The organism is Sphingorhabdus sp. EL138 (assembly GCF_945882965.1).
Classification (GTDB): domain Bacteria; phylum Pseudomonadota; class Alphaproteobacteria; order Sphingomonadales; family Sphingomonadaceae; genus Sphingorhabdus_B.
The window spans coordinates 1-111253 of record NZ_CAMCWY010000005.1; the positions used below are offsets into that span (position 1 = coordinate 1).

Here is a 111253-nt window from a genome sequence, read left to right on the forward strand (position 1 = left end):
GGACGGATAGTCCGCCAACAGATTTTCAGCCTGCTGAACCAGTTCATCGAAGAACCCCTCATCGTAGGCCGTGACCAAAAGGTCGAGCTTATCTTTAGGTGGCACTTTAAGCGCCTCTCTGACGGAAGTTTGTGAAGCGATTTTGGCCATGCGCTTTATCGCCTGTGATCGCGGAGGCAGATGTGCGTTATAATCCTCGCATTATCATACTGCATCAAGCGCAGCCACGCCTAGGAACGGACAGTCCGCTTTGTCTGTAAAGCATGTAGGACTGGCCAGCCTGCCAACGCCAATTTGGCACCCCAATGATGGACCAGTGCTAGATCTTCTTCGCTCGCTGCCTGCGGGGGGGCATAACTCAGCATGCCGATTGGGTTTGTCGTGGTTCGCCTTTTGGTGTTGAAGTGGTACCGTTCTCGACACTGTCAAACCAACGATCACTAAAAATAGTGGGGCAGAAAATTGTTTTTTGAATCACCGCACGGTGCGCGCGACTGGCATCAAACCTTGCGCCAGTGCAGCGAGAGCCAAAGCAATCACCACATGATAGGCATGCCAAGCCACGGACTCATCGAGCCACGCCGCACGCCGGATGAATAGCGTATTTGCAAGCATCACGGCGCAGGCAACGGGCACAAGCCAACAAGACCGCGCTGGGATAGGTCGCGCGATGGAAACAACGAATGCAATCGCGAGGGCCAATATGAAAAAAGGGCCAATAAGTGGTCGCGCGAACAACAGAGTCGTTGTGGCAACACACAATATTACTGCGATTGTCCATATCCTGTGCCTATCGTTGGGACGGAACAGATAGGTGCAAAATATTGCCAAGGCGCCGGCAAGGCCTAGGCCTTGAGAAGCGCCCGCATGCAGCGCCGCAAGTTCGACCTGCAAACCACCCCCAAAACGCACCACGCCGATAAAGGCCGCCACCCCGAAGCACGCCATGGCAAAGGCCGGTAATATCCGGTCGTTTCGCCAAAGCATGTTTCCAGCAAAGATCGTGACGAGTACAATGGCCGCATCGGATAGCGCGTAATGGGCAGGCATCACGCTCTCGGCAATGGCGCTGCTACATTATCATTGGGCAGCAAACCGGCCTCGCGTTTGATGTCTGCGGATGTCAAACGCGACCCATCATGGCTCCAGCCGGGCGGGGCAAAAATATAACATAATCTCTGCCATATACTCAGTCCGCGCTGCGTCGCATCTTGCGCTATGCCGACATATTCATGCGTTAAGATGGTGAACGGATTAAATGTCTCTAGGTTTTTGACCAGACCATAATCAACGGGCACGGCGCGGTCCTCCTCGACAAAGGTGCCAAACATGCGATCCCAGATGATCAGCGTGCCAGCAAAGTTCGCATCCAGATATTCTGGATTTCGACCATGGTGCACGCGGTGATGGCTTGGCGTGTTGAAAATATACTCAAACCACCGTGGCAAACGGTCGATCGTCTCGGTGTGGAGAAAGAATTGGAAAGTTGCATTAAGGACCCCACAAAAAACAACCAATACAGGATCAAAGCCGATTAAAATGAGTGGAACTTTAAGCATCATTGTGCCCGTAAAGTGTTTCATCCAACTTTGGCGGAGCGCAATGGGCATATTAAAATTGGTGGAAGAATGATGGACCACATGCATGGCCCAACCCCAACGGACGCGGTGGCATATGCGGTGGTGCAAGTAGAACCGCAAATCGTCGAGAACAAAGCACAACAGGAACGATCCCCAAGTGATTGGGATTTCGCCAATAGCAAAGGGTACCGCCGCAAATAAAGCGGCGGTGGTGATAAAGGCAAATATTGCATTTACAGGATCACTTGCGAGCCCAAGAAAAATCGAGAGCAGCGAGTCTTTCAACGGCACATCACCCTTGCGCTTGAGAAAGCGAATAGCACCCAGTTCAAGCAGTATGCCCAGTGCAAAAGCAGTAAGCGCTATGACGAACCAATTTTGGTTGATGAACTGCCCTATGGTCACACATTTCTCTCCCACGATTGAGGATGAAAATAGACGGGCTAAAAATTTAAAAAATTGAATAATAAATGCATATTATGTAATTATTGGAACATGAATATAAATCTGAAAAGACTATCTCGGTTCGTCGCCGTGTATCGCAACAAAAGTTTCAGCCGAGCCGCCAATGATCTTGGCATGACGCATTCCGCACTGACCAAATCGTTGCAACTGCTTGAACAAGAACTGGGCACAGAATTGTTTAACAGGACCACACGCAGTGTCGTCCCGACCGATGCCGGCAACCGCCTTGCGCATCGGGCTGAGGAGCTGTTGGCATTAGCAGACCAAATCGGCGATGAGGTGTTATCCGGCACACGACATTTGCGGCTCATTGCAGGACCAGCAGTGATGGAAGCATCCTTAGCGCCAGCCCTCACGTCATTTTACAAGGCATATCCCGACATTCGCGTGACGGCAGAAACCCTTCCCCTGGATATCGCAGCAGGCCGGTTGCGCCAACGGGAAGCGGACATGTTGCTTTTTCATTCCACGAGCGTGAGCGCTATTCCCGAACAGCGGCTGTTTCACATCAATAAGATAATCGACGAAGCCTATGTTGCCGTGATGCGCAAAGACCATCCGGTATTGCAACGCGCCTTTGGTTCGGATGAGATGCTACAGTATAAATGGGCCATTCCCGGCTATGATCGAAACTACCGCTCGGCCATTCCGTCCGACATAGAAGAAAAATATCGCCGCTCCGGCTTCCCGCATTACCGGGTTCTCAGTCTCGTGTCCTGCCTTGCTCTGGTGGCGGAAAGCGACATGATTACCTTATTGCCTGCCTCCTTCGCAAACAGGGAAGCACGTGCGCTCGACCTGACGGTCATGCCCATGCCCTTAAGCGATGGTGCACGGTATGACGTCAGCGCAATCACACTCAAAAATGATAATCCTGACCCTATGTTGCATGCGTTGAAAAACGCCTTTGCGATACAAAAGGATGCTAGCTAGATTTCCGCCTTCATCAGCTGACCATGGCCCAGCCCGATGCGCAAATGCCGGCAAACACCGCGCCTTATCAAATACAGAAGGTCGTCCCTAGAAGCCGTCTTTAAAACACGGCTTCCCGCTAACTTGGCACGCCGTTTACGACCGATGCATCTACACCCAAGTCGCGGGCGATCTCGCGGGCGGTCATCTTTGCCGACATCATCACCGACGGGGTACCACCACCCGGTTGCGTGCCTTGGCCGACCAGATAGAGATTATGCACATCTTCCGACTTATTATGCGGGCGGAAAAAGGCTGTCTGGGTCAGGACAGGTTCCACGCCAAACCCATTGCCCAGATAGGAACCCAAAGTTTCGGAAAAATAATCCGGCGTGATGAAACTCATATGTTTCAACCGCGCCGCAAGATCGGGAATATAGCCGCGCTCTTCCAAGAAGGTCAGCACCCGCGCGCTCAGCTTTGGCCCTTCGACGTCCCAATCGATGCCGCTGGCATTATTGGGCACGGGGATCAGCGTATATGCCGCATGATGACCCGCAGGCGCCATGGCCGGATCGGTCAGCGTCGGAATATGCAGATATTGCGAGAAGTCGGGGCTCATCACCTTCTGCTCGAAAATCTCATCGAGCAATGCTTCGTACCGTGGGCCCAATATGATGTTATGATGGCGCAAATCTGGGTCATTGTCGCGGCATTCATAGCCGAAATAAATTACCATCAACGACATGGATTGCTTGCGGAATTTTACCAAGGCATCGCGGTTGATGCGCCGATGCGCCTTGTCGACCAGCTTGAGATAAGTCGTTGCGTAATCGGCGTTCGACACCACAACATCGGCAAATATCGTCTCACCGCTTGCAAGCTCGACGCCCTTGGCAACGCCGTCTTCCACCAATATGCGCTGCACCGGTGCATTGACCCGCAACTGGCCGCCCATGTCTTCAAATTTTTTGACTAAAGCTGCCACCAGTGCGCCCGTCCCGCCCTTGGCATAATGAATGCCCCAGGTTTTTTCGACAAAATGGATCATCGCATAAATCGCTGGCACCTTCATCGGGTTGCCGCCGACCAGCAAGGGTTCAAAGCTGAACACCTGACGCATTTTGTCCGACTTGAAATATTTGCTGACCATGCCGAACAGCGAGCGCACCGCGCCAAGCTTCAGCAAATCGGGCAGCACGCGCAGCATCGACCCAAGGCTGCCGAAATAGGTATAGCCGAGCGTCAAAAATCCGCGTTGGAATATCGCGCGGGCTTGTTCGTGAAAGGCCTCATATCCGGCAAGATCCTCGGGCGCCAAGCGCTGTATCTGTGCGCGCGTGCTGATGGGATCACCATCATAATCGAAAAATGTGCCGTCATCGAAATAGATACGGTAAAAGGGGAGTATCGGAATAATTTCGACATATTTGCTGGTATTCGGACCGCCCGATATGCCTTCGCGGACGCGGACATTTTCGTCCAGAACATGGGCTGGAAAGTCCGGCTCGCTTAGCATGGCATGGTCTTGCTGCAGGCTAAACAATTCCTCAATGAAATGTGGGACGGTGAGGACCGTCGGCCCCATGTCAAAGACAAAGCCATCCACCTTGCGGACATAAGCACGGCCACCTGGGGCATCCAATGCCTCAACGATTTCGGTATCAAAGCCAAGGCTTTGTAACCGCATGGCGCATGCTATGCCGCCAATACCTGCACCAATGACAACTGCTTTACGTCGCAACATTTTGTGGAACACCCCTTATGGCAACGCTGCTACTGCCTAAAGCGCCGCGCAACAACCTAGATGTTATCCTAGGTTATGTTGGAGGCTATTGTCAGCGGCATCAGCAAAAAACCCCGTCGCACCAGCGGAGGCTGGTGCCTATGTCGTGTGTCTAGGGAGATCGACAGGCGCGATAGACCCCAGCCTGCGCTGGGGCGACGGACGATGGGTTGATTGAATATACAGCCCCCGCCCCTTAACCCTTGACGCCGCCATCGGTTTCCCGTCATGCGGACGCTAATGCGTTTCTTTTCTGACAATGCCGCCCCGGTGCATCCTGCTGTCATGCAAGACATGGCCGATGCGAACCATATCGACACCGCTTATGACGGTGACCAATATAGCGCGCGGTTGGATGCGGCGTTTTCTGAACTCTTTGGCCGCGATGCCGCGGTTCTGTGGGTGGCAACTGGCACTAGTGCGAACTGCCTTGCGCTGGCCTCACTCGTGCAGCCGCATCAGGGCGTCATTTGCCATAAAGAGGCACATATTGAGGTTGATGAATGCGGCGCACCGGGTTTCTACACCGCTGGCGCGAAGTTGATGTTGGTCGATGGCGACGGAGCCAAGATAACGCCCGCGACCGTCACCTCTACGCTCGACGCCATTCGCAAGGATGTGCATCAGGTGCAGGCCGCCGCTGTGTCGATTACCAACGCCACCGAATATGGCATGGTCTACACCCCAGCCGAGGTCGCGGCGCTGGGGGCCCTGTGCCGCGAACGCGGGCTTGGCCTGCATATGGACGGCGCGCGCTTTGCCAATGCGGTGGCGCATGTGGGATGCGCGCCAGCCGATATCACGGTCAATGCAGGCGTCGGTGTCTTAAGCTTCGGCTTTGTCAAAAATGGCGGCATGGGGGCCGAGGCCTTGGTCTATTTTGATCCTGCATTTGCCGATGCCGCGCGCTATCGCCGCAAACGCGCGGGGCATTTGCAATCAAAGGGCCGGTTCTTGGCGGTGCAATTGCTGGCCATGCTGAAGGATGATCTATGGCTGCACAATGCGCGGTCCGCCAATACAGCGGCGATGGTCATTGCGCAGGCCGCGGGTGAACGCTTGTTATACCCTGTGCAAGCCAATGAAGTGTTCCTGCGGCTCACGCCCGCCGAAGCGGCGGCGTTACGGGCGCAGGGCTTTGACTTTTATGACTGGGGCGTGGTGGACGATCATTGGGGCGCGGCGCGTTTGGTAACCAGTTGGCAGCATAAAGAAACCGACGTCGCCCCTCTGGCAAAGGCAATATCAGCCCTATGAGCATGGCAAAAACTGAACCCGCCGAAGAGCTCAGCTTTCTGGAGCCACGGGTGTGGATACCCTTCATGGTGACGTCGTTGATCTGGGGGTCGACCTGGCTGGTGATCCGCGATCAATTGGGCACGGTGCCGACGACATGGTCAGTGACCTATCGTTTCATCGTCGCTGCGATCGGCATGTTCATCCTCGCCCTTGTGATGCGGCAATCGCTAAAAATTGACCGGTCAATGCTTGGTTGGACGATGCTGCTTGGCCTGTTGCAATTCGGGCTGAACTTTAACTTTGTTTATACCGCCGAACATTATGTGACATCGGGCCTTGTCGCGGTGGTGTTCGCCTTGTTGATTGTACCCAACGCCGTGTTGGCCAAATATTGGTTGGGACGCCCCATCAGCGGGGCGTTCAAATGGGGCTCCGCAATTGCCAGCGTCGGGGTCGGGTTGTTGATGTTGCAGGAATATCGCGCTGCGCCAATGGGCGGGGCGGACGTACTGCTTGGGCTATTTCTTGTATTATGTGCGGTGGCGACGGCGTCTGTGTCTAACGTGCTGCAGGTCACGCCAAAGATTGCGCGTTTTCCAACGATCACGATATTGGCATGGTCGATGTTGTGGGGCAGCATTGGCAATAGCATATATGCGCTTATCACGGCGGGTCCGCCTGTGATCGACATGCGTCCCAGCTATGTTGGCGGCGTCCTATATCTCAGCATCATTGGCACGGTCGTCACCTTCCCGATGTATTTCCGCCTGATCCGCGACATTGGGCCCGGCAAGGCGGCCTATACGGGTGTCGTCATTCCCGTGGTCGCAATGATCCTGTCGACAATATTCGAAGGCTATGTCTGGTCCACGTTGGCGCTGGCGGGCGGCGCGTTGGCGATGCTTGGCTTGGTCGTCGCGATGCAGACGCCTAAGCCCAGCCGGTAATCGGCATATCGCGGTAACCAGTTTAGTAGGCGCTTCGCCTTTATATTCGCTACGCGGCGGTTTTCGGCATAAAATCCGCGCGCCATAGGTGACAGTCCAGCCGCCTCGAGTGACAATAAAGGCGGCCAATCGCGATGCAGCAGGTCGCAGGCATATTCGATCACGTCATTTTGCGGCGCGGGCATGTCATCGGCGATATTGTAAACACCCGCGGGGCCATTGAAGGCGGCCATGACCGCATCGACAATGTCGTCCACATGCACACGGCTAAAAATCTGATCGGGCATATCGATGCGATGTGCCTTACCTTCTGCCACCCGCTCCAGCGCCGATCTGCCGGGGCCGTAAATACCGGGCAAGCGGAAGACATGGACATCTTGGCGCAAGGCCTGCCACGCAAGGTCGGCTTCGGCCCGCGCGGTCCGGCGTCCCTCACCCACCGCGGCGCTTTCGTCGACCCACGCGCCGCCCGTATCGCCATAGACCCCGGTGGAGGACAGATAGCCAATCCATAAATCTGCGCGCGCCGCAATGGCCGCACCATATTTTAAAAGCACCGGATCGCCGCCCTCGCTCATGGGCGGGACGCTCGACAAAATATGCGTCGCGGTCTCCATCGCGGTCAGCACCGCCATTTCATCGTCAAAGGCAATGGCATCGCCGCCGCTCATCCGCTTTGTGCCCGTGACCAACCAGCCATCAGCGCGCAAGGTGTCGGCAAGGCGAGTGGCGGTGTAGCCCATTCCAAATATCAGCATGTGTCTCTGCATATATTCTGGTTCGCAATCTAATGGCTTGCCGTCAAGCGCCGCAGTTGCGAATAGAGGCGGCGGGAGGAGGCGCAAGGCATGGCAGTTGAGGTCATCCAATCAGGCGTGCTGCGCACAGTCGCCCATGGCTTTTTGGGACGAAAGGGCGGGATTTCGACGGGAATCTATGCCGGACTAAACGTCGGGCTGGGTTCTGAAGATACGCGGGAATCCGTCATTGAAAATCGCTTACTGGGCGTGCAGTCGGTCCTGCCTGGCGCTATGCTTGCGCGCGTCCATCAGTTTCATTCTGCCGATGTTGTGCAGGTCGACAATGCTATTTCGCAAGATGATCCGCCGTGCGGTGACGCTATGGTGACGGATCAACCCAATGTGCTTTTGGGCATAGTAACCGCCGATTGTGTCCCCGTATTATTTGCAGACACCGAGGCCGGAGTCATCGGCGCGGCGCATGCAGGCTGGAAAGGCGCGATAAATGGCGTGCTGGAAAACACCATAGCTGCGATGGAGAAACTTGGCGCTCAGGCAAATCGCATAAGCTGCGCCATTGGCCCCTGCATTGCGCAAAAAAGCTATGAAGTGGATGAAGGATTTTTCCGTAACTTCGTCGCGCAGGCCGCGCAAAATGAACGATACTTTGCAGATGGTAAAGCAGGCCATTATCAATTTGATATTGAAGGCTATGTGGCGGCGCGATTGGCGGCGGCGGGTATCCGGACGGTCGCATGTCTAGGTGAAGACACCTATAGTCAGCCCGACCGCTTTTTCAGTTACCGGCGCAGCTACCATTTAGGTGAGCCCGGATATGGCCGCCAACTTTCCCTGATTGGACTGCACCCATGAAGGTGGAAAGGATTGGTTTTTGGGGCGGTCTTATGGTCTTTGCCGTCATGCTGTTTTTGCCTGCGCCAACAGGTATGGAACCATCTGCATGGCACGTTGCCGCGCTCACTATCTTGATGGCGACATATTGGATGACGCAAGCCTTGCCGTTAACGGTGACGGCATTGCTGCCGTTTCTGGCGCTACCGCTGATGAATATTATGACCGCGCAGGATGTCGCGAAGGAATATTATTCACCTATCCTGTTTCTCATTCTTGGTGGCGCATTTCTGGCGCTAACCATTGAACGTACGGGCATGCACCGCCGCGTCGCACTCGCCATATTGGGAAAATCAGGACATAGTGTCACGGGCCTGATGATCGCGTTCATGGGTTCAACCGCATTGCTCAGCATGATGATGTCTAACACGTCCATCGCGCTCATCATGGTGCCGATCGCAGTCGCAGTGCTTGCCGCAGGCGGAACCAAGCCCGGAGAAACAGACGGCCTTGCAGGCGCGTTGATCATGGGCGTGGCCTTTGCCGCGTCGATTGGTGGACTTGGGACGCTTGTTGGTTCGCCGACCAACGCGATTGCAGCCGCGCTTGTGGAAAAGCAATTGGGCATCGAGATCAACTTTCTGACATGGATGCTCTACGGCCTGCCCGTGGTGATTATCGGTGTGCCGTTATGCGCGATTATCCTTATGCGGGTTCAGAACGTAACCGCTGGCAGTTTTGACGTCGATGCCGCGCGCGCGGCCATTGGCAAGGCGCGGCCTATGTCCGTTGCGGAAAAACGGCTCGTTCCAATATTTCTTTTGGTCATCTTTATGTGGATTGGCCAACCTTTGTTGGAACCGCTTTTGCCCAAGGGCGGGATTACCGACGGCAGCATTGCGATTGCAGGTTCACTGTTATTGTTCCTGATACCCGATGGCACAGGTCGTCCGTTGCTGACCTGGCAGGAGGCGGACAGAGCGCCTTGGGGTGTCATCATGATGTTTGGTGGTGGCTTGGCGCTCGCTGCCGGCATCACGCAGTCAGGGCTGGCAGCGTGGCTTGGTGAGGCATTAGAGCCTTTGTCAGTCGTACATCCCATCATCATCGCATTGGCGCTGACTGCTTTAGTCATATTAATCACTGAGTTTGCGAGCAACGTCGCAACCGCCAGCGGTGTGCTGCCCGTGGTGGCTGGCCTCGTGTCAGCAACGGGCGCGGATCCATGGTTGATGGCGATGGCTGCCTCCATGGCGGCAAGCTGGGGCTTTATGATGCCGTCAGGCACGGGGCCAAATGCCATTGCATGGGCCAGCGGGCATATTGCCTTGCCCAAAATGGTGAAGGCCGGATTTTTTCTTGACCTTGCGGGAATTCCCCTGCTTGTCGGGGCGGTCTGGCTGGCTGGTGCGCTGCGGGCGCTATAAGTTTAGGATTAGGGTCAGGACCCTAGGTTTCCGCCACGCGCCAATCGAGAATACGCCAGCCCTTCTTCTCAGCCAATCGCGCCAGCGGACCATGCGGGTTTGTGGCGAAGGGTTCGTCGGCATAATTAAGCAATGGCGCGTCGGAGACATGGTCGGAATACGCGCGGATATGACAAGTGCCGCGCTCAAGGCCGTGTCGTTCCATCCACCGCTTCACCAGTTCCAGCTTTGCCGCGTCGTAGCAATTATGCCCGTCAATCCGCGCCAGCACATGGCCGCTGCTGTCGGTCGATAGGTCTGTCGCAATGACATCATCAAAGCCAAGCCGCTTGGCAATCGCCTCCACATATAAACGGTACGAAGCCGTTGCCATAACATGACGATAGCCAGCCGCTTTCTCCTGCGCCACGCGCGCCAGCAATTGCGGATAGACGTTTTTGCCAACGACCATATCCGCATGGCTTTCCAGATATTTGGCAAACTGCGCCTTTGGCACGCGTCTGCCGATCAGCAAAATTTGTGAAAACTGCTTAAGCTGCGCGCGGTCCCAAATCTTCAACGCATATAGCGCCAAACCAACCGGCAAAAACGGCGCCAGCAACAATCTCCACGGTGACTTATGCAACGCCATATGCAGGAGGAACCCATTATAGGTGGCACGCCGCGTGACGGTCTTGTCCATATCATATATGGCTAGCAGGGTCGTTTGGGGCTTATTCATGATGACCTTAAAGGCATAACTTTACCTAAGAAGTCTACAGACTTGTTATAGTTCCCAGAATAGGCCAGTGATAGGGTCATGGCCAACTCTGCCGAATTCACTGTTGAAGATCTGCCAAGCGGGCAAATTCTCCGGCTGTCCGGTACCTTCGTCATTGCATCAATTGGTGATGTAGACCGCGGTTTGCGGGACATTAGCGGCCCCGTTTGTGAAATCGACATTTCGGGTGTCACCCATATGGACACCGTCGGCGCTTGGCTGGTCCATCGGACCGCTAAGGAACATGATGCGCAGATTACCGGCGGGCCACATGACGCGGGCCGCTTGATTGATGCTGTTCGCGGCGTCGATCAAGTCGAAGTCGCCGCCAAACCGCCTATTTCGTCTCTGTATCGCTTTTTGGCCGAAGTTGGCGGCGGTGTTGTCGTCGGCATAACGACTCTTTTGCAATTCCTTGGCTTTGTCGGGCAAGTGGTCAAAGCGTTCTTCGCTTTGCTGATAAGCCCGTACCGCTTTCGCTGGCACGCGGTGGTTCAGCATTTCGACATGGTCGGCGTGCGGGCGCTTGGCATTGTCGGCCTGATGAGCTTCCTCATCGGCATTGTGATTGCACAACAAGGCGCGGTGCAGCTTCGCCAATTTGGTGCAGAAGTGCTTACCATCAACCTGATCGGGCGGCTTACGCTGCGTGAACTTGGCATATTAATGACCGCGATCATGGTCGCGGGCCGGTCCGGATCTGCCTTTGCCGCACAGATCGGGACGATGAAGATTACCGAAGAAATTGACGCCATGCGCACGATCGGCGTTGTCCCCGCAGAAGCATTGGTCGTGCCGCGCGTGATCGCCGCAGTGATCATGATGCCATTATTGGGTATTTTCGCCTCGTTAATGTCCATCATCGGCGGCGGGCTATTGTGCTGGATTGTCCTCGACATCCCGCCTGCAACCTTTGTTCAGCGCCTGCGCGAGGTAACGCCGATGACCGATTTCTGGATTGGCATGATCAAGGCCCCGGTCTTCGGCGCAATCATAGCAATGGCGGGTTGTTTTCAAGGGATGCAGGTCCAAGGAAATGCCGAGCAAGTAGGGCTAAGAACAACTGCTGCCGTCGTGCAGGCCATTTTCCTTGTTATCGTCCTCGACGCATTTTTTGCAGTGTTCTTTAGCGAAATTGGTTGGGATTAAGCGATGAACCCACCCAACATCATTTCGGTAACTGGCCTGTGCAACAGTTTTGGCGACCAAGTCGTACATCAGGATCTCGACATCGAAGTCCGCCGTGGCGAGATACTGGGCGTCGTTGGCGGTTCGGGAACGGGCAAATCGGTGCTCATGCGCTCGATCGTCGGTTTGCAAAAACCAGATTCAGGGGAAATCCGCGTCTTTGGCGAAGGCATGATTGGCAAGGAAGAAGACGAGGTAACCGACGTCCGTCGTCGCTGGGGCGTCTTGTTTCAGGGCGGCGCATTATTTTCGACCTTAACTGTCGCGGAAAATGTGCAGGTGCCCTTGCGCGAGTTTTACCCGGATTTTAGCACAGAATTGCTCGATGAAATCGCGCGCTACAAAATCTTTTTAAGCGGCCTTCCACCAGAAGCTGCGTATAAATATCCATCCGAGCTTTCGGGCGGTATGCGCAAGCGTGCCGGTGTGGCGCGGGCATTGGCGATGGATCCCGAATTGTTGTTTCTGGATGAACCGACCGCTGGACTTGACCCCATCGGCGCTGCCAAATTCGACAGTTTAACCCGCGATCTGAAAGAGACGCTTGGACTAACCGTCTTTTTGATTACGCATGATCTCGATACGCTATATTCTATTTGTGACCGAGTGGCCGTTTTGGCCGATCAGAAAGTTATAGCCATAGGTGCGATTGAAGAATTACTGGCCATCGATCACCCGTGGATCAACGAATATTTCAGCGGTCCACGCGGTCGCGCGGCGCGGCGCGGTCATAACGACCAAAGCGAAACCGCACGTGCAAAGACGCAGCAGCTAGGAAGGTGATAGGGCAGTACGATGGAAACCAAATCCAACTATGTGATGGTGGGCGCTATCACGCTTTTACTTCTGGCGCTGCTGGCGGCCTTCACCGTTTGGCTTTCGCGGACAAGTGACGGAGACAAGAAAGAATATGACATATTCTTTCAACAATCGGTCAATGGCTTGGCAAAGGGCTCGGGCGTGTCCTTTTCTGGCGTTCCAGTGGGCCAAATTGAAAGCATCGAATTATGGGAGCCCGATCCGGAATTCGTTCGGGTGCGCATCAGTATCAAGGATACGGTGCCCATATTTTTGGGTACGACTGCGACAATCAATGGTGTTGGTTTCACCGGTGTCTCGGAGATTCAGCTGGATGGTGCGGTTAAAGACGCACCTGCATTGGATTGCCCTAAAGTGAATCCGCAGACCGCATGCCCGACAGGCGTGCCTGTCATTCCGACAAAGCCTGGCGCTTTGGGTGAGCTGCTCAATAACGCGCCTTTGCTTTTGGAACGGCTGTCGACTTTGACTGAACGGCTCACCAGCATATTGTCCGACAAGAATCAACAGTCCGTTGAACAGATTTTGGACAATGTGGAGAGCATTTCAGGAACATTAGCAGCGCACGGACCAGACCTGGGTGCAGCCATTCAGGAATCGCGCATTGCATTGCAAAAGGCAGGTTTTGCTGCGGATGAGATCACCAAAATGGCAGGCGCGACCAATAAGCTGCTCGACAGCGAAGGTCGCCCGATGCTGGATGAATTGCGCAAGACACTGCGGTCTGCAAATGGCAGTCTGGCTGCGTTGGAAACGACCTTGAACAACGCGAGCCCAGCGATTGAAACTTTGAATACCCAGACTTTGCCCGAAGTGACCCAACTGGCGCGCGACTTGAGAGACTTGTCGGGTTCGTTAAAATCCGTGACCGAGAAAGTGGACCAAGGCGGCATAAGCAGCGTCGTCGGCGCGCCCGCCTTACCCGATTATAAACCCGGCAGCAGGAACCCAAAATGATGTTCAGCAAAATCTCCGGCCCACGCTTATCTGCGTTACCTCTCATCATGGCGCTTGGCGCGTGCGTAAGCTTCGGCGGCAAGGCACCCGTCTCGATGCTGGTCCTGACGGCCGACAATGTCGTGGCTGCCGGTGCTGCGCGTACAGCGACTGTTGCCGAAGCTCTGGTTATCCAGGTCCCGCAAGTCCCGCGCAAGCTGGATAATAATCGCGTGCCGGTCCAAATTGATGGCAGCAGCATTGCCTATCTCAAAGACGCGATTTGGGCCGATAAACCCGCCCGTTTGATGCAGATGTTACTCGCAGAAACCGTGTCGGCGAAGAGCGGCAATCTTGTGCTCAATGAAGTCGACGCAGGCGGCAAGGCAGTCCGGATTTTATCGGGAAGCCTGTTGGAATTTGGCATTGATGCCGAAACTAATGAAGCCGTTATTGTCTATGACGTGGTCAAAATCACACGCGGAGGTGCAACCGAAAAGCGCCGGTTTGAAGCGCGGCGGCCCGTTACAGCCATTGCACCTGCGCCGGCAGGCGCGGCTTTAAATGCCGCCGCGAACGATGTTGCGGGTCAGATAGCAGACTGGGCGGGCTAAAGACCGAACCCCTCCGGCTGCGGCCAACCTTGGGCATAAACTGCCAATATCTTGAATAATGCGCCCATGGCGTCAGGCTCCACCAACCGGTTATGTGCGGCGGTGATATCCGCGGCCCTGTCGGGATTGGACGCAGCCAAATGCTGCGCGCGCTGGTCAATTCCAAGACCCGAAAGCCACGCGCCTTGGTCGCTGGGTCCGGCCAACATAAGACCACAATTTTTCGCGCAGTTGGACAATTCAGAAAAGTCGACATGCGCCGTCAAATCAACTTGGCCCGGATTGCGGAAGGGGTCAGCATATTTGTGGCTTTGGACGGCTTGTAAAGTGCGGCCCAACGCGGGCTGGGTATAGCCATAATCGATGATCAACATCACCCCGCCTTGCTTTGCCAGCCGGTCCGAAAGCTGATCCATCATCGAAGATGCATCAGGACAGATTTCGTAAATACTGCCCACCGCAGCAGCACAAAATTGTTCGGGCACGAGGTCATCAGTCACGCAAGCGCCGGGCGTTGCGGCAAAGCCCGAGCCACCATCCTGCACAACGACCAGCTCGCGCCAGCCAACTTTCGTTGAAACCATCTGCCGGACCGGCAAAGCGTCAAAAAACTCGTTTGCCACAACGCACAAAGGCGCATCGGTCGGGAGGCTTTCCAGATTGTCGTGGAACGTGGCGTCCGGCACTGCCTGCAACTGCTTGGCGCGCATGGCCGGACTGTTTTCTACAAAATGGACCGATGGTTCCCACCCAAAACGCTTCATTGTTCTCAGCGCGTCTGCAGCCAAAGTCCCACGGCCCGGGCCAAGCTCTACATAATGGCAGGTAGCCGGACGCTGGCGTAACCACATGTCGCTCAGCCAAATGCCCACCATCTCGCCAAACATCTGGCTGATTTCGGGTGCGGTGATGAAATCGCCTTCTGCGCCCAGCGGGTCAGTGCGACCATAATATGCGGTGTTGGCGACCCGCATATATTCGGCAACGCTGATGGGTCCTGATGCCGCTATCTGTTGCGTAAGGCAGACTGCAACTTGTTGTGTGTCAGACGGCACTGTTACTGTCGGCCATGGCCTGGGCGCGCTGCTTGCGCGCACCTGCTGTGAACAACAGGAACAGGCCCAATAATATCATCGGAATAGTTAGCCACTGCCCCATGCTCAGGCCGCTTGTTTCCACCAACCACTGAAGCTGCTGGTCCGGCTCCCTAACAAACTCGATAGAAAACCGGGCTGTGCCGTAAATGATTGCGGCCATACCCGTCAGGAAACCGGGCCTATACCGCGCATTGGTTTTCCAGAATAATGGCCACAAAATTGCGGCCATCAACAGCCCTTCAAGCACAGCTTCGTAAAGCTGGCTCGGGTGCCGGGGCAAATCGCCGCCATTGGGAAAGACGACGGCCCATGGCACATCCGTGACGCGGCCCCAAAGCTCATCATTCACAAAGTTCGCCAAGCGTACGAGGAATATCCCAAAGGGTACGACGCAGGCGACATAATCACAGACACGCAAGAAGGAGAGCTTATGCTTGCGCGCCAAAAGCCAAATCGAAAATATGATGCCAATCGCGCCGCCATGAAACGACATTCCGCCTTCCCAAAGTTTAAGGACATCCATAGGATTCTGTAAAATGGACGGTTGGTAGAATAAGATATAGCCAATCCGCCCACCCAAAATAATGCCCAAGGTGGTGTACAGGATTATGTCATCGGCTTGCGCACGTGACATTGGCGCACCGGGACGGGCGAGCATCGTCAGCAGCAACCGATAGCCAAGAAATATGCCAACCAGATAGCCGAGTGAATACCAACGGATTTGGAAGAAGCCCAAATCGAGCGCAACGGGACTTAAGCCAAGATCTGTAAACTGGATATAACCAGCGGCGGTTGTAATAATCTCGAATGACACAATATTTCCTCAGGATGCTTTGACATTCCTATAGAGCCAAATAGAAGACGCACAAAGAGTTTAGGAGAGAATCACATGCCGTCGCAGTTGGACCTTGCAATCGACGCCACCATTAACCGGCTCATGGCCGATGATGGCCCCTTGGCCGTTACCTATGCCGAGAAAAACGGCGTCCAAATGCCCGTTTTCGCCAAAGCGCCAGGTAACATGGCCGACTATTTTGCATTTTTCTGCGCAACCCACGCCGACAAGGAATTTTTGGTTGATGGGGATATCCGTTTAAGTTTCGCCGAAACTTATGGAGCGGCCCGCGCCTTGGCAGGTGGTCTTGTCGAAGGCCACAGACTGCAAAAGGGTGAGCGCGTTGGCATTGCCGCGCGCAATTCAGCCAATTGGATTATTGCCTATATGGCGATTGTGATGGCGGGTGGCGTTGCCACTTTGCTCAATGGCTGGTGGCAAGGCGGGGAGCTGGCCGACGGCATTCGCATGGTCGGCTGCCGCTTTGTTCTCGCCGATGAACAGCGTGCTGCGCGGATGGCCGGTCAGGATATTGGCAGTTGCGAAATCCTCATCATCAACCATGATTCCCTGCCCTTGGATGGTTTATCGGTTTTGACCGCACAGGGTGGCGGCGCGGCAACAGCGCTGCCAACGCTGGATCCGCTGGATAACGCGACGATATTATACACTTCCGGCTCAACCGGACAGTCAAAGGGTGCGGTGTCAGACCACCGCGCTGTTGTCCAAGGCGCAATGAGCTATGTGGGTCAAACGCTTGTTTTCTTTGAACTTATGTCCGCCAGCGGCCAATCAATGCCAGCGCAGCCCTCGGCGCTCGTCAATGTGCCCTTGTTCCACGTCACCGCGTCGATACCTTTGGTGCTGCAAAGCTTCGCCATTGGCCGCAAGCTTGTGTTGATGCCCAAATGGGACGCCGAAGAGGCGATGCGGATTATTGAAAAAGAACGCATCACCTATTTCGTGGGCGTTCCGTTGATGAGCATTGAGCTTGCAACGCATCCTGCCCGGCACAAATATGATTTAACAAGCTGCACCGCATTTGCCGCCGGCGGCGCGCCGCGCCCTGTCGAGCATGTCAAGAAAATCCGCAAGGAAATGAGCTGGGGTTATCCATTATTGGGCTATGGCCTCACGGAAACCAATGGCGTTGGCTGCGGCAACTTCACGGACAATTATCTGGAAAAGCCAACCAGCACTGGTCCTGCGACCAAGCCACTGGTCGAGGTCCAAATGCTGGACGATGAAGGCAATGTCTTGCCGCAGGGTGAACGCGGTGAAGTCGGCATTCGAACGATTGCCAATTTCAACGGCTATTGGAATAACGAAGATGCCACGCACGACGCCTTCACCGCCGATGGATTTTTCCGGACCGGCGACATCGGTTATCTCGACGAAGACAACTATTTATTCATCGTCGACCGCAAGAAAGATATTATCATCCGAGGCGGCGAGAATATCAGTTGCCCTGAGGTTGAAGCGGCGGCTTATGAGCATGACTCGATTGTCGAATTGTCGGTATTTGGTATCGCTGATGACAAATATGGTGAGGTTCCTGGCATCGTCTATCATACAAAGGACGGCGTCACGCTGACCGAGGATGAGTTGAAAGCGTTTTTGGCGCCTCGTCTTGCACCCTTCAAGATCCCTGCGCATTATTGGCAAGTTGCCGAACCCCTCCCCCGTCTCGGGACGCAGAAAATCGACCGGGTGACGCTGCGACGTGAGTATAATGCCAAAATATCTGCTTGATGCTGACACGATGCTTGATCGCGACTAAGGTTGCCTGATGGCATCAGCAGCAGAACGGATATTCAAGCAGCGCGACATTATCGACCGGAACGCGCTTGCCGAACAAATTGAAGGCATCGTGCGCGAATGCGGCGCGCAGGAGCGCCGTCCACGCGTCGTTGAGATATTGCAATCGGCTTTGGCCAGCGGTCGGGCCGAGATTCAGCAACGCCTAAATGCGGTGCCGTCTCAAGGCTATCGCGCGTCGGCGGAGCAAGCATTTCTTGTCGATCAAATCGTGCGGCTCATCTACGACTATGTCACTGTGCATGCATATCCCGCTGCGAACCGCTCCTCATCCGAAAGGATCGCGGTTTTGGCGGTCGGTGGATATGGCCGCGGTGAAATGGCCCCGCACAGCGACCTAGATATTGGCTTCGTAACGCCCTTCAAGCGCAGTTCGTGGACCGAGCAGGTCGTAGAAGCGATCCTCTATTTGCTCTGGGACCTTGGGTTGAAGGTTGGCCAATCGAGCAGGTCCCTCGATGAAACCGTAAAGATGGCGCAAGAGGATCTGACCATTCGCACCGCTTTGCTTGAAAGCAGGTTTGTTTGGGGCGACCGCGGTGTTTACGAAGAGGCTTCGCTGCGTTTCTGGAACGAAGTCGTTGCCAATACAGCATCTGACTTTGTGCGCCTAAAAATGGTTGAACGCGATGACCGGCATCGGCGCATGGGTGACAGCCGATATGTGGTCGAACCGAATATCAAGGATGGCAAAGGCGGGCTGCGCGACCTCCATACCCTCTACTGGATTGGAAAATATATACATAAAGTGTCAGCCGCGTCCGAACTTGTCGACGTTGGTCTGCTGACAATTGATGAATATAATCGGTTTAGAAAAGCCGAGAATTTCTTGTGGGCGGTGCGCTGCCATATGCACAATATCACCGGACGCGCAGAAGAGCGTCTGACATTTGATCTACAACGCGACGTTGCGGAGCTTATGCAATTTGCCGATCGCCCCGGACGCTCGGCGGTTGAACGGTTCATGCATTTTTATTTTTTGAACGCAAAAACGGTTGGCGACGTGACGGGGCTTTTCCTTGCGCATTTGGATGAAGCTATGGCCAAAAAAGGCCGTCGGTTCTTGCCCAGTTTTATCCGGAAACCCCGAAAGCTAAACGGCTTTCAACTGGACCGCGGTCGCTTGGCACTCCCCGATGACGGGTTTTTTGCGCAAGACCCAGTGCGCTTGCTCGAAATATTTCATTTGGCAGATGTGCATGAATTGGAAATCCACCCGCTGGCCATGCGCGCCGCCCAAAGGGATGCCCGGCTGATCGACAAAGTATTGCGACGAGACCCCAGAGCCAACGCGCTTTTCCTCGAAATTCTGACGTCTCCGCGCGACCCGGAAACGGTATTGCGTTGGATGAATGAATCTACCGTCTTTGGCAGGTTTATTCCTGATTTCCGCCGTGTCGTCGCGCAAATGCAGTTCGACATGTACCACCATTACACAGTCGATGAACATTCGATCCGCGCCATCGGTTTGCTGGCCGATATCAACAGGGGCAAGTTAAAACAGGATCACCCGCTGTCTACAGCGATGATGCAACAGCTCGGAAGCAAGCGGGTATTGTTTGTTGCAACATTGCTCCACGACATTGCGAAGGGGCGTGGCGGTGACCATAGTGTGTTAGGCGCCGAGATTGCAGAAACCTTATGCCCACGGCTTGGTCTTTCACCAGCCGAGACGGAAACCGTTGCTTGGCTCGTTCGTTATCATCTATTGATGTCGGCCACTGCTTTCAAACGGGACTTGGCGGATTTCAAGACCATCCTGGATTTTGCCCAAGCCGTCCAGTCACCTGAGCGGTTGAAGCTGTTATTGGTCTTGACCGTTGTTGACATCCGCGCGGTTGGACCGGGCGTTTGGAATAGTTGGAAACGACAGCTTTTATCGGACCTGTTTGAAGCCACTGAAGAAGTGCTGCGTTTGGGTCACAAGCAACGCGGCCGGGACGAACGGATTACCTCGAAAAAAGCAAGGCTGGAATCCGCGTTGCGACTACCCGCCGATACATTCGCGGCTTTTGCCAAAACGCTTCCTGACGCCTATTGGATCGCGGAACCAGATGACATCATTGAGCGCAACGCCCGGCATCTTCTTTCCAACGCAGGCACTGAACTTGCCATTGATGCGTGTTTCTATCCCGATCGTGGCGCGACGCTCGTGACGGTTTTTGCCGCCGACCATCCAGGGTTATTTTACCGTATAGCGGGCGCCATTCATCTGGCGGGCGGTAACATTATCGATGCGCGAATTCACACCAGCAGTGACGGCATGGCAGTTGACAATTTCCTGATCCAAGACCCGCTTGGTCGTCCTTTTCAGGAGCAAAGCCAGTTAAACCGACTCACGCGCAATATTGAAGATGCGCTTACCAACCGCGCGCGCTTGATGACTCAACTAGATGCGAAACCAAACGCGCTCCGCCGGGCCGACGCCTTTAAAATCGCGCCATCGGTGTTGATAGATAATCAAGCTTCCAACCGGTTTACAGTGATCGAAGTGAACGCGCTGGATCGGCCTGCCTTGCTCAACAATTTAGCGCTGGCGCTGTTTGAATCCAAAGTGACATTGCACAGTGCGCATATCGCAACGTACGGAGAACGCGCCGTCGACACATTTTATGTGACGGATTTGTTCGGCGGCAAAGCCGAAAACAAAAATAAGTTAAAAGCACTTGAAACCCGGCTATTGGAAGCCGCGACAGTGAAGGCGCGCGTGAAGGCACAGGCTGCGGCCTAGAATCTGCACCCAATTATATGATCCGGCGCATGCCGACCGCACAAAAAAAAGGCCGGTCTTTCGACCAGCCTTTCTTTTAACCTGAAATCAGATTGGGAATTACATTCCCGAACCTGGACCGTAGGACACTTCCACGCGACGGTTTTGCGGTTCACGCTCACCATCTGCAGTTTGTACCAATGGTGCGGTTTCACCGAATGCTTCAGTGGCGATTGCGCCAGCTGTTACGCCCTTGGTCTCAAGATACGCACGAACGGTGTCGTTACGACGCTCTGAGAGGCCAACGTTATACTTTGCAGTACCCGACTTATCGGCGTGGCCTGCAAGCATAACCTTCGCACTGCCACAGTTCGAATATTGCGCAGCCGCATTATCGAGAACCGAAGCTGCGTCTGGACGCAGGTTCGATTTATCCCAATCGAAGAATACGATGTAAGGACCTGTGTTGCATACCGGCGCAGGTGGCGGCGGTGGTGGCGGTGGTGGCGGTGGTGCCACATAAGGTGGCGGTGGTGGCGGTGGTGCCACTTCGACAGGCGCAGGTGCACCGCCGAAGTTATAAATCAGGCTGGCCATCAAGCTGTGCGAACGGAAACGTGTGTCCACTGCACGGCCGAGACGGTCAACAAGACCGACATTGTCCGCGTTGAAGAAACGATACTTCAGTCCCACATCCCAGCTATTGCTCAAAGGCGCGCGAACGCCAGCGAGTGCCTGCCACGCAAAACCTGTATCGGAATCGTCAAGGAGGGGAGGCAATGCATAAACGGTCTGCACGTCTACACGTGCAACACCAACGCCGCCGCCGATAAAGCCCTGAATGCCGTCATCGTCACCGAAATCGAACAATCCGTTGACCATGAAGCTCAGCGCAGTTGTATTACCACCCACTTTGTATGAGCCACCCGGGGCCAAGGTCGAGCCCGAACCGCTAGGAATTTGTGGTGTTTGGCTATTGAAGCCAGACACATCGGCATTGCGATAGGAGACTTCTGATTCAAGACGGAAACCGCCAAAATCATAACCAACAACACCGCCAATATCAAAGGCCTTTTTTGTATCCAACGAAGCAGCGTCTTCTTGCACCGCAATATCCAAAGCAATGTCTTCTACTATCATGGCACCGCCATCAACTCCGACATACCACTGGTTGTCGCGGGCCAAAGCCGGCGACGCCAGAGCAGTGGAAGCGAGCGCCAAACTTATGGCTAACTTACGCATCAACTTTTCCCTTATTTATCTTAGGAACGGAAATTCGAGAACGCAGATCTACCCATTCTGTTCCATTGATGCAAGTCGCTATGTATCTATACTGTTGCCAAAATGTCGCCATTTTTGACAATTGGTCATAATATATGCAGCGTTTTCCGGCGTGCTCGGCTCATGTTGCTAATATGCCTATCAACCTGAAATAATGTAAAATCGCCGCAAGTGCTGCGCGCGCTTCGCTGTCGACGAAAGCGCCACCGGTTGGATTAGGCACCAAAGGCGCGATCGTCCATTGGCCCGATATGTATAGGCTGTGGTAATGTGTAAATTTGTTCCAAACCCCCATTCCTTCATGAGGAACGACAAAGCGCCAACTGCCGCTAATCCAATAGGCGATCTGATCGGCTTTGTTCGCCCATGCACCAGTTGGCACCCCACTTATCAGCCAACATTTCCCAATATCATCATCGGTTGTAAGGTTGACGTAAACCAACCTTTTATGGTTACGATATCAATATTTTTTAGCCTATTTGGTTATTATAAAAAAACTCCCATGACCAACTATCCCCCCACACACACAACATCATTTCGCATCTCCCCCGCTTTCGCTACAGCACCTCCATGTCCCGCATCATTCTGTTCAACAAACCTTATGGCGTCTTGCCGCAATTTACGGACAAGGGGACGGAGGGCTCGCCGCGGCCGACCTTGTCGCAATTTGTCGATGTGCCCGGTGTCTATCCGGCTGGGCGGTTGGATATGGACAGTGAGGGGTTGATGCTGCTGACCGATGATGGCCGGTTGCAGGCGCAGATATCGGACCCGAAGTATAAAATGGCCAAAAGCTATCTGGTGCAGGTGGAGGGCGAGGTGTCCGACGATGCGCTGGTGCAGTTGCGGCGCGGCGTATCGTTGAAGGATGGCTTGACCCTGCCCTGCGAGGCCGAACGGATTGCCGATCCCATGCTGTGGCCGCGCGATCCGCCGATCCGCGTGCGGCTGTCGGTACCCGATAGCTGGATCATACTGACCATCCGTGAAGGCCGCAACCGTCAGGTCCGGCGCATGACGGCTGCGGTCGGGCATCCGACATTGCGGCTGGTCCGCCGCGCGATTGGCGAATGGAAGCTTGATGGCCTTGCGCCGGGCACTTGGCGCGAAGTCGAAGGCTAAGCCGCCGCCCTCAATCCGTTACTGGCCGCGCGATGCGCTTGCCTTTGGTCCGGCTGGTCAGATGAAATTGCCCACAACGGTCGCAGGCATAATGCCGCAGCGTGATTGTCGCCTTTGCCGCCGCCGATAGCGCTTCCGCCTCCGACACATACCGCGCTTTCTTTGCGCAGATGCTTAGCCGCGTGCGCAGATCAATCCTCGCTGTCGAACGCGATGCAGCCCTGATTACACAGCTGCGTGAGGAGATCGATGGCCGCTGGCTTTGCCGCCAATGCGACGTCGAGAACCACGCTGTCGTGCGCGCACAAATCTCTCGCCAACGCCGCCGTCTCGCCACCACAGTCGAAACAGACACCATCGGCAAACAGCATCAATGCGTCTGTGTCCGTGGCGCTGGCGATAAACGCCAATCGGCTCGCCGGATTACGCGACAGCGGCACTTGCGCGGTGATGGCCTCGCGCACTTCCTCCGGCGCAACCGGCACTTCGGGCCGCCAGTCCATATCGGGATATTTGGTCGTGCTGTTAAAGGTGCCGAACCAGCGGGCGAAATGGGCGGGGTCGGACAGCGATTCAAGCATCATCTGCTGCAAGCGCTCCAGCGCCTCAGGCAAAATCTCGCCTGCATTGGCTTGGGCCTTCAAATCCGGGTCGCGGTAGAGTTCGTCATCGGGAATGCCATCCAGAACATCATCGACATAATGCCCCAAAAGGTCAGCGCGGGATGGTGCGCGAAACCCGACCGAGTAAGTCATGCAATCGGACCCAACCGCAACGCCATTATGCGCGATGCCGGGGGGGACATAGAGGATATCGCCGGGCTCCAACACCCATTCCTCCGTCGCCGCAAATGCGCTGAGCAATTTCAAATCATCATGCGGCAGCAACAAAGTATCGGCGTCGCAGTGCGCCCCGATCTGCCAACGGCGGCGGCCAAGCCCTTGGATTAGGAAAACATCATATTGGTCGAAATGCGGTCCAACGCCGCCTTGGTCAGCAGCGAGGCTGACCATCACATCGTCAATGCGCCAATTGGGGATGAAACGGAACGGCGCGATCAGGTCGGCAACGGCGGGCACATGATGGTCGACCGCTTGCACCAACAACGTCCAATGGCTTTCACCAAGGCCAGCCAGCCGTTCTTCGGCCAGCGGGCCTTGCTCCATCTCCCAACCAGATTCGGTCTGACAAATCAGCCGCGATTCCATTTCCTCTTCACACGCCAGCCCCGCCAGCTCATTGGGCTCAAGCGGGTTTTGCCAGTCGCGAAACGCATTGCGGATCAGCAGCGGTTTTTTCTGCCAATGTTCGCGCAAGAATTGGTCGATGTCGAAATTTTGAAAATCCATGACTTTGCGCTGTGGCCTAAAGCGGCAAAATGCAAGCGTCAGCGCGCAAACAAATTCGCGTCATCGGCAAAGGCCTTGAACTCCAACGCATTGCCGCTTGGGTCGGTGAAGAACATGGTGGCTTGCTCACCCACTTGCCCCTTGAACCGGACATGCGGTTCGATGCCGAACTGGATGCCAGCCGCCTGCACGCGTTTGGCCAATGCCTCCCATTGGTCCATGTCCAAGACAACGCCGAAATGGGGGACGGGCACGTCATGGCCATCCACCGGATTATGTGTCGATATGCTGCGCGCCGACGGGTCCAAATGCGCGACCAGCTGATGCCCGAAAAAGTTGAAATCGATACATTGGTCGGATGACCGCCCTTCCGCACAGCCCATGATGACGCCGAAAAAATGGCGCGCTTCGGCAAGGTCGTGGACGGGAAAAGCGAGATGGAAGGGACGTAAGCTCATTTTGATGTCACCGGTCTGGGTAAAGCTGTGTCGATGCTGTCGGCACGCGCAAGCTCCGCCGTCATTTGCACGGCGCAAGCGTTGGTCCGCGCAAGATCGCTTGGCCGCTGAAACTCGGCTTTGGCGGCTTCGGCCATGGCGACCGCGATCAATTCGCGCGGTTGCCCACTTTGCGTGGTGACGCGATTGCCGACAATGCCCGCCCATCTCTTGCCCGATTGGCGCACGTCGGGTGCTTCGGCTGGCGCGATGCCTGTCCGCTGTTTTTCCGCCAAGGTCGCCAGCACGGCCACACAGGCGATATCGCCTTGATGGACATCGGTGAGCGCAGAAAGGGTAAAGGCGGCAAGCGCGATTGCGAAAAACATCATACCGATGAATTAGCAGGCCAGTTGTGAAGCGCAAGCAACGACGATGTTTGCGCGATTGCATTTGTCACATATGAACGGCAAAGGCGCAAGCGTGCAGAAAATCTCCGCCCTGCTTCACCGTTTTCCGCGCTGGGCCGCTATTGGCGCTGGTGCCTTGTCGGCATACGGTTTTGCTCCATGGAGCGTTTGGCCGCTCACGCTTGTTTGTTTTGCATTGCTTATCCACCTGATCGCGCATGCCCAAAATACAAAGTGGGCATTCATTCTTGGTTGGCTGTTTGGGGTCGGGCATTTCACCTTTGGCAATCAATGGATTGCGGTCGCCTTCACCTTTCAGGCGGCGATGCCGATCTGGCTTGGCTATATCGCGGTGGTCGTGCTGGCGCTGTATTTGGCGGTTTACCCTGCCTTGGCGGCGGCGGGGGCTTGGCTACTTTCAAATCCTCCCCGTTTACGGGGAGGTGGCGCGCGCGTAGCGCGTGACGGAGGGGGCCAAGCAGCAGACGCAGCGCCCGACTCCACGCCCCCTCCACCACCTTCGGCGGTCCCGCTGTTGCTCCGCAACGCCTACGGCTCCCCCGTGCCGGGGAGGAATACCCTCCCCCTCATCCTCGCTTTTGCTGGCCTGTGGATCATCACCGAATGGCTGCGGAGTTGGGTATTCACAGGCTATGCTTGGAACCCGTTGAGCGTGATCACTTTATACATGCCTTATGTGGCACAACCCGCTAGCGCCATTGGTACATATGGCATGTCTGGCGTCATCATTTTGGCTGTCGGCGGCGTCTACAGTTTCGTATCGTTGTGGAACCGCGCATCCAGTGACGCACGCAGTAGCGGCGGATGGACAGTCTATTTCGTCGGTGGATTGTTGCTCTTTGTGTTGGCGACGATGGGAATTATCGCGCGTGTTTCCCTGTGGGGAGGATTTTTCAGCAGCGGTGCTGTTGCCCAAACACAACCCATTGCCGTCACTGTGGTGCAACCTAATATCTCCCAAGCCGACAAAAATGCGCCTGGCTATGACGTACTGAGCTTTGCCAAGCTGGCGATGAACAGCCGCCCTTTGCCGGGTCAAGCGCCGCGCCTGATCCTTTGGCCAGAGGCGGCGATTCCGGAGTATCTAGAGGACGGATATCCCTACCCCTATTATCAGGGGCAGGCTGGCGAAAGCGCCGCCGGTGCACGCGCGCGGCTAACCACGTTGATGGCCGATAATGATGTGCTGTTGACGGGTGTAAACCGGCTTATATTCGAAAAACGTCAGTTGGTCGCCGCGCGCAACAGCGTGTCGGCCATGGACGCCTATGGCCGTGTCCTTGGCCATTATGACAAGGCTCATCTGGTACCTTATGGTGAATATCTGCCCTTACCGTGGTTGCTAAAGCCGCTTGGGCTATCGCGATTGGTGCCGGGCAGCCTCGATTTCTGGCCCGGGCCCGGCGCGCAAACCATGCCAGTGACTGTCAACGGCAAGCCCATCAAAATCGGCATGCAGGTCTGTTATGAGATTATTTTTTCCGGCCAGACAGTTGATCGCAAGAACCGTCCGGATTTCATCTTCAACCCATCGAACGACGCTTGGTTCGGCAATATTGGCCCGCCGCAGCATTTGGCGCAGGCCCGGCTGCGCGCGATTGAAGAAGGCCTGCCCGTCATCCGTTCCACGCCTTCGGGGATCAGCGCGATCATCGACGCCAATGGCCAGATCGTGCAAAGCCTGCCCTTGGGCACCGATGGCCGCATCGATGCCGTGATACCCCGCGCCAAAGCGCCTACGCTGTTCGCGCGATTTGGCAACGCCATTCCGCTGGCTCTGGCTGGCCTGCTGATCCTGTTGGCGTTGTTACCGCTTGCCCGCCGTCGCGGTTGAGGCTAAAGGCGCATCACGATATAAAGAATTCTTTATACGCAGACACAGTAATAGACTGGAAAAACCATGCGCTCAAATTACCTTTTTACTTCCGAATCCGTGTCCGAAGGACATCCGGACAAGGTTGCCGACCAGATTTCCGACGCCATTGTCGATCTGCTTTTATCCAAAGACCGCGAAGCGCGCATCGCATGCGAAACATTGACCACGACGCAGTTGGTTGTGCTTGCGGGCGAAATTCGCTGCAAGGGCGTGTTTGAGAACGACGCGTGGGTGCCCGGTGCCAAGGAAGAAATCGAAGCCACCGTCCGCCGTACAGTCAAGGAAATCGGCTACGAACAGGCGGGCTTCCATTGGGAAACCTTCCGCTTCGAAAACAACCTCCACGGCCAGTCGGCGGAAATCGCGCAAGGGGTGGACGCGGGCGACAACAAGGATGAAGGCGCTGGCGACCAAGGCATCATGTTCGGCTATGCCACTGACGAAACCCCCGACCTGATGCCCGCGACGCTGTATTACAGCCACAAGATACTTGAGCGGATGGCGGCTGATCGCCATTCCGGCGCTGCCCCATTCCTTGAACCCGATGCCAAGAGTCAGGTGACGCTGCGCTACGAAGAATCGCTCCCGGTCGCCGCGACCGCGGTGGTGGTCTCGACCCAGCATAAGCAAGGCTATTGCCTCACCGGTGATAATGCCGATCCGGCCAAATATGCCGAGCTTGAAGCTTATGTGAAGCGTGTCGTTTCCGAAGTGATCCCGCCAGTGCTGCTGCGCGATACGGTTTATTACATCAACCCCACCGGCGCGTTCGAAATCGGCGGGCCAGATGGCGATGCAGGGGTCACGGGCCGCAAGATTATCGTCGATACATATGGCGGCGCGGCCCCGCATGGCGGCGGCGCGTTTAGCGGCAAGGACCCGACCAAGGTTGACCGCTCGGCTGCCTACATCACCCGCTACCTCGCCAAGAATGTGGTGGCCGCTGGCCTTGCCACGCGCTGCACCATCCAGATCGCTTATGCCATCGGCGTGTCCGAGCCGCTGTCGCTCTATGTCGACACGCATGAAACTGGCACGATCGGCGACGACGTGATCGAGAAGGCGATCCTGGCGATCCCGCGTCTGGGAGGCCTGACGCCGCGCGCTATTCGCACGCATCTTGGCCTGAACAAGCCGATTTACCGCAAGACCGCCGCTTATGGCCATTTCGGCCGCAAGCCCGATGGCGACTTCTTCCCATGGGAACGCATGGACTTGGTCGCAGATTTGAAAGCCGCTTTGGCGTGATTAGGCTTGCAGGGTGGCGGCCGAAAGTTTAGCCGCCACCCGCATGACTGCGAACAAGATCGGTGACCCAACGACGCTGAACCGCCTATATGGCCGTTCAAAGGGCAAGAAGCTGCATTCGGTGCAGGTTGACTTAGTCGACAATCTGCTGCTGCAAATTGCGGTGCCGGACGAAGGCCCGCTTAGCAGCACGCAATTGTTCGGCGACGACCGCGCGATGCATTTCGAAATCGGCTTTGGCGGCGGGGAGCATTTGGCGTTTCGCGCCGACCTGCTGCCCGATCATGGCTTTATCGGTTGCGAGCCGTTTTTGAACGGCGTTGCGCAAGCTTTGTCACATATAAAAGAAGGCGGCTTGCACAATGTGCGCCTCCATATGGGCGATGCACTCGAAATATTGCGCCGTGTTCCCGACGGGTCATTGTCCTTCGTCTATCTGTTGCATCCCGACCCTTGGCCAAAGGCGCGGCATATAAAGCGCCGGATGATGAATGACGGGCCAGTCGATTTGATTGCGGCAAAACTAAAACCCGGCGGCGAATTCCGCTTTGGCACGGACCATCCTGTCTATGTCCGCCACGCGCTGATGATCATGCAGCGGCATCGGCCACAATTTGATTGGTTGTGCAACACCGCGTCCGATTTTCAGAATCGCCCCGGTGGATGGCCAGAAACCCGCTATGCGGCAAAGGCGCGCCGCCTTGGGCATGAAGTATGGTATTTCCGCTATCGGCGCAAAGAGGCCTAAGCCGAAGATAAACATTCGACGAAATTGGCGAAGCTTTCGACGAGGGACGACGCACGTGGTGCAGGCTTCGAAAAATGCGGTATGACAGGATATGGAGAGAGCTTCGTCCCCGCATCCGCTCATTGGCCACCAGATGGCATTGCTAACCATCATTGGCTTTTGGGCTTTTTATGCGCTGATCTTGTCGCTGCGCGCCGCATTGCTGGACTTTCCTGCGCAAGCTGTCTTGTTCGAACGGCGCTTGATAGTGGCTTTGGTCGGCGTGCTTGTGACCTGGATACTCTATGTCGGTTTGCGCATGGCCGACCGCCGCTCGCTTGGCTTTCGGATCAGTCTGGCCTTCATTGGGGCCATTCCGTGCGCCGTGCTTCTGGCATCCGCCAATTTCTATATCTTTAACCTTTATGACCCCGTCAGCCTGTTTAAAGACCCAAGCATTGGCCGCAGTGTTGAAGATTTGAAAGAACAGCTCGGCCTGTCATCTTGGCAGGAAATTGCCGACATTTCGGTTACGCATTATTTTTTCCTGATCGCATGGGGCTCGCTCTACGTCGCCATTGGCTACGCCCGTGAAGTGCGCGAAGCCGAGCGCAAAACGTCCCGCTTTGCCCAAGCGGCCCAAGATGCCGAGCTGCGTTCCTTGCGCTATCAGGTCAATCCACATTTCCTGTTCAATACGCTGAATTCGCTCTCCAGCCTTGTCCTGAACGGAAAGCCAAAAGAGGCCGAAGCGATGATCCAGAATCTGTCCAATTTTTACCGGACAAGCCTGTCATCCGACCCGCTGGAGGATGTGACGCTTGCAGAGGAGGTCGAGCTGCAACGGCTATATCTCGAAATTGAAAGCGTGCGGTATCCCAAAAGGCTGCGCGTCAAAATCGACATTCCCGATGCATTGATGGGGCAGCATGTCCCGGCATTGATCCTGCAACCTTTGGTCGAAAACGCGATTAAATACGGTGTGTCGCGCACCACCCGTCCTGTAGAACTCACTATCAGCGCCAAAATTGAGGGCGATGTCCTTATCCTCAGCGTCTTGGATGATGGCGAAGCCGTCGATCCAGACCATGTTGGCGGAAACGGCATTGGCTTGGCCAACGTCCGCGACCGATTGGAGGCACGTTATAAGTCTGCCGCGCGCCTCGATACGCACGCGATACCTGGCGGGGGTTTTGTCGCCAATCTGACATTGCCGCTAAGCCGAAGGATAGCGGCATGAAGCGGCTGCGGACGTTGATTGTCGATGATGAGCCGCTGGCCATTGAGCGCCTGCAAATATTGAGCGCGGATCATCCCATTATCGAAATCGTGGGCACGGCAAATGATGGTGTGGAGGCGCTGCGCATTGCCCAGGCATTGACGCCTGACCTGATTTTTCTCGATAACGGCATGCCCAAAATGGACGGCATCAACGCCGCCCGCGCCTTGGGACTGATGCCGAAAAAACCCGCGATCATCCTGATCACCGCTTATGATAATTTCGCGGTTGAGGCGTTTGACCTCGACGTGGTGGACTATGTGCTGAAACCTGTGTCGAGCGAACGTCTTGGCCGCGCGATCACGCGCGCAATTGGCGCACCAGAGGCCGAGATGCATGTGCCAGAACTTTCGGCAAAAACGAACTGTCGATACGCGCATGAATTTTGGGTGTCCCACCGCGCAGAGCTTATTCGTATCGCCGCTGTGGATATTGAACGGATTGAGGCCGAGCGGGATTATATGCGGCTATATACCAATGGCCGGAGCTATTTGCTGCACCAGACGATTTCTGCGCTGGAACAAAGGTTGGACCCCGAACGATTTCAGCGCATTCACCGCAGCCATATTGTGCGCCGCGATCTCATCACCGGACTGCGGCATGAAGGTGGCGGGGTCTGGCATGCCCTGCTGGGCGAGGATCACGCCATGCGCATAGGACGAAAATATCTCGCCGATGTCAAACGGCTTGCCGGAAAATAAAAACTCGGTTTTAAATCAGGCCAGCCAGCGGGCTGGATGGATCGGCATACATACGCCGCCCCATTCTACCCGCCAGATAGGCCATGCGGCCCGACTCGACCGCCAATTTCATCGCGGTTGCCATCGCGATAGGATTCTTGGCCTCGGCAATCGCGGTGTTCATCAACACGCCGTCGCAGCCCAGCTCCATCGCCACGGCGGCATCCGACGCGGTTCCGACACCCGCATCGACCAGAACCGGAACCTTAGCGCCTTCGACAATCAAGCGGATGGTCACGCGGTTTTGAATACCAAGCCCCGAACCAATGGGCGCGCCAAGCGGCATCACCGCCACTGCGCCTGCGTCTTCCAATTGTTTGGCCGCGATGGGATCATCGACGCAATAGACCATCGGCAAGAAACCTTCCTTGGCCAAAACCTCGGTCGCCTTTAGCGTTTCGCGCATATCGGGATACAATGTCTTGGCCTCACCCAGCACCTCAAGCTTCACCAAATCCCAGCCGCCCGCCTCGCGCGCCAGCCGCAAGGTGCGTATCGCGTCATCGGCGGTGAAGCACCCGGCGGTGTTGGGCAAATAGGTGTATTTTTTGGGGTCGATATAATCGGTCAACATCGGTGCCTTGGGGTCCGACACATTCACGCGGCGCACGGCCACGGTGATAATCTCCGCACCCGACGCCACAAGCGCGGCGGCGTTTTGTTCAAAATCCTTATATTTGCCGGTCCCGACAATCAGCCGCGAATGAAAATTGCGCCCCGCCACTGTCCAGCTATCGTTCGGGGCGCTGTCCTGCCCGCCGCCGACAAAATGGACGATCTCCAACCTATCACCATCGGCCAGCACAACATCTTCCAACGTGGATCGGGCAACGATCTCCAGATTACGTTCCACCGCGACCTTGGCCGGATCAAGGCCGATGTCGCGGACCAGATCGGCGACTGTAGCATGGATGCGAAAACGGCGCAGTTCGCCATTGAGCGTCAGGGCAATGGAATCGGAGGACAGATTAGAGGTCATTTCATCTCGCAATTTTTAATCACCAGCATATAGTGACGGGCGGACAGTGAGCGCAACCGCTGCTTTGATATTATCTGGGGAATATACTTTGGCTGACCAGCCGATAATCTTTGTTCTAAACGGACCAAATCTCAATTTGCTTGGCACAAGAGAGCCCGAAATTTACGGCACAGATACGCTGGATGATATCGCCGGCCATTTGGACGACCGTGCGCGCGCCGCAGGGGCAGTCATTGATTTTCGGCAGTCCAACCATGAAGGCCATTTGATTGATTGGCTGCATGAAGCGCAAGCCGTCGGTGCAAAGGCGGTGTTGCTCAACGCTGCCGGTTTTACCCACACGTCCATCGCGATCTTGGACGCGATCAAGGCGATCACCGTCCCTGTGTTTGAAGTGCATCTATCCGACCCGCATAAAAGGGAAGCTTTCCGACATTTGAGCTATGTTGGCATGGCTGCAAAAGCAGTATTTGCCGGACATGGCGCAAAGTCGTACGAACTGGCGCTGGACGTAGCGTTACAACTTTGACATTAGGCGCGCCAAAGCACATTCAGGGGCGCAAGGAGTTTTACATGGCGGCAAAGACAGGAACCACTGGCAGCATGCAAGTCGACACGGACCTTGTCCGCGAACTGGCGGCGATGCTCAACGACACGGGACTGAGTGAAATTGAGGTTGAGGACAGCGAACGCAAAATTCGCGTATCGCGCATGATGACCGCCGTTTCAGCGCCGATGATGGCCGCACCCGCCGCCGCGCCCGCCAATGCGCCAGACGCAGCCGCGCCAAGCGCAATTGCCATATCCGCCAACGCCATGAAATCCCCTATGGTCGGCACGGCCTATCTGTCCCCTGAACCCGATGCGGCACCCTTTGTCAGCGTGGGTCAGCAAGTGAAGGCAGGCGATACCGTTTTGATCATCGAAGCGATGAAGGTCATGAACCCGATTGTCGCCGCCACGTCTGGCACCGTCACCCAAATCTTGGTCGAAAGCGGCCAGCCGGTTGAATTTGACCAGCCCCTGTTGGTGATTGCGTAAACATGACGATTGAGAAAATCCTTATCGCCAACCGTGGCGAAATTGCGCTGCGCATTCACCGTGCGGCGCATGAAATGGGGATCAAGACGGTTGCCGTCCATTCAACCGCTGATGCCGACGCCATGCATGTGCGGCTGGCGGATGAGGCCATTTGCATCGGACCGCCCTCTGCGACTGACAGCTATCTGAACATTCCGGCGATTATTTCCGCCGCAGAAATCAGCCATGCCGATGCGATCCATCCCGGCTATGGCTTTTTGTCGGAAAACGCACAATTTGCCGAAATCGTCGAAAGCCATAATATCACGTGGATTGGCCCCAAGCCCGAACATATCCGCACGATGGGCGACAAGGTGGAGGCGAAGCGGACCGCAGGCGCATTGGGCTTGCCGCTTGTTCCCGGCTCCGATGGCGCGATTGAGGATGTCAATGAAGCCAAAGCGATAGCGCGCGAGATCGGCTATCCGGTCATCATCAAGGCGGCGTCTGGCGGCGGCGGACGCGGCATGAAGGTCGTGAATAGCGAAGAAGAGCTGGAGACCCAGATTCAGCAAGCAGGGTCCGAAGCCAAAGCGGCCTTTGGCGATGCGACGGTCTATCTTGAAAAATATCTGGGTAACCCGCGCCATATCGAATTTCAGATCTTCGGCGATGGCAATGGCCATGCCGTCCATTTGGGGGAGCGCGATTGTTCCTTGCAGCGGCGTCACCAGAAGGTTTTGGAAGAAGCGCCCTCGCCCTTGCTTGCAACGGCGGAGCGTGATCGGATGGGCAATATCTGCGCGAAGGCGATGGCCGATATGGGCTATCGCGGGGCGGGCACCATCGAATTTTTGTGGGAAAATGGTGAATTCTATTTCATCGAAATGAACACGCGGTTGCAGGTCGAACATCCTGTCACCGAAATGATCACTGGCATTGATCTGGTGCGCGAACAAATCCGCGTGGCGGAGGGCAAGCCGCTGTCGTTTCGCCAAGAGGATGTTACTTTCACGGGCCATGCGGTTGAATGCCGGATCAACGCCGAGGACCCGCGCACGTTCATGCCGTCACCTGGCACCGTGACCTGGTACCACCCGCCCGGCGGCCTGTATGTCCGCGTCGATAGCGGACTATATCATGGTTATAAGGTCCCGCCTTATTATGACAGCATGATTGCCAAGCTTATTGTCTATGGTCAGACGCGTGAAGGTTGCCTGATGCGCTTGCGCCGTGCGTTGGGCGAATTTGTGATTGAGGGTATGAAGACCACTATCCCGTTGCATCAACGCTTGTTGGAAGAACCGGATTTTCAGAACGGCAATTACACCATCAAATGGCTTGAAGAATGGCTGGCGAAGGACGCGGAATAAGTCTTTCGCGCCGTGCGGTCGCGCGTGGGTTGGCGGCCTGTTCAGCAAAGCCCCTCCTTTCATGAACATGAATATATAGTTCAGCTTCGCTTCAGCAGAATCGGTGCAGACAGGTCTTCACGCAGACGCATTGTGCCTCTGCCATGAGGACCTACCATGAAAAATTATATTCTGATGACTTTGGTGACCGCGACGGCGCTTTCGCCAGTTGCGGCTTATGCTGCCCCGGTCGCACCGGTTCGCGCCGACGTCATGGTCGAAGACTTTACTGATTTTCAGCGTGAAGAGAGACGTGCCAATCGGCAACAGGCCCGTCCCAACCCTAATCCGGAACAACGCGCAGAGCGCCAGCAAAACCGGCCGGAACCCGCACGAGCGGTTGAAGTTGCGGCCCCACAACAGCAAGTAAATCGTGCCGAGCGCCAACGCGATAATGTCCGCGTTGAACGCCAACGTGATACCGTCCGCACCGAACGCCGCGCGGCTAGCCAAGACGGCCGATATTATGATCGCAACCGCGATGGTGACCTCGACCGCCGCTGGGACCGCAATCGCGATGGCAATCTGGACCGGAATTGGGATCGTAACCGCGATGGCCGTTTGGACCTCCGTTTCGACCGCAATGATGATGAACGCCTTGACCGTCGCTATGACCAAAACCGCGACGGCAAATTGGACCGGACACAGTTTGGCCGTTGGACCAACAACTGGCGCAATGACAACCGCTATAACTGGCGCCGCTATCGCGAGCGGAACGGCAATTATTTCCGCCTTGGCCGTTATAATGCCCCGTACCGTGGCCGCAATTACAGCCGCATATCCAAAGGCTTCTCCTTGGGCTCGGGCTATTACGGGTCGCGCTACTGGATCAACGACCCGTGGCAATACCGCCTGCCCGCCGCTTATGGCAGCTACCGCTGGGTGCGTTATTATGACGATGTCCTTTTGGTAGACCTGCGCAACGGCCGTGTCGTCGACGTCATTCGCGCCTTCTTTTGGTAGTATTCTAAATAATTAAGCCTGGACTTCACCGTCCGGGCTTTTTTGCTTGTAACCTTGACCCAAGCTGACCAATCTCCCGCAGATACATCGGAGAGTTTTTGATGGTACGTTATCTGTTACTTGCGAGCGCCGCTTTATCGTTGGCAACGCCCGCATCCGCTGCGACTCAAGCCATTATCGTTGGTAACCTCATCCCCGATGCCGCGACCGGCCCCACTGGGCCAGCCATTATCTTGGTCGAAGACGGGCGGATTAAAGACATCGCCAAGGGCATAGATAATCCGTTTCAGGCGGACAGCGTCGTTGACCTGTCGACCAAGACCTTGCTCCCCGGCCTCATTGACCTGCATGTACATTTAACCGGCGACCCCGGCGATGATTTTCGCGACGAGGCGGTGAACCCCGATGAATGGGGTGTGGTCATGGGTGTCAAGAACGCGGCGTTGACGGTCAAGGCTGGCTTTACCACCGTGCGTGAGGCTGGCTCTGCACAAAATACCGCTTTTGTCCTGCGGCGCGGCACGGCGGAAGGCCGCATCATTGGCCCGCGCATTATCGCCGCTGGACCAGCTTTGTCGATTGTCGGCGGGCATGGCGATGTTTCCGGGTTCCGCAACGACGTCATCGCGACATTGGAATCAGGCTACACCTGCACAGGCCCAATTGAATGTGCGGAAAAAGTGCGCAAATCGTCGCGCGCTGGCGCGGACGTTATCAAGATTACTGCGACGGGCGGCGTCTTGTCGCAACAGGGCCGGGGACTGGAGGCGCATTTCACCAGTGAAGAAATGCTTGCCATCACCAACACCGCCCATTCACTTGGGCTAAAGGTCATGGCGCATGCCCATGGTGCGCGCGGTATCGAAGCTGCATCAGCCGCGGGAATTGACTCCATCGAACATGGCACATTTGCCGATGAGGCAGCGTTGAAGGTCATGAAGGCAAAGGGCACGGCCTTAGTGCCGACATTAATGGCGCTGGAGGGCGTGCGCGCGCGTCTGGGCAAGGGCATTTACACCCCAACGGTTGAAGTGAAGGCAAAGCAAGCGGTAGAGGCCGCTGGCCGTCAGGTCCGGCGCGCAAAGGCCATGGGCGTTACGATTGCCTTTGGCACGGATGCGGGCGTATTTGAACATGGCAGCAATGGCGGCGAATTGGCCTTATTGGTGAACGCAGGCATGACCCCTGCCGAAGCCCTTGCCAGCGCAACCAATGTTGCCGCCAAAACGCTTGGGCTTGAAAATGAAATCGGCCGTATTGCGGTTGGCTATTCCGCTGATCTGGTTGCGGTGAATGAAAATCCACTCAATAACATCCGCACGCTCGAAAAGGCCGAATGGGTCATGGTAAGAGGACGCATCGTTCCGTGATTCGGTGGACTTATGCAAACAGATACGCAAGCCAAAGAGTTCGACCCCAATAATGATCCCGCCAAGCTGGCGCGGATTGGGGCGCATGTCACCAAAAGGTTGAATGCCAATCCGCTTGTCCAGCAAGTCGAACATGAAGACGCGCAATTATATGTCTATCAAGGGTTTTTGAGCGCTAAAGACTGTAAGACATTGATTGCAAAAATTGATGCCGATGCCGTGCCCTCCACCTTATATGCAGGCACAGAGCAAGAGGGCTTTCGCACCAGTTACAGTTGCCATCTCAACCGTTGGGATGCGTTCATTGCCAAAGTCGAGGCGCGGATGAGCGACGTTTTGGGCATCGACAATGATTATGCCGAAACCATGCAGGGGCAGCGGTACCATGTCGGCCAAGAATTCAAGGCGCATCACGACTTTTTCCACCCAAGCCAAAGCTATTGGGCGCAGGAAGGCCCGGGCGGCGGGCAGCGCAGTTGGACCGCAATGATCTTCTTGAACGAACCCAAAGAGGGCGGCGCGACGGAATTTCCGCATCTTGGCCTTGGCGTGCGTCCGCAGGCCGGAATGATGCTGATATGGAATAATATAAAGCCGGACGGGACGCTCAACTATAAAACATTGCATAGCGGTACGCCTGTTATTCGGGGCGTGAAGCATATCATCACCAAATGGTACCGGCAAAATGACTGGCTGGAGATTACGACTGCAAAGACGTCTTAAACGGCATCGCAGTTCGCTGGCGGCGCAATCACTGTCGTCTGTCGAAACCCTATTGCGCTTGGCCGATAGGACGCCGACAGCAAGCGCCAAAGCCCCATCATACCCTTTTGATAGATTTGAAATAATGTCGGAGAACATCGCATGAAAATGAAGCGCCATATCTTATTGCTTAGCTGCGCTGCGTTACTGTCACCTGTTGCCGCGCAGGCCCAAACCACTGCGACAGAAACCGCCGCGACCGAAAGCCAGCGGCTGACGGCGTTGTTCGCCGCCGATGATGCGGCAAGCCTTGAGCGTAACCCATTAAACGCCATGTTCCGTGGCGACGTGCGCTATGCCGACCGTTTTGGCGATTTCATCAGCGATGCGTATTTCGCCAATGAACGCAAAGCTGCCGAGGCCAATGTGGAGGCCCTGAAAAGCATTGACCGTGACCAGCTGAACGCGACCGACAAGATCGCCTATGACGTGTTCAAGCAAAACCAGACCGATGCGCTCAAAGGCTTGTCCAAAGAGATTATGGACCTGACCGTTGTCCGTCCGCTTAATCACTTTTTTGGCTTTCACACATTCTACCCGACCTTTGCCAGCGGACAGGGTGCGGCGCCGTTCAAGACAGTGCTGGATTATGACAACAACCTGAAACGGCATAAGGAGTTTATCGTGCTTATGGATCGGTCGATTGACCGTTTCCGTCAGGGCATGGCCACCGGCGTGTTCGAAACGCAGATGACGATCACCAACGTCGTCGATCAATTGAATACGCAGCTTGCGCAAAAGACCGAAGAATCGCCCTATTATGGTCCGATCCTGAAATTCCCGGAAGGTTTTAGCGATGCCGACAAGGCGCGGCTCACTGCCGAATATCGCGACATCATCGAAACCGGCCTTTACCCCGCCAATGCCCGCCTGCGCGATTTTCTGCGGGACAGCTATTTGCCCTTGGCGCGCGAACAGGTCGGCCTATCGGCGATGAAGGGCGGCGAAGCTTTGTATCAATATTTGATCGAGCAAACGACGACTTTGCCATTGAAGGCCGACGACATCCACAATCTTGGATTGTCCGAAGTCGCGCGAATCACATCGGGCATGGAGGCGATCCGCCAGGAAGTCGGCTTCAAAGGCACTTTGCCCGAATTTTTTGACCATTTGCGCTCGGATCCAAAGTTCAAACTCGCCAGCCGTGACGCCTTAACTCAAGGCTATTATGACATCGGCAAGATTGTTGATGCAAAGATTTCGACGCAGTTCAAATATCTTCCCAAGGCACCGCTAGAGATCAAGCCCTATGAAGAATTCCGCGAGAAATATGAAGCTGGCGGTAGCTATCAGTCCGGCACGCCAGACGGTTCGCGCGCCGGTATATTTTATTTCAACGCTTATGACCTGCCAAGCCGCACGACCCCTGGCATGACCACGCTCTATCTTCATGAAGGTGCGCCGGGGCACCATTTCCAGATCAGCATCGCGCAGGAAAATGAAAAACTGCCTGCCTTCATGCGCTTTGGCGGCAACACCGCTTATGTCGAGGGCTGGGCGCTATATTCGGAAACCTTGGGCTATGACATGGGCCTGTTCAGCGACCCGTATCAGCGCTTCGGCACATTGTCGGACGAAATGCTTCGCGCCATGCGCCTTGTGGTTGACACTGGCCTGCACAGCAAGGGTTGGACGCGCGAACAGGCTATCGACTATATGCTCGCCAACAGCGACATGGGCAAAACCGATGCAACCGCTGAGGTGGAACGCTATATCGCCATTCCAACACAGGCCTTGGCCTATAAAATCGGTACGCTCACAATTCTGCGCCTAAAGGACAAGGCCAAAACGCAATTGGGCAAAAAATTCGACGTGCGCGAATTCCATAATCAGGTTCTGAACACCGGCGCCTTGCCGCTGACTGTCCTTGAAAAGAAAATTGACGATTGGATTGCAGCGTCGAAATAAGCGAAGCGCTTGATTGGTTTGGCATGTTGATATAGCTCGCTTGGCAGGGGGGAGTTATTTATGCCAAGTTTTGCCGCCAGCCTTGCTGGTTTTGTCCTGCGCAGCACAGGCTATTATCGCCGGATGTTTTCGGGCGGGCCGCAATTTGAAAAGAATATTGCAAAGGTCCGTTCCGGGCACTTGCCATCGCCCAAAGCGCATGTTGACGTCGATATTCGGCAAAGCGAATTTCAGGGCCGTCCTGTTTGGCACCTTGCGCCCAAGGGCCGAGCGCCGTCGGCGCATGTCCTGTTCTGGCATGGCGGCGGCTATGTCTATCCGGCAACCGACATCCATTGGAAATTTCTATCCCGCATGGCGTCGCAGCATGGCTGGTCCGTCACCGCGCCGCTTTATCCGCTCGCGCCGGAACATACGGCGGGACAAGTTACCGCTTGGGCGATGGACTATTATGCAAGCTATCAGGCGGAGATGGGCGAAAAAGCGTTTGTCATGGGCGGCGACTCTGCAGGTGGCGGCCTGACCGCTGCGTTGGCGCACACGGCGCGCGATACAGGCCAAGCTTTACCTGCCAGCCTGTTGCTCATTTGCCCATGGTTGAACCTTGACCCCGCGCATCCCGACCAGTTGAAAACGGAACCACGCGACGGAATCCTGACCATCAGCGGTATTTCCGCAGGCGGCACGCTCTATGCGGGCGACTTGCCGCGCAATGACCCAAGATGCAGCCCTATCTTCGGCGATTGGGAGGGGTTGCCGCCGATTCTGGCCTTTGCTGGCGGCGACGACATATTGGTAACGGACTCGCGGGCCTTAAAGGCCAAGCTGCCATCGGTGGAGCTCATTGAGCTTGCGGGCATGCTGCATGATTGGCCGATCTTCAGTTTCAGTGAATCGCGCAAGGCGCAAGCAAAAATGGCCACCTTTGTCGCACCGGCGGTGAAGTAACGCATTTGCGCGCGGGCCAATGGAACGCTATGTTTTGTGCAATGAATAGGGACGCAGCATGCCAGCGGTAAAGGCCGCCAACCCGCGTGCGGTTTTTGCCGCTAATGATTGGCGCGCAATCACCACATTGTCGCGTTGGCGCGGTATCTGGCTTGTGCTGCATGGTTGGATGGTTGTCGCGCTGGCGGCCTTTGGCGGCGCTGCGGCATGGGACTATCATTGGTTGGTCGGGCTGTTGGTGACGCCTTTCGTGCTTGCGATACTAAGCGGGCGGCAATTGGGGCTTTCGATCCTGATGCATGATGGCGCGCATGGTTTGCTGCACCCCAACCGCAAGACCAACAATTGGCTTGGGCAATGGCCGACGGGCGCGGCGACGGGCAGCGATTTGTTCGCCTATCGCGCCTATCATTTGACGCACCACAAATTCACGCAGCAGCCCGAAGACCCCGACCTTTCTTTGTCCGCCCCCTTCCCCACCAGCCGCGATAGCCTGCGCCGCAAATTCATCCGCGACCTGACGGGGCAGACTTTTTACAAGCAACGCCGCGCGCAATTTGCGGTCGCTTTGCGCGGGGCAAAGGCCATGCTGACCCGCGAAAGCAGCAACGACAAAGCCGACACACTAGCTGGCCGCGCACTCAACATGCAGAGCCGCGCTGGCGTTGCCGCGCCCGTTATGAATGTCGATGGCGCAAAAACCACAGCGCGCACTGTGGGCCGCTTCTTGGCGGTGCAGGCCATATTGCTGACGATATCTTTGCTCGTCTGGGGCTGGACGCCGTTTCTGCTTTGGCTGGCGGCGCTGGCCACGAGTTTTCAATTATTCCTGCGCATCCGCAACATCGCCGAACATGCATGCACACCCACGGGTAGCGGCGACCCTTTCACGCATGCGCGGACCACTTATGCCGGCCTTATCGCCCGTGCGACGGTCGCGCCTTATTGGGTCAATTATCACAGCGAGCATCATCTGTTCATGGGTGTGCCCTGCTACCATCTGGCGGCGACCCATCGCCTGCTCGGAACGGGCGGCTTCCATCCGAAGATGACATTATCGCCTAATTATCGCGACGTTCTGGCGCAAGCGGTCAACTGACCGATGGCGCGCGGGCGCTTTGGCGCTCGATGATGTCCAAAAGCGCGTCGATTTTTGCATGCAAGCGCAGGATTTCTAACTCAGCGCGCAAATTGACTTCATAATCATGCGCGGCGGCAATGCGGTCTTTGGCCGACTGACGATTTTGGCTCATCATGATGATGGGCGCCTGAATCGCCGCAACCGTTGACAGCATCAGGTTTAAGAAGATGAACGGATAGGGGTCAAAGGCTTTGCCCAATGTGCCCAATATCTGCGAGTTCAAAAGCATCCAGCCAAGCAGGACGGCGGCAAAGACCATGATGAGTTTCCATGATCCGCCAATCGCCGCAACCCTGTCCGACAAATGCTCGCCAAAAGTCGCCTGTTCGTCGACAATATCGCCAACGTCGCGGCTGGTGTGCTGCACATGGTGAATATGGTGCAGCACCTTGGCCTCTTCGGCCTCCAACTGGTCCAGCGACTTTCCAAGCAGGTCAATCGCGAGTTTTTCGACGGAAGGCAGTTCTTTCATGTCAATACTCCTGCAATATTCCAACCGAAGGGCGCTCGCCTTAGCTATGCCAGCGCCTCTGCGATGAGCTGGCGCGAATTTTTGATGCCATAAAGCGCGATGAAGCTGCCCATGCGCGGACCAGCGCTTGAACCCAGCAGCGTTTCATACAAGGACTTGAACCAGTCGCGCAGATTTTCGAAACCGCCCTCTTTGCCGATGGCATAGACGATGTTTTGAATATCCTCGGCGCTGGCATCCGCCGGCAATTCCGCCAATTGCGCATCCAGCATCTGCAAGGCGGCAATCTCTAAACCTTCGGGCTTGCGCTTGTGCAAGGTCGGCGCAACAAAATCGCGGTTATAGGCAAGTGCAATCGGGATAAGCTCGGCCAGTTCCGGCGCGTTTTCCGGCGAGACATTATCCGCATAATTGCCAAGATAGGCCCAAACCTGCGCCGCGGTGGCACCTGCACCCATCACGCCGACAAGGTTCAGCAACAGGCCGAACGTCACTGGCGGCTGCCCCGTCGGCACTTGGCCATTGTGGACATGGTGCACTGGGTTGCCCAACCGCTTTTCAGGGGGTTGTTCATGCCATTGCGCGCGGAACTGAAAATATTCGTCCACGGCCTTTGGCACGACGCCCAAATGCAGTTGCTTGGCGCTTTTGGGTTCGCGAAAAGCGTAAAAGGCAACGCTGTTTTCGGTGCCATATTTCAACCAATCCTCAAGCGCGAGGCCATTGCCCTTGGACTTGGAAATCTTCTCGCCTTTTTCATCGAGGAACATTTCGTAAATGAGGCTTTCTGGCGGACGCCCGCCAAGCACGCGCGCGATCTTGCCCGATTGCACACCACTGTCGGTCAAATCCTTGCCATACATTTCATAATCGACGCCCAAAGCGACCCAGCGCATGGCCCAGTCGACTTTCCATTGCAGCTTTGCCTTGCCGCCCAAGACCGATTGCGTGACCATGTCGCCATTGTCATAAAAACGGACAAGGCCAGCCTCGGCATCGACGACTTCAACCGGCACCTGAAGCACAACGCCCGTCTTCTCGCTGATCGGCAATATCGGCGAATAGGTCGCGGCGCGTTCCTTGCGCAACGTGGGCAGCATGATGTCCAATATGCCCTGATAGTTGTGCAGCACATTTTTCAGGGCGTCATCAAACGCGCCGCTTTCATATTGCGACGAGGATGAGATAAATTCATATTCAAAACCGAACTGGTCAAGAAAAGCGCGCAGCATCGCATTATTATGCGCGGCAAAGCTGTCGAATTTTTCAAACGGATCGGGAATGCGCGACAAGGGCTTGCCCAAATGTTCGGCGAGCATCGCTTGGTTCGGCACATTGTCCGGCACCTTGCGCAGGCCGTCCATATCGTCCGAAAATTCGATCAATCGCGTTGGCGCATCAGACAGCGTCCGGAACGCATTGCGCACCATCGTCGTGCGCAGCACTTCGTTAAAGGTGCCGATGTGGGGCAAGCCCGATGGACCATAGCCACATTCGAAAATAATCGCCTGACCATCGGCCTTGCCATGGGGATAGCGTTTCAGCAAACGCCGCGCCTCTTCATAAGGCCAGGCTTTTGATGCCAATGCTATGTCGCGAAGGTCAGTCACATGTTGCTCTTTCGTTCCAAATACGCCTATCAAGGCTTATGGAAACTCCACTAGCCTTTCCTGCGCTTCACGCAAGCCATGCCGGTATTTGGATGGGCAGCAATGGCGGCCATGTGCAAACCATTGGCAAGGGCGAGGCGGCTGGCCGTGCGGCCGAAACGCCGATGGTCATGCTGAACGCGCCATTAGTGGCACAAAGGCTTGGCTATCCCGATTTGTCGGGGCTTGACCTTCTGGAGCTATATGCCTTTGTCTACCCTGCGCGCTTTGCCGTTCCAACGCCCAAGGGTTTGGCAAAGAACTTGAACTTACACGCCCCTGCGACGGATCAAGAGGTTCCCTTATTCTTGCTGCGTGCCGCGCATTATTTGCTGTCGGTTCTGGGCGACGCAGATTGGGCCGAACGTGAAGGGGCTTGGGATTCGGCACAAGCACTGATGCGGCTGCGTTGGCCATGGGCAAATCTGGTGCTGGCAGTCCTTAAAAAGCCCGAACGCCCCGAACGCTGGTTGTTCAGCCGCTTACCCGAATGGGAGGAGGCCCCGATGCGCACCCCGCCACGCGTCGTCACGTTGCAGGCCGATGCCGTGCAAGAACGCTTGGCTTCACTTGTCGGCGGCTCTGCGGAAACGCGGCAAGGGCAGCGCGATTTTGCCCAAGCCGCAGCCGCCATTTTCGCACCGCGCACGCGCAAGGGCGAACCGCATATGCTGCTGGCGGAGGCTGGTACAGGTATTGGCAAGACGCTTGGCTATTTGGCCCCTGCCAGCCTGTGGGCGAGCACTGCCGATGGCACAGTGTGGATTTCCACCTTTACCAAAGCGTTGCAACGGCAATTGGTACGCGAGGCGAAGCGTATTTACCCCGACCATGAAACGTTCAAGTCCAAGGTCGTAGTGCGCAAGGGTCGCGAAAATTATTTGTGCCTCTTGAACCTGGAGGACGCGTTGCAAGGCGGTTTTGCCGGACGGGCGGCGACCCTTGCGCATTTGGTGGCGCGATGGGCGGCCTATTCGCATGATGGCGACATGATTGGCGGCGATTTGCCCGGATGGTTGCCGACCTTGTTCCGGCGCAATGGCTCGACCGCTTTGACCGACAGGCGCGGCGAATGCATTTATGCCGGATGCCCGCATTATAAAAAATGCTTCATTGAGCGCGCGGCGCGGTCGTCGGTGCAGGCCGAAATTGTCATCGCCAATCACGCGCTGATGATGGTCAATGCCGCGCGCGGGCGGGACGAACAGAACCGGCCAAGCCGGATTATTTTTGATGAGGGCCATCATCTATTTGATGCCGCAGATTCGATGTTCGCCGCCGCCCTTACGGGGCAGGAAACGATTGAGCTGCGCCGCTGGGTCATTGGCCCCGAAGGCAAGGCACGCGGACGACGGCGCGGGCTTTCGGCGCGACTGGCCGATGTTGCGTCTTATGATGAAGAAGGCAGCCTTGCCATTGAAATGGCGCGCGTCGCCGCTGAGGCTTTGCCCGGCGAGGGCTGGCTTGCGCGTTTGGCCGAAGGCACGCCATCGGGACCAATTGAACGATTACTGTCCGCGATTCGGACGATGGTGTTCGCCCGCGACGAAACCAATGCGACCGAAAGCGGCTATGGTTTGGAGACTGAGCTTGCCGATCCCGACCCCAAGGTCATAGACGCCGCCGCCGATGCCGCCATCGCGATGGAGGCTCTGGCAAGGCCGCTGACAGTGCTTGGGCAGCGTTTGGAGGCGATGATAGCCGACCCGCCCGATTGGCTCGACGGCAGCGCGCGCGCGCGCGTTGAGGGGGCAATGGCCAGCCTAAGCTGGCGCATCGATACATTGCGCGCATGGATATCGATGTTGGCGCGCGCCGTCGGCCCCGTTGACCCCGAATATATCGACTGGCTGGCGATTGACCGGTTTGAAGGCCGCGAAATGGACATTGGCATGCATCGCCGTTGGCTTGACCCCATGAAGCCCGTGGCGGAGATCGTGCTGAAGCCAAGCCATGGCGTGCTGGCCACATCCGCCACCTTGCGCAGCGGTGGCGACTGGCAAAATGCCGAGGCGCGGACCGGGGCAAGTCATCTGGATAAGCCAGCGACGCATTTTTCGGCGATCAGCCCATTTGACTATAAAGCGCAGGCCGAAGTCCTGATCGTCACCGATATCAAAAAGGGCGACCCTGCCGCCTTGGCGGGTGCCTATGCCGCGTTGATCACCGCATCAGGCGGCGGCGTTCTGGGCGTGTTCACCGCGATACGGCGGTTGCGATCAACCTATGCGCGCATCGCCGACCGCTTGGCGCGAGATGGCCTGCCTTTATATGCGCAACATGTGGACCCCATTGATACCGGGACACTTGTCGACATATTCCGGAATGACCCCCATGCAAGCTTGCTTGGTACTGACGCATTGCGCGACGGGGTGGATGTGCCTGGCCATTCGCTGCGGCTGGTCATCATGGAGCAAACTCCGTGGCCCCGCCCCGACATCTTGCACCGCGCGCGGCGGTTGAAACATGGGGGCATGGAATATGATGATCGCATCATCCGCGCAAAAATGGCGCAGGCCTTTGGCCGCCTGATCCGGACTGCCGGCGACAAAGGCCATTTTGTGTTGCTGTCATCCGCAGTGCCAAGCCGCCTTTTGTCTGCATTTCCACCGGGCACGCCGATCCGCCGGGTGACGCTGGAACAGGCGGTTAATTCGGTGAAATCAGGTCTTTCGTCTGACACAAATTTGCGGCAGGACGTTGCAGACACGTTGGAAGCGAGCAACCCTATTTGACCTTCACCCTTACCTTGTTTCGCCATGCCAAATCGAGTTGGGATGACGCCGTCCCGCGGGACTTTGACCGTCCGCTCAATACGCGCGGGGAAAAAGCGGCGGTTATTATGGGCATCTGGGCAAAACGTAACGGATTGACCTTTGACCATGTCGTCGCCAGCCCCGCCGTGCGGGTGATCGAGACCATTGATCAATTTGTGAAGGGCACTGGCGAACGGATCGAACCCAATTGGGACCGCCGGATTTATCTGGCGTCCTCGGCGACGTTGATGGACGTGCTGCGCGATCAATCCGATGCACATAAAAACCTGCTGATGGTCGGCCATAATCCCGGGCTTGAGGATCTTGTCTTCGACATCTGCCCCGATGATGGCACCTCGCCTTTGCGTGATTTGGTTTGGGAGAAATATCCGACCGCCGCCATTGCACGGATGGAATTGAACGTCGCGCGCTGGGCCGAACTGGATCGCAAATGCGGGCGATTGACGCACTTCATCCGGCCGCGTGATCTTGACCCCGATCTTGGACCCGAGACCGAATGACACCCATTATCTGGCGCAAGGCTGTTGCGGCGGATGCCGAAGCGCTCAGCTATCTTGGCGCAGCGACTTTCCTTGCAAGCTTTGCCTTTGACCATCCCGGCGGGCCGTTAATCGACCATCTGCGTGACCAGCATGGCGTCGCCTATTATGCCGCCGCGCTTGGCGACCCGGCTGTCGATATCATAATTGGCGAAACCCCGCTTGGCGCGCCTGTCGGCTATGCCATGGTCACAACGCCTGCGCATCCGACGCTTCAGCAGTCGGGCGATATCGAGTTAAAGCGCATCTATTTGCTTGGCCCATGGCAAGGCGCAGGCAATGGTAGAGACCTGCTACATCATGTTTTCGATGTGGCGAACACACATGGTGCCAAACGCCTATTGCTCGCGGTCTACGAACAGAATGTCCGCGCTGTCGCCTTTTATGAACGGGCCGGGTTTGCGCCACTTGGCGAAACGGTTTTCATGGTGGGCCAAGTGCCCTTTCGCGATTTGGTCTACGCGCGGATCATGAATTAGGCCGCAGCCAAAGCGGTTGCCAGCCTTTCGCGTACTGCCTGCAAAGCACCAAAGTCGAACGCAGCAACAGATGATATCTCGGGCATAGGCGCATGAGGCCGCGTATCCTGTGCCTCGCCTTCCGTCAGAAAGCGACGCGCACCCTTCACGGTGTAGCCTTCTGCATATAATAAACGATGGATCGTGTGCAGCAGGACGACATCGTCGGGTCGATACAAGCGCCGACCACCCGCCCGCGTCAGTGGCCGCAGCATGGGGAATTGTTCTTCCCAATACCGCAATATGTGCGTTCTTACGCCCAACGCCTCGGCCATTTCACCAATATTGCGGAAGGCGTCAGCGGATTTTTCGGGCATAAAAGTTATTTTACCTTTTGGCGCATGCCTTGGCTTGCACGGAACGTCAGAACCCGGCGCGGCGTAATTGGTACTTCTACGCCTGTTTTCGGGTTGCGCCCGATACGTTCGGCCTTGTCCCGCAAAACAAAGGTGCCAAAACCAGAAATTTTGACATTGTCACCATTCAGTAAAACAGCGGTCATATGTTCAAGTATCGATTCGACCATTGCCGCTGCGTCTGCACGCGACAAACCGATTTGTCGGTTAAGCATCTCCGCCAAATCGGCGCGCGTTAATGTTCCTGCATCAGCCATATTCGTCTCCGGACCCTGACTTAAAATGGTAAACCAAGAGCATACAATAGAAATTTAATTTGTAAAATAGCGATAATGTATAAATTTACATCCGTCCGGAAATTACATTCGTACGATTGATGCGCCCCAGGTGAATCCGCCACCCATCGCTTCCAGAACGACAATGTCCCCTGTTTTGATCCGGCCATCGCGCACCGCGACATCCAAGGCCAAGGGAACGGACGCCGCAGAGGTATTTGCGTGCTGGTCAACGGTGAGGATAACTTTATTCGGGTCAAGCGCCAGTTTCTTGGCCGTTGCCTCAATAATCCGGGCATTAGCCTGATGCGGAACGACCCAGTCGATGTCGGCTGGCGTCAATTCTGTCGCATCCAGCACCTCGTGCAATACATTGGTGAGATTGGTCACGGCATGGCGGAACACCTCCCTACCCTTCATCCGCAATTTGCCGACGGTGCCCGTGGTGGATGGGCCGCCATCGACATATAATAATGCATTATGTTGACCATCGGCATGCAATTTGGTCACCAGCGCGCCGCGAATGCCAACTTCGCCTGACAAGACGACCGCGCCAGCGCCGTCACCAAACAATACGCATGTCGTGCGGTCTTCCCAGTCCAATATGCGGCTAAATGTTTCGGCCCCGATGACTAATGCATTATGCGCTGACCCTGCGCGGATCATGCTTTCCGCGACGGAAAAGGCATAGAGAAAGCCCGAGCAAACCGCAGCCACATCAAAGGCAACGCCGCCATTGCAGCCAAGCGCATGTTGCACAATGGTGGCAGAAGCAGGGAATGTCTGGTCGGGCGTTGCCGTTGCCAAGATGATCAGATCAATGTCACAGGCAGACATGCCAGCCGCGTCAAGCGCTCGGCGCGATGCTTCGATCGCAAGGCTGGATGTTGTTTCATCGGTCTCGGCAATATGGCGGAACTTTATACCCGTCCGCTCTGTAATCCATTCGTCGGTCGTATCGACTCTGCTGGCCAGTTCAGCGTTGGAAACGCGGTTGCGTGGAAGCGCCGACCCAGTTCCTTTGATAACGGCACGAAGGGCGACTTGGGTCACTTCGGCTGTATCCGTGCCAGATCTTGCGTGATGCGCGCGGTAATGTCTTCTTCGACCAATCGCGCTGCAACCTCGACAGCATGGGCCACGCCCTTGATATTGGCGCCGCCATGGCTTTTAACGACCACGCCGTTCAGTCCCAGAAACACAGCGCCATTATGATTATTGGGATCAAGATGGTGCCGCAGCAACTCGGTGGCTGGACGCGAAACCAGAAAACCGAATTTCGAACGGATGGAGCTGGTGAAGGCCCGGCGCAAAAGATCCGTGACGAAACGGGCCGTGCCTTCCATGGACTTCAACGCGATGTTGCCAGTAAAGCCATCGCACACAACGACATCACATTCGCCGCGGTTGATCTTGTCGGCCTCAACAAAGCCTTGAAAATCCATGTGCAGGCCAGTCGCGTTACGCAAATGCTGCGCCGCGTCGCGAAGTTCATCGGTGCCTTTCATTTCCTCGGTACCGATATTCAGCAAGCGAACACGCGGACGGTCAAAGCCGAAAATGATACGCGAATAGGCCGCACCCATGACGGCAAACTGGACCAGGTTTTTGGTCTCACACTCGGTGTTGGCCCCCAGATCCAACATCACCACATCGGTATCTTCCAACGTGGGCAGCAAAGCAGAAAGGGCTGGCCGGTCAATGCCGGGCATCGTGCGCAGGGCAAGTTTTGCGGTAGCCATTAATGCTCCGGTATTGCCACCGCTGACGGCGGCACTGGCATGGCCGGATTTTACGGCGTTGATCGCCATGCCCATGGAGCTGGTCTTGGCCTTGCGCAAAGCGGCGCTGACCTTTTCACCAGGCGTAACGACGAATTCGCTATGGAGGATTTCGGAGGCAGCGCGCAAATTGGGGTGCTTATCAAGCGCAGACTTAATCTGCGTTTCGTCCCCCACCAATAAAAACGCGAAGTTTTCATGCCGTTGCCGTGCCAAAGCCGCGCCTGCGATCATCACAGGAACGCCTTCGTCGCCGCCCATCGCGTCAATGGCGATACGCGGTTTCATCGACACCAGCTATTCTCCTTAAACAGGATTAGGCGACTGCAACCACTTCGCGGCCATTATAATGGCCACAGGCATCGCACAGATGATGTGGACGCTTTAGTTCGCCACAATTAGCGCATTCTTGATACGCGGCAACCTTAAGCGAATCATGGCTACGACGCATGCCGCGCTTCGAAGGGGATGTTTTTCTTTTGGGGACAGCCATTTCGGCACCTGTTCCATTTCAAAATCAATAAGTTCTAGGTCATGCTAGGCGAAAGAGATGGTCGTGGCAAGCAATCGCCAGAATCGGCCTCATTCATCCGCACATGTCTGTGTGAGCGGCGCGCTATACTTGTTTTTCGGTGCTTTGCAAGCCGAGAGATAGCAGTTAAGCACGCCAGTACAAACAGGGAGAGAAGATATGTTAAGTTTACCCGTTACCCTTACAATAGCCGCAGGCGCGGCATTGGTGAATATCTGGCTGATGATCCGTTGCGGCCAAGCGCGGACAAAAGAAAGCGTATCGATTGGCGATGGCGGCAATGAATTCGTCATTCGCCGGATGCGCGCGCACGCAAACTTCGTGGAAAGCGCACCGTTCATTTTGATCCTGATTGCCGCGCTCGAAGCGGCGGGTGGAACCAACAATATGCTTTGGGGCCTGGGCATCGTCTACATCGTCGGGCGGCTTGCCCATGGTCTGGGCATGGATGGCGGATCACTTGGCAAGGGCCGGATGGTCGGCACGCTGACCACGATGATTACTTTGCTTGGCCTTGCTGGCTGGGCCTTGTGGAAAGTCTACGCAGCGGTTCTTTGATGTAACCTTATTTATCTGGCCGCAAGTACATCGTCTGCGACAAAGGCGTTGTGCTTGCGTTCATAGCCAAATTGGCTGGTTGGGCCATGGCCGGGGATGAAGGTCACGTCATCCCCCAATGGCCAAAGCTTCGTCGTGATGGCGTTAATCAGGTCGGCATGATTGCCGCGCGGGAAATCGGTGCGGCCGATTGACCCTTGAAACAACACATCGCCAACAATCGCCAGACGGCTGGGTTGATGATGGAAAATGATATGCCCAGGCGTGTGACCGGGGCAGTGAATGACATCCAGCGTGAGATTGCCGACGGTCACGGTGTCGCCATCGACCAACCAACGGTCGGGCTCAAAACTATGCGCCTCCATGCCATAGCGCGCGCCGTCATCGTCCAGCTTCTCGATCCAGAAACGGTCGTCCTCATGCGGGCCTTCAATCTTTAGCCCAAGCTCTTGCGCCAGCATTCCGGCTTGCCCGCAATGGTCGAGATGGCCATGCGTCACCAATAATTTTTCAAGCTCGACGCCCGTTTGCGCGACCGCAGCTTTTAATTTGTCGAGATCACCGCCGGGGTCAACCAGCGCGCCCTTGTTCGTTTGCGTGCACCAAAACAGCGTGCAATTCTGCTGCAACGGCGTGACGGGAATGATCGCGGCCTTAAGCGGCGGGGTCATATTGGGCGTGGATGTATGTTGTGACATAAATATTGATGTGCCGCACTGATGCGACCGAGGCAAGTGTTCAGAGTCGCCGGGCTGCCCAAACAACCCTGCCGATGATAGCGACGGTTGCGCCGTCAACATCTGGCCAACCGGGATAGGCCGGATTGTCCGACAACACCGACAAGCGCCCGCCCGGTCCGCTGGCGAGCCGTTTGACCATCAGCGCATCATCCAGCCGAATGACATGAATGCCGTCCCGCAACAGGCCAGCCGCCGCGCGGTTGTCCACCATGATGTCATCGCCATCCACCTGAATCAATGAGAGCTTTGCCGGATCCAGCCCCTGCTTACGCAACCATTTTTCGTCAAAACCGATTTTGCCGGGCGGCGTCTCGCGCGCCGGAATCGCACCGGGACCAGCCGACGCGCCAACCGCAAGCTTTGGAATAAGCCGAATGCCCGTTCTGGTCGCGCCCGCGTCCGGCCCACCCAGCACGCTTTCGTCCACACCAAAATATCGTGCCAATATCCCGCGCTCTGTCTCTGGCAGTTTTTTGGGCGATCCGCGTTTGATAAATTGTTGAATGTACGTGGAATTACGACCGACCAGCTTCGACAGGCCAGCAAAATCCTCTGCATTTTCCGCAATCAAGCGCTCCAAAGCAGCCCTTGGGTCTTCTCCCATGTTGTTCCCTCCGGTTCGGTTGGAAATTTCCTAGACTTGTAGGATTTATCCTATCACTTTTGTTCTATATTTGTTCTTTCTGATTCGGGCAAGCCAATCCGGGTCGATCATGGAGGAGACATCATGCATATCACGCGCCTTATTGAGCGGTTTCTTCGGGAACAGGACCTGCCACCGACCAAATTCGGCCGCTTGGCTGCGGGTGATCCGCGGCTTGTGCTGGACATACGCATGGGCTGGGAAATTAGACCCGAAATGGAGGTAAAACTCCGGCGCTTCATGTCCAACTATGGCCAACACGCCCAGTTCCAAGGCAGAAAAGGGTTATGAGCATGCGGACACCATCACATGCGCCTTGCAACGCCTTGCGCGCAATGTTCCCTGCTGCCGACATCAGCATATTGCACGAACGGCCCTGGCACGGCCTCACCTTTTGCGGGACGCAAACATGCCTGTCGGTGCACATGCAGGATGGAACATGGTATGGCGACGTGGAGGCATTATCGCAGCTTTTGTCAGAACATGAATTTGATTTGCCGCGTCAGATCGTCGCCGACATTGCGGTAACAGGGGCGGTAACAGGGGCGGTAACAGGGCCGTTAACGCAGGCGGTTATGGCCAAAGGCGCAGCGTGCCTGATCATTGATGCGTTGTTGCTCGACAGCTGATGGCACCGCAAAACTTGTGCCACGTCGCCATCGACCGTAAACAGGGGGCATGACCACACAACATGCACCGAACTTACCGCGCCTCGCTCCCGAATCGATTGGCCCTCGCCTTCAGTCTTATTGGGATCCGCTGACGGTTTGGGTGCAGAATAATTACGTCGAACTGGGCATTGCCGTGGTGGCGGCCATCATCGTGTTCGTTGCGCTTAGCTGGCTGAAAAGAATCGCCGCAAACATCGCGCGCGCCAGCGAGCACCGCGCGCATCTGAAATCCATCGTCGCCCGCACATTGGCGCGGACGAGCAGATTTTTCCGCGTCATGGTGTCGATTGAACTGGTCAACCAGATTGCCAATGCGCCAGCGGCACTGGCTCAGGCCGTCGATATCTTGTTCACCATCGCGATTGTCATTCAAGTCGCCATCTGGCTGCGCGAAATCATCTTGGGCTTGATCGAACGGCGCGCAGGTGAAGGCGTTCATGAACATGATACCTTACAAAGCGCGATGGTGCTGATCCGGCTGCTCGTCAGCTTTGTCTTATTTGCCATCGCTGCCATTGTAGTGCTCGATAATCTGGGTGTTAACGTCACGGGCCTTGTTGCGGGTCTTGGCGTTGGCGGCATCGCGATTGGCCTTGCCGCGCAAGGTATTTTCTCCGACCTGTTTGCGGCAATCTCGATCATTTTCGACAAGCCGTTCCGGCGCGGCGACACGGTGTCTTATGACAACACCATCGCGCGGGTTGAAGTTATCGGCATGAAAAGCACAAGACTGCGCGCGCTGACGGGTGAAGAGAAGATTATTTCAAACAGCAAATTGCTGGAAAAAGAAATCACCAACAACACGCTGACCTTGTATCGGCGGGTCACTTTTGTCCTGACGCTTGTGTACCAGACACCCCCTGCCCTTGCCCGGCGTGTGCCCGATATTTTGCGTGCAGTGGTTGAGGCCAATGGCGCGCAATTCATCCGCGCCGGGTTCAACAATTTTGCCGCAAGCGCGCTTGATTTCCATCTGGTGTTCGACATTGAAAGCGATGATGTCGAAGAAATGTTTCAGGCACGCCACGATATTGGCATTGCCATTATCGATAGCTTCGCGCGTGAGGGGATTTGTTTTGCCTATCCCACGCAGACGACGTTTACAGCCTCGCCCGATGGCAACTTAGTGATGCCTTATGCCGCGCCGCCCAGTGCCAAGACGCGTTCAAAAAGCTGATTCGCAGTCTATGGGTCAAACAGCCGCTAGCATGCCGTAACGGCAAATAAGCGGGGCTTGTATTGCGCGTTTGAAACCGCCACGATGCGACCAAATTAGGAAGCAGGAGACTCCGTATGACCGCAATTACACCCGCTGAACTCGCGACTAAGGTTGGCGAAAACATCGGCGTATCGGAATGGATTTTGGTGGATCAGGACATGATCAACAAATTTGCCGATGCAACAGGCGACCATCAATTCATTCACATCAACGAAGAAATGGCGAAGCAAACGCCGTTCGGCGGCACCATTGCCCATGGCTTTCTGACCTTGTCTTTGTTCCCGGTGATGAGCGCCAAGTCCGATTGCCCCAAGGTTGCGGGCGTCAAAATGGGTGTGAATTATGGTGGCAACAAAACCCGCTTTCTCGCCCCTGTCCGTTCAGGCAAGCGCGTACGCGGCCATTTCAAACTGCTTGAACTTGCCGAAAAGCGCCCCGGCCAATGGCAGCAAACGCTTGAGTTCACTGTCGAGATTGAGGGCGAGGAAAAGCCAGCACTTCAGGCTGAATGGATCAGCCAGTTTTTCGTATAATTTTCACTTTAAGGAATCACTCACATGCGTGACGCAGTAATTATATCCACCGCCCGTACCGCCATTGGCAAAGCCTATCGCGGCGGGTTCAACGCAACCTCCGGACCAACGCTCGGCAGCTATGCGTTGAAGGCAGCTGTTGCGAGCGCTGGCATAGAAGGCGGCGAAATCGACGATGTTCTCTGGGGCTCTGCGCTTCAACAGGGCACGCAAGGCGGCAATCTTGCCCGCCAAGTTGCGCTGCGCGCTGGCCTGCCCGTTTCGGTATCGGGCATGACCATGGATCGTCAATGTTCATCGGGCCTGATGTCAATTTCGACTGCGGCAAAGCAGATCATTGTCGACAATGTCGATGTCATGGCCGCTGGCGGACAAGAATCCATCTCTTTGGTGCAAACCAAGGAAATGCGCGTTCAGCCAGACCGTGAACTGGTAGAAATGCACAATGCCATTTATATGCCGATGTTGCAGACCGCCGAAGTGGTCGCCAAGCGTTACAACATCAGCCGCGATGCGATGGACGAATATGCCCTGCAATCGCAGCAGCGCACCGCCGCCGCGCAGGCCGCTGGCTATTTTGATGCCGAAATCGTGCCCGTGACCACAGTCATGAACGTCGTGAACAAGGAAACCGGCGAAGTCAGCCAGAAAGACGTGACCATTGCCAAGGATGAAGGCAATCGCGCCGATACGCAGCTTGCTGGTCTGCAAGCGCTTCAGCCTGTACTTGGCCCTGACATGACCATCACCGCCGGCAACGCAAGCCAGCTTTCCGACGGTGCATCCGCCTCCATCCTGATGGAAGCAAAACTGGCCGAGAAAAAGGGTCTCAACCCGCTTGGCCGTTATGTCGGCATGGCGGTTGCAGGTACAGAGCCTGACGAAATGGGCATTGGTCCGGTATTCGCAATCCCCAAATTGCTTCAGCGTTTTGGCCTTAAGATGGACGATATCGGCATTTGGGAACTGAACGAAGCCTTTGCCGTGCAGGTCCTGTATTGCCGGGACAAATTGGGCATTCCAAACGAGTTGCTGAACGTCAATGGCGGATCGATTTCCATTGGCCATCCTTATGGCATGACGGGCGCACGCTGCACGGGCCATGCCTTGATCGAAGGCAAGCGTCGCGGTGCGAAATATGGTGTTGTCACCATGTGCGTCGGCGGCGGAATGGGTGCCGCTGGCCTGTTCGAAATCTTTTAATCGCACATAAGAAAACTAAGGAGCAGCCGCATGTCCGCCATTGGTGTAATCGCAACGTTGACCGTTGCCGAAGGCAAGAACGAAGATTTTGAGGCTGTTTTTGGAGAACTGGCTGCGGCGGTTCGGGCCAATGAACCGGGGAACGTATTTTATACGCTCACCCGGTCACGGTCCAACCCGCAAGTGTACAAAGTGCTTGAGCAATATGTCGATCAGGACGCCCTGACCGCACATGGCGCCAGCGACTATTTCAAGGCGGCTGGACCAAAGCTTGGCCCATGCCTCGCCGGCGCACCCGATATCGAGTATCTTGACGTGTTGTAAGATGCGCCTGCTGCTTTGATCCGCTTTTGGGCGGAACATGGCTCGCTATCGCTCGTTTGCTTCACTTCCAACAAGGAGTGCAAACATGACGAGCGATACGGACATCAAAGAAAAATTCTGGAAGTCACTCAAATCGGACAGGACAATGTTCTTGGGGCTAGCCCAAGGCAATGATGGCCATGCGCGTCCAATGACTGCGCAATTGGAGGACGCCAACTTCAAAGATGACCATTATAACGGCCCAATCTGGTTCTTCACCGCACGCTCAGGCAGCCTGTATCAGGACGTGGGTTCCGGTGCCCGTGCGATGGTGCACTTCGCCTCCAAGGGGCGTGATATTTGGGCCACGGTGCACGGCAATTTGTCGCAATCAACCGATCAGGCAACCATTGACCGGTTGTGGAACCGCTTCGTTGCCGCTTGGTATAACGGCGGCAAGGACGACCCAGAAGTCGCGCTCATCCGGTTTGACCCCGAAAATGCCGAAATCTGGATTAATGCATCCAGCATGGTCGCCGGCATAAAGATGCTGATGGGTATCGACCCGAAGCAGGACGCCAAAGACAAGGTCGCGCACGTCACCTTGTAAGTGGTTAGAGGACCTAGGCCGTTGACAGGTATCCCAATTACCGTGACAGTACACTGAATCATGGAGTTCCAGCGATAGGTGCTTTGCCCCGCGCGCGATGGTGAAATGGCCATCCACTGGCCAGCGTTCGGTACTGGCTTTATTGTGCAGGGTCATCGCTGAAAACCCGCAGGAAACGGTGCTACGCAAAACGCTATTACGCAGGTCTAAATAGCAAGCGACATTGCGCCGCTCAATTGTGGCTGGATATCCAGTCTTCGACAATCGGCGCAATTTTTTCGCGCCATTTGCTGCCGTTGAAAATGCCATAATGGCCGACTTCGGGCGCCATATGATATTTCTTAAACGCCGCAGGCAAGCCCGTTGCGATGTTCAACGCGGCCTTTGTCTGACCCAAACCGCTGATATCATCGCGCTCACCCTCAATCGCTAGCAAGCCAATATCGGTGATAGAGGCAGGATCAACAAGCTTCCCGCGATAGTTGAATTCACCCTTAGGCAGCAAATGACGCTGGAACACCGTATCAACGGTTTGCAGATAGAATTCCGCCGTCATGTCGCAGACCGCGCGATATTCATCGTAAAATTCCTTATGCCGATCCGCACTTTCACCATCGCCTTTAACCAAGTCGGAGAACATCGACCAATGGCTCATCATATGGTTGCCCAAGTTCATCGACATGAAGCCTGAAAGCTGCAGAAATCCGGGATAAACGCGGCGGCCCGAGCCTTTGTAATAAGACGGAACGGTTGCAATCACATTTTGCACAAACCATTCATGCGGACGCTGAGTCGCGTGATTATTGACCGCCGTTGGCGCTTCGCGCGTATCGATCGGGCCGCCCATCATCGTCAATGTGCGCGGACGCAGCGGGTGATCCTTCGCGGCCATAACGGCCGCAGCGGCATAAGCAGGAACCGACGGCTGGCAGACCGCAAGCATATGCGCGCCGCGCCCGCCTGCGTCGGGCCCAAGGAATTCGAGCCACTCGATCAGATAATCAACATAGGTTTCAAGGTCGAACCCGCCACCTGTCAACGGCACATCACGCGCGTCTTTCCAGTCGGTGATATAGACGTCATGCGTGACCATCATGCGCTCAACCGTGCCGCGCAAAAGCGTCGCAAAATGCCCGGACATCGGCGCGCAAATGAGAAGCCGTGGCTTTTCGCTGCTGCCTTCGTAGACGAAACGCTTCAACTGGCCGAATGGCTTACGCGCAATATTTTCTTCCTGAACCACCAAGGTTTTGCCGTCGATGACAACGTCATTCAATCCGAACGCTGGCTTTCCACGCAGCAAAACCGAATGGGCAAAAACCTCCAATGCCGAGGCAGCTATGGGAGCCATTCCGCCATAATTAAATGGCGAAGGCAGCGCGCTGAGCCACTCCGACTGCTTTTGCGCAACCCAGCCTGTGCCCGCAAGCAAGCCGCGTTGAAGGTCATATCCGGTGTACAGCATATTCAGGCCTTTAATATTGGCGGGGGGAATATTTTGCCGCAATTGGATGTGGCTTTACGCATTTATTGTGCATTGCACCATAGGAAAAGCGTAGACATTCGCCATGGCGGATTGTTACCGGTACGGCGCACTGCTAGGCGAGCGCGATGACACACGAAATTTCTGAAACGCAAACCACGGCTACATCCGAGACAGCCGAAGCAGCCCCAGCCAAACCCAAGCTTAATTTTGGCAGCTTGCGCATGATCGGGCATTTCACGGTCCGCTATCCCCGCCAGATCACCTATGCCCTGCTCGCGCTGATTTCATCAGCAGCGTCGACACTTGCCATCCCCTATGGCCTGCGCCTGATCATCGATGAAGGCTTTGTCAAAAATGGCGGCGATCCTGCGCCATATTTCTATTTACTGTTGGGCATCGTGGTTGTCATCGGCATTTCGACGGCGTTCCGCTTTTACTTCGTAAGCTGGCTCGGTGAACGTGTGGTTGGTGATATCCGTGTTGCGGTGCAGCAAAATTTGTTGCGCTTGGCCCCGCGCTTTTTCGAAGAAAATCGTCCTGGAGAAATCGCCAGCAGAATGACCGCCGACACCGCGATTATCGAACAAATTGTCGGCACCACCGTGTCCGTTGCATTGCGTAATATCTTTATTGGCATAGGCGGCGTTACCTTGCTCTTCGGGCTCGCTCCAAGCCTGACGATATGGTTGCTCGCAGGCATTCCCGTCGTTGTTTTACCAATCGTCTTTCTTGGACGGCGGTTGGAAAAGGCGTCGCGTAATAGCCAGGACAATGTCGCCAGCGTCGGCACAATCATTTCAGAAGCGCTTGGCGCTATCAAAATTGTTCAGGCTTTTGGGCAAGAAAGCCGCGAATGCATGCGTTTTGCCGATGCCGTAGAAGGCACGTTCAACGCCGCGAAAAAACGTATCCGGTTGCGGGCATTTCTTACCGCACTTGTCATGGCGTTGATATTCGGCGGAATCACCTTGCTTGTTTGGGAAGGCACGGACCAAGTTAAGGAAGGCGTCATATCCTCCGGAACCTTGTTCGCGGTCGTCTTGTACGGGGCATTGGTCGCAGGGTCCTTTGGCGCGCTGACCGAAGTATATGGTGACCTTGTGCGCGCCTCGGGCGCGGCATCGCGGCTCGCCGAATTGCTGAACGAAGTGCCTGAGATTGCCCCGCCTGCTAACCCGGTTGTTATGCCGCCAGCACGCGGGCAATTGGAATTCCAACATGTTCGCTTCCGCTACCCGACACGGCCCGAGGTCGCGGCGCTTGACGATTTCAGCCTGAAAGTATCACCGGGAGAAACGGTTGCTGTTGTGGGGCCGTCAGGCGCAGGCAAGTCGACCCTATTCCAACTGGCGGAACGTTTCTACGACCCTGAAATCGGCACCGTGCGCATTGACGGTGTCGCGCTGACCAGCGCGGACCCCCCCGAATTCCGACGCCGTATATCGTTAGTGCCGCAAGACACGGTTTTGTTCGCGGCCTCCGCGCGCGATAATCTTCGTTACGGCCAATGGGACGCGAGCGACGATGCGATCTGGGCGGCAGCGGAAAAAGCAAACGCAGCGGGTTTCCTAAATGAACTACCCGAGGGACTGGAAACCTATTTGGGTGAGGGCGGCGCGCGGCTTTCCGGCGGCCAGCGGCAACGGCTGGCCATTGCCCGCGCCTTGTTGCGCGATTCGCCAATCTTGTTGCTTGATGAAGCCACGAGCGCATTGGACGCCGAAAGCGAGAAGCTGGTGCAAGACGCGCTGGAGCGCCTGATGGTTGGGCGCACAACAATCGTGATCGCACACCGACTGGCAACAGTACGTTCTGCCGACCGCATCATCGTGATGGACCAAGGCAGGATTGTTGAAGAGGGTGACCATGTAACGCTGAGCGCTGCGGGCGGATTATATGCCCGTCTCGCCAGTCTGCAATTTGACGCTTAAAGGGCGAAATTACCCTTTGCTTCAGCTTAGGCGATAATATCAGGCACCAATTGGTCTTCCAGACGCATGATACGGTCCTTCAAAGTCAGCTTTTTCTTTTTCAGTCGCGCGATTTGAAGTTGGTCGATCAACGTCTGGGCGGAGAGCGCGCGGATAGAATCGTCGAGATCCCGATGCTCAATCTTTAGTTGTTCCAGTTGCTGCTGATAGCCATCATCGTTCATGCCCCTTTCTAAACAGACTGCGGCGAACAAGTCATCGTTAAAAAAAGGGCGCTTGGCCCAGATATGGGTTTGGCCCAAGCCCTGACGATAATTATCGGCAAGACTCCAATCACAATTCGTGATTTACTCGGTGGTTCAGAACGCCGAGTCTTAGACTGAAGGAGAATGATGTGCATAATAATCATCTGTCCGCGCTTCGTAACAAGCATGCCGAACTCGAACAAAAACTGGAGCGCGAAGAAAACAGGCCGTTGCCCGACAGCAGAACCGTTCTCGATCTGAAAAAACAAAAGCTCCATCTTAAAGACGTTATACTGCAGGAATCGGCATCAACTGGTTGACTACAAATAATTTGATACGGGGTATCGCTTGCCCTCTCGGTCTCTGCTAGGTCCGGTGCTATGGAAAGCGCTACCCGTTCTGCCCGTAATATCCTGACTGGTCTGCACGAGGTGATGGCCTCGAAAAACCATGCGCAGGGTAAGCTGAATCATGTGGTCAACATTATCGGCGAAGCGCTTTCGAGCGAAGTGTGTTCGATTTACTTATTGCGCGATGGCGCACTTGAGCTGTTTGCAACGCGCGGGTTGAACCAAGCTGCTGTGCATATTACGCGCTTGGGTCTGGGCGAAGGTCTCGTTGGGACAATTGCTGAAAATGTCGAAACACTGAACTTGGATGAAGCGGCAGCGCATCCGAATTTTCGGTATGTCCCCGAAACGGGTGAAGAACGTTTTCACAGTTTTGCCGGCGTGCCAATTGTCCGTTCCGAACGGGCCGTCGGCGTGCTCGCGGTCCAGCATGTCGAGCCGCGTAAATATGAAGAGATCGAGATTGAGGCGCTTCAAACCGTCGCCATGGTGTTGTCGGAACTCATTGCCAACGCCGACCTAATCGACGAGCCAACGGCCCGGGGCGGCAATGAGACTGGCACGATTAGCCTCACAGGATTGCCACTTGTTAAAGGCGCAGCCGCTGGCGTCGCTATTTTTCACCAGCCAAATGTGCGTATTGAGCACACGGTTGCCGAGGATGTCGAAGCCGAGCGCCAGCGTGTCTATTCCGCCTTCGATAAAATGCGTGAGCAAATCGACCGCATGACGAGCCAAATAGATTTTGGCACAGGCGGAGAACATGAAGAGGTCATCGCGACTTACAAAATGTTCGCCTATGATGAGGGCTGGAGCCGCCGGATAAACGAAGCCATTGACAGCGGCCTAACCGCAGAAGCCGCAATTGAACGCGTTCAGCAACGCACGCGTATGCGCATGCGGCAGATTGACGATGCGCTGCTGGCCGATCGCATGCACGATCTGGAGGACCTGTCGAACCGTTTGCTGCGCATCGTTTCTGGGCAAATGAGCACCGCGGCGCAACTCGGGCTGAAGAAGGATTCCATCCTGATCGCGCGCAATTTGGGTCCCGCAGAATTGCTGGAATATGACAAAAGGCGCCTGCGCGGTGTGGTCCTAGAGGAAGGTTCGCTTACCGCACATGTGGTGATCGTGGCGCGTGCCATGGGCATTCCGGTCCTTGGCCGGGTGCGGGGCATTCGCCACAAGGTGCGCGACGGTGACATGCTGTTGCTGAACGCTGACGATAAAAGCGTTATCGTGCGCCCTTCCTCTGCGGCAGAAGAAATATTCCAACATGATCTTGTTGATCGGCAGAAGAAAAAAGCCCGCTATGCCGCGATGCGCGATGAAGCATCCGTCACAAAAGACGGGTTGCCGGTTACGCTGATGATTAACGCGGGCTTGCGCGATGACATGTCGGCTTTGGCGACAACCGGCGCGGAAGGCGTTGGCCTTTTCCGGACCGAGTTTCAGTTTCTGATTTCGGCGACATTACCCCAACGCGAGCGGCAGCAGCGCTTCTACCGCGACGTTTTAGACGCGGCTGGCGACAAGCCAGTCATTTTCCGTACGCTTGATATCGGCGGAGACAAGGCGCTTCCCTACCTCAAGGATGAAAGGCGCGAAGAGGAAAATCCCGCGCTGGGTTGGCGTGCGCTGCGGCTGTCGCTTGATCACGCCGGATTGATGAAAGCGCAGGCGCGCGCGTTGATTGAGGCAGCGGCCGGTCGCACGCTGAACGTCATGTTCCCGATGGTCTCTGAGCCGTGGGAATTTGATGCGGCCAAGGCCATTTTCGACGGCCAGATTGAATTTCTGGGGCGGCAGAAAAAGATATTACCCAACAAAATCCGTTATGGCGCGATGCTTGAGGTCCCCGCTCTGGCCGAGACGCTCGACATACTGCTGCCCAAGATTAACTTTCTGTCCATTGGCACTAACGATTTGACTCAGTTCCTTTTTGCTGCAGACCGAGCTGATCCCCGTTTGGCAGAGCGCTATGACTGGCTAAGCCCCGCTATCCTGCGTTTCATACGGCGGGTCGTCAAAGCTACCGAGGGCCATGACGTCGACGTCGCGGTGTGTGGCGAAATGGGTGGACGGACGCTTGAGGCGCTTGCCCTCATTGGCATTGGCATTCGTCGATTGTCGATCACGCCAGCCGCCGTTGGGCCTATCAAGGCCATGATTCGCTCTACCATCCATTCTGATGTCTGCGCAAAAATGGAGGAGTTGTTAAACAGCCCTACCGAGAATGTGCGTGAGGAATTGACTAACTGGGCAATTGGTCAAGGCATCGAAATCGGTTAAATGAATTAGTCACAAAATTCAACTATCCGCAATCCACGTTGACATTATTTTTTTGATGCTCATTGTCCCCCCAACTGCACGCAGAGGCGGGGGAGCGGGTCATGGAGATTGCAGTGGACGAAATTCTTCGTGTGGAAGCGGAACCTATGACTGTAGGCGAAGAACTGAAGGCCGCGCGCGCGCGGTTGGATATGAGCCTGTCTGACATCGCCGCCGAGACACGCGTACCGATACGACATTTGGAATCTATTGAGCGATCCGAATTCAGCGCGTTGCCAGGACAGACATATACTGTTGGTTTTGTTCGGTCTTACGCCCGCGCAGTTGCACTAGACGATATTGCGATAGTGAATGCGCTACGCGCCGAATTATCTAGCGGCGGACATGAAAGATATGAGGCCCCACTCCAGAATTACGAGCCAGCGGACCCTGCGCGTGTTCCTTCCAAGACCTTGGCATGGACCGCTGCGGCAGTTGCGGCGCTCGTTCTGGCCGCTTATTTGATTTTCAGAAGCTACGCATTAGCGCCCACGGCGGCAGCGCCCGAGCCGGTCGCGACCGTGAATGATTATGAAATCGTTCCGGATGTCGACATGGACGAACAAGTCCTTCCGCCCAGCGAACCTGTGGCAGCCACCCCAAATCAGTAAGTCCATTCATTACGGCCCGAAATTTCGATAAATTTCTATTTTTTTGTTCCGAAATGCAGCGTTGGCCTTTATCGCGGGTTGGCAGTACGGTATCGCCGTCACTCCAGTTTGGTAAAGGGAAGCAACTCAATGTATTTTCGGCGCGTTATCCTTATCGGCGCAGCTTTAGCGCTCAGCGCACCGGCGGCAGCGCAGGATGCGAACATTGACGGGCGCGTTGGCAAACTCGAGAAGGAGATGCGGGCGGTTCAGCGCCAAGTATTCCCCAATGGTGCCGGCAAATTTGTCGAACCTGATATACAGTCACCCACTGCGCCAAGCGCGACGAACAGTTCAACCACTGCAACGGTCGATCTAACCGCGCGTGTGGATGCGTTAGAGGCACAGCTTGCGACTCTGACCGGTCAGGTCGAACTGCAAGGCAATAATATGCGCGGACTTGAAAATAGGCTCAAGGCCCTCGAAACACAAACGGCTACCCAGCCAGCATTGCCAGTTGAAACGGTGGTGCCAACGGCAACGCCCCCAGCGGCAGCGCCGAAAACTAAAGCCGGCGTAGTGCCGACAAAGCCCGTGACCGCCGCTAAGCCAAATCCGGCCCGCGTCAGCGCGGTCGCCGCGATCGAACGTCCCGCCACTGGCGATGTCTTCGAAGATGGCTACAATTATGGCTATCGCTTATGGGAAGCCAAATTCTATCCGGAATCGCAAGCAACGCTTGAAGAAACCTTGGCCAAATTTCCCAAACACAAACGCGCAAGCTATGCACGCAATTTGCTTGGCCGGGCATGGTTGGATGACAGAAAACCAGCGACCGCAGTGAAGGTTTTCTACGACAATTATAAGGCTGATCCACGTGGTGACCGCGCGCCTGACAGCTTGTTTTTCTTGGGATCGGCTTTGACTGACCTTGGGAAGACGGCGGAGGCATGCGAAGCTTTTGGTGAACTGGCAAGGGCGTATCCAGATGCGGCGACTGGTCGTTTGGCCGAACGCCTCACATCCGGCAAAACAAGGGCAAAGTGCAAATAACGCTGGAGCCGGACTTACTTGGCCGTTTTAGGGCAGCACTTTGCAAGCTGGATAGTGCTGATGATCGCTTGTTATGCGCGGTGTCGGGTGGACCCGATAGCCTTGCGCTGTTGGTGTTGACGCAGCAGGTTTTGCCCGGCAGATTGGTTGCCGCAACAGTAGACCATCAATTGCGGACCGAGTCCGCTGACGAGGCGCAGATTGTTACCGAAATCTGCCGTAATCTTGGTATTCCGCATTTCATTTTAACACCTGACGAAAAAATATCCGGCAATCTCCAGTCATCCGCGCGCGCGGCCCGGTACGCGTTGCTGGAACGTGCGGCAGATGCGCAAAATTGCCAACATATTGCCACCGCGCATCATGCCAATGACCAATTGGAAACACTGCTCATGAGGCTGGCGCGGGGCAGTGGCGTCGATGGGTTGTCCGGCATTCGCGCCCGCAATGGCCGCGTGGTCCGACCACTTTTGGAATTCACAAAAGCGGAGCTTATCAACATCTGCGCCAGCGCTGGCATTGAATGGGTCAACGACCCCAGCAACGCAAACATCGATTTTGACCGGGTCGCGATGCGGAACTGGTTGGTCAGCACGCAGCATCCATTTCAGGCAAGCCGCGCGCTGCGCACGGCAAGCGCATTGGCCGACGCATCAGATGCATTGGTCTGGATGACGGACACGCTGGCCGCGCAGCGTATAGCCCAAGAAAATGACGTCATCATCTTTAATGCGAGCGGCCTTCCCAGTGAATTGAAGCGGCGGCTGTTAATCCGCTGCCTTAGCACGATGGACGTCAATCTTGCTCCACGTGGCGACGCAATCGACCGCTTGTTAACTGAACTCGAAAATGCGCGGACTGCCATGATTGGCAATATCAAATGCGTAGGCGCCGCAAATTGGCGGTTTTCCAAAGCGCCGCCCCGGCGCGGGTAAGAAAAAACAGGCTGTAATTTTGCCAATCGCTATATTGTCATTCACGCATTCGCCCTTACATTAGCTGTGTAGCTCCACGTATTTAGCGCGGGCACAGAACAAGGCAGTGATGATGAACGACGAACAAGGACCCAAAAGCAACCCGATGCTCCGCAACTTGGCCATTTGGTCGGCGATCATTGTCGCGCTTTTGCTTGTGGCTTCTATGTTCAGCGGGTCATCCACCCAGACCAACGGCATCACCTATTCGTCGTTCCGCGATAAGGTTGAGTCTGGCGAGGTTAAGGCCGTAGCCATCGCGCCAGAGCGCATCAGCGGCAAGCTGCAGAATGATGAAACGTTCGTCACAATCCCGCTGCCAAATGACAGCAGCCTTGTCCCCCTGCTGCGGGAAAAAGGCGTGGTGATTGAAGTCAAAACTCCAGAACAGCCAAGCCTGCTGCTCCTTCTGGTTTATCAGGCCCTGCCATTCTTACTCATCCTTGGCATCGCATTCTTTGTCTTGCGGCAAATGCAAAAGGGCGGCGGCGCGGGCGGTGCCATGGGCTTTGGCAAGTCAAAGGCGAAATTGCTGACTGAAAAGCATGGCAAGGTGACGTTTGACGACGTGGCCGGCATTGATGAGGCCCGTGAAGAGCTTCAGGAAATTGTCGAGTTTTTGAAAGATCCGCTTAAGTTCAGCCGCCTTGGTGGCAAGATCCCTAAGGGCGCTTTGCTGGTTGGCTCGCCAGGTACTGGCAAGACGTTGCTCGCCCGCGCAATTGCTGGTGAGGCTGGCGTGCCTTTCTTCTCCATCTCCGGTTCTGACTTTGTCGAAATGTTTGTCGGCGTTGGTGCAAGCCGCGTACGCGACATGTTTGAACAGGCAAAGAAAAACGCACCCTGCATCGTCTTTATTGATGAAATTGACGCGGTGGGTCGCAGCCGTGGTGCTGGCCTTGGCAATCAGAATGATGAGCGCGAACAGACTTTGAACCAGTTGCTGGTCGAAATGGACGGTTTTGAAGCCAATGAAGGCATCATCATCGTTGCCGCAACCAACCGTCCTGACGTCCTTGACCCGGCCCTGTTGCGTCCTGGCCGATTCGACCGTCAGGTAGTTGTGCCGCGTCCGGATATTGATGGGCGTGTCAAAATCCTTGCCGTACATATGAAAAAGGTTCCGTTGGCACCTGATGTCGATGGCCGCGTGATCGCCCGCGGTACGCCGGGTTTCTCCGGCGCTGACCTTGCCAACCTTGTGAACGAAGCTGCCTTGCTTGCCGCACGTCGTGGCAAGCGGTTGGTCGCTATGCAAGAATTTGAGGATGCCAAAGACAAGGTAATGATGGGCACCGAACGCAAGTCGATGGTCATGACCGAAGATGAAAAGAAAATGACTGCCTATCATGAGGCCGGCCACGCAATAGTGTCGATACATGAGGCCGCATCTGACCCGATCCACAAGGCAACTATCATCCCGCGTGGCCGTGCCTTGGGTATGGTCATGCGCCTGCCCGAGCGGGACAATTACAGCTATCATCGCGATAAAATGCACGCCAACCTGTCTGTATCCATGGGCGGACGCGTGGCGGAAGAGTTAATCTTCGGCTATGACAAGGTCAGTTCAGGCGCATCCAGCGACATCCAATATGCAACCAGCCTTGCGCGCGACATGGTCACCCAATGGGGCATGTCGGATGCGATGGGCCCGCTGCAATATGAAGAGCGTCAAGAAGGCTATCTCGGCTATGGCATGTCGCAACGGTCCGCTATGTCGGATGAGACCGCACGAAAGATTGATGCCGAAATCCGCAAGCTAGTTGAGGGCGGGCATCAACGGGCGACCGAGTTGCTGACGTCGCATAACGAACAATTGCACCTGCTGGCCAACGCACTTCTGGAATTTGAAACGCTCTCGGGCGACGAAATCAAACAGCTTTTGGAAACGGGCAAATTTGAACGTGACGATGGCAAGATCGTCAAGCCGTCGTCCATTCCAACGGTGGGCACAGCCATACCAAAGGCGGGACGCGGCAAATCTGCACCAGTCGGAGGCGCAGCGCCACAGGGTGCCTAGTTTTAAGCTTTTTATTGCGGCCTCAACGCCTTACCCTCCCCAGGGGGAGAGAGAGTTGAGGTCGCAAAATGAAATATGCTGTGCTTGTGGTCATGGGTGCTCTGTTGTGCGCCGTCCCTGCAAACGCTATGGACGTTGAAACCTTTTTTGCGAAAGCTGTGACATTGCAGAAAAAGGGGCTTGGCTCAGTCTTTGCAAAAGACCTGAAGCCCATGATCCGCGTTATTGAAGAAGCGGCGAAGTTGGTCAAAGCTGAGAGTGAAACCGCGCGCGCCGCAGGGCTCCCCTTGTTCTGCGCGCCCAAGAAATACCCACTGAACGCAGAGCAGTTCATTGGCGAATTCAGCCGGAATCCCAAAGAACGCCGACAGCTTCAGTCAGTCCGCGATGCGTGGCGCGAAATAGTCATCCGCCGTTTTCCCTGCTAAAAATGCGCTAAAGATGAAGCGCAGTCCGCATACCTCCGCCGACGCCGGAAGGCGTGGAACGTCGCGCGATGTTTGGGTGGCGCAAGATCTCTCAAGCGATCTTGGGCGGACCTAGGGTCAGGACCTATTAAATCCACCTTCGCGGCGTCAAAATGGCAAAGATATCGAAGTAAAATGTCCGCCGCAGGCAATTATTCTGCCTGAAAGGGCATTTTGCTTTGAGATCGAAGCCATTTTGACGTCCTTCGGATTTGACCCATTTTGTCCATTGCCACGTTGGCAAGCTTGGACTCAGAACCACTAAGTCCTGCGCTTACCGCCTTGCACTGAACAAAATGGCCTCAAACCGCGAAGGTGGATTTAATAGGTCCTGACCCTAAAGCCTCAAAAGAAAAGGCCCGGACGAGCCGGGCATGTTTCATTCAATACGGATATTGAAAACTACCGGTCGTAATCGCGCTGCATACCTGCGCCGCGTGCTGGCGCAGCGGCGGTCAAACGCAGAGCTTCGGCGGACAGGCTGATCGAGCCGACTTCATCGGCTTCTTCATCCTCATCAACCTGAACCTTCTGAAGCGACTGCACGAGGCCTTCTTTCAATTGGTCCGGACGAACGGTTTCCTCAGCGATTTCGCGCAAAGCAACGACCGGATTTTTATCGCGATCACGGTCAACGGTCAGTTCAGCGCCACCAGAGATTTCACGCGCACGTTCGGCGGCGAGTAATACAAGGTCAAACCGGTTGGTGATCTTGTCGATGCAATCTTCAACAGTAACGCGTGCCATATTGGCTCCTGATTCTTCGTAAATTCGAGAAGATACCAGAGCTTAGAGATAACAGGCCAAAATGTCAATGAAAAGGGCGGGTCGCTTGCCGTGCGCTGCGCAAAGCGGTATCGCTAGCAACATGACAGTGCAATCAGGCATGCTCGGATTCCCCGGAACGCACTTTCAGGTCGCGGGCCATGACTTGCACTTGGTTCATCAGCCGCAAGATCGACTCAACGCCGTTTTGCAGCTTATCGCGATAGCGCAAAAATCGATTCACATGTTTTTTTACATGTTTTGTGCCTATGAAACTGGCCGGGAAGTGCGCGACGCGCTCGTTGCTGCAGCGACACGCGGTGTGCACGTGCAATTGATTATAGACAGCTTTGGATCACCACAGGTGAGCAATCGATTTTTCGACTCTTTGGTTGACGCCGGTGGCAACTATCACAGTTTCAGCGCCCGCAAGGGCCTTGGTTACCTCATCCGCAATCACCAAAAGATACTGATCATTGACGGCGCACACGCGCTTGTGGGAGGCTTCAATATCGCCGACTCCTATTTCGGGCGTGCCGGTGACGATAGCTGGGAAGATCTCGGCATAATCGTGTCTGGCCCGCAGGCGCAACGGCTAAGCGATTATTTCGAAGATGTGGCGCAGGCGTCGAACGGCGGCCACGTAAGCTTCCGGCAGATCCGCAATATCATTCGACAATGGCGCCCCGGAATTGGTCAAGTGCAATGGCTGTTGGGCGGGCCAACCAACCGCATTTCGCCTTGGGCACTCACGTTCAAGCGATCATTGGATACGGGCAAGAGATTTGACATCGTTTCCGCCTATTTTTCGCCGTCCCAAACCATATTGCGACGCCTTGCCAAGACCGCAAGGCGCAACAAAGGGTCGCGCCTCGTCATGGCCGGAAAAACCGATAATGGCGCAACGATTCCCGCTGCGCGTGGGCTTTACCGCTATTTGTTGCGGCGTAAGACCCGGATATTCGAATATCAACCGCGCCCACTCCATATGAAGCTGATGGTCATTGATGACACGGTCTATATTGGTTCGCCCAATTTAGATGTCCGAAGCATGTTTATCAATCTGGAGATTATGGTGCGCATCAAGGACGCTGGCCTTGCGTTGCATATGCGCACACTGATTGACGGGCTTGTCTCCCAATCGGAAGAGCAGACACGGATTTTGTTACGGCGACGGGACACTATTTGGAGCCGGTTTTGGTCCGGCCTTGCCTATTTTTTAGTCAATTCGGTTGATTACACGATTGGCCGTCGGATTAAACTCGGTTTGATCCGCAACAGTTAAGGTCAGGACCTTAATCATTCTTTCCAGCCCCAGAACAGATGGCAAGGCAGCACATTCCATATGGCATAACCATTGTCGATCTTGCGGAAATGCGGAGCCATGAAATCACGTGCACGGGCGCGGAATTGATAGACCAGAAATGCGCCGCCAGGCCGGATCGCCTTTGCTGTTTGCTCCGCGATTACCGGGCCAAGATTATTGGGGAGCGTCGAAAATGCCAGGCCGGAGAGAATATAGTCGGCATGTGCAAACCCGAAATTGTTAATGATTGCCTTCACATCCGCTGCCGAGCCATGGACAGCGATGAAGCGGCTGTCGCGCACAATATGACGCATATATGAGACAAAATCTTCTTTAAGATCAATGACCAGCAACGTCGCATCGGGGCGCATGCGGTCCAAAATGGGCAAACAGAACGTACCGATGCCCGGGCCATATTCCACGAACAATTTGGTGTTGTCCCAATCAACCGGGGCAAGCGTTTTTCCCACGGTGAAGGATGATGACCGGATGATTGACCCGACCATCACCGGATGTTTGATAAAGCCTTTAAAGAAGATAGCCCGAGGGCCAAAAAGGCGGCTTGCACGGCTTTTCATGCGGGTCAGCGCCGTCGTTTTAGCCAAGCTTGAAGATATCATAAGATGGATCCGGGGGAATTTATCACGAAACAGTCACACGCGTAAATTGATGCAGGACGGGTAACTGCGTTTAGCAACTAACTGTTCCACTTAGGGTCAGGACCACTTAAATTCACCTTCGCGGCGTCAAAATGGCAAAGATATCGAAGTAAAATGGCCCCAAAACGCGAAGGTGAATTTAAGTGGTCCTGACCCGAGCTTGCATTGCAGATCAAATCAGTCTTATGCCGCAGCCATGGCAAAGCTAAACTGCAGCACTGTATCGGTTATATTTGTGGCGCAGCGCACGGAGTTGGACGCCGATGGCTACGGGAGGGCTGCCGCGATGATGGATGAACTCGCCGCACGACAAGAGGGCTATGTTGGCGTGGATTCGGTGCGTGGCGCAGATGGCCTTGGTATAACGGTCAGCTATTGGACCGACGAGGCCAGTGCAAAAGCATGGTGCGATCATCCTGATCACGCTGCAATTCGCGATGCTGGCCGGGACCGATGGTATTCGGATTACAGCCTGCATGTCGCGCAGGTGACGCGAAGTTATGATTGGAAAAAGCCATGAGCGCGGTTCAATCTATCCCCAATAGCCGCATTGTCGTGCTGTTCCTCGTCATGCTTGTAGCGGCGGCTGGCAATACCGCGATGCAGTCCGCCCTTCCCGCAATCGCCAGCGAATTGGATATGCCCGACGTGTGGGTCAGCTTAGCCTTTAGCTGGTCTGCGTTGTTATGGGTTATCACTGCACCCAAATGGGCGCGCCTGTCGGATCGCCGGGGCCGCAAGCAATTGATGAGTGTCGGCATCATCGGCTTTGTTGCCTCGATGGGCATGTGCGGGCTGGTGCTGTGGCTTGGGCTGGCTGGCCTGATTGGTCCAGTGGTTACCTTCATCCTGTTTGCCTTGTTCAGAAGCCTCTATGGCGGTTTTGGTTCAGCTGCCCCACCTGCTGTTCAGGCCTATGTCGCCGCACGCACTGAACGCGCCGAGCGCACCAAGGCGCTATCGATGCTTGCATCATCTTTTGGCGTTGGCACCGTTATTGGCCCTGCCACCGCGCATTATTTTCTGTTCCCACCTTTCGGCCTGGCTGGACCGCTCATTATGTTTGCCGCCTTTGGTGTGGCCGTGTTGATTGCGTTGCATGTTCAATTGCCCAATGACACCCCGCGTTTTGAGGCGCGCGGTGCCGTTGCGACTTACCCCAATTCAGCTTCGATGAATTCGCCGGATGATGAAGATGTCCACGGTGATGCCTTGGGGTCCGCGTTGCCCACCCACAGAATCCGCCTGCCATGGCGGGATAGCCGAATGGCATCCTGGCTCATTGCAGGTTTGATCGGTGGCCATGCACAGGCAATCATTTTGGGCGTGGTGGGTTTTCTGGTGCGCAACCGGCTGGGATTGCAGGATCGTCCGTGGGAGGCTGTGCAAGCCAGCGGCTCAGTTATGCTCATTGGCGCAATGGCGACCTTGTTGGCACAATGGGGCCTCATCCCCATGCTATCACTTGCCGCGAGAAGTTCCGTACTCGTGGGCGCGATCCTCGCGTTAGTAGGCACGATCTTGACAGGCATCAGCTTTGATTTTTATGGCATTAGCACTGGCTTTGCCATTGCCTCGCTTGGTTTTGGCCTGTTCCGGCCGGGCTTTATGGCGGGTGCATCTCTAGCAGTCCATCGGCATGAACAAGGCGACGTTGCGGGCAAGATCGCCTCGATCAATGGTGCGGCCTATATTTTCGCGCCTGCGGTTGGCGTTGCATTGTTCAATTATTGGGAACCTGCCACATTCATCCTGATTTCTGCGTCTTTGCTGTTCCTGATCATTTGGGGGCGGCGCGCGTTGGTGGTACCGGAAACCTAGGCCATGGACTGCCTTCATCATTTCGGGTGTGTTAAGGGCCATGCCGAATTTGGACAAAAAAAGGGCCGACCGGAGCCGACCCTTCAAAAGTCTTTAGGAGAGGATGCCTATAAGGCTTTTCCCGTATGGCTAGGTTTCATTTATTGTGCAAGTGCGAACAGTGCAATTACTGTTGCAAATGATGCAACTGCAATTTATAGGTTTATGGTGATTTTCGTGGCATTTGCACGATCGCGAAAGCAGAAATGTTTTGTTGCAGCGCGACAAAATTAGGAGATGATATGCGCAGATTGCCACCCCTACGCTCGCTGGAAGCCTTTTTGCGCGTCGCTAAGCTGGGTTCGGCGAAAGCTGCCGCGAGCGAACTCGCATTATCTCCACCCGCGCTCAGCCGTCGTATCAAGGCTCTGGAAGACTTCATCGGCAAGTCCCTGTTTGATCGCCGCGCACAAGCGATGGTCATTAATGCGGATGGCGAGACACTTCTGGCGGCCGTTGAACCCGCGATGGACGCAATGGCAGAGGCGGTTGACGAGTTGGCCGGTCGTGGCGGAGAATATCGCCTGCGTCTGGGACTCTTGCCCCTCTTCGGTTCGCAAAGACTGATTCCGCGCTTGCCTGAACTGCGTAAGGCGTTCCCGAAGCTTCATATCGATGTGGACACATCAGGCCATGCCGAAAATCTGCTGGGAGATGTCGTCGACGCAGCCATCATTATCGCAGCAGACGTCGACCCCAAGCTTTACAGTGTCCGCTTGGACCGCAATCTTGTTTACGCCATCGCCTCTGAAAAATGGGCAAAGGAGCATAAGGTCGAAAAGCCTGAGGACCTCGCAAAGTACACAGTCATGGTCCACAGTGACATGCCTTTGATATTTGACGCATGGCGGCAGGCCATGGGGGCCCCCCGCCTGAAGCCGGCTGCGATCGATAGCCTTGATAGCGGCGCATTGATGCTGGAGGCCGCCGCAAACGGTCTTGGCGTTGCCATCATGCACGGAAGCCACTTCTCCGACGCGCGCGACCCGCGCCTGACACGGCTTTTCAGTGCAGAAGTCGAAAGCCCCTACAGCTATTACTTTGTGTGCCGCCCCCGCGCGCTAAAGCAGAGAGCCGTGAAAATCTTTCACGACTGGTTGTTGAAGGCAGGCGTATAAACGCACACGTTCCATTAACGCCTGTTCGTGACGCGAAGCGCATTTTGGCCTTGCCTGTCCGTTTAACGCTGATCTGATTTGCACTTCCGCGCTGGCAACCTGTGTCATCAACCGATGGCGATGGAGCGAAGCACTTGACCCAGTCGGCGACGGACGTCATTGCAGGTTAATGACTCAAGACGTAGCCGACATGAATTTTGAAACTGCGCTGCGTGCGCTTGAAGACATCGTCCATAAGTTGGAAAGCGGTGAGGCTCCGCTCGATGAATCCATCGCCTTGTACGAGCGCGGCAATGCGTTGCGGGCCTTGTGCCAACAACGGCTTGATACGGCGAAGGCGCGTATTGAGGCCATCGTACAAGGGCCAGATGGATCGCCAACGGGTACAACAACATTCGATGCCGGATGAGCATTATGGCTACGCAAATACCATTATTACAGGACTCACTCGCGCAAATTGCAGCGGACATTGATCACGAATTTGATACGCTTCTGACGCTACCCGGCGACGCGCGGGACCGCCTATATGCCGCCATGCGCCATGCCGCGATTGGCGGCGGCAAGCGCCTGCGTCCATTGCTTGTGACCGCGACTGCGGCTCTGTTCCATGTGGACCGTGCGGTGGCTTTGCGCGTTGGCACGGCTGTCGAAGCCATTCATGTTTACTCTTTGGTGCATGACGACTTGCCCTGCATGGATGACGACGACCTGCGGCGTGGCAAGCCGACAGTGCACCGCGCGTTTGATGACGCGACGGCGGTTCTGGCGGGCGATTCTCTCCACGCCTTGGCATTCGAGATACTCGCGAGCCCGCAAACGCATGGCGACCCGTTCGTGCGCGGTGAGTTGGTATCTACCCTAGCATTGGCAAGCGGTCCGGAAGGCATGGCTGGCGGGCAAATGATGGACATCGAAGCCGAGAAATCTGCGTTTGATCTCCAAACCATCATGCGCCTGCAAGCGCTTAAGACTGGCGCTCTGATTGCCGCCAGCGTCGAAATGGGCGCGATATTAGGACATATCCCGACAGAAGGCCGAACGCATTTGCGGGGATATGCCCGAGACATTGGCCTTGCCTTTCAGATTGCCGATGACATCATGGATGTCGAAGGTGATCCTGAACTGGCCGGCAAAGCGCTTCAAAAAGACGCGGCGGCCAATAAAGGCACTTTTGTATCTCTCATGGGACTCGAACGCGCCAAGCAGCAGGCGGAAATGCTTGTGCAGCAGGCCAATGACCATCTGGCGACTTATGGTGCCGAAGCCGATCTTCTGCGCGCCATTGCCAATTATATTACCGAAAGGGACCGCTAAATGACACACCGGATTGGCGTATATCCCGGCACATTTGACCCAATCACCTTGGGCCATATGGACATCATCCGGCGCGGCGCAAAATTGGTAGATGAATTGATCATCGGCGTAACCACAAACGCGGCCAAATCCCCGATGTTTTCGGATGATGAACGGATTGCAATGGTCGAGCGCGAAGTTGCCAGCATCGGTTCGGCGCATATTCGCGTTGTTGGGTTCAACTCATTGCTTATGGATTTTGCCGAAGCGCAAGGTGCCAGCACCGTCATTCGTGGTATTCGCGGCGTCACGGATTTCGAATATGAATATCAACTCACGGGCATGAACCGCCAATTGAACGATCGCGTCGAAACGCTGTTTTTAATGGCCGACGTGTCATTACAACCCATTGCCTCTCGGCTGGTGAAGGAAATTGCGATTTACGGCGGCGAAATCGGGAAGTTTGTGACCCCCAATATTCGCAACGAAGTCGTTGCGCGCGTGCAAAAGCTGGGCAAAAAAGGCGTTAAGCGCTAAACCGGCTTGTGTCGCTTGCGTTCCTTAGGTTTTGGGGGCGGTGGTAACTCGAGATACTCCTCCGGTACATAGATAGCATAGGTCGCCAGCCGGATTTCACCGACGAACTGGAACAGGCAGGCCGATAATAACGCCAAGGCCAGCATGAACAATGCCACGGCGACCCAAGCAGCGTGCGTATTGGTCAGTCCGAGCACAAACAGCGCGACTATCATGACGCACACCGAAATGGCCGACAGCACCGCAAACAATATGGACGAACCCACGACGCGCATGCGCTTTTCGATGATCCGCAATTCACGCACGACACGCTCGTGCGCTATGCCTTCAGTGTTGGGATATTGGCGCTGCAAATCGCGTGAGCGGTCTACAATGCGCGCCAGTCGGCCAGTAAGCACATTGAGAAGGCTGCCTACTGCGACGAGCAGGAACGCTGGTGTAAGTGCCGTCTGCAGAACAGAAATGACGGCAGCAAGATCCGGGCCGAATTCACCTTCCATTTTGCTTCTCTGCCGCCAAAGCGCGCAAGTCGGTTTTCAGCAATTTGCCAATATGACTGCGCGGCATTTCGTCGATGGTGTAGAGCACTGAAATCCGCTGCGTCTTGCCAAGCTGCCCGTTCACACGCGCAAGAATGGAGTCAGGCGATGCCGCCGCGTCCGTCAACCGCACAAAGCCAACGGGCGTTTCGCCCCACGCTTCCGAAGGCATGCCAACCACCGCAGCCTCGGCCACTTCGGGCTGCGCCTCCAACAATTCCTCAAGGTCTTTCGGGTAAATGTTGAAGCCACCGGAAATGATCATGTCCTTGGCACGGCCCACAATCGAGACGAAGCCATCCTCGTCAACAATGCCAATATCTCCCGTTTTCAGCCAAATGTTTCCATCCGCGTCACGCCACTCCATCTCGCGTGTTTTTTCTGGTTGGTTTTTGTAACCGGACATCATGGTGGGCGACCGACCGGTCAGCACGCCTTTGGCACCGGCGGGCAGGCGATTGTCATCCTCGTCCAATACGATCAGTTCATGGCCCGTAACTGGCTGCCCTACGGTGTGCAGCTTGTTGGGATAGTGATGGGCCTGCAACATGCACACAACGCCCCCTTCAGTCATACCGTAAATCTCGACAAGGCCGCCCGGCCAACGCTGAAGCACATCGGCCTTCAACTCCGCGGCAAAAGGCGCGCTGGTGCAGAATTTTACGATGAAGCTGCTGAGATCGTAATTATCAAATTCCACATGCGTCATCAGCCGGGAATATTGCACTGGCACAAGCATGGTGTGCGTGGTCTGATCGGTCTGCGCATGGTCAAGATAGGCCAGAGCATCAAATTTCTCCATGATCCGCGCAAAACCACCATGACAGATCGTTGGCAGAAATACCGCCAATGTCGTGTTCGAGTATAAAGGCGTCGAGACCAACGACCGCGTGTCGCTGTTGTAGATTGACTTGAATCCACCTGCCATCTGGCGCCAGCGCATGCCATGCGAATGGATAATGCCCTTGGGCGTTCCCGTGGTGCCACTCGAATAAATGATGTTGAACGGGTCAGTCGCAGCGGGCGGCGGCGCGTCAAAACGCGCGCCTTCCTCTGCCATCCAGTCGGTCAGTGCCGGATGGTCACCAACGGCATTTTCAAGCATGACAATTTTGACATTGCCCAGATCGACGCCTTCAATATCAGCCAGTTTCGCAGCATCGACGAACAAATGCATCGCGCCGGAATCTTTGAACATCGCGGCCAACTGCGCGGGCGTTGCCGATGTCGTCAATGGTGCAGCGCAACCCCCTGCGCGCACGACGGCAAGATACACCAACGCATAGGGAATATTGCTGGTCCCCAATATGGCAACCGCTTGCCCCCGCTGTAGCCCGTCGCGCTTTAGCACTGCGGCTATCCGCGCTGTTGCTTGCGCAAGTTCGCGCCACGTCAGTTCGGAACTGCTATCGGCAAGCGCACGCGCATGAGGCTTTTCCTCGCCCCAAGCGCGAATGAGCGCGCCGAAATCACCAAATGATTTTTCCAATTCAGTATCGATCAACATCTAAATTCCCGTCTCCGGTTCGCCAGTTTGTCTGCAGGCTTAGCGCGATATACAAAAGTTGCATCGCCTAATTTTCAACAGCAATGCCGGGGTTAAAACTGCCGGTATCGTCAACCATAAAAGACTGTGGAAAAAAGGCGAATTTTGGGGGCTTTTCCTTGGGTTTCTTGGGCTTTGGGCCTACAGTGCGCGGATGACTGAAGAAACAGCGGAAACCCCGCCATTTAACCTCTCTGCGGATAGCGCAGCCAACCCCAATCAGAATGAATATGGTGCAGACAGCATCAAGGTTCTGAAGGGCCTCGACGCAGTTCGCAAGCGCCCTGGCATGTATATTGGCGACACGGATGACGGTAGCGGCCTGCACCACATGGTGTTCGAAGTTTCCGACAATGCCATCGACGAGGCGCTGGCCGGACATTGCGACCTTGTGCTGATCGAACTGAACCCCGATGGTTCGGTTTCGGTCGAAGATAATGGTCGCGGCATTCCAACCGGCATGCATAAGGAAGAGGGCGTTTCCGCCGCAGAAGTCATCATGACTCAACTGCACGCGGGCGGCAAGTTCGAGAACACTTCTGACGATAATGCTTACAAGGTTTCCGGCGGATTGCATGGCGTTGGTGTGTCGGTGGTGAACGCACTATCCGAGTTTTTGGAACTCGTAATCTGGCGTGAGGGTAAAGAGCACTGGATGCGTTTTGAGCATGGAGATGCCGTAGGCCCCTTGATCGTGCGCGGTGACGCGCCTATGGTCGATGGCAAGCCCAAAAAGGGCACACGCGTGACCTTCATGGCGTCCACCAACACGTTCAAAAACGTGCTGGAATTTGACTTTGATAAGCTTGAGCATCGCTACCGCGAACTGGCGTTCTTGAACTCCGGCGTGCGCATATTGCTGCGCGACAACCGGCATTCCGATGTCAAAGAACATGATCTGTATTATGAAGGCGGCATTGGCGCGTTCGTAAAATATCTGGACCGCAACAAGGCGGCATTGCTCGCCGACCCCATCACGATCACGTCGAACCGCGACGGCATTGGTATTGACGTCGCTTTGGAGTGGAACGACAGCTATTACGAAAACGTATTATGCTTCACCAATAACATTCCGCAACGTGACGGCGGCACCCATTTGGCGGCCTTCCGTTCAGCGCTTACGCGCACCTTGAATAACTATGCCGAGAAATCGGGCGTGTTAAAGAAAGAGAAAGTCACGCTGACCGGCGATGACATGCGTGAAGGGTTGACGGCCATTGTCTCGGTCAAGCTGCCTGATCCCAAATTCTCGTCACAAACGAAGGACAAGTTGGTCTCCTCCGAAGTGCGTCAGCCGCTGGAAAGCCTTATGGCAGACCGGATGAGCGAGTGGTTAGAAGAGAATCCCGGCCATGCGCGCACTGTCATTCAAAAAGTAATCGACGCCGCCGCCGCCCGCGAAGCCGCGCGGAAGGCAAGGGAGGCAAGCCGTAAATCGGTAATGAGCGTTGCATCCCTGCCCGGTAAGCTTGCCGATTGTCAGGAGAAGGATCCCGCAAAGTCCGAACTGTTCTTGGTCGAGGGTGACTCGGCAGGCGGATCAGCCAAGCAAGGCCGCGACCGCCATTACCAAGCGATTTTGCCGCTGAAGGGTAAGATCCTGAACGTGGAACGCGCACGCTTTGACCGGATGCTGTCATCAAAGGAAGTCGGTACGCTGATTCAAGCCATGGGCACAGGCATTGGGCGCGAAGATTTCAACATTGAGAAATTGCGTTATCACAAGATCGTGATCATGACTGACGCTGACGTTGACGGTTCGCATATTCGCACGCTGTTGCTCACATTTTTCTACCGCCAGATGCCCGAAATCATCGAAAACGGGCATCTCTTCATTGCGCAGCCACCTTTATACAAGGTCGCGAAGGGCCGCAGCGATATCTATGTGAAGGATGACAAAGCACTGGATGACCATCTGGCCGAGCTTGGCCTTAACGGCGTTGTGTTAGAAGGCGCAGGCGGGCAACGCGCTGGCGCTGATCTTGGCGCATTGGTCGACCACGCACGCCGTATGCGCAGCCTGATGGCCTTTGTCCCGCGCCGTTATGACCCAACGATTGTCGAGGCCATGGCGCTCACGGGCGCGCTGGACCCCGAAGCCACCGACCGCACCGCAGCCGTTGCCAAGGGGGCGGCTTGGATGGCTGCGCAAGATGTGGAGGGCAAATGGTCCGGCCGCGTGTCCGAAGATGGCGGCTATCATTTCGAACGCCTCTGGCGCGGGGTGACCGATCATCACATCATAGAGGCCGCGTTCCTAATGTCTGCCGAAGCCCGCAAATTGCACAAGTTGGCGAGCGAAGAGACCGCCAGCTATGAAACCCCAGCGCGGCTTATCAAAGTCTCCGCTGCCGCCGCCGAGGCGATAGACAAGGTCGAGAGCGATGAAGAGGCTGGTGACGCAGTTGGCGATCAAGCGAAGCGCGCAACCACTGCGGTCAGCGTCGGTAACAAGGGCGCAATTACGCGTCCGTCAGAATTGCTGGAGGCGATATTGATTGCCGGCCGCAAAGGACTATCGATTTCGCGGTACAAGGGTCTTGGCGAAATGAATGCCGAACAATTGTGGGAAACCACACTTGATCCCGATCACCGTTCGCTGCTCCGCGTGGAGATTGATCAGGCTGACCTTGCCGACGACATTTTCACCAAGTTGATGGGCGAAGTCGTTGAACCACGGCGTGACTTTATTGTCGAAAACGCGCTCAATGTCGCGAACTTGGACGTCTAGGGCAGGATCTTAAGCTTTCGGATGACCGCAAACTTCGGGCATTATGGCGCTTGGTCGTTCGAATATTGAAATGGTTTGTTTATGTGCCTTCCCTGTTCGAAGAGGCATGATGCACAGAAGCGGTTTTTTCATAATGGCATTGCTGACATTGCCCGTCTTGGCGCAGGCCGGCGACAGTCGTGTCGAAATCGGCACTGGCATGGCCAGCTATTATGGCGTCGAACTGGGTGGAAGCCGCACGGCGAGCGGGGAACGCTTTGACCCTGCGGCCATGACCGCTGCCCATCGCACCTTGTCGTTCGGCAGCCGTGTTGCCGTTACAAACCTGGCCAATGGTCAGGAAGTCGTTGTCCGTATCAACGACCGCGGCCCTTGGGGTAAATCACGCATTGTGGACGTGTCCTATGCCGCAGCCAAGCAACTTGGCATGCACCGCACTGGCATTGCCAAAGTGAAGCTTGAACTGCTGGATTAGGGTCAGGACCACTTAAACAATCGCAGCGCGCTGCCATTCGGGCAGATTGAGCGCGTTCATATCCTCGACACGGCGTAACTCCACTGACAGCCCAAGTTCAGGATAAGCACACCGCTGGCGGTTAAGGTCGGCCTGTTCCAACGGCACGACTACCAGCCGCCGGCTGACCTTTTGCCGCCAGTTCATGCGCGCGGTGTTTTCTTGGCCCACATAGCATCCCTTGTTGAACGATACGCCGTTCAGTTCGGCAGCATTCGCCTCAAGCCATAAGGTTTGCTCGCTTCCAAGCTCAGCTACCCCTTCAGGTATGCCCAATGCCAGCCGATGTGCGCGATACTCGGCGCTGACGTCCACATCATCTGCTGCGGGGGTTCCAAGCCGCCGTTTGCCCATATCGGGATGACGCGGGTCGCCGCTGCCGTCTGCGTTCCAAAAGACCGCGCAGGACGAATCAATCGCAATCGCAATCTTGCGCCGCAACCGATAGATAGACAGCCGCCGAACGAACGCTTCTGCCTGCGCATGTTCACAATCGATGAGCACATCGTCGCCATCCGCCCATAACAGAAAATCGAACAACGCCTTGCCTTGCGGGCTCAAGAGCCCCGCCCATAAGGGCATCACAGCTGCCGTATCCTGCGTCACCAGCCCTTGCAGGAATTGACGCACATCTTCATCGGTTTCGGTGGGCGACAAACGGACGACATGACGGTCAAATAGACGGGTGTTTCGCATAGGTGACAGATAGGGCGACGAACGCTTAAAGGGAAGCCATGACCGACCAAATGATTCTATCCATCCGCCGTCCCGACGACTGGCACGTCCATTTGCGCGATAATGCCGTGATGCGCAGCGTGGTGCCTTATACCGCGGCACAATTCGCGCGCGCTATTGTCATGCCCAATCTGTCTCCGCCCATAACGACGGTCGAAGCGGGCGCGGCCTATCGCGACCGCATTTTGGCTGCTGTGCCGCACGGGGTCAGCTTCACGCCTTTGATAACGGCCTATCTGACCGACGCGACGGACGGCGAGAAACTGGCGCGGGGCTTTACCGAAGGCGTGTTTACCGCGGCAAAATTATACCCCGCTCATGCAACGACCGGAAGCGCCCATGGCGTGACCAATGTCGCCAAGATCATGCCCGCACTTGCGCATATGGCGCGCATTGGCATGCCATTGCTCATCCACGGCGAAGTGACCGATTCACATGTCGACATATTCGACCGGGAGGCCGTGTTCATCGAACGCACACTATCAAAGCTCGTGCGCGACTTGCCTGAGCTGCGCGTCGTTTTTGAACATATTACTACGGCAGATGCGGTCGCCTTTGTCAATGATGCCAGCGATAACATCGCCGCCACAATTACGCCGCAGCATTTGCACATCAATCGCAATGCCATGTTCGAAGGTGGCATCCGCCCGCATGCATATTGCCTGCCAGTGGCGAAGCGCGAAGTACACAGGCTTGCCCTGCGCAAGGCCGCGACATCAGGCAGCGCCAAATTTTTCCTTGGTACCGACAGCGCCCCGCATGACACATCCGCCAAGGAAAGCGCCTGCGGCTGCGCAGGGATATTCAACGCGCCATTTGCCATGGAAAGCTATGCCGCGGTTTTTGAAGAAGAGGGCGCGTTGAACAAGCTTGAAGCCTTCGCGTCAGAAAACGGCCCGCATTTTTATCGCCTGCCGCTGAATGAAGATCGCATAACGCTGGAGCGTGTGGACACACCGGTTCCCCAGTTGCTTGCGTTAGAAGGCGTTTCAGTCGTGCCCTTTCACGCGGGCGAAACTTTGCGCTGGTGCTATCGGGCTTAGGATCAGGGCTTAGGCCTTTGCGGCCCGATAGGTTTTGATCGCATCTGCGCAGAATATCGCGATACTGAACCAAATAAGGATGAAGCACGCCAGTTTGGTTGTGCTTAACGGTTCGTCATAGGCATAGAAACCCAATAAAAATGCTATCGACGGCGCGATATACTGAACGAAGCCAAGGCTGGCATAACTCATCCGCTGCGCCGCTGTTGCAAACATCAACAGCGGGATTGCTGTGACTGCGCCTGCAAGGATTAACAGCCCGGATGTCGTATAATCATCGCCGAACCCGCCAGTGCCAGCGTGCGCATACCAGAACACTGCGCCAAGCGATAAGGGCGCAAGCAACGTCGTTTCAATGGCGAGGCCAGGTACAGAGCCAACGGGCGTTACTTTGCGGATGAGACCGTATAGGCCAAAGCTGAGGGCCAAGGATACCGAGACCCATAATGTGTCGAGCGCATCGCCGATGAGGATAGCAACGCCAATGGCGGCGACCGCGACAGCCACCATTTGCAGCGGACGAAGCCGCTCACCCAGAAACAGCCACCCGAGAAGCACATTCACCAAGGGATTAAGATAATAACCCAGGCTGGCGGCCAATATGTGATCGGTGGAAACAGCCCAAATATATATGAGCCAATTGACAGCAATCAGCGTCGCTGTTGCCAGCAAGTTGCGTAAATGCACCTTGTGCCGGAAAATAGCGCCATATTCGTGCAACTGCTTGCGAAACGCCATGATTACCAGCAGCAATGGGATCGACCATAATATCCGCTGCGCCACGATAGCTATTGGCGGCACGTGGTTCAAAAGCTTAAAATATACGGGCATGAAGCCCCAGATCAGATAGGCTGATATCGCATAAGGCAGGCCGCTGGCCAGCTCGGTTTGTTTATCATCTGCCATGTTTTAAAGCATCCGCCCTCAATACAGGGTCAGATAATCCCGCCGCCAATCCAGAGGCGAAGTGCGCAAATCGCCATGACCACCAGACAAAAATTACGGCCGCCATTTTTATCCGAGATAAGCCCAAACACCGCGCCAGCACCGGCGATCAAGATGATGAACCAGTTCAGCCATCCCAGAAACGGGATGAACCCGATGAAAGACAGGATAAGGGCAATGAGGCCCAGAAGGATCGCGATAACATTTACCATGTGCGGACTGTGGCGCGTTTTGGGCGGCGTGGCAAGTAAAGGCAGTCGCGACATACGCAATCGCGGCAGCAAAATATGCAGATGACAAGAGGCTCAGGCTGTTGCCAACCCAAGCCCCTTTGCCTTCATGCGTTTTTAGGCATTAGCGCCATTGTTCGAGGCCCCTATAGTCGATATCCAAGACACGGCCCTGCTCAACGGTACAACTAAACCGTCCCTTGTTATATCCGCGACCGTACGCGTTGGAGTCGGAGCGATTATAGCGGTCGTTGCCATAGGCATTGTAGCCGCGACCGGCATCTTGGACGACAACATTGCCGTTCACGCGATAGCCGTAACGTGTGCGCTGAATGTCACGGATTTGCGTCACTTCCGAACGGCTATAGCCATTTGCCCGGCGTTCAACATTATGAACACATTGGTTGACCGCATCACGGCTATTTCCGCTGCGATAGGCATTGGAATTGCGCGCACGATTATAGTCATAATTGCCGCCATCATCATAACGATTATTATTGCCAGCGGAAAGCACGGCGGCCAGACCACCGAGCACAACTGCTCCAGCAATAATCTCGCCAGCGCTGATCCCGTCACGATGACGGTCATAGCGATCCTGCGCTTGAGCAGGGGCAACGGCGCTAACCAAAACTGCCGCAGCAGCTCCGGCTCCAAGCAAGCTTTTGGTCATGTATTTCATCGTCATTCTCCAGGTCGGGCGCAGTCATTTCTGGCCGATGGAGACGAAGTAGCCGATTCGGTTTGACCGGATGCTGAATTGACTTGTCAGCATCCGTTCATACAAATCAGCGTTTTTATGAACGATTATTCGGTCAGCTTCAGGCCCGTCCATTTTGCGAGGAACGCATAAATGTCCGAATATTCGTCGATCACCTTGTCAGTTGGCTTACCCGACCCGTGGCCAGCTCGGTTTTCAATACGGATGATTTTGGGTTTGCTTCCGGTCTCTGCGGCTTGAAGGGCGGATATATATTTGAAGCTATGGCCCGGGACCACGCGGTCGTCGGTGTCCGCGGTCGATACAATGACGGCGGGATATTCGACTCCTGATTTGATGTTGTGATAGGGCGAGTACGTCATCTGCATTTTGAAATCGGCTTCCCTGTTCGGATAGCCATAATCGTCGACCCAATAACGGCCGGCGGTAAACCGGTCAAAGCGAACCATGTCCATGACACCCACGGCAGCATGTCCCGCCGCAAATAGATCAGGCCGCTGGTTCAGCGATGCGCCGATCAGCAAGCCACCATTGGAGCGGCCTTCGATCGCAATCTTGCCCTTGGCCGAAATGCCACTGGCAATCAGATATTCCGCCGCCGCGGCAAAATCGTCAAAGACATTCTGCTTGTTCATCAGGCGGCCTGCATCATGCCATGGCTTGCCATATTCCCCGCCGCCACGAATGTTCGCAAGCGCAAATACGCCGCCGGACTGGAGCCAAGCCATCCGCGTTGCCGAATAAGTGGGCGTCTGCGAAATGTTGAACCCGCCATAAGAATATAACAATGTCGGCGCGCCTTGGGACAGGTCAAGGTCCTTCTTATGCACGATGAACATCGGAATCTTCGTGCCGTCCTTTGATGGGTAGAATATTTGGGACACCGAAAAATCTTGCGGGTTGAAGCTCAACCTCGGTTGCGCAAATGGTGTCGATATCCCGCTGTTGCTGTCAAATCGGTAGACGGCGCCCGGCTGATTAAAGCTAGAAAAGCCATAAAATGTCTCCGCGTCGCCCGGTGTGCCGGAAAAGCCGCTGGCAGTGCCAATCGCGTTCAGTGCGATTTCCTGAACAGGCTGCCCTGCAAGGTCCGTCATCAGCGCCATCGATCTGGCGTCCTTGATGTACGACAAGATCATACGGTTGCCGACGATTTGCACCCGAGACAGCGTTTCTGTGCGCTCAAGGATGAGGTCAGCAAACACGGGCGACTTTGCTCCAAGGTCGACGCGCACAACCTTTAGCTTTGGCGCATCCTTGTTGGTAGTGAACCACAATATATTGCCCATGCCTTCGATAAGGCCCCAGTCATTATCGAGTCCCTTGACCAAAGGCTGCGCCTTCCAATTGGGGCTTTTGCCAAGCGGCATCACGTGCAGCTCATATTTCTCATCCGTGCCTGACGAGGTGGTGATCACCGCCCATTTGCCGTCATGCGTCACTTGCGCGCTGTGCCCATATTCAGGCTTCTGGGGCGTTGCGTAAATCGCTTTGTCTTCCGACTGTGGCGTGCCGATTTTGTGATAGTAAACCGTCTGGTTATAATTCAGCTGCTGGAACGCTGCGCCTTCTTGTGGTTCGGCGAAACGCGAATAGAGAAATCCTGCATTACCCACCCAACTGATATTCGTGAATTTGGCCCATTTGATTTCGTCGGCCAAAACTTTGCCCGTCGCGGTATCCAGCACCTTGAGTGTGCGCCAGTCGGAGCCACCGTCCTGAATGGCATAAGCCAGCAGCTTGCCATTTTTCGAAGGCACCCAGCTATCCAGCGCCGTTGCGCCATCCTGTGCCCAGCCATTCGGGTCAAGCAACACGCGGTCAGCACCCGTGAGGCCTTTACGCACATATAAAATCGACTGGTTTTGCAACCCGTCATTTTTGTTAAAGAAATAATAGCCACCCGCCTTTTCAGGAAGGCCAAAGCGTTCATAATCGAACAGCTTCTTCATCCGGTCGGCAAGAATTTTCTTGCCCAGCAAAGTTGCCAGATACGCATCGGTGACGGCATTTTGTGATGCCACCCAATTTGCGACTTCGGCATTGACGCGGACATCATCCTCAAGCCAGCGATAGGGGTCAGCCACCTTTACGCCGAATTGTTCATCGACGACATTTACGGTCTTCGTTTTGGGATAGATCAGGCCGGCAGTGGCGTCGGTGGTTGCCGCGCCCTGGGCCATAGCGATAGACGAAATTGGCATCATCATGATCGTAGCCCCAAGCAAAAGTGCGCTTCGCATAAATTCATTTCCCCAACGTTCAATTCTTTATTCTGGGCGTAAAGCGTCAGTCAGATAACGCCAACCATATTGCGCTTCGTCCGGGCGTTAAAATCGCAAATTCGTCGCATTCATGGGTCAGGTGTCGGCTATGGTGGAGATGCTTAACAAGCGGCATGTCACAGTCGCAAGGTCTAGGGTCAGGACCTGAGGCAAAGAAAAAGGGCGGCACCCTTTTGGATACCGCCCGTTTGAAATTCTAACGTGCAACGCGTTTACGCGTCGTCGTCCAGCACTTCTACTGGACCGCTGTCTTGACCCTTGGCATCGACATTGCGATCAACAAGTTCAATAACGCCCATTGGCGCGGCGTCCGAACCACGGAAGCCAGCCTTAATCACGCGGCTGTAACCACCGCTACGGTCGGCATAGCGGGTTGCCAGTTCGTCAAACAATTTCGCCAACTGCGTGTCGTCCATCAAACGGCTCATCGCGAGGCGACGGTTGGAAAGGCCACCCTTTTTCGCAAGCGTTATCAGCTTTTCGATATAGGGGCGCAGTTCCTTCGCCTTTGGCAAAGTCGTCTTGATTTGTTCATGCTTGATAAGCGACGCTGCCATGTTGCGAAGCATCGCGGTACGGTGCGACGTGGTACGCTGCAGCTTACGGTGGCCAACTTTATGGCGCATATCTTTTTCCTTCGTTCGTAGGGGGGCCGTATCAGGTACCCCGATCCTGGCCAGTTAAGGGCGGCCATTTCCCTGTTTGCTGGGCCAAAGCAACGCCTTGGCCCAAATATTTTAACCGAGCAGCTCTTGTTCGAGCTTCTTGGCCATTTCTTCAATATTCTCTGGCGGCCAACCGGGAATGTCCATGCCAAGGCGCAAGCCCATCGATGACAATACTTCCTTAATCTCGTTCAGCGACTTGCGGCCGAAATTAGGTGTACGCAACATTTCAGCTTCGCTCTTTTGAACAAGGTCGCCAATGTAGATGATGTTGTCGTTCTTCAGGCAGTTTGCGCTGCGCACCGACAGTTCCAACTCGTCGACCTTCTTGAGAAGGTAACGGTTAAGCTGGTTCGCATCCGATTCTTCCGAAGAAGCCGAAGGTGCAGCCATGCCAATCATCGGCGATGACGCGGCCATCGAATCTTCGAAGTGCACGAACACTTGCAACTGGTCCTGAAGGATGCGGGCGGCATAAGCCACAGCGTCTTCTGGCGTTACGGTGCCATCGGTTTCGATGGTCAGCGAAAGCTTGTCATAGTCCAATTCTTGACCGATGCGGGCGTTGTCGACCTTATACGCAACCTGACGCACGGGCGAATACAGGCTATCAACCGGGATCAATCCGATTGGAGCATCTGCCGGGCGGTTGGCGACTGCAGGCACATAGCCCTTACCGCTGTCGGCTGTGATTTCCATGTTCAACGTAGCGCCTTCGTCAAGATGGCAGATGACGAGGTCAGGGTTCATCACTTGGATGTCGCCTGATACCGCAATGTCGCCAGCGGTTACAGCGCCAGGGCCAGTGGCGGAAAGCTGAAGACGCTTGGGGCCTTCGCCTTCCATCCTCAGGGCGACCTGTTTAATATTCAAAACGATGTCAGTGACATCTTCGCGCACGCCAGCAAGCGACGAGAATTCATGCAAAACATTCTCGATCTTGATCGACGTTATCGCTGCGCCCTGCAACGATGAAAGCAATACGCGACGCAGCGCGTTACCGAGCGTCAAGCCAAAGCCACGCTCAAGCGGCTCGGCAACAAATACTGCCTTACGCTTCGCATCGCTACCTGATTTCAGTTCAAGTGCGTTGGGCTTTTTCAGTTCCTGCCAGTTCTTGATATTGACGGACATGGATTTCCCCTTGGGTTTTGCAAAACCGGCAGTTTGGTGCACCGTGCCGGGTCGCGGGTAAAAGAAGGAACGACTGAACAGCCGCCCCTGAAACGAATGCTTAGACGCGCCGACGCTTGGAAGGACGAACGCCATTGTGCGGAATCGATGTCACGTCGCGAATCGAGGTGATGGTGAAACCCACTGCTTGCAAAGCGCGCAGCGCGGATTCACGACCCGAGCCCGGGCCCTTCACTTCGACTTCTAACGTGCGAACACCATGTTCCGCAGCTTTCTTGCCAGCATCTTCTGCGGCAACCTGCGCTGCGTAAGGGGTCGACTTGCGGCTGCCCTTGAAACCCATGGTTCCTGCGGAAGACCAGCTGATCGCGTTGCCTTGGGCATCAGTGATCGTGATCATCGTGTTGTTAAAGCTGGCATTGACGTGCGCGACGCCTGCCGAGATGTTTTTGCGCTCCCGCTTTTTAATGCGCTGTGGTTCGCGTGCCATATTGAAATCCTAATCTTACAAAAACCGTTATGTGCCTCAGGCGGAGAAATAAAATTCAGTCCCTCGGACTATTCTTATTTCTTCTTGCCCGCGATTGCCTTGGACTTGCCCTTACGGGTGCGCGCATTGGTATGCGTGCGCTGACCACGGACGGGAAGGCCCTTACGATGGCGAAGGCCACGGTAGCAGGCGAGATCCATCAAACGTTTGATGTTCATCGATGTGGTGCGGCGCAGATCGCCTTCTACGGTGTAGCCCGCATCGATGGTTTCGCGGATTTGCAGAACTTCAGCATCCGAAAGATCCTGCACACGACGGCTCTGATCAATTCCTAGCTTTGTCGCGATTTCGACGGCTTTAGTGCGGCCGATACCGTGAATGTAGGTAAGCGCAATGATCACGCGCTTGTTGGTTGGAATGTTAACTCCGGCAATACGTGCCAATTTATTTACTCCTGCTCCACAGGTGCCCCGAAAGGACAAACCCTATCTCAACGCTGATGATATCCCGAAACGCACAAAACCAGCGGACGCATAAACGCGCTGCTGGCTGCACCAGTTATTCGGGATTAGCCGCGCCATACAGTGAGTCGCGCCAACTGTCAAGGCCAGAGGCGCGCTACCCCTTGCCTTTAGTCTTGGTTTTACCATCGCTGGCGTTTTCTTCGATAAACTCGATGATCTTGCCTGCAATATCCTTACCGCTGGCTTTTTCAATACCCTCGAGCCCCGGCGAGCTGTTCACTTCCATGATCACCGGTCCATGATTGGACCGCAGCATGTCAACGCCAGCGACATTTAATCCCATCGCGCGTGCGGCGCGGACGGCGGTTGACCGCTCCTCAGGCGTAATCTTGATTGATGAAGCCGTGCCGCCGCGATGCAGGTTCGACCGGAAATCGCCCTCTGCGCCCTGACGCTGCATCGACGCAACGACCTTATTCCCAATAACGAAGCACCGGACATCAGTGGCATTCGCCTCTTTGATAAATTCCTGCACAAGGATGTTAACATTTGCACCGCGAAACGCCTCGATAACCGAACGGGCCGATTTCTCGGTCTCGCCTAAGACCACCCCGATGCCTTGCGTGCCCTCAAGCAATTTGATGACGACGGGCGCACCGCCCACCATCTGGATCACTTCGTCGGTCTGGCGCGGGTCATGGGCGAAAGCCGTCACAGGCAGGCCAAGTCCCTTACGCGCCAAAATCTGCAACGACCGCAATTTGTCGCGCGACCGGCCAATGGCCACACTTTCATTCAGTGACCACACATTCATCATCTCGAACTGGCGCAAAACGGCAAGGCCATAAAAGGTCACGGACGCACCGATACGCGGAATAACCGCGTCATATTTGCCAAGCTTTGCACCCTGATAATAAGCCTCGGGACGATGTGAGGTGATATTCATGGTCACCCGTAAGGTGTTTAAGATGTCGATCTCGTGACCGCGCGTTTGCGCAGCCTCAACAAGGCGTCGGTGAGAATAAAGGGTTGCGTTCCTTGCCAACATCGCGATTTTCATGTGCCTGTATTTCCTTGATTGTCGGGTTTTCCCAACACCCACCGTCGCCCGCTGTTGACGAGGAAGCCGCGCCGTAACGCCCGCCGACCAATTAGCAAAGGAAACGCCATGGATCGCCGGTTAGCTAAGGTGATCTGCCCGTTCCAGCAGAGCTTACCAAAACAAAATTGCGCAGAGATGACATAACGGTCTTGTCGTTCACCGTTGGATGACCGCACCATGCGGCGGTCAATGATGGGGGCTTCATAACGCTTGGGTTTTTCACCCGAATTCAGCCGGAACCAGAATTCGACATAAGGTTTGCCGTTGCGCGAAATGGGCTTGATACGCGTTGCGTGAATGGAAGATGTCGCCGCACCCGTGTCCATTTTGGCATGCACTTGTGACAGGCCAAGACTTGGCACATCAACCATCTCGCACCAGCCTATTTCGACTTTATTGCTAGATTTCGGGCTGCGTTCCCCCGTCCGCAATTAATTTTGCTCCATTCGAGGCGACTCACTTGCGGAGACATCTTCGTCAGGCTTTGCTGTGCTGCCTTCAGACGCTTCGTTAGAGGCTGCTTCTTCAATTGTCTCGATATCCAGCTTGAAGCTATCCACTTTGGGTATTTCCGTCCCTGCAGGCGCGAAAGGCGACAGCATGTTTTTAAACTGCTCGCCAAGCACCTTATCAACAGCAGGGGCGATCTCTGATACTTTGTAGCGCATATAACCGCCCACTAAATAGGAGAAGCTAACACGCGTGGTCGCATTGTCCTTAGCACGCTCCATAGCAACGGTTAGCGTGCCAATCACGGCCTCTGACTGCAGCGGACCGAGCGCACCTTGCATGCGCAATACCCTGCCCGGTTGCACAAATATAACACGCATATGCTCGACGCTACCGACGGTCTTCAGCTTGCCATTCTCGTCGGCCTCCTGAAACAGTTCGCAAAAACAACCATTGGCTTGGGCATCAATATAAAAACCCGCGCTTGAACCCGACCAGCTATGCGCCTTGTTCCAATAGTCCTTCGGTGAAAGCAGGCGTTCCCAGATTTCCTCAGGCGTCGCGTTCACGGTCGAAATATGAACCGAGTTGAAGCCTGTATCTGACGCAGCTTTGACTTCAGCGAAGGCTGGAGAAGACAGTGCCGCAAGAAGGGCGGCAGGAAAGAGGACGCTTTTCATGTGAAAGGTCTAGCCCCGATTTTACGGAAATAAAAGTCTCGTTCATTTTGGACGAAATTGTCAATTCCGACTGTACTGCGTGAACACGCGAGGCCCCTGCTTACACACAGATCACAGGGGTCAGCCTATAATAGCGTCGATGGCGTCGGTCACGTCCTCAATCGATGCCATGCCATCAACCCGGCTGACGAGGCCGCGCGCATCGTACAGAGGCAAAATGGGTTCAGTCTTTGCGCGATATTCCGCCATGCGGGTCCGCACTGTTTCCTCATTGTCATCCGGACGGCGCTTGAATTCATGCGCACCGCATTTGTCGCAGGTGTTCGCAACGACGGGTTGCTTGAACACGTCATGATAGCCGTCGCCACAATTCGCGCAGGTGTAGCGGCCAACCACGCGCGCAACCAACGCGTCTTCGTCAACGACGAGTTCGACAACATGGTTAAGCGTCCGGTTACGCGCCGAAAGCAAAACATCCAACAACGCTACTTGAGGCGCAGTGCGCGGATATCCGTCGAAGATGAGGCCCTTATCGGCGGGAATGGCGTCCATATGCTCGCCAAGGATTTCCGCCATCAATTCGTCGGGAAACAATTTCCCGGCCTTCATGATTTCATCCGCCATTTTGCCGACATCCGAACCAGCCTTAACCGCCGCACGAAGGATGTCCCCCGTCGACAATTGGACCATGCCATATTTCTCGACAAGAAACGCAGCCTGCGTGCCCTTACCTGCGCCCGGAGGCCCCAAAAGGATGATATTCATGAAACGTTTCCCCGATTCGTTTCGATGTCGCACCGTTTAGCGGGCGCGTCCACCCTTCAGCTTTGCCTTTTTCAGCAGGTCACCATATTGATGCGCGAGCAAATGGCTCTGGATCTGCGAGATGGTGTCGATGGTGACATTAACCAAAATCAGCAAGCTGGTCCCGCCAATGGCGAAAAACTGCTGCTGCCCGGTTTGTGCCATCATATAATCCGGCAACAAACAGACCAAGGTCAGATAAGCCGCACCAAGCACCGTGATACGCGTCAGCACATAATCGAGATAAGATTCGGTGTTCTTGCCGGGACGGATGCCCGGAATGAACCCACCAGCCTTCTTTAGATTCTCCGAAGTTTCCTCCGGATTAAACACGACTGCGGTGTAGAAAAAGCAGAAGAATATGATGCCAAGGCCATAGAGCAGCAGATAGACAGGCTGGCCATGCGCCAGATATTGGTTCAACGTAATGACGAAGTCACCCATCGCGCTTTCACCTGCAACATTGTTACCGCCCAATTGCGTGATCGTGATCGGCAAGAGCAACAATGAGGAAGCAAAGATCGGCGGGATAACGCCGGCTGTGTTGATTTTCAAAGGCAAGTGGCTGCGGTCGGCCTGCATCATGCCGCGCTGCGTTGCGCGCTTGGGATATTGGATCAGCACGCGGCGTTGGCCACGCTCCATGAAGCAGATCAAAAGCGTCAGGCTTACGAACATCGCGAGGAACCCGACAATGATGAACCCGCTGATCGAACCTGTGCGACCGCCCTCCAGCAACTGCGCAAACAAACGTGGCATTTGCGCGACGATACCAGCCATGATGATGAGCGATATGCCATTCCCGATACCGCGCGACGTGATTTGTTCACCCAGCCACATGAGAAACATAGTGCCGCCGATAAGGCTGATGGTTGCGACAACACGGAACATCATGCCCGGTTCGACCACAGCGCCAATGCCATTGGCGGCCGCAAGGCTTTCAAGACCAGCGGCAAGGAAATAGCCCTGAACCGCAGTGAGGAACACCGTGCCATAACGCGTATATTGGTTCAGCTTCTTGCGCCCGCTCTCGCCCTCTTTCTTGATCGCGGCAAGCGTCGGTGACAGTGATGCAGCAAGCTGCACCACAATCGAAGCGGTGATATACGGCATAACGCCAAGCGCGATGAGGCTCATCCGCTCAAGGCTGCCGCCCGAAAAGGTGTTGAAAATATCGAGAACACCACCAGCGGCATTGTTGGCATATAAGGCCGCCTGAGCGATAGGATCGACGCCAGGCAATGGCACGAAACTTAACAAACGGAATATGATGAGCGCGCCTATTGTGAACCAGATGCGGTTCTTAAGCTCTGTTGCCTGCCCGAACTTCGATAGATTGAGGTTCGAGGCCATTTGGTCGACCCTAGATGCCATGATATTCGTTCCTTGGTTCCGGATTGACGCCAAGCACAATTTGCGTGCGCATCGGCTTAACCCCAAAAATTACGCCTGACTGTATCCGGACGGCCCCCAGAAATGTCAAACCCCGCCAGCCCATATCGGGAAGCGGGGCTGGCATGACAAGAGCGAAGTCGTCGCCTTAATCTTATTTCTTAGCCGCAGCGTCTTTAGCTGCGTTCTTGACGGAAGATTTCTTTGCAGCCGCCTTTTCCGAAGCCGAAACCTTGACCAGCACCTCAACCTTACCGCCTGCCTTTTCAACAGCTTCAATCGCTGCCTTTGAAGCGCCAGCAACCGAGAAGTTTACCTTGGCGGTCAGTTCACCCTTTGCGAGCAGACGAACGCCGTCCTTGCCGCCACGCGCAAGGCCAGCGGCCTTCAATGCAGCATGGTCAACAACCGCCTTGATGTCGATTTTCTTGGCGTCGATGAACTTCTGAATCATACCAAGATTTACTTCGGCATGGTCCTTGGCAAAGATATTGTTAAAGCCGCGCTTTGGAATACGCATGTGAAGTGGCATCTGGCCGCCTTCAAATCCGTTGATTGAAACACCTGAACGGCTGGTCTGACCCTTTTGGCCGCGGCCTGAGGTTTTGCCCTTGCCTGAACCGATACCACGGCCAACGCGCATACGACGATGGCGTGCGCCTTCGTTATCTTTAATGTCATTCAATTTCATGTCGTGCACTCGCTTTCGCTTTAATTCGCGCTAATATTATCAGTCCTGAATTTGGACCATGTGACGAACTGTGCGGATCATTCCGCGCACTTCGGCAGTGTCTTCGATTTCGACAACGCGGTTCATCTTGTCAAGGCCAAGGCCTTTCAAAGTTGCGCGCTGCGAAGCGGGACGGCGGATCGGCGAACCGGTTTGTTTAATCTTAATCTTCGCCATATCGATTACTCCGCAATAGCTTCTGCGTCGGCTTCAGCAGTTTTGCTGCCACCGCGACCAAGAAGGTCAGCGATTTTCTTGCCGCGACGCTGCGCTACCGACTTGGGGCTTGTCTGTTCAGACAAGGCCGCAAAAGTAGCACGGATCATGTTATATGGGTTCGACGTGCCAACCGACTTGGTCACAACGTCCGCAACGCCAAGGCTTTCGAAGACGGCACGCATTGGGCCACCTGCGATGATCCCGGTACCTGCAGGTGCCGAACGCAATGTTACCTTGCCCGCGCCGAAATGGCCCTTGCCGTCATGGTGCAAGGTGCGGCCATCTTTCAATGCAACGCGGATCATCGATTTCTTCGCAGCGGCAGTTGCCTTGTTAATGGCTTCTGGCACTTCGCGCGCCTTGCCATGTCCAAAGCCTACGCGGCCTTGACCATCGCCAACAACGACGAGTGCTGCAAAACCAAAGCGCTTACCGCCCTTAACTGTTTTCGAAACGCGGTTGATGTGGACGAGCTTTTCGATCGTGCCATCATCTTCTTCCTGCGCTGGACGACGATCGTTGTTGTTACGACCACGGCCACCGCCGCTACCGCCACCACGATTGTCACCGCCGCCACGACCGCCACGACCGCGACGCTGGCCTTCAAGAGCGGCTGCGTCAGGTGCTGCACCATCAGTGATGGGTGCAGTGCTTTCAGTGTTTTCAGCCATCATTAAAACTCCAATCCGCCTTCGCGCGCTGCATCAGCAAGCGCTTTGACGCGACCATGGAACAGGAACCCGCCACGATCAAATACCACGCTGGAAATGCCAGCTTTCTTAGCTGCTTCGGCTACCCGCTTGCCAACATCAGCCGCAGCTTCAGTTGTCGAGCCGTTATTCGCCTTTACGCCCTTGTCGAGGGTCGAAGCGGACGCAATGGTCGCACCCTTCGAATCATCAATGACTTGCGCGTAAATATGACGGCCAGTGCGGTGCACGGAAAGACGCGGACGTCCAGCAACCTGCGCCCGCAACTTCGAGCGAACGCGCTGACGACGACGTGCAAAGAGAGACAGTTTTGCCATTATTTCTTCTTCCCTTCCTTACGGAAGATATATTCGCCGCGGTACTTGATGCCCTTGCCTTTATAAGGCTCTGGCTTCCTCCAGCGGCGAATTTCGGCAGCAACCTGCCCAACCTTCTGCTTGTCGATACCTGAAATTTCCACCGTGGTGTTATCAGGTGTCTTGATTTCGATGCCCTCAGGGATCGCGAAGTCAACATCATGGCTGTAGCCAAGCTGCAACTTCAACATCTTGCCCTGGCTGTTGGCGCGATAACCAACGCCGGTGATTTCAAGCACCTTAGTAAAGCCTTCGGTCACACCCGTTACGAGGTTCTGCACCAACGTCCGCTGCATACCCCAGAAGGCGCGCGCCGCTTTGCTGCCGTTCGCAGGCTTCACCAAGAGACCATCGTCCTGCATCTCGTACGAGATCAGTTCGCTCATAGGCATTGTCAGTTCGCCCTTCGGTCCTTTGACCGAAAGCGTGCCCGCTTCCATGCTGGCGGTAACACCTGCAGGAATGGGAACAGGTTTCTTACCAATGCGGCTCATTAGAATACCTCCGCCAGGATTTCGCCGCCGACATTCTGTGCACGCGCTTCCGCGTCCGACAGAACGCCCTTGGGCGTCGAAACGATGGTGATGCCAAGGCCGTTACGGATAACCGGAAGCTCCTGGCTTCCTGAATATACGCGGCGACCTGGCTTTGAAACACGCGCGACATGCTGGATTGCAGGCGCGCCTTCGAAATATTTCAGCTCAATGCGAATGCCCTTATGTGCACCCAATGCTTCTTCGCTGTAACCACGAATGTAGCCTTCACGCTGCAACACATCGAGAACGCGGGTACGCAGGCTGGACGCTGGCGAGACTACAGAGTCTTTCTTCGCCCGCTGGCCGTTGCGGATACGGGTGAGCATATCACCCAATGGATCGGTCATTGCCATCTATCTTATCCTTACCAGCTCGACTTCGTAACGCCCGGGATCATGCCCTTATTGGCAAGATTACGCAGTTCGATACGGTTCAGCTTGAATTTACGGTACACGCCGCGAGGACGCCCGGTTGTTTCACAACGGTTGCGCACGCGGTGCGGGTTACCATTGCGAGGAATTTCAGCCATTCTGAGGCGAGCAATCAAACGCTCGCTATCATCAAGCGATTGGTCTTTCGCCATCGCCTTGAGCTTCGCGTAGCGACCGGCATATTTCTTAGCCAGCTTCTTGCGACGCTCGTTCTTGTTTATGGAGCTCAGTTTAGCCATTATGCAGCCGCCTTTTCATCAGCTTCTTCTACTGGGAACGGGAAGCCGAACAGCTTAAGCAGTTCGCGCGCCTCGTCATCCGAGTTTGCCGAAGTCGTTACGATCACATCCATTCCGCGCACCGTATCGATGGCGTCATAGCTGATTTCTGGGAAGATGATCTGTTCCTTAAGACCCATGGCGAAATTGCCGCGACCATCAAAGCTCTTTGGGTTCAGGCCGCGGAAATCGCGAATACGTGGCATCGCGATTGTAACCAAACGGTCGAGGAATTCGTACATCTGGGCACCGCGCAGCGTTACTTTCACGCCGATTGGCATGCCTTCACGCAGCTTGAAGCCAGCGATAGACTTCTTCGCCTTGGTGATCACTGGCTTTTGACCAGCAATCAATTCCATTTCGGCCAAAGCAATCGTAACCTTCTTTTTGTCCTGCGACCCCTCGCCCACACCCATGTTGAGCGTGATCTTCTCGATCTTTGGAACGGCGAAGCGGTTTGTGTAACCGAACTTTTCAGTCAAGCCCTTTACGACGGCGTCGTCGTAAAGCTTCTTCATACGAGGCGTATATTTAGTATCAGCCACTGATCGTCTCCCCGGACTTCACGGCCACACGGACCTTCTTGCCGTCCTTGGTTTCCACGCGGACGCGTGTTGCCTTGCCGGTCTTGGGATCCGCCAAAGCCACATTTGAAATGTGCAGCGGAGCTTCGAAGCGGTCGAGACCGCCTTGCGGGTTGGCCTGTGAAGCTTTCCGGTGACGCACAGCGATGTTGACGCCAGAAACGACGACTTTGCTGTCCTTGGGCATCACGGCGGTTACTTCGCCAGATTTGCCCCTGTCTTTACCGGCAAGCACGACGACCGTGTCACCCTTTTTGATTTTTGCCAGAGCCATTATTATAGCACCTCCGGTGCCAAGCTGATGATTTTCATGTGGTTCTTGGCACGCAGTTCACGAACAACTGGTCCGAAAATACGTGTGCCAATCGGCTCCTTGTTGTTACCGATAAGCACAGCAGCGTTGGAGTCGAAGCGAATGACCGAGCCATCGGCACGGCGGATGTCTTTGCGGGTACGAACGATAACGGCCTTATGCACGTCACCCTTCTTAACCTTACCACGCGGTGCAGCTTCCTTGATCGACACCACGATGATGTCGCCAACGCCAGCCACGCGACGCTTGGAACCGCCAAGCACCTTAATGCACTGAACACGCTTTGCGCCGCTGTTGTCCGCAACATCGAGGTTGGATTGCATCTGAATCATGGGATCAATCCTCCGTTGTTGTTGCGACCGGGGCCACAGCGGCATCAGCCACCAAGCGCCAGGTCTTGTTCTTGGAAATCGGCGCGCACTCTTCGATGCGGACGACTTGCCCCTCTTTGACGACATTGTTTTCGTCATGGGCGTGATACTTTTTTGTGCGACGAATGATCTTGCCGTAAAGCGGGTGCTTCACTTTGCGCTCGACCAGAACGACAATTGTTTTGTCATTCTTGTCGGAGACCACGGTCCCTGTGAGAATACGTTTTGGCATGGGTAGCTCCTTATGCCGTCTTTGCGGCGGTGCGCTGGCGCTCACCCTGCAGGGTTTTGATGCGGGCGATGTCACGGCGCACTTCACGCACACGTGCCGGCTTTTCCATCTGCCCAGTGGCCGATTGGAAACGCAGGTTAAACGCTTCGCGCTTCAATTCGCCGAGCTGAACAGCAAGCTGATCATCGCTCTTGACGCGGAGGTCTTCGGTTTTGCTCATCTTATGATGCTCCCAGATGCGAGGTGTCGCCGAGACGCGCCACGACCTTGGTCTTGATTGGCAGTTTCATGGCTGCGCGCTGGAATGCGACAGCTGCGATTGGACCAGGAACACCGTCGAGTTCAAACATGATACGGCCAGGCTTAACCTTGGCTGCCCAATATTCGACTGAACCCTTGCCCTTACCCTGACGAACTTCGGCAGGCTTTTTCGTGACTGGCACGTCCGGGAAGATGCGGATCCACAAACGTCCCTGACGCCTGATGTGACGTGTAATCGCGCGGCGAGCCGCTTCGATCTGACGTGCAGTAATCCGTTCTGGCTCAAGCGCCTTCAGGCCGTATGAACCGAAGTTCAGGTCAGACCCGCCCTTGGCTTCGCCCTTGATACGTCCCTTGAACTGCTTGCGGAACTTTGTTTTCTTTGGTTGCAACATTTCTAGTTCCTAACCTTTAGCGGCGGTCAGACTGCGGACGGACGCCGGAAGTCTGCGCTTCCATCATCAGTCGGTCAGTTGCCATTGGGTCATGACCCAAGATTTCGCCTTTGAAGATCCAGCATTTGATGCCGATAATGCCATAAGCAGTGAGTGCTTCGGCTTCGGCATAGTCAATGTTGGCACGAAGGGTATGTGCGGGCACGCGGCCTTCGCGGTATGATTCAACGCGGGCAATTTCTGCGCCGCCCAAACGACCACCGCAGGTGATCTTGATGCCTTCTGCACCCAAACGCATCGCTGACTGCATTGCGCGCTTCATGGCACGACGGAAAGCGATACGGCGGATAAGCTGGTCAGCAATGCCTTGCGCTACGAGCTTTGCGTCGACTTCCGGCTTGCGGATTTCAACGATGTTCAAAGACACTTCAGCGGTGGTGTACTTGTTGATCAGCTTTTTCAGCTTTTCAATATCCGCACCCTTCTTGCCGATGATCACGCCAGGACGTGCTGCGTAGATTGAAACGCGGCAATTCTTGGCAGGACGCTCGATAACTACCTTTGAAATCGCTGCTTGTGGCAGCGTTTCAAAGATGAACTTGCGGATCTTGATATCTTCCAGAAGCATGCGGCCATATTCCGCACCTTCGGCGTACCAACGGCTATCCCAAGTCCGGTTGATTTGCAGGCGAAGCCCGATTGGATTTGATTTCTGACCCATGACTTATGCCTCTTCTTGCTGTTCGCGCACAACGATACGCAGACGGCTGAATGGTTTAACGATTCGGCTAGACTTGCCGCGGCCGCGGGCCATGAAACGCTTCATGGTCAGCGCCTTGCCAACACTTGCCTCAGCAACGACAAGGCTGTCGACATCAAGATTGTGGTTGTTTTCGGCGTTGGCGATGGCGGATGCCAGAACCTTGCGCACGTCATCTGCCATTCCCTTGGTAGAGAATTTCAGGATGTTAAGCGCGTCTTCGGCTTTCTTGCCACGGATCAGCGCGGCAACGAGGCCAAGCTTTTGAGCCGACCCACGAATGGTTGTGCCCACTGCCAGTGCTTCATTGTCGGCGACGCGACGGGGTGCGGATGCCTTACCCATTAGCGTTTGCCCTTCTTATCTGCGCCATGACCATGATAAGTACGCGTTGGAGCGAACTCACCAAGCTTATGACCGACCATATCCTCATTCACCGAAACGGGAATGAACTTGTGGCCATTATAGACGCTGAACGTCAGGCCAACGAACTGAGGCAGGATTGTCGAGCGACGCGACCAAGTCTTAATTGGTGCAGCCTTCGATGCTTCCTGAGCGGTTTCTGCTTTTTTCAGCAGATAGAGGTCAACAAACGGACCTTTCCAGACGGAACGAGACATGAGTTACCTCTTCTTCTTAGCATGCCGCGAACGGATAATCATCCGGTCGGTCGACTTGTTGCTGCGGGTACGAGCACCCTTTGTTGGCTTACCCCAAGGTGTAACCGGATGACGGCCACCCGATGTACGACCTTCACCACCACCATGCGGGTGATCGACTGGGTTCTTAGCAACACCACGCGTCAGCGGGCGAATGCCACGCCAGCGATTGCGGCCTGCCTTGGCAAGTGTCGTGTTCGAGTTGTCAGGGTTCGAAACCGCGCCAACTGTACCCATGCACGTGCCGAGAATGTAGCGCTGCTCGCCTGAGTTCAGGCGAACGATAACGCGGCCACCGTCACGACCGACCAGCTGCACATATGTGCCTGCCGAACGTGCGATCTGGCCACCCTTACCGGGCTTCATTTCGATGTTGTGGCAAATCGTACCAACAGGCATCTGGCTCAACAACATGGCGTTCCCAGGCTTAACGTCGGTCTTTTCACCAGCGACAATCGTGTCACCAACGGCAAGGCGCTGCGGTGCAATGATATAGGCCAATTCACCGTCTTCGTACTTTACAAGCGCGATGAAGGCAGAACGGTTGGGGTCATATTCCAGACGCTCGATCGTTGCAGGCATATCCCATTTACGACGCTTGAAGTCGATCAGGCGATACTTCTGCTTGTGACCGCCGCCGATACCGCGCGACGTCACATGACCCTTGTTGTTACGGCCGCCGGTCTTGCTCTTGCCTTCGGTCAGGCCCTTAACAGGACCGCCTTTGTACAAGCTTGACCGGTCAACCAGCACAAGGCCGCGACGGGCGGGGCTAGTTGGTTTGTAGCTTTTGAGTGCCATTATCCTGCCCTTAAATACCGGTGGTCACGTCGATACTCTGGCCTTCGGCCAAAGTTACGATCGCTTTTTTGACATCGGAGCGCTTGTAGGGCTTGCCCTTCCAACGCTTGGTTTTGCCCTTTTGCACAAGGGTATTAACGTTCGTGACCTTTACATCGAACAAGGCCTCTACGGCTGCCTTGATCTGTGGCTTGGTCGAGCTTCCCGTGACCTTGAACACAACAGCGTTATATTCCGACAGCAATGTTGCTTTTTCGGTGATGTGCGGGGCAACGATCACGTCATAATGACGCACGTCGATTGCTTTATCCTTAGCCATTAGTTGGCACCTCCCGTAAGGGCGAAGCGTGCTTCAAGCTTCTCAACCGCAGCGCGGGTCAAAACCAGAGTTTCATGCTTCAGGATGTCATAAACATTCGCGCCAACGGCTGGCATCACATTGATGCCTACCAGATTAGCCGAAGCCAGACGGAAATTGTTACTGACGGCGTCGCCATCGATAACCAATGTCGACTTGCCAAAACCGAGCTTGCCAACCTGACCCTTAAGCGCGGCAGTCTTTGCAGCGGCCAGATCGAGATTTTCAAGAACGATTAACGAACCCGACTTTGCTTTACTCGAAAGCGCCATCTTCAGACCCAATGAACGGATCTTCTTGTTCAGCGACGGGTTAAAGTCACGCAGCCGGGCACCATGGGCCTTACCACCACCGATAAAGATCGGCGCAGCGCGGTCACCGTGACGGGCAGTACCGCCACCCTTCTGGTTGCCGAATTTCTTGCCGGTGCGGGCAACATCCGAACGCTCACGGGTAGGACGAGCCGTACCGCGGGCCTTCTCACGCTGCCAAGTAACGACACGGTGCAAAATGTCTGCACGTGGCTCAATGCCAAATACGTCGTCATTCAGGTCGATGTCGCCTTTTGCTTTGGCGTCGAGGGTTTGAACCTTGAGCTTCATGGTTTAGCCCTCCTTCTTTTCTTCGCCGGCGTCTGCAGCAGGTGCTTCAACAGCAGCGGCTTCGACAGCGGGTGCAGCTTCAGCGGCAGGCGCTTCAGCTTCGACGGCTGGGGTGCCTGCAACCTCGACTTCGGTTGCGATTACGACGTCTTCAACCACGGGGGCTTCATTATCGTTCTTCAACGCGCCGGGGAACGGTGCAGCTTGAGGGGTTGGAACCTTCACGGCGTCACGAACGAGCAACCAGCCATTCTTTGCACCAGGCACAGAACCCTTCACGAAGATAAGGCCACGCGCAACATCTGTGCGGACGATTTCCAGGTTCTGCTGCGTACGCTGACGGTCGCCCATGTGGCCGGCCATCTTTTTGTTCTTGAAAACCTTGCCCGGATCCTGGCGTTGACCAGTCGAACCATGGGCACGGTGGGTAATCGAGACACCATGCGATGCACGCATACCGCCGAAGCCCCAACGCTTCATAGCGCCAGCAAAGCCCTTACCCTGCGTGTGACCAGTAATGTCGACCAACTGGCCGTCAATAAAATGGTCCGCAGAGACGGTGGCACCAACTGGCAGCAAGCCATCAGCATTATCAACGCGGAATTCAGCAACACGAGCTTTTGGCTCGACTTGTGCCTTGGCGAATTCGCCACGTTGCGGTTTGTTTACATTTTTCGCTTTACGGGCTCCTGCACCAAGGCGGACGGCAAAATAACCATCACGTTCCTCGTTACGAGCTCCGACCACTTGGCAGCCTTCCAGCGCCAATACGGTGACAGGAACGTGACGGCCGTCTTCATTGAAAAGGCGCATCATACCCATCTTTTTCGCGATCACGCCAGTGCGCATGATCCATACTCCAACTTATGTCAGAGGCCCGGCTGGCAGGATTGCCAGGAGGGCGTGACGCCTAAATCGAGCCCTGAATTTTTAAGCATTGCCCCGTCCGGGCTAGGCACCAGTGGCGCACCTTAGTGCGCAATCTGGTAAGACGGGGAACGCAGCCCGAGTAAACTCGGCGGTATTCCTATTGTCTCACTCTACTTACGTAGAGATATCGGCTTACGCCAATTTGATTTCGACATTCACACCAGCAGCAAGATCGAGCTTCATAAGCGCGTCTACGGTCTGCGGCGTGGGCTGCACAATGTCGAGCAACCTTTTATAAGTCCGAACTTCGAACTGCTCGCGCGACTTTTTGTCGACGTGCGGTCCGCGGTTTACGGTGAACTTTTCGATACGGGTAGGAAGTGGAATTGGCCCACGGATAAGTGCGCCTGTGCGGCGCGCTGTATCGGCAATATCGCCAGTCGCCTGATCGAGGACGCGATGGTCAAATGCTTTCAGGCGGATGCGAATATTTTGCGTTTCCATGGTATCACCAATTTCCAAATTCTATCAATATCAAAGAGCCGAAAAACAGCCATTCCGACTTACGCTTTCGAAGCCGGAACAACTGTTTTAAATTTCTTAAAACCGCCCCGCCCGAATCGAGGATTCAGGCGGGATGCGCGACCTATATTACTTCGTGATGGTGCTGACAACCCCGGAACCGACGGTGCGTCCGCCTTCGCGAATTGCGAAGCGAAGACCTGGGTCCATAGCGATTGGTGCAATCAACTTCACAGCGATCGTTACGTTGTCGCCTGGCATGACCATTTCAGTACCTTCTGGAAGGATCACTTCGCCGGTTACGTCAGTTGTACGGAAGTAGAACTGTGGGCGATAGTTTGCGAAGAATGGCGTGTGACGGCCGCCTTCGTCCTTTGAAAGAACATAGATTTCTGCCGAAAACTCAGTGTGCGGCGTAACCGAACCTGGCTTGCAGAGAACTTGGCCACGCTCAACTTCTTCACGGCCTACGCCACGAACCAGCGCACCGATGTTATCGCCTGCGCGACCTTCGTCGAGCAGCTTGCGGAACATTTCAACGCCAGTAACGGTCGTCTTCTTGGTATCCTTGATACCAACGATTTCAACTTCTTCGCCAACCTTGACGATACCGGTTTCAACGCGGCCCGTTACAACGGTACCACGGCCCGAGATCGAGAACACGTCTTCAACTGGCATCAGGAATGGCTTGTCGATTGGACGCTCTGGCTGAGGAATGGCTTCGTCAACAGCAGCCATGAGTGCAAGGACAGATTCCTTGCCGATGTTGTCGTCCCGGCCTTCAAGCGCAGCAAGCGCTGAACCACGAACGATTGGAATGTCGTCACCTGGGAAATCGTACTTCGAGAGAAGCTCACGGATTTCCATTTCAACCAGTTCGAGAATTTCTTCGTCGTCAACCTGGTCAACCTTGTTCATGTAAACAACGAGGGCAGGAACGCCAACCTGACGTGCAAGCAAGATGTGCTCGCGAGTCTGTGGCATCGGGCCGTCAGCCGCATTCACAACGAGGATAGCGCCGTCCATCTGCGCCGCACCGGTGATCATGTTCTTAACATAGTCAGCGTGGCCTGGGCAGTCGACGTGCGCATAGTGACGGGCAGCCGTTTCATATTCCACGTGTGCGGTCGAAATGGTGATTCCGCGCTCGCGCTCTTCTGGCGCCTTATCGATGTTGGCGAAATCAACAGCGGTACCGCCGTAAGTATCAGCCATGATCTTTGTGATCGCTGCGGTCAGCGTGGTCTTACCATGGTCAACGTGACCAATGGTACCAATGTTGCAATGCGGTTTCGTCCGCTCAAATTTAGCTTTTGCCATTTTCTCAAACCTTCTTTCGATTAGGTAATATTTTGATCAGGTGGGACGACGCCTGCTGAATCACGCGCCGCCATTAATCGGCTTTTGCCTATCAGGCAAGCTTCTCCTTGATTTCGGCTGCTACGTTCGATGGCACTTCATCATAATGGTTGAAGAACATCGAATAGTTTGCACGTCCTTGCGTGAACGAGCGGAGCTGATTCACATAGCCGAACATGTTGGCCAAAGGCACCATGGATTCAACAACCTGCGCGTTACCGCGGCTGTCAGTGCCCTGGATTTGACCACGACGTGAGTTCATGTCGCCGATCACATCGCCCAGATATTCTTCGGGAGATACCACTTCGACCTTCATGATGGGTTCAAGCAGCTTGATCCCTGACTTTTGCGCGGCTTCACGCATACCAGCACGACCAGCGATTTCGAATGCCAAGGCCGACGAATCGACATCATGATACGCGCCGTCATAAAGCGTTATTTCGAAATCGATGATTGGGAAGCCAATTAACGAGCCCGATAATGCGGTTTCGCGCATGCCCTTTTCAACCGAGGGGATATATTCCTTTGGAATGTTACCGCCCTTGACTTCATCCTTAAACACAACGCCCGTGCCGCGCTCGCCCGGCTTTACCGAGAACTTGATGCGACCGAACTGACCGGAACCACCCGACTGCTTTTTGTGGGTGTAATCGACGTCAACTTCGCGTGCCAGGTATTCGCGATACGCAACCTGCGGCGCGCCGACATTGGCTTCAACCTTAAATTCGCGACGCATACGATCGACGATGATGTCGAGGTGAAGCTCGCCCATGCCCTTAATGATCGTTTGGCCCGATTCATGGTCGGTTGACACGCGGAACGACGGATCTTCGGCGGACAGACGATTAAGCGCGATGCCCATCTTTTCTTGGTCAGCCTTGGTCTTTGGTTCCACCGACAGTTCGATAACTGGCTCAGGGAATTCCATACGCTCCAATATGATCGGGAAACGTTCGGCGCACAATGTGTCGCCAGTGGTCGTTTCCTTCATACCGGCAAGCGCGATGATGTCGCCTGCAAATGCCTCATCAACGTCCTTACGTTCGTTGGCGTGCATTTCGAGCATACGCCCAACCTTTTCCTTCTTATCCTTCACCGAGTTCAGATACGTGCCCTTTAAGAGGCTACCCGAATAAATGCGGATGAAGGTCAGCGAGCCAACGAACGGATCGTTCATGACCTTGAACGCCAGTGCCGAAAACGGCGCATCGTCCGCAGGTGGGCGACTGTCTGGTTCAAGTGTGTCCATGTGGACACCCTGCACGTCTTGGATGTCGAGCGGCGAAGGCAGATAATCGACAACGGCGTCGAGCAAAGGCTGAACGCCCTTGTTCTTAAACGCCGAGCCACAGCAGACAGGAACGAATGACTGGTTCAGCGTGCCCTTGCGAATCAGCGCCTTCAGCGTCGCAACGTCAGGCTCATTGCCCTCAAGATATGCTTCCATCGCAGTATCGTCTTGCTCAACGGCAAGTTCAATCAGGTCGCTACGGTATTTGGCTGCTTCAGCGGCCAAATCAGCGGGGATATCTTCGTAGAAGAAATCGGCACCAAGCGATTCATCTTTCCAGATGATCGCGCGGTTATGCACAAGGTCAACAAGACCCTTCAAATCCGCTTCAAGGCCAATTGGAATGTAAAGCACCGCTGGACGTGCACCCAAACGATCAATGATCGATTGCACGCAATATTTGAAGTTTGCGCCGGTCCGATCAAGCTTGTTGATGAAGCACATGCGGGGAACGCCGTATTTGTCGGCCTGACGCCATACGGTTTCGGATTGCGGCTCAACGCCTGCAACGCCGTCGAAACATGCAACTGCACCATCAAGAACGCGCAGCGAACGCTCAACTTCAATCGTGAAGTCAACGTGGCCTGGCGTATCAATGATGTTGATGCGGTGGTCATTCCAGAAGCAGGTGGTCGCAGCCGACGTAATCGTGATGCCACGCTCTTGCTCTTGCTCCATCCAATCCATGGTGGCAGCGCCATCATGAACTTCGCCGATTTTGTAAGACTTGCCGGTGTAGAAAAGGATACGCTCGGTAGTGGTGGTTTTACCGGCGTCGATATGCGCCATAATACCGATGTTGCGATACATATTGAGTGGATGGCTGCGTGCCATATTCGTTACTCCAGTGCGGGGCTGCGGTTCGCGCTGCCCTATAGGGAAAGGGGCTGGTTTATGCCAGCCCCTGATTTACGCTTTTTCAAATGCGCCATCTCAGCGAAAGCCGGGATGACGGAAAAGTTCATGCTGTTACCAGCGATAGTGTGCAAACGCGCGGTTGGCTTCTGCCATACGGTGCGTATCTTCACGCTTTTTGACCGCGTTTCCGCGGTTCGATGCGGCATCCATCAGCTCACCCGACAAACGGGCGGCCATGGTGGTTTCGCTGCGGTTACGCGCAGCGCCGATCAACCAACGGATCGCAAGCGCCTGCGCGCGCTCCGGACGCACTTCGCAAGGCACCTGATAGGTCGCACCACCCACACGGCGGCTGCGCACTTCGATACCTGGCTTCACGTTATCCAGCGCTTCATGGAAGGTCTGGATCGGATCTTTCTTGGCGCGGGCTTCAACAGTTTCCAAAGCACCATAAACAATCCGCTCTGCAGCTGACTTCTTACCGTCAAGCATCAGGTTGTTCATAAATTTCGAAAGCACGATATCACCGAATTTGGGATCGGGAAGGATGATGCGCTTTTCGGGACGACGACGACGTGACATGTTTTATTTCCTTTATCTCATGGGACCAGCGGCAGCGCAAATGCGCGCCAATCGGCCAGCCAATGGTAACGTTCGAATTACTTCGGACGCTTTGCACCATATTTGGAACGCGATTGCTTGCGGTCCTTGACACCCTGCGTATCGAGTACGCCGCGAAGCACGTGGTAACGCACACCGGGAAGGTCGCGTACGCGGCCGCCACGGATAAGCACAACGCTATGCTCTTGAAGGTTGTGGCCTTCACCTGGGATATAGGAAATAACTTCACGCTGGTTGGTCAGACGGATTTTCGCAACCTTACGCAAAGCCGAGTTCGGCTTTTTCGGGGTCGTTGTGTAAACGCGGGTGCAAACGCCGCGCTTCTGTGGGTTTTGGTCCATCGCAGGGACCTTGGACTTGACCTTCTGCGGGGTCCGGCCCTTGCGGACCAGCTGGTTAATCGTTGGCATATCTTCACCTTTGTTAAGCGGTTACTTTAGGTGGCAAGGCGTTTTTTGCGGCGGAGGCTCAGCCTTTGATCCACCCGACCTGACACATAATGTGCTGCTATTCTGTGTATTTCCCATGCGCCAAAGAGAATCAACCCTCGAGCTTCGGGAATGGGCCCATTAGCGCCCGCTGGCTATCGGGTCAAGTGGTGCTGCCACGCTCCGTCAGCACGTCATTTTCGATCCTGATCCGCCACCATAAAAGCGCAGCGTTCAGTAAAGAGAATGTGAGTGCCATGGCCGGTGCGCCGAGAAGAAGCGGCAGGACCGCAATCTCCACAACGACCAAGGCATAATTGGGGTGCTTGATGAAACGATATGGGCCGCGCCGCACGCGCGGGAAATGTGGGGCGCTGATGATCCGCGTGGTCCACCATCGGCCAATGCTCGCCAGCGTCCAGAAGCGGAAGGTTTGGCTTGCAATAAATGCGTTGAGCAAAAGCAGGTTGGGTGACGTTTCGGGCTTTGCGAACAATAGGATGGCGATCAGCCAACCGCTGTGGAGCACGATAAACAAAGGATAATGCTTCGCACCATGCTCACGACCACCTTCAGCCAGCAATCGGCGGGTGTTGGCGCTAGCATAAGCCAGCTCAGCAAGTCGCTGCAGGATGACATACGCAAAGACAATCAGCGCCCAAACGGGCCAATCGAACACTGTCATGGCTTGAGAAGCCCCATCGCGCCAACAAATCCCGGTCCAAGTGCCGTTAAAAATGTTGGTTTCTCAATTGGTCCGGCGGCCAGCAGCGCCTCCAACACAAACAACACCGTCGGCGAACTCATATTGCCATGGTCGCGCAGTACTTTGCGCGTCGCAGCCAAGTCATGCCCCAGATAATCGGCCAACGCATCGACCACGCGCCCACCGCCCGGGTGACAGGCAGGTTCAGCCATGTCCGCTTTGGTCAGGCCATGTTTTGCGATAAAATCGTCGCAGACGGGCGCAAAATGGCTATTCACAAAAAAGGGTATATCGCGCGCTAGCACAAGATCAAACCCCGTATCGCCAATCTGCCAGCCCATCATATCGAGCGTATCGGGCCAGACATGGCTCGCAAATGCACCCAGTTGCGGCCCTGGCCCAGCGCCGATGACCGCAGCGGCACAGCCATCGGCAAACAACGCAAGTGCGACCATATCTTTTTTATCCATGCGCGCATGGTCGTAGGCAAGGCTGCACAGTTCAAGGCTGACGAGCATGACTGGCTTGTCCGGGCCCGCACGATAAAGATCAGCCGCAACGCCAAGGCCAATGACCCCGCCAGCGCAACCATAGCCAAATAAGGGCACGCAGCGTGTGTTGGGCGCGAAACCCATTTTCGCTATCATCCGGCTTGGCAGGCTGGGCGTCATCGTTCCTGTGGTCGATACGAAAACAATCTGCCCTATGGCGGCGGCCTGCAAGTTTGCGCGCGCCAAAGCCTGCGTAACCGCTGCTTCAAAAATCTGTGCGGCGACAACTTCATACACGCCTGCGCGCTTTGCCCAGCTTCTGGCGTCAAAATAATATTCGGGCGGCATCGCTATATGACGCTGCGAGATACCCGTGTTTCCAAGTATTTCTGCCATGCGCGGTGGCAGGTCTTGCCGTTTGGCCTGCGCCAAAATCGACAGGACATCATCTTGCGTGATGCAGTGCGGCGGCACGGCGGTGCCAAGGGAAATCAAACGGGGAAGAATCTGTTGCATCACCCTTAACAGCTACGCCCGTTGAAAAGTTTCCGCTAGGCAGACTTTACGCTAGCCCACGGGCCACTGATCGCCAGGGTCATCGTCGGTTCCATCATGTTCACAAACATTGTCGAGCCATCGGGTGAGAAGCATCCGCCCGCAAATTCGGTTTGCACGCGGCTTCGGCCTATCATGTACGTCTGGCCTTGCGCAGTAACGCCACGCAAATGGTTACTCGAAATGTCGGTATACTGGTCCTCACAAACTAACAAATGCCCTGTCGGCATCACGGCGATATTGTCGCCATAATTGTAAAATGTTGGATTGGTCGATTCCATAAACAGGTCGATGATTCCGGGCGCTTCGGCTTCACGCGTGGTCCCTTCATTTGCCGCAGGGACATAGCGGAAAATCTGGCCATATTTTGCAGCGCCGCCGTTCGTGCAGGCAAAGAACAATTC

126 protein-coding genes (1 of these 126 cut by a window edge) are annotated in these 111253 nt (G+C 55.3%); 55 read left to right on the top strand and 71 right to left on the bottom strand.

Going from position 1 to position 111253, the window contains the following annotated elements; all coding sequences use genetic code 11:
- Positions 1-474: 474 nt before the first annotated feature.
- Positions 475-1050 carry a hypothetical protein gene (locus Q0N43_RS03115; protein ID WP_295442370.1) on the bottom strand — a complete coding sequence of 192 codons (576 nt, stop codon included), beginning with the start codon at positions 1048-1050 and terminating at the stop codon, positions 475-477.
- The gene (locus Q0N43_RS03120; RefSeq protein WP_295442373.1) at positions 1050-1985 is read right to left on the bottom strand and encodes a sterol desaturase family protein; all 936 of its coding nucleotides are present in this window, start codon (positions 1983-1985) and stop codon (positions 1050-1052) included. The genes Q0N43_RS03115 and Q0N43_RS03120 overlap by 1 nt, the downstream gene beginning before the upstream one ends.
- A gap of 90 nt (positions 1986-2075) precedes the next feature.
- Between Q0N43_RS03120 and Q0N43_RS03125 the strand changes: the two genes are divergently transcribed.
- Positions 2076-2978, top strand: coding sequence for a LysR family transcriptional regulator (locus tag Q0N43_RS03125; RefSeq protein ID WP_295442376.1), 903 nt, complete (start codon positions 2076-2078; stop codon positions 2976-2978).
- Between the two features lie 118 nt (positions 2979-3096).
- Here Q0N43_RS03125 and crtI read toward each other — a convergent pair whose 3' ends face one another.
- Positions 3097-4704 carry a phytoene desaturase family protein gene (gene crtI, locus Q0N43_RS03130; RefSeq protein ID WP_295442379.1) on the bottom strand — a complete coding sequence of 536 codons (1608 nt, stop codon included), beginning with the start codon at positions 4702-4704 and terminating at the stop codon, positions 3097-3099.
- Positions 4705-4983: 279 nt separating this feature from the next.
- On the opposite strand from crtI, the gene Q0N43_RS03135 reads away from it, so the two are divergent.
- Entirely contained in the window at positions 4984-6000 is a 1017-nt protein-coding gene (locus Q0N43_RS03135; RefSeq protein WP_295442382.1) for a beta-eliminating lyase-related protein, read from the top strand.
- A gap of 2 nt (positions 6001-6002) precedes the next feature.
- Positions 6003-6929, top strand: coding sequence for an EamA family transporter (locus Q0N43_RS03140; RefSeq protein ID WP_295442385.1), 927 nt, complete (start codon positions 6003-6005; stop codon positions 6927-6929).
- Here the strand turns inward: Q0N43_RS03140 and Q0N43_RS03145 are convergent.
- A complete protein-coding gene (locus Q0N43_RS03145; RefSeq protein WP_295442388.1) occupies positions 6839-7687 on the bottom strand; it encodes an SDR family oxidoreductase in 849 nt (282 codons plus the stop codon). The genes Q0N43_RS03140 and Q0N43_RS03145 overlap by 91 nt on opposite strands.
- 90 nt (positions 7688-7777) lie before the next feature.
- Here Q0N43_RS03145 and pgeF point away from each other — a divergent pair, with 90 nt between their 5' ends.
- Positions 7778-8542 carry a peptidoglycan editing factor PgeF gene (gene pgeF / locus Q0N43_RS03150; RefSeq protein ID WP_295442391.1) on the top strand — a complete coding sequence of 255 codons (765 nt, stop codon included), beginning with the start codon at positions 7778-7780 and terminating at the stop codon, positions 8540-8542.
- Positions 8539-9948, top strand: coding sequence for a DASS family sodium-coupled anion symporter (locus tag Q0N43_RS03155; RefSeq protein ID WP_295442394.1), 1410 nt, complete (start codon positions 8539-8541; stop codon positions 9946-9948). Before pgeF ends, Q0N43_RS03155 begins: the two co-directional genes overlap by 4 nt.
- Positions 9949-9970: 22 nt before the next feature.
- Here Q0N43_RS03155 and Q0N43_RS03160 read toward each other — a convergent pair whose 3' ends face one another.
- Positions 9971-10669: an HAD-IB family hydrolase gene (locus tag Q0N43_RS03160; RefSeq protein WP_295442396.1), complete on the bottom strand. Its 699-nt coding sequence runs from the start codon at positions 10667-10669 to the stop codon at positions 9971-9973.
- A gap of 78 nt (positions 10670-10747) precedes the next feature.
- Here Q0N43_RS03160 and Q0N43_RS03165 point away from each other — a divergent pair, with 78 nt between their 5' ends.
- Genes Q0N43_RS03165 through Q0N43_RS03180 form a run of 4 tightly spaced genes read left to right on the top strand, consistent with a single transcriptional unit; the run spans position 10748 to position 14265 of the window.
- A complete protein-coding gene (locus Q0N43_RS03165) occupies positions 10748-11857 on the top strand; it encodes an ABC transporter permease (RefSeq protein ID WP_295442398.1) in 1110 nt (369 codons plus the stop codon).
- A 3-nt stretch (positions 11858-11860) separates the two neighbouring features.
- Positions 11861-12679 carry an ABC transporter ATP-binding protein gene (locus tag Q0N43_RS03170; RefSeq protein ID WP_295442401.1) on the top strand — a complete coding sequence of 273 codons (819 nt, stop codon included), beginning with the start codon at positions 11861-11863 and terminating at the stop codon, positions 12677-12679.
- A 12-nt stretch (positions 12680-12691) separates the two neighbouring features.
- Positions 12692-13672, top strand: a complete 981-nt coding sequence (locus tag Q0N43_RS03175; protein WP_295442403.1) for an MlaD family protein — start codon at positions 12692-12694, stop codon at positions 13670-13672.
- Positions 13669-14265: an ABC-type transport auxiliary lipoprotein family protein gene (locus tag Q0N43_RS03180; protein WP_295442406.1), complete on the top strand. Its 597-nt coding sequence runs from the start codon at positions 13669-13671 to the stop codon at positions 14263-14265. The genes Q0N43_RS03175 and Q0N43_RS03180 overlap by 4 nt, the downstream gene beginning before the upstream one ends.
- Here the strand turns inward: Q0N43_RS03180 and Q0N43_RS03185 are convergent.
- Both Q0N43_RS03185 and lgt read right to left on the bottom strand, forming a co-directional pair.
- A complete protein-coding gene (locus tag Q0N43_RS03185) occupies positions 14262-15239 on the bottom strand; it encodes an SAM-dependent methyltransferase (protein ID WP_295442409.1) in 978 nt (325 codons plus the stop codon). The genes Q0N43_RS03180 and Q0N43_RS03185 overlap by 4 nt on opposite strands.
- Before the next feature lie 70 nt (positions 15240-15309).
- Entirely contained in the window at positions 15310-16176 is an 867-nt protein-coding gene (lgt, locus tag Q0N43_RS03190; protein WP_295442412.1) for a prolipoprotein diacylglyceryl transferase, read from the bottom strand.
- Positions 16177-16251: 75 nt separating this feature from the next.
- On the opposite strand from lgt, the gene Q0N43_RS03195 reads away from it, so the two are divergent.
- Positions 16252-17949 (top strand): class I adenylate-forming enzyme family protein, encoded by a 1698-nt coding sequence (locus tag Q0N43_RS03195; RefSeq protein ID WP_295442416.1) that lies wholly within the window; start codon positions 16252-16254, stop codon positions 17947-17949.
- A gap of 37 nt (positions 17950-17986) precedes the next feature.
- On the top strand, positions 17987-20746 hold the full coding sequence (locus Q0N43_RS03200) for a [protein-PII] uridylyltransferase (protein WP_295442419.1): 2760 nt from the start codon (positions 17987-17989) through the stop codon (positions 20744-20746).
- Between the two features lie 99 nt (positions 20747-20845).
- On the opposite strand, the gene Q0N43_RS03205 is transcribed toward Q0N43_RS03200, so the two are convergent.
- Positions 20846-21967: an OmpA family protein gene (locus Q0N43_RS03205; protein WP_295442422.1), complete on the bottom strand. Its 1122-nt coding sequence runs from the start codon at positions 21965-21967 to the stop codon at positions 20846-20848.
- A gap of 160 nt (positions 21968-22127) precedes the next feature.
- Complete coding sequence (locus tag Q0N43_RS03210; protein WP_295442425.1) at positions 22128-22448, bottom strand: DUF2793 domain-containing protein; 321 nt, start codon at positions 22446-22448, stop codon at positions 22128-22130.
- 128 nt (positions 22449-22576) lie between these two features.
- On the opposite strand from Q0N43_RS03210, the gene Q0N43_RS03215 reads away from it, so the two are divergent.
- Positions 22577-23128 (top strand): pseudouridine synthase, encoded by a 552-nt coding sequence (locus tag Q0N43_RS03215; protein ID WP_295442428.1) that lies wholly within the window; start codon positions 22577-22579, stop codon positions 23126-23128.
- 10 nt (positions 23129-23138) lie between these two features.
- Here the strand turns inward: Q0N43_RS03215 and Q0N43_RS03220 are convergent, their stop codons facing one another.
- Genes Q0N43_RS03220 through Q0N43_RS03235 form a run of 4 tightly spaced genes read right to left on the bottom strand, consistent with a single transcriptional unit; the run spans position 23139 to position 25306 of the window.
- Positions 23139-23276 (bottom strand): hypothetical protein, encoded by a 138-nt coding sequence (locus Q0N43_RS03220; RefSeq protein ID WP_366845943.1) that lies wholly within the window; start codon positions 23274-23276, stop codon positions 23139-23141.
- A gap of 43 nt (positions 23277-23319) precedes the next feature.
- Positions 23320-24477 (bottom strand): cupin domain-containing protein, encoded by a 1158-nt coding sequence (locus Q0N43_RS03225; protein WP_295442431.1) that lies wholly within the window; start codon positions 24475-24477, stop codon positions 23320-23322.
- Between the two features lie 38 nt (positions 24478-24515).
- On the bottom strand, positions 24516-24935 hold the full coding sequence (locus Q0N43_RS03230; protein ID WP_295442434.1) for a VOC family protein: 420 nt from the start codon (positions 24933-24935) through the stop codon (positions 24516-24518).
- Positions 24932-25306, bottom strand: coding sequence for a hypothetical protein (locus Q0N43_RS03235; protein ID WP_295442437.1), 375 nt, complete (start codon positions 25304-25306; stop codon positions 24932-24934). Before Q0N43_RS03235 ends, Q0N43_RS03230 begins: the two co-directional genes overlap by 4 nt.
- Before the next feature lie 70 nt (positions 25307-25376).
- Here Q0N43_RS03235 and lnt point away from each other — a divergent pair, with 70 nt between their 5' ends.
- The 5 genes from lnt to Q0N43_RS03260 all read left to right on the top strand — a co-directional run bounded on the left by lnt (position 25377) and on the right by Q0N43_RS03260 (position 31176).
- Complete coding sequence (gene lnt, locus Q0N43_RS03240; protein WP_295442440.1) at positions 25377-27179, top strand: apolipoprotein N-acyltransferase; 1803 nt, start codon at positions 25377-25379, stop codon at positions 27177-27179.
- A gap of 66 nt (positions 27180-27245) precedes the next feature.
- A complete protein-coding gene (metK, locus tag Q0N43_RS03245; protein ID WP_295442443.1) occupies positions 27246-28469 on the top strand; it encodes a methionine adenosyltransferase in 1224 nt (407 codons plus the stop codon).
- A 43-nt stretch (positions 28470-28512) separates the two neighbouring features.
- A complete protein-coding gene (locus tag Q0N43_RS03250) occupies positions 28513-29217 on the top strand; it encodes a tRNA (guanine(46)-N(7))-methyltransferase TrmB (RefSeq protein WP_295442446.1) in 705 nt (234 codons plus the stop codon).
- A gap of 91 nt (positions 29218-29308) precedes the next feature.
- Positions 29309-30436 carry a histidine kinase gene (locus tag Q0N43_RS03255; RefSeq protein ID WP_295442449.1) on the top strand — a complete coding sequence of 376 codons (1128 nt, stop codon included), beginning with the start codon at positions 29309-29311 and terminating at the stop codon, positions 30434-30436.
- The gene (locus Q0N43_RS03260) at positions 30433-31176 is read left to right on the top strand and encodes a LytTR family DNA-binding domain-containing protein (protein ID WP_295442452.1); all 744 of its coding nucleotides are present in this window, start codon (positions 30433-30435) and stop codon (positions 31174-31176) included. Before Q0N43_RS03255 ends, Q0N43_RS03260 begins: the two co-directional genes overlap by 4 nt.
- Before the next feature lie 10 nt (positions 31177-31186).
- Here Q0N43_RS03260 and thiS read toward each other — a convergent pair whose 3' ends face one another.
- Positions 31187-32194 (bottom strand): sulfur carrier protein ThiS, encoded by a 1008-nt coding sequence (gene thiS, locus Q0N43_RS03265; RefSeq protein WP_295442455.1) that lies wholly within the window; start codon positions 32192-32194, stop codon positions 31187-31189.
- Positions 32195-32282: 88 nt separating this feature from the next.
- On the opposite strand from thiS, the gene Q0N43_RS03270 reads away from it, so the two are divergent.
- From Q0N43_RS03270 to Q0N43_RS03310, 9 genes are all read left to right on the top strand, one after another.
- Positions 32283-32723 (top strand): type II 3-dehydroquinate dehydratase, encoded by a 441-nt coding sequence (locus Q0N43_RS03270; RefSeq protein ID WP_295442458.1) that lies wholly within the window; start codon positions 32283-32285, stop codon positions 32721-32723.
- Positions 32724-32767: 44 nt separating this feature from the next.
- The gene (gene accB, locus Q0N43_RS03275) at positions 32768-33235 is read left to right on the top strand and encodes an acetyl-CoA carboxylase biotin carboxyl carrier protein (protein ID WP_295442461.1); all 468 of its coding nucleotides are present in this window, start codon (positions 32768-32770) and stop codon (positions 33233-33235) included.
- Between the two features lie 2 nt (positions 33236-33237).
- Positions 33238-34587: an acetyl-CoA carboxylase biotin carboxylase subunit gene (gene accC / locus Q0N43_RS03280; protein WP_295442464.1), complete on the top strand. Its 1350-nt coding sequence runs from the start codon at positions 33238-33240 to the stop codon at positions 34585-34587.
- 156 nt (positions 34588-34743) lie between these two features.
- On the top strand, positions 34744-35589 hold the full coding sequence (locus Q0N43_RS03285) for an RcnB family protein (RefSeq protein WP_295442467.1): 846 nt from the start codon (positions 34744-34746) through the stop codon (positions 35587-35589).
- 101 nt (positions 35590-35690) lie between these two features.
- Positions 35691-36959, top strand: a complete 1269-nt coding sequence (locus Q0N43_RS03290) for an amidohydrolase family protein (RefSeq protein ID WP_295442470.1) — start codon at positions 35691-35693, stop codon at positions 36957-36959.
- A gap of 12 nt (positions 36960-36971) precedes the next feature.
- A complete protein-coding gene (locus Q0N43_RS03295; RefSeq protein ID WP_295442472.1) occupies positions 36972-37682 on the top strand; it encodes a 2OG-Fe(II) oxygenase in 711 nt (236 codons plus the stop codon).
- Between the two features lie 141 nt (positions 37683-37823).
- Positions 37824-39629, top strand: coding sequence for a DUF885 family protein (locus tag Q0N43_RS03300; RefSeq protein WP_295442476.1), 1806 nt, complete (start codon positions 37824-37826; stop codon positions 39627-39629).
- Between the two features lie 60 nt (positions 39630-39689).
- Positions 39690-40577 carry an alpha/beta hydrolase gene (locus tag Q0N43_RS03305; protein ID WP_295442479.1) on the top strand — a complete coding sequence of 296 codons (888 nt, stop codon included), beginning with the start codon at positions 39690-39692 and terminating at the stop codon, positions 40575-40577.
- Between the two features lie 58 nt (positions 40578-40635).
- On the top strand, positions 40636-41676 hold the full coding sequence (locus tag Q0N43_RS03310) for a fatty acid desaturase (protein ID WP_295442481.1): 1041 nt from the start codon (positions 40636-40638) through the stop codon (positions 41674-41676).
- On the opposite strand, the gene Q0N43_RS03315 is transcribed toward Q0N43_RS03310, so the two are convergent.
- Together Q0N43_RS03315 and Q0N43_RS03320 are read right to left on the bottom strand one after the other, a co-directional pair.
- Complete coding sequence (locus Q0N43_RS03315; RefSeq protein WP_295442484.1) at positions 41669-42190, bottom strand: DUF1003 domain-containing protein; 522 nt, start codon at positions 42188-42190, stop codon at positions 41669-41671. The genes Q0N43_RS03310 and Q0N43_RS03315 overlap by 8 nt on opposite strands.
- Positions 42191-42234: 44 nt before the next feature.
- The gene (locus tag Q0N43_RS03320; protein ID WP_295442487.1) at positions 42235-43800 is read right to left on the bottom strand and encodes a lysine--tRNA ligase; all 1566 of its coding nucleotides are present in this window, start codon (positions 43798-43800) and stop codon (positions 42235-42237) included.
- Positions 43801-43838: 38 nt separating this feature from the next.
- Between Q0N43_RS03320 and Q0N43_RS03325 the strand changes: the two genes are divergently transcribed.
- Genes Q0N43_RS03325 through Q0N43_RS03335 form a run of 3 tightly spaced genes read left to right on the top strand, consistent with a single transcriptional unit; the run spans position 43839 to position 47634 of the window.
- Entirely contained in the window at positions 43839-46574 is a 2736-nt protein-coding gene (locus Q0N43_RS03325; RefSeq protein WP_295442490.1) for an ATP-dependent DNA helicase, read from the top strand.
- On the top strand, positions 46571-47116 hold the full coding sequence (locus Q0N43_RS03330) for a histidine phosphatase family protein (RefSeq protein WP_295442492.1): 546 nt from the start codon (positions 46571-46573) through the stop codon (positions 47114-47116). The genes Q0N43_RS03325 and Q0N43_RS03330 overlap by 4 nt, the downstream gene beginning before the upstream one ends.
- A complete protein-coding gene (locus Q0N43_RS03335; protein WP_295442495.1) occupies positions 47113-47634 on the top strand; it encodes a GNAT family N-acetyltransferase in 522 nt (173 codons plus the stop codon). The genes Q0N43_RS03330 and Q0N43_RS03335 overlap by 4 nt, the downstream gene beginning before the upstream one ends.
- Here the strand turns inward: Q0N43_RS03335 and Q0N43_RS03340 are convergent.
- The 5 genes from Q0N43_RS03340 to rpmF form a co-directional block, all read right to left on the bottom strand.
- Entirely contained in the window at positions 47631-47990 is a 360-nt protein-coding gene (locus Q0N43_RS03340; RefSeq protein WP_295442497.1) for a MerR family transcriptional regulator, read from the bottom strand. The two genes, Q0N43_RS03335 and Q0N43_RS03340, sit on opposite strands and share 4 nt — an antisense overlap.
- A gap of 5 nt (positions 47991-47995) precedes the next feature.
- The gene (locus Q0N43_RS03345; RefSeq protein WP_295442500.1) at positions 47996-48286 is read right to left on the bottom strand and encodes an integration host factor subunit alpha; all 291 of its coding nucleotides are present in this window, start codon (positions 48284-48286) and stop codon (positions 47996-47998) included.
- A gap of 102 nt (positions 48287-48388) precedes the next feature.
- Positions 48389-49357 carry a beta-ketoacyl-ACP synthase III gene (locus Q0N43_RS03350; protein ID WP_295442503.1) on the bottom strand — a complete coding sequence of 323 codons (969 nt, stop codon included), beginning with the start codon at positions 49355-49357 and terminating at the stop codon, positions 48389-48391.
- Positions 49354-50373, bottom strand: coding sequence for a phosphate acyltransferase PlsX (gene plsX / locus Q0N43_RS03355; RefSeq protein WP_295442755.1), 1020 nt, complete (start codon positions 50371-50373; stop codon positions 49354-49356). The genes Q0N43_RS03350 and plsX overlap by 4 nt, the downstream gene beginning before the upstream one ends.
- 28 nt (positions 50374-50401) lie before the next feature.
- Positions 50402-50578, bottom strand: a complete 177-nt coding sequence (gene rpmF, locus Q0N43_RS03360) for a 50S ribosomal protein L32 (protein WP_125229645.1) — start codon at positions 50576-50578, stop codon at positions 50402-50404.
- A 198-nt stretch (positions 50579-50776) separates the two neighbouring features.
- Between rpmF and Q0N43_RS03365 the strand changes: the two genes are divergently transcribed.
- On the top strand, positions 50777-51175 hold the full coding sequence (locus Q0N43_RS03365) for an MAPEG family protein (RefSeq protein ID WP_295442509.1): 399 nt from the start codon (positions 50777-50779) through the stop codon (positions 51173-51175).
- Between the two features lie 11 nt (positions 51176-51186).
- Here Q0N43_RS03365 and Q0N43_RS03370 read toward each other — a convergent pair whose 3' ends face one another.
- Both Q0N43_RS03370 and Q0N43_RS03375 read right to left on the bottom strand, forming a co-directional pair.
- Positions 51187-51873: an MBL fold metallo-hydrolase gene (locus Q0N43_RS03370; RefSeq protein WP_295442512.1), complete on the bottom strand. Its 687-nt coding sequence runs from the start codon at positions 51871-51873 to the stop codon at positions 51187-51189.
- 40 nt (positions 51874-51913) lie between these two features.
- Positions 51914-52519: a S24 family peptidase gene (locus Q0N43_RS03375; RefSeq protein ID WP_295442515.1), complete on the bottom strand. Its 606-nt coding sequence runs from the start codon at positions 52517-52519 to the stop codon at positions 51914-51916.
- 123 nt (positions 52520-52642) lie between these two features.
- On the opposite strand from Q0N43_RS03375, the gene Q0N43_RS03380 reads away from it, so the two are divergent.
- The 7 genes from Q0N43_RS03380 (at position 52643) to Q0N43_RS03410 (ending at position 57097) form a co-directional block, all read left to right on the top strand.
- Positions 52643-52849 (top strand): hypothetical protein, encoded by a 207-nt coding sequence (locus Q0N43_RS03380; protein WP_295442519.1) that lies wholly within the window; start codon positions 52643-52645, stop codon positions 52847-52849.
- A 2-nt stretch (positions 52850-52851) separates the two neighbouring features.
- On the top strand, positions 52852-53187 hold the full coding sequence (locus tag Q0N43_RS03385; protein ID WP_295442522.1) for a hypothetical protein: 336 nt from the start codon (positions 52852-52854) through the stop codon (positions 53185-53187).
- A gap of 49 nt (positions 53188-53236) precedes the next feature.
- A complete protein-coding gene (locus tag Q0N43_RS03390) occupies positions 53237-54406 on the top strand; it encodes a mechanosensitive ion channel family protein (protein ID WP_295442525.1) in 1170 nt (389 codons plus the stop codon).
- 116 nt (positions 54407-54522) lie between these two features.
- Positions 54523-54981, top strand: a complete 459-nt coding sequence (locus tag Q0N43_RS03395; RefSeq protein WP_295442527.1) for a MaoC family dehydratase — start codon at positions 54523-54525, stop codon at positions 54979-54981.
- A 24-nt stretch (positions 54982-55005) separates the two neighbouring features.
- On the top strand, positions 55006-56184 hold the full coding sequence (locus Q0N43_RS03400; protein WP_295442529.1) for an acetyl-CoA C-acyltransferase: 1179 nt from the start codon (positions 55006-55008) through the stop codon (positions 56182-56184).
- A 30-nt stretch (positions 56185-56214) separates the two neighbouring features.
- Positions 56215-56508 (top strand): putative quinol monooxygenase, encoded by a 294-nt coding sequence (locus tag Q0N43_RS03405; RefSeq protein ID WP_295442531.1) that lies wholly within the window; start codon positions 56215-56217, stop codon positions 56506-56508.
- 85 nt (positions 56509-56593) lie between these two features.
- Complete coding sequence (locus Q0N43_RS03410; protein WP_295442534.1) at positions 56594-57097, top strand: pyridoxamine 5'-phosphate oxidase family protein; 504 nt, start codon at positions 56594-56596, stop codon at positions 57095-57097.
- A gap of 232 nt (positions 57098-57329) precedes the next feature.
- Here the strand turns inward: Q0N43_RS03410 and phaZ are convergent, their stop codons facing one another.
- The gene (gene phaZ, locus Q0N43_RS03415) at positions 57330-58562 is read right to left on the bottom strand and encodes a polyhydroxyalkanoate depolymerase (RefSeq protein ID WP_295442537.1); all 1233 of its coding nucleotides are present in this window, start codon (positions 58560-58562) and stop codon (positions 57330-57332) included.
- Positions 58563-58804: 242 nt separating this feature from the next.
- Here phaZ and Q0N43_RS03420 point away from each other — a divergent pair, with 242 nt between their 5' ends.
- The gene (locus Q0N43_RS03420; protein WP_295442757.1) at positions 58805-60514 is read left to right on the top strand and encodes an ABC transporter transmembrane domain-containing protein; all 1710 of its coding nucleotides are present in this window, start codon (positions 58805-58807) and stop codon (positions 60512-60514) included.
- Positions 60515-60540: 26 nt separating this feature from the next.
- Here the strand turns inward: Q0N43_RS03420 and Q0N43_RS03425 are convergent, their stop codons facing one another.
- Positions 60541-60738 (bottom strand): DUF465 domain-containing protein, encoded by a 198-nt coding sequence (locus tag Q0N43_RS03425; RefSeq protein WP_295442540.1) that lies wholly within the window; start codon positions 60736-60738, stop codon positions 60541-60543.
- A 170-nt stretch (positions 60739-60908) separates the two neighbouring features.
- Between Q0N43_RS03425 and Q0N43_RS03430 the strand changes: the two genes are divergently transcribed.
- The 7 genes from Q0N43_RS03430 (at position 60909) to Q0N43_RS03460 (ending at position 68508) form a co-directional block, all read left to right on the top strand.
- Complete coding sequence (locus Q0N43_RS03430) at positions 60909-61079, top strand: YdcH family protein (RefSeq protein ID WP_295442543.1); 171 nt, start codon at positions 60909-60911, stop codon at positions 61077-61079.
- A gap of 60 nt (positions 61080-61139) precedes the next feature.
- Positions 61140-63404 carry a phosphoenolpyruvate--protein phosphotransferase gene (gene ptsP / locus Q0N43_RS03435; protein WP_295442546.1) on the top strand — a complete coding sequence of 755 codons (2265 nt, stop codon included), beginning with the start codon at positions 61140-61142 and terminating at the stop codon, positions 63402-63404.
- A 101-nt stretch (positions 63405-63505) separates the two neighbouring features.
- On the top strand, positions 63506-64054 hold the full coding sequence (locus tag Q0N43_RS03440; protein WP_295442550.1) for a helix-turn-helix transcriptional regulator: 549 nt from the start codon (positions 63506-63508) through the stop codon (positions 64052-64054).
- 129 nt (positions 64055-64183) lie between these two features.
- Positions 64184-65086, top strand: coding sequence for a tetratricopeptide repeat protein (locus Q0N43_RS03445; protein ID WP_295442553.1), 903 nt, complete (start codon positions 64184-64186; stop codon positions 65084-65086).
- Positions 65077-66021, top strand: coding sequence for a tRNA lysidine(34) synthetase TilS (tilS, locus tag Q0N43_RS03450; protein ID WP_295442556.1), 945 nt, complete (start codon positions 65077-65079; stop codon positions 66019-66021). The genes Q0N43_RS03445 and tilS overlap by 10 nt, the downstream gene beginning before the upstream one ends.
- Before the next feature lie 112 nt (positions 66022-66133).
- Positions 66134-68080, top strand: a complete 1947-nt coding sequence (ftsH, locus tag Q0N43_RS03455) for an ATP-dependent zinc metalloprotease FtsH (protein WP_295442560.1) — start codon at positions 66134-66136, stop codon at positions 68078-68080.
- Positions 68081-68148: 68 nt separating this feature from the next.
- Complete coding sequence (locus tag Q0N43_RS03460) at positions 68149-68508, top strand: hypothetical protein (RefSeq protein ID WP_295442563.1); 360 nt, start codon at positions 68149-68151, stop codon at positions 68506-68508.
- Between the two features lie 441 nt (positions 68509-68949).
- Here the strand turns inward: Q0N43_RS03460 and rpoZ are convergent, their stop codons facing one another.
- Complete coding sequence (gene rpoZ, locus Q0N43_RS03465) at positions 68950-69294, bottom strand: DNA-directed RNA polymerase subunit omega (protein WP_295442566.1); 345 nt, start codon at positions 69292-69294, stop codon at positions 68950-68952.
- Between the two features lie 121 nt (positions 69295-69415).
- On the opposite strand from rpoZ, the gene Q0N43_RS03470 reads away from it, so the two are divergent.
- Positions 69416-70597 (top strand): phosphatidylserine/phosphatidylglycerophosphate/cardiolipin synthase family protein, encoded by a 1182-nt coding sequence (locus Q0N43_RS03470; RefSeq protein WP_295442569.1) that lies wholly within the window; start codon positions 69416-69418, stop codon positions 70595-70597.
- Between the two features lie 14 nt (positions 70598-70611).
- On the opposite strand, the gene Q0N43_RS03475 is transcribed toward Q0N43_RS03470, so the two are convergent.
- Positions 70612-71238, bottom strand: coding sequence for a methyltransferase domain-containing protein (locus tag Q0N43_RS03475; RefSeq protein ID WP_295442572.1), 627 nt, complete (start codon positions 71236-71238; stop codon positions 70612-70614).
- Between the two features lie 235 nt (positions 71239-71473).
- Between Q0N43_RS03475 and Q0N43_RS03480 the strand changes: the two genes are divergently transcribed.
- The 6 genes from Q0N43_RS03480 (at position 71474) to coaD (ending at position 76085) form a co-directional block, all read left to right on the top strand.
- Entirely contained in the window at positions 71474-71797 is a 324-nt protein-coding gene (locus Q0N43_RS03480; protein WP_295442575.1) for an antibiotic biosynthesis monooxygenase, read from the top strand.
- Complete coding sequence (locus Q0N43_RS03485; protein WP_295442578.1) at positions 71794-73098, top strand: MFS transporter; 1305 nt, start codon at positions 71794-71796, stop codon at positions 73096-73098. The genes Q0N43_RS03480 and Q0N43_RS03485 overlap by 4 nt, the downstream gene beginning before the upstream one ends.
- 281 nt (positions 73099-73379) lie before the next feature.
- Complete coding sequence (locus Q0N43_RS03490) at positions 73380-74255, top strand: LysR substrate-binding domain-containing protein (RefSeq protein ID WP_295442581.1); 876 nt, start codon at positions 73380-73382, stop codon at positions 74253-74255.
- 169 nt (positions 74256-74424) lie between these two features.
- On the top strand, positions 74425-74664 hold the full coding sequence (locus tag Q0N43_RS03495; protein ID WP_295442584.1) for an exodeoxyribonuclease VII small subunit: 240 nt from the start codon (positions 74425-74427) through the stop codon (positions 74662-74664).
- Positions 74661-75569 carry a polyprenyl synthetase family protein gene (locus Q0N43_RS03500; protein WP_295442587.1) on the top strand — a complete coding sequence of 303 codons (909 nt, stop codon included), beginning with the start codon at positions 74661-74663 and terminating at the stop codon, positions 75567-75569. Before Q0N43_RS03495 ends, Q0N43_RS03500 begins: the two co-directional genes overlap by 4 nt.
- Entirely contained in the window at positions 75570-76085 is a 516-nt protein-coding gene (coaD, locus tag Q0N43_RS03505; protein WP_295442590.1) for a pantetheine-phosphate adenylyltransferase, read from the top strand.
- Here the strand turns inward: coaD and Q0N43_RS03510 are convergent.
- Both Q0N43_RS03510 and Q0N43_RS03515 read right to left on the bottom strand, forming a co-directional pair.
- Positions 76082-76585: a DUF2721 domain-containing protein gene (locus Q0N43_RS03510; protein WP_295442593.1), complete on the bottom strand. Its 504-nt coding sequence runs from the start codon at positions 76583-76585 to the stop codon at positions 76082-76084. The two genes, coaD and Q0N43_RS03510, sit on opposite strands and share 4 nt — an antisense overlap.
- On the bottom strand, positions 76575-78131 hold the full coding sequence (locus Q0N43_RS03515; RefSeq protein WP_295442596.1) for a class I adenylate-forming enzyme family protein: 1557 nt from the start codon (positions 78129-78131) through the stop codon (positions 76575-76577). Before Q0N43_RS03515 ends, Q0N43_RS03510 begins: the two co-directional genes overlap by 11 nt.
- A gap of 193 nt (positions 78132-78324) precedes the next feature.
- Between Q0N43_RS03515 and gyrB the strand changes: the two genes are divergently transcribed.
- Both gyrB and Q0N43_RS03525 read left to right on the top strand, forming a co-directional pair.
- On the top strand, positions 78325-80901 hold the full coding sequence (gyrB, locus tag Q0N43_RS03520; RefSeq protein ID WP_295442599.1) for a DNA topoisomerase (ATP-hydrolyzing) subunit B: 2577 nt from the start codon (positions 78325-78327) through the stop codon (positions 80899-80901).
- A gap of 133 nt (positions 80902-81034) precedes the next feature.
- Positions 81035-81376, top strand: a complete 342-nt coding sequence (locus Q0N43_RS03525) for a septal ring lytic transglycosylase RlpA family protein (RefSeq protein ID WP_295442602.1) — start codon at positions 81035-81037, stop codon at positions 81374-81376.
- A 12-nt stretch (positions 81377-81388) separates the two neighbouring features.
- On the opposite strand, the gene Q0N43_RS03530 is transcribed toward Q0N43_RS03525, so the two are convergent.
- Positions 81389-82111 carry a folate-binding protein gene (locus Q0N43_RS03530; protein ID WP_295442605.1) on the bottom strand — a complete coding sequence of 241 codons (723 nt, stop codon included), beginning with the start codon at positions 82109-82111 and terminating at the stop codon, positions 81389-81391.
- Between the two features lie 38 nt (positions 82112-82149).
- Here Q0N43_RS03530 and pyrC point away from each other — a divergent pair, with 38 nt between their 5' ends.
- A complete protein-coding gene (gene pyrC, locus Q0N43_RS03535) occupies positions 82150-83193 on the top strand; it encodes a dihydroorotase (RefSeq protein ID WP_295442608.1) in 1044 nt (347 codons plus the stop codon).
- Positions 83194-83202: 9 nt separating this feature from the next.
- Here pyrC and rarD read toward each other — a convergent pair whose 3' ends face one another.
- From rarD to Q0N43_RS03740, 41 genes are all read right to left on the bottom strand, one after another.
- On the bottom strand, positions 83203-84099 hold the full coding sequence (gene rarD, locus Q0N43_RS03540; protein ID WP_295442611.1) for an EamA family transporter RarD: 897 nt from the start codon (positions 84097-84099) through the stop codon (positions 83203-83205).
- A gap of 29 nt (positions 84100-84128) precedes the next feature.
- Positions 84129-84350: a hypothetical protein gene (locus Q0N43_RS03545; RefSeq protein WP_295442614.1), complete on the bottom strand. Its 222-nt coding sequence runs from the start codon at positions 84348-84350 to the stop codon at positions 84129-84131.
- A gap of 142 nt (positions 84351-84492) precedes the next feature.
- A complete protein-coding gene (locus Q0N43_RS03550) occupies positions 84493-85047 on the bottom strand; it encodes a hypothetical protein (RefSeq protein WP_295442617.1) in 555 nt (184 codons plus the stop codon).
- 125 nt (positions 85048-85172) lie between these two features.
- Entirely contained in the window at positions 85173-87269 is a 2097-nt protein-coding gene (locus Q0N43_RS03555) for a prolyl oligopeptidase family serine peptidase (protein ID WP_295442759.1), read from the bottom strand.
- A 314-nt stretch (positions 87270-87583) separates the two neighbouring features.
- Complete coding sequence (gene rplQ, locus Q0N43_RS03560; RefSeq protein WP_295442620.1) at positions 87584-87997, bottom strand: 50S ribosomal protein L17; 414 nt, start codon at positions 87995-87997, stop codon at positions 87584-87586.
- A gap of 111 nt (positions 87998-88108) precedes the next feature.
- Positions 88109-89170, bottom strand: coding sequence for a DNA-directed RNA polymerase subunit alpha (locus tag Q0N43_RS03565; protein ID WP_295442623.1), 1062 nt, complete (start codon positions 89168-89170; stop codon positions 88109-88111).
- 100 nt (positions 89171-89270) lie between these two features.
- Positions 89271-89660 carry a 30S ribosomal protein S11 gene (gene rpsK, locus Q0N43_RS03570; RefSeq protein WP_125229604.1) on the bottom strand — a complete coding sequence of 130 codons (390 nt, stop codon included), beginning with the start codon at positions 89658-89660 and terminating at the stop codon, positions 89271-89273.
- A 74-nt stretch (positions 89661-89734) separates the two neighbouring features.
- Complete coding sequence (gene rpsM / locus Q0N43_RS03575) at positions 89735-90103, bottom strand: 30S ribosomal protein S13 (RefSeq protein WP_295442630.1); 369 nt, start codon at positions 90101-90103, stop codon at positions 89735-89737.
- 175 nt (positions 90104-90278) lie between these two features.
- A complete protein-coding gene (gene rimK, locus Q0N43_RS03580) occupies positions 90279-91184 on the bottom strand; it encodes a 30S ribosomal protein S6--L-glutamate ligase (protein ID WP_295442632.1) in 906 nt (301 codons plus the stop codon).
- The gene (locus Q0N43_RS03585; protein ID WP_295442635.1) at positions 91181-91657 is read right to left on the bottom strand and encodes a RimK/LysX family protein; all 477 of its coding nucleotides are present in this window, start codon (positions 91655-91657) and stop codon (positions 91181-91183) included. Before Q0N43_RS03585 ends, rimK begins: the two co-directional genes overlap by 4 nt.
- On the bottom strand, positions 91658-92356 hold the full coding sequence (locus tag Q0N43_RS03590) for a hypothetical protein (protein WP_295442639.1): 699 nt from the start codon (positions 92354-92356) through the stop codon (positions 91658-91660). It lies immediately after the preceding gene.
- Positions 92357-92476: 120 nt separating this feature from the next.
- A complete protein-coding gene (locus Q0N43_RS03595) occupies positions 92477-93121 on the bottom strand; it encodes an adenylate kinase (RefSeq protein ID WP_295442641.1) in 645 nt (214 codons plus the stop codon).
- A 36-nt stretch (positions 93122-93157) separates the two neighbouring features.
- Positions 93158-94534 (bottom strand): preprotein translocase subunit SecY, encoded by a 1377-nt coding sequence (gene secY, locus Q0N43_RS03600; RefSeq protein ID WP_295442643.1) that lies wholly within the window; start codon positions 94532-94534, stop codon positions 93158-93160.
- Positions 94535-94706: 172 nt separating this feature from the next.
- Entirely contained in the window at positions 94707-95243 is a 537-nt protein-coding gene (rplO, locus tag Q0N43_RS03605) for a 50S ribosomal protein L15 (protein WP_295442646.1), read from the bottom strand.
- Positions 95244-95282: 39 nt separating this feature from the next.
- Positions 95283-95459 carry a 50S ribosomal protein L30 gene (gene rpmD, locus Q0N43_RS03610; RefSeq protein WP_125229596.1) on the bottom strand — a complete coding sequence of 59 codons (177 nt, stop codon included), beginning with the start codon at positions 95457-95459 and terminating at the stop codon, positions 95283-95285.
- Positions 95460-95464: 5 nt separating this feature from the next.
- Positions 95465-96172: a 30S ribosomal protein S5 gene (rpsE, locus tag Q0N43_RS03615; protein WP_295442652.1), complete on the bottom strand. Its 708-nt coding sequence runs from the start codon at positions 96170-96172 to the stop codon at positions 95465-95467.
- 2 nt (positions 96173-96174) lie between these two features.
- The gene (gene rplR, locus Q0N43_RS03620; RefSeq protein ID WP_295442654.1) at positions 96175-96528 is read right to left on the bottom strand and encodes a 50S ribosomal protein L18; all 354 of its coding nucleotides are present in this window, start codon (positions 96526-96528) and stop codon (positions 96175-96177) included.
- Positions 96528-97061: a 50S ribosomal protein L6 gene (gene rplF, locus Q0N43_RS03625; RefSeq protein WP_295442657.1), complete on the bottom strand. Its 534-nt coding sequence runs from the start codon at positions 97059-97061 to the stop codon at positions 96528-96530. The genes rplR and rplF overlap by 1 nt, the downstream gene beginning before the upstream one ends.
- Complete coding sequence (rpsH, locus tag Q0N43_RS03630) at positions 97061-97456, bottom strand: 30S ribosomal protein S8 (protein ID WP_125229593.1); 396 nt, start codon at positions 97454-97456, stop codon at positions 97061-97063. Before rpsH ends, rplF begins: the two co-directional genes overlap by 1 nt.
- 11 nt (positions 97457-97467) lie before the next feature.
- Positions 97468-97773, bottom strand: a complete 306-nt coding sequence (gene rpsN / locus Q0N43_RS03635) for a 30S ribosomal protein S14 (protein WP_295442663.1) — start codon at positions 97771-97773, stop codon at positions 97468-97470.
- Positions 97773-98357 carry a 50S ribosomal protein L5 gene (gene rplE / locus Q0N43_RS03640; RefSeq protein WP_295442666.1) on the bottom strand — a complete coding sequence of 195 codons (585 nt, stop codon included), beginning with the start codon at positions 98355-98357 and terminating at the stop codon, positions 97773-97775. Before rplE ends, rpsN begins: the two co-directional genes overlap by 1 nt.
- A complete protein-coding gene (gene rplX / locus Q0N43_RS03645) occupies positions 98350-98670 on the bottom strand; it encodes a 50S ribosomal protein L24 (RefSeq protein ID WP_295442669.1) in 321 nt (106 codons plus the stop codon). Before rplX ends, rplE begins: the two co-directional genes overlap by 8 nt.
- A 2-nt stretch (positions 98671-98672) precedes the next feature.
- On the bottom strand, positions 98673-99041 hold the full coding sequence (rplN, locus tag Q0N43_RS03650) for a 50S ribosomal protein L14 (RefSeq protein WP_125229589.1): 369 nt from the start codon (positions 99039-99041) through the stop codon (positions 98673-98675).
- A 4-nt stretch (positions 99042-99045) separates the two neighbouring features.
- Entirely contained in the window at positions 99046-99312 is a 267-nt protein-coding gene (gene rpsQ / locus Q0N43_RS03655) for a 30S ribosomal protein S17 (protein ID WP_295442675.1), read from the bottom strand.
- Between the two features lie 10 nt (positions 99313-99322).
- Positions 99323-99532, bottom strand: a complete 210-nt coding sequence (gene rpmC, locus Q0N43_RS03660; RefSeq protein ID WP_295442678.1) for a 50S ribosomal protein L29 — start codon at positions 99530-99532, stop codon at positions 99323-99325.
- Position 99533: 1 nt separating this feature from the next.
- Positions 99534-99968, bottom strand: coding sequence for a 50S ribosomal protein L16 (gene rplP / locus Q0N43_RS03665; RefSeq protein ID WP_295442681.1), 435 nt, complete (start codon positions 99966-99968; stop codon positions 99534-99536).
- A 16-nt stretch (positions 99969-99984) separates the two neighbouring features.
- Positions 99985-100689, bottom strand: coding sequence for a 30S ribosomal protein S3 (rpsC, locus tag Q0N43_RS03670; RefSeq protein ID WP_295442684.1), 705 nt, complete (start codon positions 100687-100689; stop codon positions 99985-99987).
- A 3-nt stretch (positions 100690-100692) separates the two neighbouring features.
- Complete coding sequence (gene rplV / locus Q0N43_RS03675; protein WP_295442686.1) at positions 100693-101073, bottom strand: 50S ribosomal protein L22; 381 nt, start codon at positions 101071-101073, stop codon at positions 100693-100695.
- Positions 101073-101348 carry a 30S ribosomal protein S19 gene (gene rpsS / locus Q0N43_RS03680; RefSeq protein WP_295442689.1) on the bottom strand — a complete coding sequence of 92 codons (276 nt, stop codon included), beginning with the start codon at positions 101346-101348 and terminating at the stop codon, positions 101073-101075. Before rpsS ends, rplV begins: the two co-directional genes overlap by 1 nt.
- A 3-nt stretch (positions 101349-101351) precedes the next feature.
- Positions 101352-102188: a 50S ribosomal protein L2 gene (gene rplB, locus Q0N43_RS03685; protein WP_295442693.1), complete on the bottom strand. Its 837-nt coding sequence runs from the start codon at positions 102186-102188 to the stop codon at positions 101352-101354.
- Between the two features lie 10 nt (positions 102189-102198).
- Complete coding sequence (locus tag Q0N43_RS03690) at positions 102199-102507, bottom strand: 50S ribosomal protein L23 (protein WP_295442696.1); 309 nt, start codon at positions 102505-102507, stop codon at positions 102199-102201.
- Complete coding sequence (gene rplD / locus Q0N43_RS03695; protein ID WP_295442699.1) at positions 102507-103148, bottom strand: 50S ribosomal protein L4; 642 nt, start codon at positions 103146-103148, stop codon at positions 102507-102509. The genes Q0N43_RS03690 and rplD overlap by 1 nt, the downstream gene beginning before the upstream one ends.
- 3 nt (positions 103149-103151) lie before the next feature.
- On the bottom strand, positions 103152-103997 hold the full coding sequence (gene rplC / locus Q0N43_RS03700; protein ID WP_295442703.1) for a 50S ribosomal protein L3: 846 nt from the start codon (positions 103995-103997) through the stop codon (positions 103152-103154).
- 213 nt (positions 103998-104210) lie between these two features.
- Positions 104211-104522: a 30S ribosomal protein S10 gene (rpsJ, locus tag Q0N43_RS03705; protein WP_022672862.1), complete on the bottom strand. Its 312-nt coding sequence runs from the start codon at positions 104520-104522 to the stop codon at positions 104211-104213.
- 147 nt (positions 104523-104669) lie between these two features.
- Positions 104670-105860, bottom strand: a complete 1191-nt coding sequence (gene tuf, locus Q0N43_RS03710) for an elongation factor Tu (RefSeq protein WP_295442708.1) — start codon at positions 105858-105860, stop codon at positions 104670-104672.
- 91 nt (positions 105861-105951) lie between these two features.
- Complete coding sequence (fusA, locus tag Q0N43_RS03715) at positions 105952-108024, bottom strand: elongation factor G (RefSeq protein WP_295442711.1); 2073 nt, start codon at positions 108022-108024, stop codon at positions 105952-105954.
- Positions 108025-108159: 135 nt separating this feature from the next.
- On the bottom strand, positions 108160-108630 hold the full coding sequence (gene rpsG, locus Q0N43_RS03720) for a 30S ribosomal protein S7 (protein WP_125229576.1): 471 nt from the start codon (positions 108628-108630) through the stop codon (positions 108160-108162).
- 77 nt (positions 108631-108707) lie between these two features.
- The gene (gene rpsL / locus Q0N43_RS03725) at positions 108708-109079 is read right to left on the bottom strand and encodes a 30S ribosomal protein S12 (protein ID WP_295442718.1); all 372 of its coding nucleotides are present in this window, start codon (positions 109077-109079) and stop codon (positions 108708-108710) included.
- A 181-nt stretch (positions 109080-109260) separates the two neighbouring features.
- Positions 109261-109782, bottom strand: coding sequence for an isoprenylcysteine carboxylmethyltransferase family protein (locus Q0N43_RS03730; protein ID WP_295442721.1), 522 nt, complete (start codon positions 109780-109782; stop codon positions 109261-109263).
- Complete coding sequence (locus tag Q0N43_RS03735; RefSeq protein WP_295442724.1) at positions 109779-110810, bottom strand: type III polyketide synthase; 1032 nt, start codon at positions 110808-110810, stop codon at positions 109779-109781. Before Q0N43_RS03735 ends, Q0N43_RS03730 begins: the two co-directional genes overlap by 4 nt.
- Before the next feature lie 35 nt (positions 110811-110845).
- Positions 110846-111253: the 3' portion of an alkaline phosphatase PhoX gene (locus Q0N43_RS03740; RefSeq protein ID WP_295442727.1), read on the bottom strand. It continues 984 nt past the right edge of the window; 408 of the gene's 1392 nt are visible here — the last part of the coding sequence; its start codon lies off the right edge, out of view — the gene reads right to left on this strand; it ends in the stop codon at positions 110846-110848.

Bases quoted from the DNA above. Each gene is read 5' to 3' on its own strand.
- Q0N43_RS03205 (WP_295442422.1), bottom strand. From the start codon at position 21,967: ATGCGTAAGTTAGCCATAAGTTTGGCGCTCGCTTCCACTGCTCTGGCG.
- accB (WP_295442461.1), top strand. From the start codon at position 32,768: ATGGCGGCAAAGACAGGAACCACTGGCAGCATGCAAGTCGACACGGAC.
- Q0N43_RS03310 (WP_295442481.1), top strand. From the start codon at position 40,636: ATGCCAGCGGTAAAGGCCGCCAACCCGCGTGCGGTTTTTGCCGCTAAT.
- Q0N43_RS03395 (WP_295442527.1), top strand. From the start codon at position 54,523: ATGACCGCAATTACACCCGCTGAACTCGCGACTAAGGTTGGCGAAAAC.
- ftsH (WP_295442560.1), top strand. From the start codon at position 66,134: ATGAACGACGAACAAGGACCCAAAAGCAACCCGATGCTCCGCAACTTG.
- Q0N43_RS03305 (WP_295442479.1), top strand. From the start codon at position 39,690: ATGCCAAGTTTTGCCGCCAGCCTTGCTGGTTTTGTCCTGCGCAGCACA.
- Q0N43_RS03185 (WP_295442409.1), bottom strand. From the start codon at position 15,239: ATGCGGGTCGCCAACACCGCATATTATGGTCGCACTGACCCGCTGGGC.
- Q0N43_RS03380 (WP_295442519.1), top strand. From the start codon at position 52,643: ATGCATATCACGCGCCTTATTGAGCGGTTTCTTCGGGAACAGGACCTG.
- thiS (WP_295442455.1), bottom strand. From the start codon at position 32,194: ATGACCTCTAATCTGTCCTCCGATTCCATTGCCCTGACGCTCAATGGC.
- rplR (WP_295442654.1), bottom strand. From the start codon at position 96,528: ATGGCAAAACTGTCTCTCTTTGCACGTCGTCGTCAGCGCGTTCGCTCG.
- Q0N43_RS03175 (WP_295442403.1), top strand. From the start codon at position 12,692: ATGGAAACCAAATCCAACTATGTGATGGTGGGCGCTATCACGCTTTTA.
- rpsS (WP_295442689.1), bottom strand. From the start codon at position 101,348: ATGTCTCGTTCCGTCTGGAAAGGTCCGTTTGTTGACCTCTATCTGCTG.
- pgeF (WP_295442391.1), top strand. From the start codon at position 7,778: ATGGCAGTTGAGGTCATCCAATCAGGCGTGCTGCGCACAGTCGCCCAT.
- gyrB (WP_295442599.1), top strand. From the start codon at position 78,325: ATGACTGAAGAAACAGCGGAAACCCCGCCATTTAACCTCTCTGCGGAT.
- rplF (WP_295442657.1), bottom strand. From the start codon at position 97,061: ATGAGCCGCATTGGTAAGAAACCTGTTCCCATTCCTGCAGGTGTTACC.
- rplV (WP_295442686.1), bottom strand. From the start codon at position 101,073: ATGGGTAAGGCATCCGCACCCCGTCGCGTCGCCGACAATGAAGCACTG.
- rplC (WP_295442703.1), bottom strand. From the start codon at position 103,997: ATGCGCACTGGCGTGATCGCGAAAAAGATGGGTATGATGCGCCTTTTC.
- Q0N43_RS03325 (WP_295442490.1), top strand. From the start codon at position 43,839: ATGGAAACTCCACTAGCCTTTCCTGCGCTTCACGCAAGCCATGCCGGT.
- rpsQ (WP_295442675.1), bottom strand. From the start codon at position 99,312: ATGCCAAAACGTATTCTCACAGGGACCGTGGTCTCCGACAAGAATGAC.
- coaD (WP_295442590.1), top strand. From the start codon at position 75,570: ATGACACACCGGATTGGCGTATATCCCGGCACATTTGACCCAATCACC.
- Q0N43_RS03365 (WP_295442509.1), top strand. From the start codon at position 50,777: ATGTTAAGTTTACCCGTTACCCTTACAATAGCCGCAGGCGCGGCATTG.
- Q0N43_RS03345 (WP_295442500.1), bottom strand. From the start codon at position 48,286: ATGGCTGATGCAGGAACATTAACGCGCGCCGATTTGGCGGAGATGCTT.
- Q0N43_RS03165 (WP_295442398.1), top strand. From the start codon at position 10,748: ATGGCCAACTCTGCCGAATTCACTGTTGAAGATCTGCCAAGCGGGCAA.
- Q0N43_RS03410 (WP_295442534.1), top strand. From the start codon at position 56,594: ATGACGAGCGATACGGACATCAAAGAAAAATTCTGGAAGTCACTCAAA.
- Q0N43_RS03565 (WP_295442623.1), bottom strand. From the start codon at position 89,170: ATGTCCGTCAATATCAAGAACTGGCAGGAACTGAAAAAGCCCAACGCA.
- Q0N43_RS03200 (WP_295442419.1), top strand. From the start codon at position 17,987: ATGGCATCAGCAGCAGAACGGATATTCAAGCAGCGCGACATTATCGAC.
- Q0N43_RS03340 (WP_295442497.1), bottom strand. From the start codon at position 47,990: ATGCCCGAAAAATCCGCTGACGCCTTCCGCAATATTGGTGAAATGGCC.
- crtI (WP_295442379.1), bottom strand. From the start codon at position 4,704: ATGTTGCGACGTAAAGCAGTTGTCATTGGTGCAGGTATTGGCGGCATA.
- Q0N43_RS03145 (WP_295442388.1), bottom strand. From the start codon at position 7,687: ATGCTGATATTTGGAATGGGCTACACCGCCACTCGCCTTGCCGACACC.
- Q0N43_RS03215 (WP_295442428.1), top strand. From the start codon at position 22,577: ATGTCCCGCATCATTCTGTTCAACAAACCTTATGGCGTCTTGCCGCAA.
- secY (WP_295442643.1), bottom strand. From the start codon at position 94,534: ATGGCATCTAGGGTCGACCAAATGGCCTCGAACCTCAATCTATCGAAG.
- Q0N43_RS03235 (WP_295442437.1), bottom strand. From the start codon at position 25,306: ATGATGTTTTTCGCAATCGCGCTTGCCGCCTTTACCCTTTCTGCGCTC.
- Q0N43_RS03690 (WP_295442696.1), bottom strand. From the start codon at position 102,507: ATGGCTAAGGATAAAGCAATCGACGTGCGTCATTATGACGTGATCGTT.
- Q0N43_RS03375 (WP_295442515.1), bottom strand. From the start codon at position 52,519: ATGGGAGAAGACCCAAGGGCTGCTTTGGAGCGCTTGATTGCGGAAAAT.
- Q0N43_RS03140 (WP_295442385.1), top strand. From the start codon at position 6,003: ATGGCAAAAACTGAACCCGCCGAAGAGCTCAGCTTTCTGGAGCCACGG.
- lnt (WP_295442440.1), top strand. From the start codon at position 25,377: ATGAACGGCAAAGGCGCAAGCGTGCAGAAAATCTCCGCCCTGCTTCAC.
- Q0N43_RS03515 (WP_295442596.1), bottom strand. From the start codon at position 78,131: ATGTTGATCGATACTGAATTGGAAAAATCATTTGGTGATTTCGGCGCG.
- pyrC (WP_295442608.1), top strand. From the start codon at position 82,150: ATGACCGACCAAATGATTCTATCCATCCGCCGTCCCGACGACTGGCAC.
- rpsL (WP_295442718.1), bottom strand. From the start codon at position 109,079: ATGCCAACGATTAACCAGCTGGTCCGCAAGGGCCGGACCCCGCAGAAG.
- Q0N43_RS03295 (WP_295442472.1), top strand. From the start codon at position 36,972: ATGCAAACAGATACGCAAGCCAAAGAGTTCGACCCCAATAATGATCCC.
- rpmF (WP_125229645.1), bottom strand. From the start codon at position 50,578: ATGGCTGTCCCCAAAAGAAAAACATCCCCTTCGAAGCGCGGCATGCGT.
- Q0N43_RS03180 (WP_295442406.1), top strand. From the start codon at position 13,669: ATGATGTTCAGCAAAATCTCCGGCCCACGCTTATCTGCGTTACCTCTC.
- Q0N43_RS03475 (WP_295442572.1), bottom strand. From the start codon at position 71,238: ATGATATCTTCAAGCTTGGCTAAAACGACGGCGCTGACCCGCATGAAA.
- rpsH (WP_125229593.1), bottom strand. From the start codon at position 97,456: ATGGCAATGACCGATCCATTGGGTGATATGCTCACCCGTATCCGCAAC.
- Q0N43_RS03260 (WP_295442452.1), top strand. From the start codon at position 30,433: ATGAAGCGGCTGCGGACGTTGATTGTCGATGATGAGCCGCTGGCCATT.
- Q0N43_RS03470 (WP_295442569.1), top strand. From the start codon at position 69,416: ATGACAGTGCAATCAGGCATGCTCGGATTCCCCGGAACGCACTTTCAG.
- rplN (WP_125229589.1), bottom strand. From the start codon at position 99,041: ATGATTCAGATGCAATCCAACCTCGATGTTGCGGACAACAGCGGCGCA.
- Q0N43_RS03420 (WP_295442757.1), top strand. From the start codon at position 58,805: ATGATCGGGCATTTCACGGTCCGCTATCCCCGCCAGATCACCTATGCC.
- rpmD (WP_125229596.1), bottom strand. From the start codon at position 95,459: ATGGCGAAGATTAAGATTAAACAAACCGGTTCGCCGATCCGCCGTCCC.
- Q0N43_RS03255 (WP_295442449.1), top strand. From the start codon at position 29,309: ATGGAGAGAGCTTCGTCCCCGCATCCGCTCATTGGCCACCAGATGGCA.
- accC (WP_295442464.1), top strand. From the start codon at position 33,238: ATGACGATTGAGAAAATCCTTATCGCCAACCGTGGCGAAATTGCGCTG.
- Q0N43_RS03225 (WP_295442431.1), bottom strand. From the start codon at position 24,477: ATGGATTTTCAAAATTTCGACATCGACCAATTCTTGCGCGAACATTGG.
- Q0N43_RS03495 (WP_295442584.1), top strand. From the start codon at position 74,425: ATGACTCAAGACGTAGCCGACATGAATTTTGAAACTGCGCTGCGTGCG.
- Q0N43_RS03400 (WP_295442529.1), top strand. From the start codon at position 55,006: ATGCGTGACGCAGTAATTATATCCACCGCCCGTACCGCCATTGGCAAA.
- Q0N43_RS03315 (WP_295442484.1), bottom strand. From the start codon at position 42,190: ATGAAAGAACTGCCTTCCGTCGAAAAACTCGCGATTGACCTGCTTGGA.
- rpsJ (WP_022672862.1), bottom strand. From the start codon at position 104,522: ATGGAAACGCAAAATATTCGCATCCGCCTGAAAGCATTTGACCATCGC.
- Q0N43_RS03155 (WP_295442394.1), top strand. From the start codon at position 8,539: ATGAAGGTGGAAAGGATTGGTTTTTGGGGCGGTCTTATGGTCTTTGCC.
- Q0N43_RS03115 (WP_295442370.1), bottom strand. From the start codon at position 1,050: ATGCCTGCCCATTACGCGCTATCCGATGCGGCCATTGTACTCGTCACG.
- Q0N43_RS03500 (WP_295442587.1), top strand. From the start codon at position 74,661: ATGAGCATTATGGCTACGCAAATACCATTATTACAGGACTCACTCGCG.
- Q0N43_RS03460 (WP_295442563.1), top strand. From the start codon at position 68,149: ATGAAATATGCTGTGCTTGTGGTCATGGGTGCTCTGTTGTGCGCCGTC.
- rplO (WP_295442646.1), bottom strand. From the start codon at position 95,243: ATGAAATTGAATGACATTAAAGATAACGAAGGCGCACGCCATCGTCGT.
- rplP (WP_295442681.1), bottom strand. From the start codon at position 99,968: ATGTTGCAACCAAAGAAAACAAAGTTCCGCAAGCAGTTCAAGGGACGT.
- Q0N43_RS03735 (WP_295442724.1), bottom strand. From the start codon at position 110,810: ATGCAACAGATTCTTCCCCGTTTGATTTCCCTTGGCACCGCCGTGCCG.
- Q0N43_RS03595 (WP_295442641.1), bottom strand. From the start codon at position 93,121: ATGAATATCATCCTTTTGGGGCCTCCGGGCGCAGGTAAGGGCACGCAG.
- Q0N43_RS03445 (WP_295442553.1), top strand. From the start codon at position 64,184: ATGTATTTTCGGCGCGTTATCCTTATCGGCGCAGCTTTAGCGCTCAGC.
- tuf (WP_295442708.1), bottom strand. From the start codon at position 105,860: ATGGCAAAAGCTAAATTTGAGCGGACGAAACCGCATTGCAACATTGGT.
- rplD (WP_295442699.1), bottom strand. From the start codon at position 103,148: ATGAAGCTCAAGGTTCAAACCCTCGACGCCAAAGCAAAAGGCGACATC.
- metK (WP_295442443.1), top strand. From the start codon at position 27,246: ATGCGCTCAAATTACCTTTTTACTTCCGAATCCGTGTCCGAAGGACAT.
- rpoZ (WP_295442566.1), bottom strand. From the start codon at position 69,294: ATGGCACGCGTTACTGTTGAAGATTGCATCGACAAGATCACCAACCGG.
- Q0N43_RS03135 (WP_295442382.1), top strand. From the start codon at position 4,984: ATGCGTTTCTTTTCTGACAATGCCGCCCCGGTGCATCCTGCTGTCATG.
- Q0N43_RS03545 (WP_295442614.1), bottom strand. From the start codon at position 84,350: ATGGTAAATGTTATCGCGATCCTTCTGGGCCTCATTGCCCTTATCCTG.
- Q0N43_RS03485 (WP_295442578.1), top strand. From the start codon at position 71,794: ATGAGCGCGGTTCAATCTATCCCCAATAGCCGCATTGTCGTGCTGTTC.
- Q0N43_RS03490 (WP_295442581.1), top strand. From the start codon at position 73,380: ATGCGCAGATTGCCACCCCTACGCTCGCTGGAAGCCTTTTTGCGCGTC.
- rpsN (WP_295442663.1), bottom strand. From the start codon at position 97,773: ATGGCTAAACTGAGCTCCATAAACAAGAACGAGCGTCGCAAGAAGCTG.
- Q0N43_RS03590 (WP_295442639.1), bottom strand. From the start codon at position 92,356: ATGAAAAGCGTCCTCTTTCCTGCCGCCCTTCTTGCGGCACTGTCTTCT.
- fusA (WP_295442711.1), bottom strand. From the start codon at position 108,024: ATGGCACGCAGCCATCCACTCAATATGTATCGCAACATCGGTATTATG.
- ptsP (WP_295442546.1), top strand. From the start codon at position 61,140: ATGGAAAGCGCTACCCGTTCTGCCCGTAATATCCTGACTGGTCTGCAC.
- rarD (WP_295442611.1), bottom strand. From the start codon at position 84,099: ATGGCAGATGATAAACAAACCGAGCTGGCCAGCGGCCTGCCTTATGCG.
- rpsE (WP_295442652.1), bottom strand. From the start codon at position 96,172: ATGGCTGAAAACACTGAAAGCACTGCACCCATCACTGATGGTGCAGCA.
- Q0N43_RS03125 (WP_295442376.1), top strand. From the start codon at position 2,076: ATGAATATAAATCTGAAAAGACTATCTCGGTTCGTCGCCGTGTATCGC.
- Q0N43_RS03730 (WP_295442721.1), bottom strand. From the start codon at position 109,782: ATGACAGTGTTCGATTGGCCCGTTTGGGCGCTGATTGTCTTTGCGTAT.
- Q0N43_RS03555 (WP_295442759.1), bottom strand. From the start codon at position 87,269: ATGGCCCAGGGCGCGGCAACCACCGACGCCACTGCCGGCCTGATCTAT.
- Q0N43_RS03230 (WP_295442434.1), bottom strand. From the start codon at position 24,935: ATGAGCTTACGTCCCTTCCATCTCGCTTTTCCCGTCCACGACCTTGCC.
- Q0N43_RS03285 (WP_295442467.1), top strand. From the start codon at position 34,744: ATGAAAAATTATATTCTGATGACTTTGGTGACCGCGACGGCGCTTTCG.
- Q0N43_RS03550 (WP_295442617.1), bottom strand. From the start codon at position 85,047: ATGAAATACATGACCAAAAGCTTGCTTGGAGCCGGAGCTGCTGCGGCA.
- Q0N43_RS03195 (WP_295442416.1), top strand. From the start codon at position 16,252: ATGCCGTCGCAGTTGGACCTTGCAATCGACGCCACCATTAACCGGCTC.
- Q0N43_RS03250 (WP_295442446.1), top strand. From the start codon at position 28,513: ATGACTGCGAACAAGATCGGTGACCCAACGACGCTGAACCGCCTATAT.
- Q0N43_RS03370 (WP_295442512.1), bottom strand. From the start codon at position 51,873: ATGTCACAACATACATCCACGCCCAATATGACCCCGCCGCTTAAGGCC.
- Q0N43_RS03440 (WP_295442550.1), top strand. From the start codon at position 63,506: ATGGAGATTGCAGTGGACGAAATTCTTCGTGTGGAAGCGGAACCTATG.
- Q0N43_RS03300 (WP_295442476.1), top strand. From the start codon at position 37,824: ATGAAAATGAAGCGCCATATCTTATTGCTTAGCTGCGCTGCGTTACTG.
- Q0N43_RS03425 (WP_295442540.1), bottom strand. From the start codon at position 60,738: ATGAACGATGATGGCTATCAGCAGCAACTGGAACAACTAAAGATTGAG.
- Q0N43_RS03170 (WP_295442401.1), top strand. From the start codon at position 11,861: ATGAACCCACCCAACATCATTTCGGTAACTGGCCTGTGCAACAGTTTT.
- rplQ (WP_295442620.1), bottom strand. From the start codon at position 87,997: ATGCGCCATAAAGTTGGCCACCGTAAGCTGCAGCGTACCACGTCGCAC.
- plsX (WP_295442755.1), bottom strand. From the start codon at position 50,373: ATGAAACCGCGTATCGCCATTGACGCGATGGGCGGCGACGAAGGCGTT.
- Q0N43_RS03480 (WP_295442575.1), top strand. From the start codon at position 71,474: ATGGCAAAGCTAAACTGCAGCACTGTATCGGTTATATTTGTGGCGCAG.
- rplB (WP_295442693.1), bottom strand. From the start codon at position 102,188: ATGGCACTCAAAAGCTACAAACCAACTAGCCCCGCCCGTCGCGGCCTT.
- rpmC (WP_295442678.1), bottom strand. From the start codon at position 99,532: ATGAGCAAAACCGAAGACCTCCGCGTCAAGAGCGATGATCAGCTTGCT.
- Q0N43_RS03385 (WP_295442522.1), top strand. From the start codon at position 52,852: ATGCGGACACCATCACATGCGCCTTGCAACGCCTTGCGCGCAATGTTC.
- rpsK (WP_125229604.1), bottom strand. From the start codon at position 89,660: ATGGCACGCGAACCACAGCGCATTAAAAAGCGGGAGCGCAAAAACATC.
- Q0N43_RS03160 (WP_295442396.1), bottom strand. From the start codon at position 10,669: ATGAATAAGCCCCAAACGACCCTGCTAGCCATATATGATATGGACAAG.
- rpsG (WP_125229576.1), bottom strand. From the start codon at position 108,630: ATGTCACGTCGTCGTCGTCCCGAAAAGCGCATCATCCTTCCCGATCCC.
- Q0N43_RS03405 (WP_295442531.1), top strand. From the start codon at position 56,215: ATGTCCGCCATTGGTGTAATCGCAACGTTGACCGTTGCCGAAGGCAAG.
- Q0N43_RS03525 (WP_295442602.1), top strand. From the start codon at position 81,035: ATGGCATTGCTGACATTGCCCGTCTTGGCGCAGGCCGGCGACAGTCGT.
- Q0N43_RS03290 (WP_295442470.1), top strand. From the start codon at position 35,691: ATGGTACGTTATCTGTTACTTGCGAGCGCCGCTTTATCGTTGGCAACG.
- Q0N43_RS03530 (WP_295442605.1), bottom strand. From the start codon at position 82,111: ATGCGAAACACCCGTCTATTTGACCGTCATGTCGTCCGTTTGTCGCCC.
- rimK (WP_295442632.1), bottom strand. From the start codon at position 91,184: ATGAAAATCGCGATGTTGGCAAGGAACGCAACCCTTTATTCTCACCGA.
- phaZ (WP_295442537.1), bottom strand. From the start codon at position 58,562: ATGCTGTACACCGGATATGACCTTCAACGCGGCTTGCTTGCGGGCACA.
- rpsC (WP_295442684.1), bottom strand. From the start codon at position 100,689: ATGGGTCAGAAATCAAATCCAATCGGGCTTCGCCTGCAAATCAACCGG.
- Q0N43_RS03390 (WP_295442525.1), top strand. From the start codon at position 53,237: ATGACCACACAACATGCACCGAACTTACCGCGCCTCGCTCCCGAATCG.
- rplX (WP_295442669.1), bottom strand. From the start codon at position 98,670: ATGGCTCTGGCAAAAATCAAAAAGGGTGACACGGTCGTCGTGCTTGCC.
- Q0N43_RS03335 (WP_295442495.1), top strand. From the start codon at position 47,113: ATGACACCCATTATCTGGCGCAAGGCTGTTGCGGCGGATGCCGAAGCG.
- Q0N43_RS03510 (WP_295442593.1), bottom strand. From the start codon at position 76,585: ATGGAAGGTGAATTCGGCCCGGATCTTGCTGCCGTCATTTCTGTTCTG.